Annotated in this window: 101 protein-coding genes, 1 tRNA gene and 2 pseudogenes (1 of these 104 running past the window's edge); 52 read left to right on the top strand and 52 right to left on the bottom strand. The window is 70.9% G+C overall.

The window, feature by feature from the left end; genetic code table 11:
* The 5 genes from AC0699_RS21795 to AC0699_RS21775 form a co-directional block, all read left to right on the top strand.
* Positions 1-230: the final stretch of a nucleoside-diphosphate kinase gene (locus AC0699_RS21795; protein ID WP_478662646.1), read on the top strand. It extends 742 nt beyond the left edge of the window; the window shows 230 of its 972 coding nt (coding positions 743-972); its start codon lies beyond the left edge, outside the window; the stop codon is at positions 228-230.
* Positions 227-883: an MOSC domain-containing protein gene (locus AC0699_RS21790; RefSeq protein ID WP_478662644.1), complete on the top strand. Its 657-nt coding sequence runs from the start codon at positions 227-229 to the stop codon at positions 881-883. Before AC0699_RS21795 ends, AC0699_RS21790 begins: the two co-directional genes overlap by 4 nt.
* On the top strand, positions 880-1,545 hold the full coding sequence (locus AC0699_RS21785; protein ID WP_478662641.1) for a hypothetical protein: 666 nt from the start codon (positions 880-882) through the stop codon (positions 1,543-1,545). The genes AC0699_RS21790 and AC0699_RS21785 overlap by 4 nt, the downstream gene beginning before the upstream one ends.
* A gap of 116 nt (positions 1,546-1,661) precedes the next feature.
* Positions 1,662-2,345, top strand: coding sequence for an HAD family hydrolase (locus tag AC0699_RS21780; protein WP_478662742.1), 684 nt, complete (start codon positions 1,662-1,664; stop codon positions 2,343-2,345).
* The gene (locus AC0699_RS21775; RefSeq protein ID WP_478662638.1) at positions 2,329-2,811 is read left to right on the top strand and encodes a CYTH domain-containing protein; all 483 of its coding nucleotides are present in this window, start codon (positions 2,329-2,331) and stop codon (positions 2,809-2,811) included. The genes AC0699_RS21780 and AC0699_RS21775 overlap by 17 nt, the downstream gene beginning before the upstream one ends.
* A 137-nt stretch (positions 2,812-2,948) precedes the next feature.
* Here the strand turns inward: AC0699_RS21775 and AC0699_RS21770 are convergent, their stop codons facing one another.
* Positions 2,949-3,323, bottom strand: a complete 375-nt coding sequence (locus tag AC0699_RS21770; protein ID WP_478662635.1) for a nuclear transport factor 2 family protein — start codon at positions 3,321-3,323, stop codon at positions 2,949-2,951.
* A gap of 118 nt (positions 3,324-3,441) precedes the next feature.
* On the opposite strand from AC0699_RS21770, the gene AC0699_RS21765 reads away from it, so the two are divergent.
* Positions 3,442-5,271: a S9 family peptidase gene (locus tag AC0699_RS21765; protein WP_478662632.1), complete on the top strand. Its 1,830-nt coding sequence runs from the start codon at positions 3,442-3,444 to the stop codon at positions 5,269-5,271.
* Between the two features lie 178 nt (positions 5,272-5,449).
* Positions 5,450-6,199: an SURF1 family protein gene (locus tag AC0699_RS21760; RefSeq protein ID WP_478662629.1), complete on the top strand. Its 750-nt coding sequence runs from the start codon at positions 5,450-5,452 to the stop codon at positions 6,197-6,199.
* A gap of 90 nt (positions 6,200-6,289) precedes the next feature.
* Here the strand turns inward: AC0699_RS21760 and AC0699_RS21755 are convergent, their stop codons facing one another.
* From AC0699_RS21755 to AC0699_RS21735, 5 genes are all read right to left on the bottom strand, one after another.
* Positions 6,290-7,621, bottom strand: coding sequence for a hypothetical protein (locus tag AC0699_RS21755; protein WP_478662627.1), 1,332 nt, complete (start codon positions 7,619-7,621; stop codon positions 6,290-6,292).
* Positions 7,618-8,397: a SigE family RNA polymerase sigma factor gene (locus tag AC0699_RS21750; protein ID WP_478662624.1), complete on the bottom strand. Its 780-nt coding sequence runs from the start codon at positions 8,395-8,397 to the stop codon at positions 7,618-7,620. Before AC0699_RS21750 ends, AC0699_RS21755 begins: the two co-directional genes overlap by 4 nt.
* Before the next feature lie 277 nt (positions 8,398-8,674).
* Complete coding sequence (locus tag AC0699_RS21745) at positions 8,675-9,724, bottom strand: aspartate-semialdehyde dehydrogenase (RefSeq protein WP_478662622.1); 1,050 nt, start codon at positions 9,722-9,724, stop codon at positions 8,675-8,677.
* A gap of 31 nt (positions 9,725-9,755) precedes the next feature.
* On the bottom strand, positions 9,756-11,036 hold the full coding sequence (locus AC0699_RS21740; RefSeq protein WP_478662620.1) for an aspartate kinase: 1,281 nt from the start codon (positions 11,034-11,036) through the stop codon (positions 9,756-9,758).
* Positions 11,037-11,353: 317 nt separating this feature from the next.
* Positions 11,354-12,421: a YncE family protein gene (locus tag AC0699_RS21735; RefSeq protein WP_478662617.1), complete on the bottom strand. Its 1,068-nt coding sequence runs from the start codon at positions 12,419-12,421 to the stop codon at positions 11,354-11,356.
* 71 nt (positions 12,422-12,492) lie between these two features.
* Between AC0699_RS21735 and AC0699_RS21730 the strand changes: the two genes are divergently transcribed.
* Positions 12,493-13,485, top strand: a complete 993-nt coding sequence (locus AC0699_RS21730; RefSeq protein WP_478662740.1) for a LysR family transcriptional regulator — start codon at positions 12,493-12,495, stop codon at positions 13,483-13,485.
* A 127-nt stretch (positions 13,486-13,612) separates the two neighbouring features.
* Here the strand turns inward: AC0699_RS21730 and AC0699_RS21725 are convergent, their stop codons facing one another.
* The 3 genes from AC0699_RS21725 to AC0699_RS21715 all read right to left on the bottom strand — a co-directional run bounded on the left by AC0699_RS21725 (position 13,613) and on the right by AC0699_RS21715 (position 15,407).
* Positions 13,613-14,281: a DUF5063 domain-containing protein gene (locus AC0699_RS21725; RefSeq protein ID WP_469772067.1), complete on the bottom strand. Its 669-nt coding sequence runs from the start codon at positions 14,279-14,281 to the stop codon at positions 13,613-13,615.
* Entirely contained in the window at positions 14,274-14,873 is a 600-nt protein-coding gene (gene recR / locus AC0699_RS21720) for a recombination mediator RecR (RefSeq protein WP_351571506.1), read from the bottom strand. Before recR ends, AC0699_RS21725 begins: the two co-directional genes overlap by 8 nt.
* Positions 14,874-15,062: 189 nt before the next feature.
* Positions 15,063-15,407, bottom strand: coding sequence for a YbaB/EbfC family nucleoid-associated protein (locus AC0699_RS21715; protein WP_453657263.1), 345 nt, complete (start codon positions 15,405-15,407; stop codon positions 15,063-15,065).
* 297 nt (positions 15,408-15,704) lie between these two features.
* Between AC0699_RS21715 and AC0699_RS21710 the strand changes: the two genes are divergently transcribed.
* On the top strand, positions 15,705-16,448 hold the full coding sequence (locus AC0699_RS21710; RefSeq protein WP_478662615.1) for an SLATT domain-containing protein: 744 nt from the start codon (positions 15,705-15,707) through the stop codon (positions 16,446-16,448).
* 210 nt (positions 16,449-16,658) lie between these two features.
* On the opposite strand, the gene AC0699_RS21705 is transcribed toward AC0699_RS21710, so the two are convergent.
* From AC0699_RS21705 to AC0699_RS21690, 4 genes are all read right to left on the bottom strand, one after another.
* The gene (locus AC0699_RS21705) at positions 16,659-17,309 is read right to left on the bottom strand and encodes a hypothetical protein (RefSeq protein ID WP_478662736.1); all 651 of its coding nucleotides are present in this window, start codon (positions 17,307-17,309) and stop codon (positions 16,659-16,661) included.
* A 130-nt stretch (positions 17,310-17,439) separates the two neighbouring features.
* Complete coding sequence (locus tag AC0699_RS21700) at positions 17,440-19,929, bottom strand: dolichyl-phosphate beta-glucosyltransferase (protein ID WP_478662612.1); 2,490 nt, start codon at positions 19,927-19,929, stop codon at positions 17,440-17,442.
* Positions 19,926-20,606 carry a GntR family transcriptional regulator gene (locus AC0699_RS21695; protein WP_478662610.1) on the bottom strand — a complete coding sequence of 227 codons (681 nt, stop codon included), beginning with the start codon at positions 20,604-20,606 and terminating at the stop codon, positions 19,926-19,928. The genes AC0699_RS21700 and AC0699_RS21695 overlap by 4 nt, the downstream gene beginning before the upstream one ends.
* 238 nt (positions 20,607-20,844) lie before the next feature.
* The gene (locus tag AC0699_RS21690; protein ID WP_478662607.1) at positions 20,845-22,206 is read right to left on the bottom strand and encodes an aminotransferase class III-fold pyridoxal phosphate-dependent enzyme; all 1,362 of its coding nucleotides are present in this window, start codon (positions 22,204-22,206) and stop codon (positions 20,845-20,847) included.
* Positions 22,207-22,390: 184 nt separating this feature from the next.
* Here AC0699_RS21690 and AC0699_RS21685 point away from each other — a divergent pair, with 184 nt between their 5' ends.
* The 4 genes and pseudogenes from AC0699_RS21685 to AC0699_RS21670 form a co-directional block, all read left to right on the top strand.
* Positions 22,391-23,023: a DJ-1/PfpI family protein gene (locus AC0699_RS21685; protein ID WP_478662604.1), complete on the top strand. Its 633-nt coding sequence runs from the start codon at positions 22,391-22,393 to the stop codon at positions 23,021-23,023.
* Positions 23,020-23,577, top strand: coding sequence for a MarR family winged helix-turn-helix transcriptional regulator (locus AC0699_RS21680; RefSeq protein WP_478662602.1), 558 nt, complete (start codon positions 23,020-23,022; stop codon positions 23,575-23,577). The genes AC0699_RS21685 and AC0699_RS21680 overlap by 4 nt, the downstream gene beginning before the upstream one ends.
* Before the next feature lie 215 nt (positions 23,578-23,792).
* Entirely contained in the window at positions 23,793-25,682 is a 1,890-nt protein-coding gene (locus AC0699_RS21675) for a serine/threonine-protein kinase (protein ID WP_478662599.1), read from the top strand.
* 2 nt (positions 25,683-25,684) lie between these two features.
* Positions 25,685-25,894 (top strand): annotated as a pseudogene (locus AC0699_RS21670) (GPP34 family phosphoprotein); the annotation flags it as partial.
* 12 nt (positions 25,895-25,906) lie between these two features.
* Here AC0699_RS21670 and AC0699_RS21665 read toward each other — a convergent pair.
* Positions 25,907-27,034: a CapA family protein gene (locus AC0699_RS21665; protein ID WP_478662597.1), complete on the bottom strand. Its 1,128-nt coding sequence runs from the start codon at positions 27,032-27,034 to the stop codon at positions 25,907-25,909.
* A 217-nt stretch (positions 27,035-27,251) separates the two neighbouring features.
* Between AC0699_RS21665 and AC0699_RS21660 the strand changes: the two genes are divergently transcribed.
* Complete coding sequence (locus AC0699_RS21660) at positions 27,252-28,079, top strand: SCO4651 family lipoprotein (protein WP_478662595.1); 828 nt, start codon at positions 27,252-27,254, stop codon at positions 28,077-28,079.
* Between the two features lie 124 nt (positions 28,080-28,203).
* Here AC0699_RS21660 and AC0699_RS21655 read toward each other — a convergent pair whose 3' ends face one another.
* Complete coding sequence (locus AC0699_RS21655) at positions 28,204-30,099, bottom strand: alkaline phosphatase family protein (RefSeq protein ID WP_478662593.1); 1,896 nt, start codon at positions 30,097-30,099, stop codon at positions 28,204-28,206.
* A 365-nt stretch (positions 30,100-30,464) separates the two neighbouring features.
* On the opposite strand from AC0699_RS21655, the gene AC0699_RS21650 reads away from it, so the two are divergent.
* From AC0699_RS21650 to AC0699_RS21620, 7 genes are all read left to right on the top strand, one after another.
* Complete coding sequence (locus AC0699_RS21650) at positions 30,465-30,770, top strand: PhoD-like phosphatase N-terminal domain-containing protein (RefSeq protein ID WP_478662590.1); 306 nt, start codon at positions 30,465-30,467, stop codon at positions 30,768-30,770.
* Between the two features lie 11 nt (positions 30,771-30,781).
* Positions 30,782-31,354: an alkaline phosphatase D family protein gene (locus AC0699_RS21645; RefSeq protein WP_478662587.1), complete on the top strand. Its 573-nt coding sequence runs from the start codon at positions 30,782-30,784 to the stop codon at positions 31,352-31,354.
* A 95-nt stretch (positions 31,355-31,449) separates the two neighbouring features.
* Positions 31,450-32,715: an alkaline phosphatase family protein gene (locus AC0699_RS21640; protein ID WP_478662584.1), complete on the top strand. Its 1,266-nt coding sequence runs from the start codon at positions 31,450-31,452 to the stop codon at positions 32,713-32,715.
* A 242-nt stretch (positions 32,716-32,957) separates the two neighbouring features.
* On the top strand, positions 32,958-34,727 hold the full coding sequence (locus AC0699_RS21635) for a hypothetical protein (protein WP_478662581.1): 1,770 nt from the start codon (positions 32,958-32,960) through the stop codon (positions 34,725-34,727).
* 39 nt (positions 34,728-34,766) lie between these two features.
* Positions 34,767-36,512, top strand: a complete 1,746-nt coding sequence (locus AC0699_RS21630) for an FHA domain-containing protein (RefSeq protein ID WP_478662579.1) — start codon at positions 34,767-34,769, stop codon at positions 36,510-36,512.
* A complete protein-coding gene (locus AC0699_RS21625) occupies positions 36,509-38,149 on the top strand; it encodes a serine/threonine-protein kinase (protein ID WP_478662576.1) in 1,641 nt (546 codons plus the stop codon). Before AC0699_RS21630 ends, AC0699_RS21625 begins: the two co-directional genes overlap by 4 nt.
* Before the next feature lie 26 nt (positions 38,150-38,175).
* Positions 38,176-39,777 (top strand): hypothetical protein, encoded by a 1,602-nt coding sequence (locus tag AC0699_RS21620; protein ID WP_478662574.1) that lies wholly within the window; start codon positions 38,176-38,178, stop codon positions 39,775-39,777.
* Positions 39,778-39,819: 42 nt separating this feature from the next.
* On the opposite strand, the gene AC0699_RS21615 is transcribed toward AC0699_RS21620, so the two are convergent.
* Positions 39,820-40,227 (bottom strand): hypothetical protein, encoded by a 408-nt coding sequence (locus AC0699_RS21615; protein ID WP_478662571.1) that lies wholly within the window; start codon positions 40,225-40,227, stop codon positions 39,820-39,822.
* A gap of 154 nt (positions 40,228-40,381) precedes the next feature.
* Here AC0699_RS21615 and AC0699_RS21610 point away from each other — a divergent pair, with 154 nt between their 5' ends.
* Both AC0699_RS21610 and AC0699_RS21605 read left to right on the top strand, forming a co-directional pair.
* Positions 40,382-41,218, top strand: a complete 837-nt coding sequence (locus tag AC0699_RS21610; protein WP_478662569.1) for a helix-turn-helix domain-containing protein — start codon at positions 40,382-40,384, stop codon at positions 41,216-41,218.
* A complete protein-coding gene (locus AC0699_RS21605; RefSeq protein ID WP_478662567.1) occupies positions 41,215-41,451 on the top strand; it encodes a DUF397 domain-containing protein in 237 nt (78 codons plus the stop codon). The genes AC0699_RS21610 and AC0699_RS21605 overlap by 4 nt, the downstream gene beginning before the upstream one ends.
* A gap of 51 nt (positions 41,452-41,502) precedes the next feature.
* On the opposite strand, the gene AC0699_RS21600 is transcribed toward AC0699_RS21605, so the two are convergent.
* Positions 41,503-41,961 carry a carboxymuconolactone decarboxylase family protein gene (locus AC0699_RS21600; protein ID WP_469770828.1) on the bottom strand — a complete coding sequence of 153 codons (459 nt, stop codon included), beginning with the start codon at positions 41,959-41,961 and terminating at the stop codon, positions 41,503-41,505.
* 82 nt (positions 41,962-42,043) lie between these two features.
* Here AC0699_RS21600 and sigJ point away from each other — a divergent pair, with 82 nt between their 5' ends.
* The gene (gene sigJ, locus AC0699_RS21595) at positions 42,044-42,928 is read left to right on the top strand and encodes an RNA polymerase sigma factor SigJ (protein WP_478662564.1); all 885 of its coding nucleotides are present in this window, start codon (positions 42,044-42,046) and stop codon (positions 42,926-42,928) included.
* Positions 42,929-43,120: 192 nt separating this feature from the next.
* Here sigJ and AC0699_RS21590 read toward each other — a convergent pair whose 3' ends face one another.
* From AC0699_RS21590 to AC0699_RS21580, 3 genes are all read right to left on the bottom strand, one after another.
* A complete protein-coding gene (locus tag AC0699_RS21590; RefSeq protein ID WP_478662562.1) occupies positions 43,121-43,534 on the bottom strand; it encodes a PIN domain-containing protein in 414 nt (137 codons plus the stop codon).
* Positions 43,531-43,797 (bottom strand): hypothetical protein, encoded by a 267-nt coding sequence (locus tag AC0699_RS21585; protein WP_478662559.1) that lies wholly within the window; start codon positions 43,795-43,797, stop codon positions 43,531-43,533. Before AC0699_RS21585 ends, AC0699_RS21590 begins: the two co-directional genes overlap by 4 nt.
* A 465-nt stretch (positions 43,798-44,262) precedes the next feature.
* Entirely contained in the window at positions 44,263-44,850 is a 588-nt protein-coding gene (locus tag AC0699_RS21580; RefSeq protein ID WP_478662557.1) for a TetR/AcrR family transcriptional regulator, read from the bottom strand.
* A 147-nt stretch (positions 44,851-44,997) separates the two neighbouring features.
* Between AC0699_RS21580 and AC0699_RS21575 the strand changes: the two genes are divergently transcribed.
* From AC0699_RS21575 to AC0699_RS21565, 3 genes are all read left to right on the top strand, one after another.
* The gene (locus tag AC0699_RS21575) at positions 44,998-45,906 is read left to right on the top strand and encodes an NADP-dependent oxidoreductase (RefSeq protein ID WP_478662556.1); all 909 of its coding nucleotides are present in this window, start codon (positions 44,998-45,000) and stop codon (positions 45,904-45,906) included.
* 151 nt (positions 45,907-46,057) lie between these two features.
* Positions 46,058-47,182, top strand: coding sequence for a PP2C family protein-serine/threonine phosphatase (locus AC0699_RS21570; protein WP_478662555.1), 1,125 nt, complete (start codon positions 46,058-46,060; stop codon positions 47,180-47,182).
* Between the two features lie 832 nt (positions 47,183-48,014).
* The gene (locus AC0699_RS21565) at positions 48,015-48,206 is read left to right on the top strand and encodes a hypothetical protein (protein ID WP_478662553.1); all 192 of its coding nucleotides are present in this window, start codon (positions 48,015-48,017) and stop codon (positions 48,204-48,206) included.
* A 109-nt stretch (positions 48,207-48,315) separates the two neighbouring features.
* On the opposite strand, the gene AC0699_RS21560 is transcribed toward AC0699_RS21565, so the two are convergent.
* Positions 48,316-49,164, bottom strand: coding sequence for a glycoside hydrolase family 19 protein (locus tag AC0699_RS21560; RefSeq protein WP_478662734.1), 849 nt, complete (start codon positions 49,162-49,164; stop codon positions 48,316-48,318).
* A gap of 989 nt (positions 49,165-50,153) precedes the next feature.
* Between AC0699_RS21560 and AC0699_RS21555 the strand changes: the two genes are divergently transcribed.
* The 4 genes from AC0699_RS21555 to AC0699_RS21540 all read left to right on the top strand — a co-directional run bounded on the left by AC0699_RS21555 (position 50,154) and on the right by AC0699_RS21540 (position 55,593).
* Complete coding sequence (locus AC0699_RS21555) at positions 50,154-50,939, top strand: IPT/TIG domain-containing protein (protein WP_478662550.1); 786 nt, start codon at positions 50,154-50,156, stop codon at positions 50,937-50,939.
* 158 nt (positions 50,940-51,097) lie between these two features.
* The gene (locus AC0699_RS21550; protein ID WP_478662548.1) at positions 51,098-52,096 is read left to right on the top strand and encodes an IPT/TIG domain-containing protein; all 999 of its coding nucleotides are present in this window, start codon (positions 51,098-51,100) and stop codon (positions 52,094-52,096) included.
* A 343-nt stretch (positions 52,097-52,439) separates the two neighbouring features.
* A complete protein-coding gene (locus tag AC0699_RS21545) occupies positions 52,440-53,960 on the top strand; it encodes an Ig-like domain repeat protein (RefSeq protein ID WP_478662545.1) in 1,521 nt (506 codons plus the stop codon).
* A gap of 91 nt (positions 53,961-54,051) precedes the next feature.
* The gene (locus AC0699_RS21540; protein WP_478662543.1) at positions 54,052-55,593 is read left to right on the top strand and encodes a substrate-binding domain-containing protein; all 1,542 of its coding nucleotides are present in this window, start codon (positions 54,052-54,054) and stop codon (positions 55,591-55,593) included.
* A 141-nt stretch (positions 55,594-55,734) separates the two neighbouring features.
* Here the strand turns inward: AC0699_RS21540 and AC0699_RS21535 are convergent, their stop codons facing one another.
* On the bottom strand, positions 55,735-57,018 hold the full coding sequence (locus tag AC0699_RS21535) for an adenylosuccinate synthase (protein ID WP_478662540.1): 1,284 nt from the start codon (positions 57,016-57,018) through the stop codon (positions 55,735-55,737).
* Between the two features lie 143 nt (positions 57,019-57,161).
* Here AC0699_RS21535 and AC0699_RS21530 point away from each other — a divergent pair, with 143 nt between their 5' ends.
* Positions 57,162-57,971 carry a diacylglycerol kinase catalytic domain-containing protein gene (locus AC0699_RS21530; RefSeq protein WP_478662538.1) on the top strand — a complete coding sequence of 270 codons (810 nt, stop codon included), beginning with the start codon at positions 57,162-57,164 and terminating at the stop codon, positions 57,969-57,971.
* Positions 57,972-57,983: 12 nt separating this feature from the next.
* Here AC0699_RS21530 and AC0699_RS21525 read toward each other — a convergent pair whose 3' ends face one another.
* Positions 57,984-58,394, bottom strand: a complete 411-nt coding sequence (locus tag AC0699_RS21525) for a GbsR/MarR family transcriptional regulator (RefSeq protein ID WP_478662732.1) — start codon at positions 58,392-58,394, stop codon at positions 57,984-57,986.
* 215 nt (positions 58,395-58,609) lie between these two features.
* On the opposite strand from AC0699_RS21525, the gene AC0699_RS21520 reads away from it, so the two are divergent.
* Positions 58,610-59,557, top strand: coding sequence for an ABC transporter ATP-binding protein (locus tag AC0699_RS21520; RefSeq protein ID WP_478662536.1), 948 nt, complete (start codon positions 58,610-58,612; stop codon positions 59,555-59,557).
* The gene (locus tag AC0699_RS21515; protein WP_478662534.1) at positions 59,554-61,170 is read left to right on the top strand and encodes an ABC transporter permease; all 1,617 of its coding nucleotides are present in this window, start codon (positions 59,554-59,556) and stop codon (positions 61,168-61,170) included. Before AC0699_RS21520 ends, AC0699_RS21515 begins: the two co-directional genes overlap by 4 nt.
* A 65-nt stretch (positions 61,171-61,235) precedes the next feature.
* Here AC0699_RS21515 and AC0699_RS21510 read toward each other — a convergent pair whose 3' ends face one another.
* The 9 genes from AC0699_RS21510 to AC0699_RS21470 all read right to left on the bottom strand — a co-directional run bounded on the left by AC0699_RS21510 (position 61,236) and on the right by AC0699_RS21470 (position 70,219).
* A complete protein-coding gene (locus AC0699_RS21510; protein ID WP_478662531.1) occupies positions 61,236-62,441 on the bottom strand; it encodes a cytochrome P450 in 1,206 nt (401 codons plus the stop codon).
* Between the two features lie 18 nt (positions 62,442-62,459).
* Positions 62,460-63,119 (bottom strand): response regulator, encoded by a 660-nt coding sequence (locus tag AC0699_RS21505; RefSeq protein WP_478662529.1) that lies wholly within the window; start codon positions 63,117-63,119, stop codon positions 62,460-62,462.
* Positions 63,116-64,501, bottom strand: coding sequence for a sensor histidine kinase (locus AC0699_RS21500; protein ID WP_478662729.1), 1,386 nt, complete (start codon positions 64,499-64,501; stop codon positions 63,116-63,118). The genes AC0699_RS21505 and AC0699_RS21500 overlap by 4 nt, the downstream gene beginning before the upstream one ends.
* Before the next feature lie 94 nt (positions 64,502-64,595).
* Positions 64,596-65,432 carry an NmrA family NAD(P)-binding protein gene (locus tag AC0699_RS21495; RefSeq protein ID WP_478662527.1) on the bottom strand — a complete coding sequence of 279 codons (837 nt, stop codon included), beginning with the start codon at positions 65,430-65,432 and terminating at the stop codon, positions 64,596-64,598.
* An 89-nt stretch (positions 65,433-65,521) separates the two neighbouring features.
* Positions 65,522-66,418 (bottom strand): alpha/beta hydrolase family protein, encoded by an 897-nt coding sequence (locus AC0699_RS21490; RefSeq protein WP_478662524.1) that lies wholly within the window; start codon positions 66,416-66,418, stop codon positions 65,522-65,524.
* A gap of 194 nt (positions 66,419-66,612) precedes the next feature.
* Positions 66,613-67,836, bottom strand: a complete 1,224-nt coding sequence (kynU, locus tag AC0699_RS21485; protein WP_478662521.1) for a kynureninase — start codon at positions 67,834-67,836, stop codon at positions 66,613-66,615.
* A complete protein-coding gene (locus AC0699_RS21480) occupies positions 67,829-68,674 on the bottom strand; it encodes a tryptophan 2,3-dioxygenase (protein WP_478662519.1) in 846 nt (281 codons plus the stop codon). The genes kynU and AC0699_RS21480 overlap by 8 nt, the downstream gene beginning before the upstream one ends.
* A gap of 95 nt (positions 68,675-68,769) precedes the next feature.
* Positions 68,770-69,684 (bottom strand): DUF3152 domain-containing protein, encoded by a 915-nt coding sequence (locus tag AC0699_RS21475; protein WP_478662517.1) that lies wholly within the window; start codon positions 69,682-69,684, stop codon positions 68,770-68,772.
* A gap of 121 nt (positions 69,685-69,805) precedes the next feature.
* On the bottom strand, positions 69,806-70,219 hold the full coding sequence (locus AC0699_RS21470; RefSeq protein WP_478662516.1) for a DUF3151 domain-containing protein: 414 nt from the start codon (positions 70,217-70,219) through the stop codon (positions 69,806-69,808).
* A gap of 279 nt (positions 70,220-70,498) precedes the next feature.
* Here AC0699_RS21470 and AC0699_RS21465 point away from each other — a divergent pair, with 279 nt between their 5' ends.
* A complete protein-coding gene (locus AC0699_RS21465) occupies positions 70,499-71,128 on the top strand; it encodes a hypothetical protein (protein WP_478662514.1) in 630 nt (209 codons plus the stop codon).
* Here AC0699_RS21465 and AC0699_RS21460 read toward each other — a convergent pair.
* The 9 genes from AC0699_RS21460 to AC0699_RS21420 all read right to left on the bottom strand — a co-directional run bounded on the left by AC0699_RS21460 (position 71,106) and on the right by AC0699_RS21420 (position 80,688).
* Entirely contained in the window at positions 71,106-72,596 is a 1,491-nt protein-coding gene (locus tag AC0699_RS21460; RefSeq protein ID WP_478662512.1) for an MFS transporter, read from the bottom strand. The genes AC0699_RS21465 and AC0699_RS21460 overlap by 23 nt on opposite strands.
* A 348-nt stretch (positions 72,597-72,944) precedes the next feature.
* The gene (locus AC0699_RS21455) at positions 72,945-74,135 is read right to left on the bottom strand and encodes a MalY/PatB family protein (protein WP_478662509.1); all 1,191 of its coding nucleotides are present in this window, start codon (positions 74,133-74,135) and stop codon (positions 72,945-72,947) included.
* Between the two features lie 70 nt (positions 74,136-74,205).
* Complete coding sequence (gene fbaA, locus AC0699_RS21450; protein ID WP_478662507.1) at positions 74,206-75,228, bottom strand: class II fructose-bisphosphate aldolase; 1,023 nt, start codon at positions 75,226-75,228, stop codon at positions 74,206-74,208.
* A gap of 178 nt (positions 75,229-75,406) precedes the next feature.
* Positions 75,407-75,946, bottom strand: coding sequence for an orotate phosphoribosyltransferase (pyrE, locus tag AC0699_RS21445; protein WP_478662506.1), 540 nt, complete (start codon positions 75,944-75,946; stop codon positions 75,407-75,409).
* A 39-nt stretch (positions 75,947-75,985) separates the two neighbouring features.
* Positions 75,986-76,786 (bottom strand): aldose epimerase family protein, encoded by an 801-nt coding sequence (locus AC0699_RS21440; protein WP_478662503.1) that lies wholly within the window; start codon positions 76,784-76,786, stop codon positions 75,986-75,988.
* 27 nt (positions 76,787-76,813) lie between these two features.
* Positions 76,814-77,845: an SRPBCC family protein gene (locus AC0699_RS21435; RefSeq protein ID WP_478662502.1), complete on the bottom strand. Its 1,032-nt coding sequence runs from the start codon at positions 77,843-77,845 to the stop codon at positions 76,814-76,816.
* A 90-nt stretch (positions 77,846-77,935) separates the two neighbouring features.
* Entirely contained in the window at positions 77,936-79,468 is a 1,533-nt protein-coding gene (locus AC0699_RS21430) for a polyamine aminopropyltransferase (protein WP_478662500.1), read from the bottom strand.
* A gap of 84 nt (positions 79,469-79,552) precedes the next feature.
* Positions 79,553-80,071, bottom strand: coding sequence for a DUF2617 family protein (locus AC0699_RS21425; RefSeq protein ID WP_478662496.1), 519 nt, complete (start codon positions 80,069-80,071; stop codon positions 79,553-79,555).
* Positions 80,072-80,442: 371 nt separating this feature from the next.
* Complete coding sequence (locus tag AC0699_RS21420; protein ID WP_478662495.1) at positions 80,443-80,688, bottom strand: hypothetical protein; 246 nt, start codon at positions 80,686-80,688, stop codon at positions 80,443-80,445.
* A 115-nt stretch (positions 80,689-80,803) separates the two neighbouring features.
* Here AC0699_RS21420 and AC0699_RS21415 point away from each other — a divergent pair, with 115 nt between their 5' ends.
* On the top strand, positions 80,804-81,994 hold the full coding sequence (locus AC0699_RS21415; RefSeq protein WP_478662492.1) for a pyridoxal phosphate-dependent aminotransferase: 1,191 nt from the start codon (positions 80,804-80,806) through the stop codon (positions 81,992-81,994).
* Between the two features lie 255 nt (positions 81,995-82,249).
* Entirely contained in the window at positions 82,250-83,470 is a 1,221-nt protein-coding gene (locus AC0699_RS21410) for a mannosyltransferase family protein (RefSeq protein WP_478662490.1), read from the top strand.
* A gap of 26 nt (positions 83,471-83,496) precedes the next feature.
* On the opposite strand, the gene AC0699_RS21405 is transcribed toward AC0699_RS21410, so the two are convergent.
* A complete protein-coding gene (locus tag AC0699_RS21405) occupies positions 83,497-84,042 on the bottom strand; it encodes a type III secretion system chaperone family protein (RefSeq protein ID WP_478662487.1) in 546 nt (181 codons plus the stop codon).
* Between the two features lie 141 nt (positions 84,043-84,183).
* Positions 84,184-86,775: an ATP-dependent chaperone ClpB gene (gene clpB, locus AC0699_RS21400; RefSeq protein ID WP_478662484.1), complete on the bottom strand. Its 2,592-nt coding sequence runs from the start codon at positions 86,773-86,775 to the stop codon at positions 84,184-84,186.
* A gap of 120 nt (positions 86,776-86,895) precedes the next feature.
* On the opposite strand from clpB, the gene AC0699_RS21395 reads away from it, so the two are divergent.
* Positions 86,896-87,309: a pyridoxamine 5'-phosphate oxidase family protein gene (locus AC0699_RS21395; RefSeq protein ID WP_453668725.1), complete on the top strand. Its 414-nt coding sequence runs from the start codon at positions 86,896-86,898 to the stop codon at positions 87,307-87,309.
* Positions 87,310-87,449: 140 nt separating this feature from the next.
* On the opposite strand, the gene AC0699_RS21390 is transcribed toward AC0699_RS21395, so the two are convergent.
* Positions 87,450-87,770, bottom strand: coding sequence for a (2Fe-2S)-binding protein (locus tag AC0699_RS21390; RefSeq protein ID WP_453668623.1), 321 nt, complete (start codon positions 87,768-87,770; stop codon positions 87,450-87,452).
* Positions 87,771-88,068: 298 nt separating this feature from the next.
* Between AC0699_RS21390 and AC0699_RS21385 the strand changes: the two genes are divergently transcribed.
* Positions 88,069-89,082, top strand: a complete 1,014-nt coding sequence (locus tag AC0699_RS21385) for a helix-turn-helix transcriptional regulator (protein ID WP_478662482.1) — start codon at positions 88,069-88,071, stop codon at positions 89,080-89,082.
* Positions 89,083-89,283: 201 nt separating this feature from the next.
* A complete protein-coding gene (locus AC0699_RS21380) occupies positions 89,284-91,011 on the top strand; it encodes a fibronectin type III domain-containing protein (RefSeq protein WP_478662481.1) in 1,728 nt (575 codons plus the stop codon).
* A 67-nt stretch (positions 91,012-91,078) separates the two neighbouring features.
* On the opposite strand, the gene AC0699_RS21375 is transcribed toward AC0699_RS21380, so the two are convergent.
* Genes AC0699_RS21375 through dnaK form a run of 4 tightly spaced genes read right to left on the bottom strand, consistent with a single transcriptional unit; the run spans position 91,079 to position 95,278 of the window.
* Positions 91,079-91,540 (bottom strand): heat shock protein transcriptional repressor HspR, encoded by a 462-nt coding sequence (locus tag AC0699_RS21375; protein ID WP_453667316.1) that lies wholly within the window; start codon positions 91,538-91,540, stop codon positions 91,079-91,081.
* Between the two features lie 4 nt (positions 91,541-91,544).
* Positions 91,545-92,729 (bottom strand): molecular chaperone DnaJ, encoded by a 1,185-nt coding sequence (dnaJ, locus tag AC0699_RS21370; RefSeq protein ID WP_478662480.1) that lies wholly within the window; start codon positions 92,727-92,729, stop codon positions 91,545-91,547.
* A gap of 42 nt (positions 92,730-92,771) precedes the next feature.
* Positions 92,772-93,425 carry a nucleotide exchange factor GrpE gene (grpE, locus tag AC0699_RS21365; protein ID WP_469770876.1) on the bottom strand — a complete coding sequence of 218 codons (654 nt, stop codon included), beginning with the start codon at positions 93,423-93,425 and terminating at the stop codon, positions 92,772-92,774.
* The gene (gene dnaK / locus AC0699_RS21360; protein WP_478662478.1) at positions 93,425-95,278 is read right to left on the bottom strand and encodes a molecular chaperone DnaK; all 1,854 of its coding nucleotides are present in this window, start codon (positions 95,276-95,278) and stop codon (positions 93,425-93,427) included. Before dnaK ends, grpE begins: the two co-directional genes overlap by 1 nt.
* A gap of 368 nt (positions 95,279-95,646) precedes the next feature.
* On the opposite strand from dnaK, the gene AC0699_RS21355 reads away from it, so the two are divergent.
* The 9 genes and pseudogenes from AC0699_RS21355 (at position 95,647) to AC0699_RS21315 (ending at position 108,314) form a co-directional block, all read left to right on the top strand.
* Entirely contained in the window at positions 95,647-96,177 is a 531-nt protein-coding gene (locus AC0699_RS21355) for a sugar transferase (protein ID WP_478662475.1), read from the top strand.
* 81 nt (positions 96,178-96,258) lie between these two features.
* Positions 96,259-98,529, top strand: a complete 2,271-nt coding sequence (locus tag AC0699_RS21350; RefSeq protein WP_478662472.1) for a (Fe-S)-binding protein — start codon at positions 96,259-96,261, stop codon at positions 98,527-98,529.
* Between the two features lie 275 nt (positions 98,530-98,804).
* A complete protein-coding gene (locus AC0699_RS21345; RefSeq protein WP_478662469.1) occupies positions 98,805-99,953 on the top strand; it encodes an FG-GAP repeat domain-containing protein in 1,149 nt (382 codons plus the stop codon).
* Positions 99,954-100,056: 103 nt separating this feature from the next.
* Entirely contained in the window at positions 100,057-100,974 is a 918-nt protein-coding gene (locus tag AC0699_RS21340) for a Yip1 family protein (RefSeq protein ID WP_478662467.1), read from the top strand.
* A gap of 288 nt (positions 100,975-101,262) precedes the next feature.
* Positions 101,263-101,526 (top strand): hypothetical protein, encoded by a 264-nt coding sequence (locus AC0699_RS21335; RefSeq protein ID WP_478662464.1) that lies wholly within the window; start codon positions 101,263-101,265, stop codon positions 101,524-101,526.
* 6 nt (positions 101,527-101,532) lie between these two features.
* Positions 101,533-102,555 (top strand): polyphosphate kinase 2 family protein, encoded by a 1,023-nt coding sequence (locus AC0699_RS21330; RefSeq protein WP_478662461.1) that lies wholly within the window; start codon positions 101,533-101,535, stop codon positions 102,553-102,555.
* A 205-nt stretch (positions 102,556-102,760) separates the two neighbouring features.
* On the top strand, positions 102,761-105,484 hold the full coding sequence (locus AC0699_RS21325; RefSeq protein WP_478662459.1) for a cation-translocating P-type ATPase: 2,724 nt from the start codon (positions 102,761-102,763) through the stop codon (positions 105,482-105,484).
* On the top strand, positions 105,481-107,241 hold the full coding sequence (locus AC0699_RS21320) for a SulP family inorganic anion transporter (protein WP_478662457.1): 1,761 nt from the start codon (positions 105,481-105,483) through the stop codon (positions 107,239-107,241). Before AC0699_RS21325 ends, AC0699_RS21320 begins: the two co-directional genes overlap by 4 nt.
* A gap of 73 nt (positions 107,242-107,314) precedes the next feature.
* A pseudogene (locus AC0699_RS21315) lies at positions 107,315-108,314 on the top strand (IS5 family transposase).
* A gap of 67 nt (positions 108,315-108,381) precedes the next feature.
* Here the strand turns inward: AC0699_RS21315 and AC0699_RS21310 are convergent.
* Positions 108,382-110,652, bottom strand: coding sequence for an MMPL family transporter (locus AC0699_RS21310; protein ID WP_478662454.1), 2,271 nt, complete (start codon positions 110,650-110,652; stop codon positions 108,382-108,384).
* 175 nt (positions 110,653-110,827) lie between these two features.
* Here AC0699_RS21310 and AC0699_RS21305 point away from each other — a divergent pair, with 175 nt between their 5' ends.
* Positions 110,828-112,000 (top strand): sensor histidine kinase, encoded by a 1,173-nt coding sequence (locus AC0699_RS21305; RefSeq protein ID WP_478662452.1) that lies wholly within the window; start codon positions 110,828-110,830, stop codon positions 111,998-112,000.
* Positions 111,975-112,637, top strand: coding sequence for a response regulator (locus tag AC0699_RS21300; RefSeq protein ID WP_389372309.1), 663 nt, complete (start codon positions 111,975-111,977; stop codon positions 112,635-112,637). The genes AC0699_RS21305 and AC0699_RS21300 overlap by 26 nt, the downstream gene beginning before the upstream one ends.
* 366 nt (positions 112,638-113,003) lie before the next feature.
* Here the strand turns inward: AC0699_RS21300 and AC0699_RS21295 are convergent, their stop codons facing one another.
* From AC0699_RS21295 to AC0699_RS21285, 3 genes are all read right to left on the bottom strand, one after another.
* A complete protein-coding gene (locus tag AC0699_RS21295; protein ID WP_478662446.1) occupies positions 113,004-113,513 on the bottom strand; it encodes a phosphoribosyltransferase in 510 nt (169 codons plus the stop codon).
* 6 nt (positions 113,514-113,519) lie between these two features.
* Positions 113,520-114,095, bottom strand: a complete 576-nt coding sequence (dcd, locus tag AC0699_RS21290; RefSeq protein ID WP_453667923.1) for a dCTP deaminase — start codon at positions 114,093-114,095, stop codon at positions 113,520-113,522.
* A 208-nt stretch (positions 114,096-114,303) separates the two neighbouring features.
* A complete protein-coding gene (locus AC0699_RS21285) occupies positions 114,304-114,513 on the bottom strand; it encodes a hypothetical protein (RefSeq protein WP_478662443.1) in 210 nt (69 codons plus the stop codon).
* A gap of 219 nt (positions 114,514-114,732) precedes the next feature.
* Between AC0699_RS21285 and AC0699_RS21280 the strand changes: the two genes are divergently transcribed.
* A tRNA-Gly gene (locus AC0699_RS21280) sits at positions 114,733-114,806 on the top strand.
* The last annotated feature ends 537 nt before the right edge of the window (positions 114,807-115,343 follow it).

The raw sequence follows: 115,343 nt of genomic DNA, 5'->3' as shown, positions 1-115,343 counted from the left end.
CCGGCCCCGTCGGCGAGCCGGCCCGCCGCCGCGCGCAGGGCGCACAGCCGCCGCTGGACGAGATGCTGGCGCTCACCCGTGCCACGCCGCTGGACAGCCCCCACCGCTGGGACCTGCTGACCGTGGTGACGCATCTGCTGACGGAGATGAACGTGCCCGGTGTGGCGCCCACCGTGCCGAACGTCACGGAAGCGTGGCGGCCGGGCCACGGGGACGGGGCCGCCTCGTGACCGCCGTACTGTCCACCGTCAACCTCGCCGTCGAGCGCACCGGCCCCTGGACGGACGTCGGCCGCAGCGGGATCGACAAGCGCCCGGTCGGCCACCGCGTGATGGCCCGGACCTGGGGCCTGGAGGGCGATCTGATCGCCAACCCCAAGGTGCACGGCGGCCCGGACAAGGCCGTCTACGCCTTCGCCCGCGAGGACGCCGTCTTCTGGGAGCGGGAACTGGGGCGCGAGGTCGGGCCCGGCAACTTCGGCGAGAACTTCTCCACCCTCGGCCTCGACATCACGGGGGCCGAGGTCGGCGAGCAATGGGCCATCGGGGACGCCGTGTTCGAGGTGATCAGGGCCCGTAAGCCGTGCCGCGTCTTCGCCGGCTTCTGGGACGTACCGGACCTGGTCAAGCGCTTCATCGCGCACGGGGCGCCCGGCGCGTACCTCCGCGTGCTGAAGGAGGGCACCGTCGGCGCGGGCGACCCGGTCGAGATCATCAGGCGTCCCGGCCACGGCGTCACCATCGGGCTGATGCTGCGGGCGCTGACCACGGAGCGCCATCTGCTGCCGCGCTTCCTCGATGCCCCCGAGATGCTCCCCAAACACCATGAAAAGGCCCGCCGGTGGCTGGCCGCGCAACAAGAGACGGAGAGTGCGACGCGATGACCACGACCGACACGCAGCCGCTGATCGACCCGGCCCGGCTGGCCGCCCTGGACTGGAGCGACATGCCGGCCCTGCACCGCCCCATGGAGGAGCTGCTCGAAGAGCTGGTGTCCTCGCCGACCTGGCTGAACGACGCCTTCGACCATGTGCTGCGCACCCCGGAGCTCCTCGACCAGTGCGAGCGGCTGCAGGAGCTCGACCGTGTCGTCCTCGTCAACGACAAGGCCAGCGACGTACGGATCCGGCTGCACGTCTTCACCGGCAGCGACTTCGACCGCCCCCACAACCACCGGTGGAGCTTCGGCAGCCGCATCCTGCACGGCAGCTACCAGCACCACCTCTTCGGCGACTACGAGGAGCTGGACACCAGCACGCGCATCGGCTCCCCGGCCCTGGTCCGCGACGAGGTCGCCGGGTCGGGCTACGTCATCCGGCACACGATGGTCCACACCGTCAGCTCGGCGCCCGGAACCACGTCGCTGATCGTCCGCGGGCCGTCGGAGAAGGACCGCTTCGTGGTGATGAACCGCGACACCGGCGAGGCGTGGTGGCAGTACGGCCAGAAGGCCGAGAAGCCGGAGGACCAGGCCAAGCGCCGGCTGGGCGCGGAACGGGTCGAGGAGATCCGGCAGCTGCTGATCCGCCAGGGCTGCATCCGTTGACCGGGATCGGGGCCGGGAACGAGAACGGGGTCGCGGCCGGGAACGGGGTCGCGGCCGGGAACGGGGTCGCGGCCGGGAACGGGAACACGGCCGGGAACGCGACCGAGCCGGTCGAACTGGTCATCTTCGACTGCGACGGCGTGCTCGTCGACAGCGAGCCCATCGCCGTACGGACGCACGTCGCGCTCGGCGCCGAGCTGGGCTGGCCGCTGACCGAGGCCGAGGTCATGGAGCGCTTCGTGGGCCGCTCCACCACCTCCATCGGCGAGCAGATCGCCGAGCGCGTGGGCTCCGACACCGCGCGGATCTGGGACGAGCGCTTCCGGGAGATGCACGCGCGGGCGGTGGACACCGGCCTGATGGCCGTCAGCGGCATCGCGGAGGCCCTCGACGGCCTGGAGGTCCTCGGTTTCGGGCCGCAGCGGCGGTGCATCGCCTCCAGCGGCAGCCACGAGAAGATGCGCCACACCCTGGGCCGGGTCGGACTGTACGACCGCTTCGAGGGCCGGATCTTCAGCGCCCACGAGGTCGAGCGCGGCAAGCCCGCCCCGGACCTCTTCCTGCACGCCGCCCGCTCCCTGGGCGTCGACCCGGCGCGCTGCGCGGTCGTCGAGGACAGCCGCTTCGGCATCCAGGCCGCCGCGGCCGCCGGCATGCGCGGCTTCGGGTACGCGGGCGGTCTGACCCCGGCCGAGTGGCTGACGGGTCCCGGGACGGTGGTCTTCACCGACATGCGGGAGCTGCCGGCTCTGCTCTCGGCGGACAGGACCGAGAGGGCGGGCCATGCCGCAGGAGATTGAGCGCAAGTACCTGCTGGACGGCTTCACCCCGCCGCCCGGCGCGGTGGTGGAGCCCATCGAACAGGGCTACCTCGCGGTCAGCCCGAACGGCACCGAGGTCCGCCTGCGCCGTATCGCCGGCCAGTGCATCCTCGGCGTCAAGCACCGCACCGGGTCGATGTCGCGTACCGAGGTGGAATGCCCGCTGACGGAGGCGGAGTTCGAGGAGCTGTGGCCGGCGACGGCGGGCGCCCGGCTGGTGAAGACCCGCTACACCGTGCCGCTGGGCGACACGGTGGCGTACGTGGACGTCTACGCGGAGTCCCTGGCGGGCCTGCACACGGCCGAGGTCGAATTCCCCTCGGAACGGGAGGCCGAGGACTTCACCCCGCCCTCCTGGTTCGGCCCGGAGATCACCGTTGCCAGGCCCTACAAGAACCGCGTCCTGGCGACCGAGGGCCTCCCGCCGTCCCCGGCCGGGCACTGAGGGCCCTGCCCCGGCCGGGCACTGAAGGTCCCTGCCGGGGCGGGCGCTGAACGTCCATGCCGGTGGGCGGGCGCCGGCCGGCACCCGCCCACCGGCCGGCCTGGCGCCCGGCGGCGGGCTCGGACGTGCGCCACGCCTCAGTAACGCTCGACCAGGTGCTCGCGTCCCGCCGGCGGCTCGTACGGCTCGGGCCAGAAGTCGGTCACGGTGCTGATCCGGCCCTCCGCGTCGGCCGTGAAGAAGTTGATCGCGTGCATCTCCTCGAGGCCGGACGTGACGTGTATCCAGGCCACGGCCCCCTCCTCGTCGGCGACGACGCGCTGGACGCGGACGTGCCAGTCGCCCGGATACTCCTGGTTGAACCGGAGATAGGTCTCCCTGCCGCGGATCCGCTCACGGGTCTGCGGCAAGTCGTAGACCACGTCCTCGGCGAGAGTCGCTGCGAAGGCCTGCCAGTCGCGGGCCTCCGCCGAGGACCAATACGTCTCAACTGTCTTGCGCAGTGCTGTCATACGGGGGAGTGTGCACCTCGCCACTGACACTCAGGCCGTGACCTGCTTCGTCGCCGGTTATCCACAGGCTGCGGACGACGCGAACGGATTGTGGGCGGAGCGGCGCAGAATGGTGGGCATGACTGAGATCATCGAATCCACGGCGCCGGACCCTGCGGACAAGCCGACGGACGCGCCGACGGCCATCCCGGCCTGGGAGCAGCGGTTCCGCGCGCCCCGCGTCTCGCTGCCCGACTGGGCCGAGGACGCCCCGCACCGCTCGCTCTTCGTGTCGAACGCGACGGGGACCTACGAGCTGTACGCATGGGACCGCGCGACCGGCGAGCAGCGCCAGGTGACCGACCGGCCGAACGGGACGACGGACGGGATACTGACGCCCGACGGCGAGTGGATCTGGTGGTTCTCGGACAAGGACGGGGACGAGTTCGGGGTCTGGATGCGACAGCCCTTCGGCGGCGGGGCGGACGAGCCCGCGGCGCCCGGCCTCGACGGCTCGTACGGGGCGGGGCTGGCCCTCGGCCGGGACGGCACGGCGGTGGTGGGCCGCTCCACGGACGAGGAAGGTACGACGATCCATGTCGTACGGCCCGGGCCGGACCCGGTCGAGATCTACCGGCACCGGGAGTCGGCCGGCGTCGGCGATCTCTCGCACGACGGGACGCTGATCGCGATCGAGCACACCGAGCACGGCGACGCGATGCACTCGGCGCTGCGTGTCGTACGGCTGGACGGCACGAAGGTGTCCGAACTGGACGACACCAAGGGCGGCTCGGTGGAGCTGGGCCTGGAGGTGCTCGGCTTCGCGCCGGTGGACGGGGACACCCGGCTGCTGGTGGGCCACCAGCGGCGGGGCCGCTGGGAGCCGATGCTGTGGGACGTGGCGTCCGGCGAGGAGACCGACCTGGCGATCGAGCTGCCAGGCGATGTGAGTGCCGAGTGGTATCCGGACGGCTCGGCCCTGCTGATCGCGCACAGCTTCGAGGCACGCAGCGAGCTGTGGCGCTTCGACCCGGCGACGCGCGAGCTGTCCCGGGTGGAGACCCCCGCGGGCACGGTCTCGGGCGCCACGGCCCGGCCGGACGGGACGGTGGAGTACCTGTGGTCGTCCGCCGCGCACCCGCCGAAGGTCCGCTCCACGGCGGGCCGCGAGGTGCTGGACCCGCCGGGGCTGACGGCCCCCGGATCGGTCGGGGTCGAGGACGTGTGGGTGGACGGGCCCGGGGGCCGCATCCACGCACTGGTGCAGCGGCCGGAGGGAGAAGGGCCGTTCCCGACGGTCTTCGAGATCCACGGCGGCCCGACCTGGCACGACAGCGATGCGTTCGCGGCCGGGCCGGCGGCCTGGGTGGACCACGGCTATGCGGTGGTGCGGGTCAACTACCGGGGATCGACCGGATACGGGCGGGAGTGGACGGACGCGCTCAAGCACCGGGTGGGGCTGATCGAGCTGGAGGACATCGCGGCGGTCCGTGAGTGGTCCGTGTCCTCCGGCCTCGCCGACCCGGCGAAGCTGATCCTGGCGGGCGGCTCGTGGGGCGGCTATCTGACGCTGCTCGGGCTCGGCACACAGCCCGACGCGTGGGCGCTCGGCCTGGCCGCGGTGCCGGTCGCGGACTACGTGACGGCGTACCACGACGAGATGGAGGCCCTGAAGGCGATGGACCGCACGCTGCTGGGCGGTACGCCGGAGGAGGTCCCGGAGCGGTTCGAGGCGTCGTCGCCGCTGACGTATGTGGACGCGGTGCGGGCGCCGGTCTACATCTCGGCCGGCGTCAACGACCCGCGCTGCCCCATCCGCCAGGTCGAGAACTATGTGGACCGCCTCGCGGCCCGTGGCGCCGTCCACGAGGTGTACCGGTACGACGCGGGCCACGGCTCGCTGGTGGTGGAGGAGCGGATCAAGCAGGTGCGGCTCGAGCTGGCCTTTGCCGAGAGGCATCTGAAGTAGGCACGGCACGGCCGGGCATCAGCAGCAGCAGCGGAGCCGGGTCCAGGCCCTGGACCGGGACCTGGACCGGGACCTGGACCGGGACCTGGACAGGGCCGGGGCCTGGACCGGGCTCTGGACGGGGACCAGGACCGGACCCGGGAGAGGGGGGAAAGCGGGCGTTCCGTACCGTGGAGGGGTGTACCGGTTCCTGCTGACGCCCCGCTGGTGGGGGATCAATGTCTTCGTCGTGCTGGCGATCCCCTTCTGCATCTTCATGGGGACCTGGCAGCTCGGCCGGTTCGAGGACCGCGTCGACACGCACCAGGCCGCCGAGCGGCGCCCGGCGGCGGGCGAGCAGGCCGTCGCACCGCTCGACGAGCTGCTGCCCGTCGACAAGAACACCTCGGGCCGGCACGCGACGGCCAGCGGGCGGTACGGGGAGCAGTTCCTCGTACCGGACCGGGAGCTGGACGGTAGGCGCGGGTCGTATGTGCTGACGCTTCTGCGCACCGACGGCGGCAAGGCTCTGCCGGTCGTGCGGGGCTGGCTGCCCACCGGGGCGAAGGCCCCGGCGGCGCCCGCCGGTGAGGTCACCGTCACCGGTGCGCTGCAGGCCTCCGAGACGCAGGGCACCGACGGTGTGCACACCGGGGGCGGGCTGCCGAGCGGCCAGCTCGGCATGATCAGCGCGGCCTCGTTGGTCAACCTGGTGCCGGACGACGTGTACGACGCCTGGATCACGCTCACGACCGCGTCGGACGGGCTGCGGCCGGTACCGGCCGCGGCGCCGCAGGGCAGCGGGCTCGACCTCAAGGCGTTCCAGAACCTCGGCTACACGCTGGAGTGGTTCGCCTTCGCGGGCTTCGTGCTCTTCATGTGGTTCCGCTTCGTGCGGCGCGAGGCAGAGGCCGCGAAGGACGCTGCGCTCGGCCTCGACCCGGCGTAACGCACGGCGTTCCCGGCTCAGCAGTCCCCGGTCCGGGGTCCCGGGTCCGGGATCCGGGTGGCGCCGACCGACGCCGGCACCCATGACCCCCTAGGACGCGGGCAGGGCGCCGGTGCGGTAGATCGTGCCCGCGCAGGCGTTGGGGATCGTCGTCTCGGCGTTCGGGCCGCCCGGCTCGGGGGTGTGGGTCACCGTGATGCTGCCGTCCGCCGTGGTACCACCGTCGTCGCTGACGAGCTGGGGTTCGGTGCCGGTCGCTGTCGTGCCGTCGGTCGTGCCCGACGAGCCGCCGTCCGAGGGCGTGGGGTCGGGTGAGGCGCCGGTCGTGGGACAGGTCTCCGCGGGGACGAAGGCGAACTTCACCTCGTACGCCGTCTCCGGCTTGAGGACCATGGCGCCGGGCTCCTGGGACGGATCGGGCAGTCCGCTCGCGGCGTCGCCCGTCGTGTGCGTCACCACATTGATCTTGGCCGGGTCGGCCGCGCCCATGGCCTGGAAGGCGACCGAACCGGCTCCGTCGACCGCGCAGTCGGTGCCGGAGACGTTGGCGATGCGGAACGTGCCGTACACCTTGCCGTCCGGCTCAGGTGCGCCCGTCTGTGCCGAGCCTGCGAGCTGAGTGGCTGTGCAGGGGGGCGTCGAGGCTGCGGCGCTGCCCGTCGGGTTGGCCGTGCCGCCCGTCGAGCCGCCCGTGGTGCCGGTGCCCGGCGACTGCGGCTGCTTCGACGGGTCCGGTGCGCCGGGGGTGCTGGGCTGCTGCCCCGGGGAGCTGTCGTTCACCTGCTCCCCGCCGTCCTCGCCCTCCTCGGTGCCGGTGCCGCCCTGGGCCTGCTCACCGTGGCCGGCGTTGATGGTCTGGTCGTCGGAGAGGCCTCCGGAGTTCGCGACGTGGACGAACGCCGGGACCGCGGTGCCGAGAAGGATCACCGAGGCGGCCAGCCCGACGAGGGCCTGGCGCTTGCGGGCGCGGCGCGCGGGCACCGCCCGGCGCAGATGGTCGAGGGCGCCTTCGGTCGGCGCGAGGTCCCCGACGGCGCTGTGGAGCATCCGCCGCAGGGCCAGCTCCTCCTGACCGAGGTCCTCCTGACCGAGATCCCCCCGATCGAGGTCTTCCGGGGCCAGGGAGTCCCGCCCCAGCACCTTCGCGAAGAGGGCGTCCGGACCGCCGGGACCGGCGGTGCGGGGTGTCTCACCCCCGAGCCCCTGGTCGTCCATTCCGTTCCGCGGCCCGTCGTTCACAATTCCGTTTCCAGTCCGGTCGTCCAACAGCCCGTCCGGCCCGTCCGGCCCGTACAGCTCAGTGGTGTGCTTCTCTTCGTACGTATCGCCTGAGGCGACGTCGTCCGGCTCGCGCTCCGGCCCGTGGCCGTGCCGCGGCTCGCGGTCCGGCCCGTGCTCATGCCTGTGTTCGTGCCTGCTCATGCCGTCGCCCCCATGGCGACACGCAGCGCCGCGATTCCCCGCGAGCCGTACGCCTTCACCGAGCCCAGCGATATGCCCAGCGTCTCGGCGACCTGAGCCTCCGTCATGTCCGCGAAGTAGCGGAGCACGAGCACCTCGCGCTGGCGCCGCTGGAGCCCGCGCATCGCCTTGATCAGCGCGTCCCGCTCCAGCTGGTCGTACGCACCCTCCTCGGCGCTCGCCATGTCCGGCATCGGCTTGGAGAGCAGCTTCAGCCCGAGGATCCGGCGGCGCAGCGCGGAGCGCGACAGATTGACGACCGTCTGCCGGAGGTAGGCGAGGGTCTTCTCCGGGTCACGGACGCGGTTGCGCGCCGAGTGGACGCGGATGAAGGCCTCCTGGACGACGTCCTCGCAGGACGCGGTGTCGTCGAGCAGCAGCGCCGCGAGTCCGAGCAGCGACCGGTAGTGGGCGCGATAGGTCTCGGTGAGGTGATCGACAGTGGTCCCCGCTGCCATGGTGTCGCCAGCGCCCTCACGCTGCGACGGAATGCGGCCTGGGCGCGCTGCGGGCATGGGAGCGATCACCGGCATCCCGCCGACGGGACGCCCGGAGGCACGGGAAGGGCGGGACGGCCGGAGCGGGCGCACCGAAGCACCGCGGACCGGGACGAAGCCCGCGCCCCGCGCCGGGAGCACGCCGGCGCCCCGGGTCGGGAGCATGCCCGGACCCCGGACCGGGACCACGGCTGTGCCGCGGACCGGGACCACGGCTGTGATGTCGAGTACCTCTGCCACGCCTGTTGGACACGCTTCCCCCCGTCAGGGTTGTACGCGCACACCACCGCTTTTGACGATGCACCGTATGCCCTCATGCGCACCAGCTCTTCCCCAATGCCCCATTTGTCGCGGCACCGTGAAGGGGCGACCGCAAAGACGCTTCCCGCCCAGTAACCGGTTGCACAATGGCGGGAAAGCATCGTCGAACATGCCATCACCCCAGTTCAAGTGGTACATACCAGGGACTTGCTCACAGGGTGTTCACAGATCCTATAAAGATCTATGACAACTCGGCTCAGAATTCCCCGGCGATCGCCTCAGCGATCTGAGCGGTGTTCAGCGCGGCACCCTTGCGGAGGTTGTCGCCGCACACGAAAAGTTCGAGTGCGCGACTGTCGTCCATGGCCCGCCGGACCCGTCCCACCCACGTCGGGTCGGTGCCCACCACGTCGGCGGGCGTGGGGAATTCGCCCTCCGCGGGGTCGTCGAACAGCACCACTCCGGGCGAGGTCGCCAGGATCTCGTGGGCCCGCCCGACGGAGACCTCGTGCTCGAAGCGGGCGTGCACGGAGACCGAGTGCGTTGTGACGACCGGCACACGAACGCACGTCGCGGAGACCCGCAGTTCGGGCAGGTCCAGGATCTTGCGGGTCTCGGCCCGGATGGCGAGCTCCTCGGAGGACCAGCCGTCCTCCGCGAGCGACCCGGCCCAGGGCACCACGTTGAGCGCCATGGGTCCGGCGAAGGGGCCGGTGTCGTCGCCGACGGCACGGCGTACGTCACCGGGATTCGTCCCCAGCTCCGTGCCCGCGACCAGGGAGAGCTGGGACCGCAGCACCTCGACGCCGCCGTGCCCGGCCCCGCTGGCCGCCTGGTACGTGGAGACCACCAACTCGTCGACGCAGAACTCGGCGTGCAGCGCGCCCACCGCGACGATCATGGCCAGGGTGGTGCAGCAGGGGCTCGCGACGATGCCGCGCGGACGCACCCGTACGGAATGGGGGTTGATCTCGGGTACGACGAGGGGAACGTCCGGGTCCAGCCGGAAAGCGGCTGAATTGTCCACGACCACCGCGCCCTTGGCGGCGGCGATCGGCGCCCAGTGGGCCGCCACCTCGGCGGGCACCAGGAACAGCGCGACGTCGACACCCGTCAGCGCTTCCTCGGAGAGCGCGACGACCTCGGTCTCCTCGCCGCGTACGGCCAGCTTGCGGCCGGCCGGACGCGACGAGGCGACAAGGCGTATCTCGCCCCAGATGTCCGCGTGCTGGGACAGGATCTGGAGCATCACCGCACCGACGGCCCCGGTCGCGCCGACGACCGCGAGCGTCGGCTTGCGGTTCATCGCGCGACCGCCGGGGTGCGGCGCCCGGCGGTCACCGGCCGGTGCCTCCGTAGACGACGGCCTCGTCGGAGTCACTGTCCAGACCGAAGGCGGTGTGGACGGCCTGGACGGCCTCCTTGACGTCGTCCGCGCGCGTGACGACCGAGATACGGATCTCGGAGGTCGAGATCAGCTCGATGTTCACGCCCGCGTCGGACAGCGCCTCGAAGAACGAGGCGGTGACACCCGGGTTCGTCTTCATACCGGCGCCGACCAGCGAGATCTTCCCGATCTGGTCGTCGTAGCGCAGCGACTCGAAGCCGATGGTGTTCTTGGTCTTCTCCAGCGCGTCGATCGCCTTGCGGCCCTCGGTCTTCGGAAGGGTGAAGGAGATGTCCGTGAGACCGGTCGCGGCGGCCGAGACGTTCTGCACGACCATGTCGATGTTGATCTCGTTGTCCGCGATGGTCCGGAAGATCGCGGCGGCCTCACCCGGCTTGTCGGGCACGCCGACGACGGTGATCTTCGCCTCGGAGGTGTCGTGGGCGACACCGGAGATGATGGCCTGCTCCACCTTGAGGGCTCCCTGCTCGGAGTGTGGTTCGTTGCTGACCCAGGTGCCCCGCAGCCCCGAGAAGGACGACCGGACGTGGATCGGGATGTTGTAACGGCGTGCGTACTCGACGCAGCGGTGCAGCAGCACCTTGGAGCCGGAGCTGGCGAGCTCCAGCATGTCCTCGAACGAGATCCAGTCGATCTTGCGGGCCTTCTTGACGACCCGCGGGTCGGCGGTGAAGACACCGTCCACATCGGTGTAGATCTCACAGACCTCGGCGTCCAGCGCCGCGGCCAGCGCGACGGCGGTCGTGTCCGACCCGCCCCGGCCCAGAGTGGTGATGTCCTTCTTGTCCTGGGACACACCCTGGAAGCCGGCGACGATGGCGATGTTGCCCTCGTCCAGCGCCGTACGGATCCGGCCCGGCGTGACATCGATGATGCGCGCTTTGTTGTGGACCGAGTCGGTGATGACGCCGGCCTGGCTGCCGGTGAACGACTGCGCCTCGTGGCCCAGGTTTTTGATCGCCATCGCCAGCAGGGCCATGGAGATCCGCTCTCCGGCGGTCAGCAGCATGTCGAACTCTCGCCCGGCTGGAATCGGGGATACCTGCTCGGCGAGATCGATCAACTCGTCCGTCGTGTCGCCCATCGCCGAGACCACGACGACCACCTGGTGGCCGTTCTTCTTGGCATCGACGATTCGCTTGGCGACGCGCTTGATGCCTTCGGCATCGGCAACGGAGGAACCTCCGTACTTCTGCACGACAAGGCCCACGTGCGCTCCTCGCTCAGTCTTCGCCGCAGTCATTACTGCGGTCGGCGTCAGTTTAACGAGCGAGCCGGGAACGCCCCCTATGTATCGCATCGTGAGATGTCCCGCTCACGACGTGATCAACTGCGGAGTGCTGTCGCAGAACTCCACGGCGTCCGCGGACCCGGGCGCTCCTGGCCGCTCGGCCGGACACCTGCCCCCTGACGCGCCGGGCAAGCCCGATGTGTCATCCATCACGCTGTCGCGACGGGCCCGACGGGCCATGGCGAGCACGCTCTGTGACGTCAGCGTCCCGGAGTGGTACGGACCGACGATCTCCGTCACTCCGCGGGGATTCGCGCCGGAATGTACGCCAGCCCGTGCGCCCCCGGCTCCCCCGCCCGCGCCACCTCCAGCGTGGTGACCACTTTCAGCCGGGCCAGGTCCACCACCGTCACCGTGCTCGACGAGACGTTGGCGACGTATCCGAAGGCCCCGTCCGGCGAAGAGGTGATCGTCAGCGGGAACGCGCCGGTCGGCACGCGGCCCAGCTCCTTGCCGCCCCCGGGGGCGTACACATGGAGCATGCCGCCCAGCTGCGTCCCGAGGGCCGATCCGGCCGGCGCACCCATACGGAGCTCCCCCGCCAGCACCAAGCCGTCGGCTGTGGCGTGCACGGGGAAGACCGCACCCTCGGTGTGCAGCGTACGGATGATCCGGCCGGTCTCGGTGTCGATGACCCGTACACCCGCGTCCTTCACCGGCCCCGGGCCGAAGTCGCCCTTCGGGGCGGCCACGTACACCTGCCGGCCGTCGGGTGAGACGGCGATTCCCTCGCTGCCCGGTACCTCGATCCGTTCGAGCATCTCGCCCGATTCCAGGTCGACGACGGTGACGTACGGCGCTTCCTTGTTGGCGGAGTAGCCGTACCGCCCGTCCGGGGTGATGGCGAACCAGTGCGGACCGGGGGCCAGTACCGGAATCCGGCGGACCGGCTTGCGGGTGACGAGGTCGAGAACCACGACTCCGCCCGGTACGTGCGGACCCCTTCCCGCGGCGCCCGCTCCGGCGCCCTCCCCCGCCCTTTCCTCCACGCTCACGTAGAGGAGGTCACGCGCCGCGTCGAGGGCGAGGCCGTGCGGGGCGTGGTCCGGGGAGAGGTCGACGACGTCGATCAGGCTCCGGGTGTCCGGGTCGATGACCGCGAGTTCATGCGCGCGTCCGGAGTTGTCGTGGTAGTAGCCGGAGCGATACGTGATCGTGCAGTACAGCAGCCGGCGCGCCGCGTCGAAGCACAGCTCGTGCGGCTCGCTGGGAAGTTGGAGGATGCCGAGCCGCTCGTACGTCCCGGCGTCGAAGAAGGTCACGGTCGGCCCGCTCTGGCTGACCACGGCGAGTGTGTCGTTCATGGCAACAGCCTTGCCCGGCCTGCTGGTTGACTCCAGTGCAACATTGGCAATGGATACTTGCGGCGTAGGCAATCCACCTGGTCGCCCCGGCCGCGGGCGGACCACTCAGTGGCGGGGGTCACACCATCGAATCGCTCGACCTGAACCTGCTCGTCGCACTCGACGCGCTGCTGGAGGAGGAGAGCGTCACCGGCGCCGCCGCGCGGCTGCATCTGTCCGCTCCCGCGATGAGCCGCACCCTCGGCCGTATCCGCGCGCGCCTCGGCGATCCGGTCCTGGTGCGGGCGGGCCGGGGGCTCGTGCCCACGCCCCGCGCCGTGGAGCTGCGCCCGCGCGTACGGGCCGTGGTCGAGCAGGCCCGTGGTCTCCTCGTACCCGGACAGGTCGCCGATCCGGCCGCGCTGACACGGCAGTTCACGGTGCAGGCGAGCGAGATGGTGCTCGCGGGCCTCGGGGCGCGGCTGCTCTCGGCCGTCGCCACGGAGGCGCCCGACGTCACTCTGCGCTTTCTGCCGGAGAGTCTGGAGGGCACGGCCGCGATGCGCGACGGGCGGCTCGACTTGGAGATCGGGGCCATCGAGCACACGGATCCGGAAACCCTGGTGGAGCGGCTGGGCGAGGTGCGGCTGCTCGGAGCCGTACGTCCCGGGCACCCCCTGATCCGTGACCGGGGCGGTGCCCGACGCCGTGTCTCCGCACGGGCCTTCGCCGCGGCCGGCCACATCGGGGTCTCCCGGCAGGGAAAGGTGCGCGGACCGGTCGACGAGCGGCTGTCGGAGCTGGGTCTGGAACGGCGGGTCGTCACCGTCGTACCCGGGTACGCCGCCGCCCTCTTCCTCTGCCGCGGGACCGATCTGGTCTGTCTCGCCCCGGCCGGCCCCGGCGACGACTGGCTCTCCGCCCTCGGCCTCCACACTTTCGAGATTCCCCTGGACCTGCCGCCGGTCGTGCTCGGCATGGCCTGGCATCCGCGCAACGACGCGGACCCGGCCCATCAGTGGCTGCGGGAGCAGGTCCGTACAGCGGCAGCGGCACCCGCGTCAGGCCCGCCCCGTCAGGCCTAGGGTCTGTCTTTCGGATCGTGCCGGGCTCGCGTGCCCTGGCACGCGCGCTGATCCGGCCTGATCCAGAAGACGGGCCCTGGTCACATGACCGTCGGTGTCCCGGGGCCCTGGGCAGGGCCGGTACGGGTCAGCGCGGTGCGCGGACCCTCCCCAGCCCAAGCGGCCCCGCGATCTCCTCCACCATCACGCGCCCGGCTTCCTCCGCGAGGTCGTCCTCGGCGAGGTCCTCGTCCGTATCCAGCCCGTCCAGCTCCTGCAGCGGCTGGTCGAGGCGGACATGCGCGACGAGGGACTGGAGGGCGCGCAGCGTCGCCGACGCGGTCGGGCCCCAGTTGGAGAAGTACGAGAACTGCCACCACCACAGCGCCTCGGTGGTGCGGCCCGCGCGGTAATGGGCCAGGCCGTGGCCGAGGTCGGCGACGATGTCCGCGAGGTTGTCGGAGATCCGGCACGCGACCGGCGCCCTGCGCGGCTCGTACGGGTCGAAGACCTCGGAGAAGACGTCGATCGGGTCCAGCAGCCTCGCGAACCGCTCACGCAGCTCGTCCACTTCCAGGTCCGGGCCGGTGTCCGTCTCGTACCGCTCCTCGGGGACGATGTCCTCGTGTGCGCCCAGCCGGCCGCCCGCGAGCAGCAGCTGCGAGACCTCCAGGAGGAGGAAGGGCACCGCGCTGTCGGGCTCGTCGCCCTTCGCCACTTCCGTGGTGGCCACGATGAAGCTCTCGATCGAGTCGGCGATCTGGACCGAGAAGTCGTCGGGATCGTGGGTGGCGGAGTGGAGCGTTGCGTCAGACATCGAGAAGTCGTCTCCCCTCGAAGGCACGCCCGAGCGTGACCTCGTCGGCGTATTCCAGATCGCCGCCAACGGGAAGCCCGCTGGCGAGGCGCGTGACCTTCAGCCCCATGGGCTTGATCATGCGCGCCAGGTACGTGGCAGTGGCCTCGCCCTCGAGATTGGGGTCGGTCGCCAGGATCAGCTCGGTGACCGCGCCGTCGGCGAGCCGCGCGAGCAGCTCCCGGATGCGCAGGTCGTCCGGGCCGACGCCTTCGATCGGGCTGATCGCACCGCCGAGGACGTGGTAGCGCCCGCGGAACTCACGGGTCCGCTCGATCGCCACGACGTCCTTGGGCTCCTCGACGACACAGATGACCGCCGGGTCACGGCGCGCGTCCCGGCAGATGTTGCACTGCTCCTGCTGCGCGACGTTGCCGCACACGGCGCAGAAGCGGACCTTGTCCTTCACCTCGAGGAGTGCGTGGGCGAGGCGGCGGACGTCGGTCGGTTCGGCCTGGAGGATGTGGAAGGCGATCCGCTGCGCGCTCTTGGGACCGACGCCGGGCAGCCTGCCCAGTTCGTCGATGAGGTCCTGAACCACGCCTTCGTACAACGGAACGCCTCTCTGGGAATTGCTTCGATGGTTACGGTAGTTGGTCCGCCTTCGCCTTTGAAGACTTGACGGCTCGAAAGGCCCGGAGCGGCGGCCCCGGCCCCGGACCCGGCCAGGATCCGGTTCCAGGGGCCCGGCCAGGATCCGGTTCCAGGGACCCGGCCGGGGACCACCGGGCTCTACCGGGGTCTAGAAGGGCAGACCGGGGATTCCGCTGCCGCCTCCGAGCCCCTGGGCGAGCGGGCCGAGCTTCTGCTGCTGCAGCTGCTGCGCGTTCTCGCTCGCGGCCTGGACGGCGGCGACGACGAGATCGGCGAGGGTCTCGGTGTCCTCCGGATCGACCGCCTTGGGGTCGATGACGAGCGCGCGCAGCTCCCCGGAGCCGGTGACGGTCGCCCTCACGAGCCCGCCACCCGCCTGCCCCTCGACCTCGGTCGCCGCCAGCTCCTCCTGCGCCCGGGCGAGGTCCTGCTGCATCTTCTGGGCCTGCTGAAGCAACTGCTGCATATTGGGCTGGCCACCACCGGGAATCACGGTCACTCCTGGCATTTCGACGTCGGTTGTTCGGTAAACCGAGCCTACGTGGTCGTGGGGCGGCATGCCCCGCCCAGTCGGCACCAACTCTTTCGGGTGACTTCCGGGCGGGAACGACCGTCCCTCCTTTACCCGATCAAGACGCTCGTGCGGGCGGAAGTACCGGGATTTCGCCCCCACGGCCCACCATTCGGCGGTAGGAAGACCATGCGCACCGGTACCCACGCGCGCATCGCACGTCACGCAGGGTTAGCACGGATACGTACGTCGTCACGCAGAGCGCAGAGGAGTGCCCCGGTGAGTCAGCCGGAGATGCAGCCTGGGGGGTCGGCCCGGGAGGAGGACGGGGTCCCGGTGAACGGGAGCGCCCCGCACCGTGACCTGGCCGGACGACCGTTCCCGCTCGGTGACTGGGGTGAGCCGGCGGAGCGTCTCGACGAGCTGTACCGCTGGGTCGAGGGGAACGCGCTGCGCACCGCGGACTGGTATCTGGCCGACCGTGTCCGCAAGCGCCGCGGCGCGCGGGTGCTGCGGGCCGGCACCGCCCTGGGCGTGATCGCGGGCGCGGCGCTTCCGCTGCTGGACCTGACGGGCGTGCTGGCGGGCGCGGCGGGCTGGGGCTATCTCTCGCTGCTGCTGGGCGCGGCGTGCGTGGCGTGCGACCGGTACTTCGGTCTGACCTCGGGCTGGATAAGGGACGTGGCGACGGCCCAGGCGGTGCAGCGCCGACTGCAGATCCTCCAGTTCGACTGGGCCTCGGAGAGCGTCCGTGAGGTCCTCGGCCCGGCGGAGGGCACGGCGAGCGAGGCGGCGGAGCGGTGCCTGAGCGTGCTGCGCCGGTTCTCGGAGGACGTCACGGACCTGGTCCGCGCCGAGACCACCGACTGGATGATCGAGTTCCGCTCCGGCCCGGCGCCCCTGCTGATGCAATCGGCGCCCTCCCCGCCCCGCCCCGACAACGGCCACCCCTCGGGCCGCGTTCCGCTCCCCCCGCCGACGCGGCCGAACATGCCCCGGCAGCGGCCGCCGGAGGCGCGGTAGCGCCTCCGGCGGGGGTGGGGGCTCGGGGCTCGGGCCGCTGTTCGGCCGGCCGCCCCGGTGGAGCGGCCGGCCGATCAGCAGCCCACCTCGGCTCGGAATGGTGGCCCTGCGCACCACGCACGGGCCGCCTTTCCACGCGCGGGCGCGACCAGGACAGGGGCACCTGAGGCGGGCCGGGAGACCCCGGGCCTCGGGCCCCCGGGACCCCGGTCAGCTGAAGATGATCATCGAGCCCTGCCCCAGGCTCCGCGTCGCCGCCGCGTGCAGACCCAGCCAGACGTGGCGTTCGCGGGCGAAGGGGCTGTCGTCGTAGGGGATCGGGCCCGCCGGCTCCTCGAGGGAGGTGGGGCGGGACGGAGGGGCCGGGGCGGCAGGGGGGTTCGCGGGGTCGATGCCGATGGAGGGGGCCACGAGCTCGAGTTCGCGGAGGAGGCCCTGGGAGGAGCCCAAGGGGCCGCCGGCGGCGAGGAGTTCCTCGTTGGAGAGAGGGGCGGCGAAGTCGACCGGGACGTACGCGCCCGCGTGGTCGTAGTGCCAGACCAGATGGGACTGCTGGGCCGTGCTCTCGAACATCTCCAGGAGCTGCTCGTAGTCGCCGCCCAGTTCGTCGACCGGCGTCACCGCGAGGCCGCAGAGCTGGAGGAGATACGCCCGGCGCAGGAAGTGCAGGGCGTCGTAGTCGAAGCCGGCGACGGGGGCGACATCGCCCGAGAGGCCCGGCATGTAGGCGAAGACGGGAACGGTGGGCAGACCGGCCTCGGTGAGGGCCTTGTCGTACGAGGCGATCTCCTCGGCGAACGGATTGTCGGGGCTGTGGCACAGAACGTCGACGAGGGGGACCAGCCAGAGGTCACAGGCCAAAACGGGCTCGCTCTCCATCGGAGTCGTAGCAGGTTGTGCGATGGTCGGGACAGCGTAGTGCTACTGGCACAACGCGCACAGTCAGCCGGCATCGGCGCTCGTGCGGCGTGCGCGGATCCCATGCCCACGGTCAGCCGGCACCGGCGTCGTGCAGGTCCCATACCCACACTCCGCCGATCCGCTTCCCCGGGCTGCCCAGCAGTTCTGCGACCGCGGTGTACAGCGGCCCGTCGTTGTCCTGCGGGGGCAGGACGACCAGGCCCGCCCGCCAGAACTCCAGGTCCGCCCGGGCCTGCGCCTGCCAGTTGGGGCCGATGTGCGGGACGGGCGTGCCGTAGCGGATGGCGCGGAGGAGGTTGGAGGTGTGGCGCGGGGAGGCACCGTAGATGCCGATGCGGTCCGGGCCCCACGGCCCGTTGAAGTACCCGCCGGGCACCCGGAAGCCGAGGCCGGTCGCCGACTGCCAGTGCAGTGCCTCCGCGTTGCCCGGGTCGGGGAGCGGGACCGGCACCAGCGTCTCGCCCGGGCCGAGGAGGTCGCGGTACATGCCGTCCGCGATGAACGCCGGGACCTCCGGGCGTTCCCGGACCGGGTAGGGCGTGGGCAGGACCGGCAGGAGCGCCGCGGCCAGCCCGGCGAGTCCCACGACGCGGTACGTGCGTACGGGCGTCGCGAGGAGGCGGTCCGCCGCGAGCGCCACCAGCATCCCCAGCACCGGCGCGCAGATCATCGCCACCCGTGACTCGATCACCGACTCGAAGAGCGGCTTGTCGGCGAGCCACTTCCACGGGCCGGTCAGCACGATGTCCGTGTACGGGATGCGGAAGCGCGAACCCAACGACAGGAGCCCCGCCGCGATCGCCGTGAACGTCAGCGCCTTGACGACCGCCAGACGCCACAGACGCACCACCACGGCCACCGCGAACGCCACCAACGGCCAGCCGTAGAACGCGTTCTGCTCCGTGCGGTTCATCGCGAGCTGGTCCGCCCGCGCCTCGTCCCCCAGCAGCGCCCTGCCCGAGAACTCCAGGAAAGCGAGCGGGCTGTTGAACGTGTTGTCCCCGTGCAGCACGTCCTTGTAGCTCTGCGGGCCGAAGAACTGCCACCAGAGGGGCAAGCACACCAGCGGGAGGGCGACGGCCGCCCCGATCGCCAGGCCGCGCAGCAGCGGCCGCCGCGCCCCCCGGGCGACGTCACGGCGCGCGAGCGCGTACGACAGCGCGAAGAGCAGCATCCCCATCGCCGCGAGCAGCAGGGGCTCCTCGCCGAGGAAGATCTGGTACGCCGCGAAGAGGCCGAGGAGCACCCCGTCCCGCACGACCCGATGCCCCTCGCACAGCCGCAGCGCCCGGTCGATGATCACCGGAACCATGAAGAGGACCAGGAAGTTGGGGTGGGCATTGCCGTGGGAGATCATCGGCGGCGCGAAGGCGCACAGCACGGCACCGAGCGCTGCCGCGCAGCGGCTTCGCACCGCACGGCCCCTGACGAGCCACCGCGCGATCAGCCAGTACCAGGCGGTCGCCGTCGCCGTCAGACCCAGGGTGAGGACGAGCGCCCAGGTGACGGTCGGGCCGAGGAGCAGGGTGACGGGCGTGAGCGGGACGGACAGTCCCAGCATCACCGTGTTGGCCATCAGGTTCACGCCGTCGGGGTGCCCCTGGAGCGTGGTGAAGAGCGGATTGCGCAGATGGGCCACGTTGTCCGCCGTCACCGCGAAGAACCACTCCCACTGGTTCTGGTCCTGCATCGAGTCGGCGAGATAGCCGCGGCCGAGGTCCGACCACAGATCCTTGTAGAGCAGTACGGAGGCGAGGAGGAAGAGCAGCGGGACCACGAGGCCGGCCCGCCGCACCGTCCGCGCCTTGAGGCGTACGAGCTCCAGCAGCACCTTCGCGTAGTCCACGGGCCGCACCTTGGAGCCCGTGCGGTGGGCCCAGCGCACGGGGACCTCGGTGACCTGCCAGCCGGCCCGCCGGAAGAAGCTGAGGATCTCGACGTCGATGCCCCATCCGTCGAGCCGTGCGTCGGCGAAGGCCGCCCGCGCCTTGTCGCCGTCGAAGAGCTTGAACCCGCACTGGGTGTCGTGGATGCCGGGCACGGCGACCGCGCGTATCAGCCGGTTGCCCATCCGGCCGAGCCACTCGCGCAGCGGGCGCTGATGCACCTCGATGCGGGAGTCCGGGTGGGCGCGCGAGCCGATCGCGGCGCCGCCGCCCTCCGCGGTGAGCTGCTTGTCGAGGCGGTCCAGCTCCTCGATGGGGGTGGCGAGGTCGGCGTCGGTGACGAGGACGCGGCGGCCGTACGAGGCGAGTACGCCGAGCCGCAGCGCGTGCCCCTTGCCGCGGTTCGCGCCGCCGCCTCCGACGATCTGGATACGGGGCTCCTCGGCGGCCGCCTCGCGGGCGACCCGCGCCGTGCCGTCCGTCGAACCGTCGTCGACGACGATGAGCTCCCACGTGCCCCAGCGGCCGGGGTCGGCGGTCAGATGCTCCCGGATCGCGTCCAGCGTGGGCCGGAGCCGGGCCTCCTCGTTGTACGCCGGGACGACGACGGTCAGGTCGACTGCCGGGTCGGACGTGGCGGCCGGAGCGGCGCTCGTGACGTTCGTCGAGGTCACGACGGTCGCCGCTCCAGGCGGTCCGCCCACTTCAGGGCGAGGTCGTCGTGCGACATGATCACGGCGCGCGCCGCTTCGGGGTCGCCGAGGGTGATCGCCTCGATGAGCTCCTCGTGGCCGCTCCACAGCCATTCCCGAGCATCGGCCTCGGCACGCAGCAGGGGCACGGCGAACACCCAGGCCTGGACGCGCACCCGGTGCAGGAACTCGGCGATGTAGCGGTTGGTGACGAGGGCTCCGAGCTCCCGCCAGAAGCGCAGGTCGTAGCCGATGAGGATGTCCAGGTCACCGCTGCGGGCGGCCCGTGCGGCCTCCTCGGCCCGGCGGCGTACGGAGACGAGGGCCTCGCCGCGCGCCGGGTGGGCGCGCGGGGGGCCGTCCTTGCGGAAGATGCCGTCCACGATGAGCGAACGGGCCTCGATCATGTCCCGGAAGTTCTCGACGGAGAAACGGTGCACCTGGAAGCCACGGTGCTGGTTGGAGTCGAGGAGCCCCTGCCCGGCGAGGTCGACGAGCGCCTCGCGCACGGGCGTGGCGGACACGCCGTACTGCTCGGCGATCTGCTTGACGGTGAATTCCTCACCGGGCTGAAGACGTCCGGCCAGCACCTCGTCACGCAGCGCGTCGGCGATCTGCTGCCGCAGGGTGTTGCGGGTAACAGCTCCGCTCGCGGGCATCGTGTCGGTCCCCTCCGTCCGGTTGCGGACACCTTAAGCCAGGGGAGCCGTGAGCTGTTCGGGACGCCTTCCCGAACTGGGGTTCCGCCCCGGACCTCGCTCCTCGGACTCCGGAGGGGCTCGTTCTGAGCCCCTCCGGCGAGTTCCCGTCCGGCGAGTTGGCGAATTCCCGTCCGGCGAATCGAGGACACGGCCGAAGGGCGCACGGGGTCCGACGGGTCCGGGGCGGAGCGTCCGGTTACACCGTGTGCTCGTCCGCCACGCTCAGCGCCGCGTCCAGCGCCGCCAGGCCCTCCTTCGCCTCCGCCTCGGTGATGTTGCAGGCCGGGACGGCGTGGGTGCGGTTCATGTTGATGAAGGGCCACAGGCCGTTCTTCTTGCAGGCCGCGCCGAACGCCGCCATCGGCGCGTTCGCCTCGCCCGCCGCGTTGTACGGGACCAGCGGCTCGCGCGTCTCCTTGTTCCGTACGAGGTCGAGGGCCCAGAAGGCGCCCAGACCGCGGACCTCGCCGACCGACGGGTGGCGCTCGGCCAGCTCGCGCAGGCCGGGACCGAGGACGGTCTCGCCGATGTGGGCCGCGTGCTCGACGACCTTCTCGTCCTCCATCACCTGGATCGTGGCTACGGCGGCCGCGCACGCCAGCGGGTGACCGGAGTAGGTGAGTCCGCCGGGGTAGGGCCGCTTGTCGAAGGTCGCCGCGATCTCGGCGGAGATCGCGACGCCGCCCAGCGGCACGTAGCCCGAGTTCACGCCCTTGGCGAAGGTCATCAGGTCGGGCACGACGTCGAAGTGGTCCGCCGCGAACCACTTGCCGGTGCGCCCGAAGCCCGCCATGACCTCGTCCAGGACGAACACGATCCCGTACCGGTCGCAGATCTCGCGGACGCCCGCGAGATAGCCGGGCGGCGGGGTCATGATGCCGGCGGTGCCGGGGACCGTCTCGAGGATGATCGCCGCGATGGTCTGCGGCCCCTCGAAGGCGATGGTGTCCTCCAGGTGCTGCAGCGCCCGCGCGCACTCCTCCGCCTCGGTGGTGGCGTAGAACGGCGAGCGGTACAGGAACGGCGCCCAGAAGTGGACGACACCGGCGGAGGCGGTGTCGGAGGCCCAGCGGCGCGGGTCACCGGTCAGGTTGATCGCGGTGGAGGTGGCGCCGTGGTAGGAGCGGTAGGCGGACAGCACCTTCGAACGGCCCGTGTGCAGCCGGGCCATGCGCACGGCGTTCTCGACCGCCTCGGCGCCGCCGTTGGTGAAGAAGATCTTGTCCAGGTCGCCGGGGGTGCGCTCGGCGATGAGGCGTGCGGCCTCGGAGCGTACGTCGATGGCGAAGGCGGGCGCGAAGGTCGCCAGCCGGCCCGCCTGCTCCTGGATCGCGGCGACGACCCGGGGGTGCTGGTAGCCGATGTTGGTGTAGACGAGACCGCTGGTGAAGTCGAGGTAGCGGTTGCCGTCGTAGTCCCAGAAGTACGAACCCTCCGCGCCGGCCACGGCGAGCGGGTCGATCAGGCCCTGGGCGGACCACGAGTGGAAAACGTGCGCGCGGTCGGCGGCCTTCACCGCGGCGCCGGTCTGGGGATCGGGTTCGACATGAGGGGTCATGCGGCAAGGGTATGGACGCGCAGGTCGGGGCCGACATGGCCACCTTGTATGGCCTCGGCCACTTTCGTGGGCAAGGTGTCGCGGTGCGGGGCGACTCCTCATCCACGAGCGAGCATTGACAGTATCCTGTCGACATGACAGCCTTCTGTCATCAGCCGGATCCATGAGGCCCGGGAGGCCCGCCATGACCGCCGCCACCACCCCCACCAGCAGCAGCAGCAGCAGCAGCAAGACTGTGCATCTCGCCGTCTACGACACCCTCGCCGACTGGGAGACGGGCCATGCCACCGCCTGGCTCGCACGCTCCGGCCGCACCGTCCGTACGGTCGGGCCGGCCGCGGACAAGCCGGTCACCACCATCGCCGGCATGCGCATCCAGCCCGATCTCGCGCTCGACGACCTGAGGGCCGAGGACAGCGCACTGCTCATCCTCGCGGGCGCCGACCTGTGGGACACGGGCGACGATCTGGCGCCGTTCGCGCGCAAGGCGCGGGAGTTCCTGGAGGCGGGCGTGCCCGTCGCCGCGATCTGCGGGGCCACGGCGGGGCTGGCGCGCGAGGGGCTGCTCGACGACAGGAAACACACCAGCGCCGTGTCGTTCTATCTCGCGGCCACCGGCTACCGGGGCGGTGGGCACTACGTCGACGCGGACGCCGTCACCGACGGGGACCTGATCACGGCCGGGCCGACCGAGCCGGTCGCGTTCGCACGCGAAGTGCTCGGCAAGCTCGGCGCGTTCGAGGGAACGAAGCTGGACGCCTGGTACCGGCTGTTCCACGACTCGGACCCGGCCGCGTTCGAAGAGCTCAACGCATGAGCGGGGAACAGCACAAGCAGCAGGAGCGACACGAGCAGCAGAAGCAGCGCAAGCAGCAGGACCTGCTCAGCTCCACCGCGCTCGGCGTCTTCCGGCTGAACGGCCAGTTCCTCTCCGTCGCCGAGGAACTGGCCCGTCCGGCCGGGCTGACCGCCGCCTGGTGGCAGGTCCTCGGTGCCGTGCTCCGCGATCCGCTGCCCGTCGCCGGGATCGCCCGCGCCATGGGCATCACCCGGCAGAGCGTGCAGCGGATCGCCGATCTGCTGGCCGGCAAGGGTCTCGCCGAGTACGTACCGAACCCGGCGCACCGCCGCGCCAAGCTGCTCCGGCCCACCGACGCGGGGCGGGCCGCGATCGAGAGGATCGACCCCGGCCACGCGGACCTCGCCGCCCGCCTCGCGGCACAGCTCGGCGAGGACGGCTTCGCGGAGACGGTCCGGGTACTGGAGCAGCTCAGCGCCGCGATGGACGCGATCAGCTCTGCGGAGCCCGGGGACACCAGCGCCCGTCCGGCGGCTCATGCTGCCCGGCACGATCCGCCGGACGGGCCATGAGGCTCCGGACGGGACCGCGCCGGCTCTCGGGAACCGGCTGGACGGTCATGGCTGTCTCCTTGCGTACGGGATCGCAACAAGACCGGCCGTAGGCAGGAATCAGGTCGGATTCCGTCCTACGGGCAACGCCTGCAGGCGCCGGCGCCGATCGCACTATCCTCAGGCGATCGGGCCACGCGCACGCGCGTATGTACGTCGGGGAGGGCCACTCGGCCATGGAGCAGCTGGCATCCGGAGATCCACGTCGTATCGGCGCCTACCGTCTGCTGGCCCGCCTGGGGGCCGGCGGCATGGGCCAGGTCTATCTCGCCCGCTCCGACCGCGGCCGTACGGTCGCGGTCAAGCTGGTCCGCCGTGAGCTGGCCGAGCAGGAGGAGTTCCGCAGCCGCTTCCGCCGCGAGGTGGCGGCGGCCCGGAAAGTGGGCGGGGCCTGGACCGCACCGGTCCTGGACGCGGACACGGAGGCGGAGGTTCCGTGGGTCGCGACCGGCTATGTCGCCGGACCGTCCCTGCACTCCGTGGTCTCCGGCGGCCCGGGCAGAAGCGTCCCGGGGACCAACGGCCACAGCCGCAGCCAGGGCCACGGCCCGCTGCCCGAGCGCTCCGTACGCACCCTCGCCGCCGGACTCGCCCACGCCCTGCGGGACATCCACCGCGCGGGCATCGTCCACCGCGACCTCAAGCCCTCCAACATTCTGGTCACCATCGACGGGCCGCGCGTCATCGACTTCGGTATCGCCCGCGCCCTGGAGGCTCTGGAGACCGTCACGGACGGCGGCGGGCTGACCCGCACGGGCGCGGTCGTCGGCTCGCCCGGATTCATGGCGCCCGAGCAGCTGCGCGGCGACAGCATCACCCCGGCCTGCGACGTCTTCTGCCTCGGCTCGGTGCTCGCGTACGCGGCGACCGGCCGGCTCCCGTTCGGCTCGGCGGACAGCGGGGCGCACGCGATGATGTTCCGGATCGCCCAGGAGGAGCCGGATCTGACCGGTGTTCCGGACGGGCTGCGGGAGTTGATCCGGGACTGCCTCCACAAGGATCCCGCCGCCCGGCCCACCCTTGAGCAGATCCTCGCCCGCACCGAGGCCGGCACCGGCACGGACGGGCAGGACCCCACGCTCCCCTGGCTGCCCGGACCGCTCATCGCGCAACTGGGCAGCCACGCGGTGAAGTTGCTGGAGGTCGAGCATCCGGAGAGCTTCCCGGACGCGCCGGGTGCGGCTGATGAGTCGGACGCGCCTGCTGAGTCGGGCGCGCCGGAAGCTCCGAACGCGCCGGACGCGCCGCCGAGTTCACCGGGGTCGCCCGGGTCGCCGAGTTCACCGGGGTCGCCGGGCGTGCATGCCCTCCCCACGTTGACCGGCCCCCCGACCCCGCCGCCGACGCCTCCCCCGGGCCCGGCTCCGGCACCGAATCCGGGACTGGCTCCCGGACCGATGCCCGCACCTGCGTGGCCCCACCCGGCCCCGCACACCCCGTATCCCCCGTACACCGCCTTCGGCCCGCCCGCCCCCGAACCTCCGCGCCGCAACACCCGCGGCACCGCGGCCCTCGTCGCCGTCGCCGTCGTCGTCGCGATCGCCGCGGGCACCTCCGTCTACGCGCTCATGAACGACAACAGCCACACGCAGACCCCTGCGGCGCCGGGCCCGTCGGCGACCGGGCCCACCTCACCCGGAGCCTCCGAGCCCGCCGGCCCGGACACCCCGGACACCTCGACCATCAGCAGCAGCCCGGCCGCGGCGTCCTCCCCCGCCACCGGCTCCGGGACCGTGCCTCAGGAGTACGTCGGCACCTGGCAGGCCGACTTCACCACCGCCGACGGCAACACCAACACCCGCGTCATGACCATCACCACGGGCTCGACCGGCGACACCGTCATGACCCTCACCGGCCAGGGCGCCACCTACGACTGCGGCTGGTCCGCCGCGCTGCGCGCCCCTGGCCCGCCCCTCGAACTCGGCCCGACCCAGGTCACCTTCGGTGATCCTCAGAGCTGCGCCCCCGGCCAGTGGAGCCGCCTCGACATGCCGGACGACCGCACGATCGTCCGCGAACTGATCGGCTCGGGCGGGGCCCCGCTCACGTACACGAAGGTGGACTGAGCCTCGTCGTCGAGGAGGTCCACAGGGCGCTCGGCATCTTCCCGGTACGGCGCTACCCGGAGGCCGACGGCTCGGTCGAGCAGGAGCTGCGCGGTCGGCCGACCGCGGTGGTCCTGGACGACGCGGAGCCGGACGAGCGCACGTGCGGCCTGGTCGCGCTGCTGCAGGCCGCGCGCCTGCACGGTCTGGTGTTCCCCGGTCTGCCGCGGAAGCCGGACCGGGCCTCAGTACCGGGACCAGCGGAGCGTCAGGAAGCCGTCCCCGCCGAGCTCGGGCTCCACCTGCGTACCGAACGGGCGCCCCGCCCTGCTCAGCACCTCGCACAGCCAGCCCGCGTCCGCCGCCGAAGCATGGTGGAGCTTCATCTGCCGGGCCTGCATCGGCACGATCCGAAGCTCCTCCAGCTCGCCCGTACCCGCGTCCAGCGACGGGAAGTACAGCAGCCGCAGATCGTCGCGGTACCGCTCGTAGCCCGAGATGCCCTCGTAGTCGTCGATGAGGTCGCCGCAGCCGTACAGGATGAGCTTCCCCCGGTACACCTGCATGGGCCGCGGGTGGTGCGAGGAGTGGCCGTGGACGAGGTCGACGCCGCCGTCGATGAGGCGGTGCGCGAAGGTGGCCTGGCTCTGCGACACCCCGTAGCCCCAGTTCGATCCCCAGTGGATCGAGACGACGGTCAGGTCGCCCTCCTTCCGCAGCGCCTTCAGCCGTCGTGCGAGGGCGTCGGCGCTGCGGGTGGACAGGTCGGGGACGAAATCGACGCCCGGCCGGTGCTCGCCCGCCGCCCAGCGTGACGGGATCCCCGCGGACGCCATCCCGCACGACAGCACGAGGACGCGCCCGCCGCTCTTCGTGGCGACCGCCACGGGCCGCCGCGCCTCGCCCGCGTCGCGCCCCGCACCGGCCGGGCCCAGCCCGGCGCGCCGCAGCACCTCCACGGTCTCCTCCAGGCCCCGCCGCCCGAAGTCGAGCACATGGTTGTTCGCCAGCGCGCATACGTCCGGATGCGCCGCGGCGAGGAAGGGCAGGTTGTCGGGGTGCATCCGGTACGTCACGGCCTTGGCGGGGGCGAAGTCGTCGCTCGTCGTGACACTGCTCTCCAGGTCGATGACGCGCACGTCGGGCGCGATGTCCTCAAGCACGTCGAGCGCGGCGCCCCAGGGCCACCTGTAGTCCACAGGCTGTGGAATCGCCCCGTTCATGGCCTCCGCGAGCGCCACGTAGTCCCGGGCGTCCCGGATGTACCCCTCCCGCAGGGCGGGGTCACCGGGGTGCGGAAGGATCTGGTCGACACCTCGGCCCGGCATGACGTCCCCGCAGAGGAACAGCGTCACGAGCGCCTGACCGCCCATGCGACTCATTTTCCCACCAACGGCGCGGTTCCAGCCGGGCCGCCACCGGCCGAGCCGCTCCTGCCTGGGGTTCCCGGCCCGGGGTTCCCGGCCTGGGCCCGGCCGAGGGCCCTCCGGCACGAAGCCCGTCAGTCCCACCCGCTAATGTCCGCAAGGCACACAGCAGAGTCACAGCTTTCACGCGTGGATCGCGTGATACCGAGGGGTGGGACAGGACATGGGTCCGAAGAGCCGTATACGCACGGCTGTCACGCTGGGGGCGGCGGCCGTCGCACTGACCGCCACGGCGGGGTGCGGAACGCAGACCGCGGGGGAGGCCACAAAGGATGCCGCGAAGGTGGTGAGCCAGGCGGACACCATCGCCGCGGCACTCGCGCGCGTCACGGACCGGACGGAGAAGATCGGTTCGGCCGACGTCATCTTCAACACCACCATGCCGGGCCTCGCCAAGCCGGTCACCATGACGGGCACGTACACCTGGGGCAAGGGCGTCGCGTACGACGTGACCATGGACACGGCCGCGGTGCAGATGCAGGCCGTTCAGGACGACCCGAAGGTGCGGACCATGATGGTCGACGGCGCCTACTACTACAACGTGGACCCCCAGCCCAGCGGCCCGCTTCAGGGCAAGCACTGGATGCGCGTCGACGTGGCCGCGGTCCTCGGCGAGGAAGGGGCGCGCACGGTCGAGGACCAGGGCGACCCGACGGCGGGGCTGCGCTACATCGGCTTCTCGAAGAACACGAAGAGCCTCGGAGAGGAGACGATCCGGGGCAAGGAGACCAAGCACTACCGGGCGACCCTCGACAACGAGGACATGCCCGCGAACCTGAAGTCCCTGACCGGCCCCGCCGACACCATCACCGTCGAGATCTGGGTGGACGACAAGGACCTGCCGGTCAGGCTCGTCCAGGAGATGGGCAACATGAAGGTGACGGCCGACTTCCTCAAGTTCGACTCCGCCAAGACCGTGACCGCTCCCCCGGCTTCCGACACGGCCAACCTCAGCGACCAGTTCAAGAAGAACCAGGGCAAGCAGGCCTGACGACCGCGTCACCGGCGCCCCCGCCCTCGTCCTCGTCCGCGGCCACGGCCACGGCCAGGTACGAGCGGCGGGGGCGCCTTCGTGTCTCAGCTCGGCAACTCGTCGCCCCGTGGGTCGAACCGGGTCAGCCGCCGTTGCCCGCGCCTCGGCGCGGCCGGTGGTCGTCGTCGCCCGGCCGGTGATGGTCGTCGTCGTCGCGCGGCCGGTGGTCGTCGTCGTGGCGGAAGGCGGTGAACAGGTCGGCTACGCGCGCGTCCCGGGCCGGGCGCCCGTCCGGAAGGGTCAGCGGTGGCAGCCCGAACCGGTGCTCGATGGTGGCCAGGATCGACGTCGTGTCGTACTGGGTGTGGTCGACCCCGGACCTGATGCCCGGCGCGATGACCAGTGCCGGGATCCGGCTGCCGGGCCCGAAGGCGTCGTGCGGTCCGGGGTGGCCCGGCGTTCCTGGCGGTGGGACGTGGTCCCACGCCCCGCCGAACTCGTCATAGGTGACGATGACCATCGTGCTGTCGGCGTTCGGCCCGTTCTCCACCGCCTTGATGAGATCGACGAGGTGGGCGTTGCCGACGTACTCACTGCCGCCGGGGTGCTCGCTCTCCAGGGGCTTGACGAAACTGACCGCGGGAAGTCCGTTGGGGCGCGCGGCGTCCTGCACGAACTTCTGTTCGTCCGCAAGGTGCTCCGCCCGCGCGCGAGTTCCGTCGGCGTAGTTGGCGAAGTAGGCCAGCGGGGCGTGATGGAAGCTGTAGTCCGGTGCGGGACAGTTCGGGAACACCGCGTCTTTCTGCACCGGCCCGACGCACTGGCCGTCGGAGGTTCCGGTCGGGCCCGCCGTCCAGCCCGCCCCCAGCGGATGGGCGTCGTCCCGGCCGTTGTTGCCGGCGGCGTTGTCCCAGCCTCCGCCGTACCAGGCCCAGGACACGCCGTGCGCCGACAGCGAGTCCCCGATGTTGGCGCTGTGCAGCGGCGGCAGGCGCCTGCCGACCTCCCTGCCCGGCTTGTAGGGCTGGGTGAACGGATCGATGGTGTTGACCGCGTAGTCGCCGCACACCGTGCCTGGTGGCGCCGGAACGGCCCCGCTGAAGCTCGGCGCACATCGGCCCGAGGAGTCGGCGGCCTCGGTGAGCTGGTGGTCCCTCACCCGACCACCCGGCGAGGTGTAGTACGGGTAGAGGAAGGGCGCGTTGTTTCCGGTGTCGGGCATGCCATTGGCGTCCACCACCGAATGCAGGTCGCAGTCGGCGGTACCCGTGGCACAGCCCGTCGTCCTGCCACTGCGATCGGCTCCGGCGAACACCGGGGTCTGAGCCGCGACGAGCCACTGGTGGTTCAGGAACGAGCCGCCGAAGGCCGCTTGGAAGAAGTTGTCCAGGACCACGTAGCCCGGGGCGTGCCTGCCGTGCAGATAGGTGTAGATCGGCAGCTGCTTGGTGTCGTACGTTCCCATGGTCAGCCCGGCGGCCTCGCTGCCGGTGACGAAGCGGTCCAGCTTCCCGCCGTCGATCTGGTACTGGTGCTGGTAGAAGCGGTGGGTCAGGTCCTGGGTGCACCCGCCGGGCTCACCGGTGCCGTCGGGTACACCGCCGTAGCAGGTGGTGGCGGTGGGCGGAATGTAGTCCTCGATCCGGAACGGCCGGTTCGTGAAGGCGCTTTGCACCGTCTGCGGCGTGGGCGGGTCGCCCTTCTTCGCCGGGTGATCGCTGTCCGTGCACGTGGTCGGCAGCGGGGACGGCGAGGTGAGGTTGGCGTCGTTCTGGTACAGGCAGTGCAGCGGCCTGCCGTCCTGCCCCACCTGAACCGTGACGGCCGGTGTGGCCTCGGACAAGCCCCTCACCCGCTGACCGCCGACCTTGCCCCACCCTCCGTAGAGGTTGTCGAAGCTGTGATTCTCCTGGTACAGCACCACGATGTGGCGGATCCTGCCCAGTTTGTCGCCCATGGGGTGCTGTGCGGGCATGGCGGCCGAGGCGGAGACCGCCACGGCTGCCAAGGCCACCGACGCTGCTAGGGTCCGGCGCATCGTGCCGTCGTTTCCTTCCCGCGAAAAGAAGCCTCGGCTCAACTTCCTCGGCCGGTCTCAGCACGTCGCCGCGTCCCTCGTGTACACCGCCGATTCGACGCAGACCCGACTTCGCCCGCCGGGAGTGTTCGCTCCGGCAGTGGTAGTCAGCGGCCGGACTCCGGCCAGTCGCTGAGCCGTTGGCCGGCCGTGATCGCGAACACCGTCGCACCGCTGAGGCCGCGCACCACCGACGCAGTCCGGCATGTCGGCGACGCCACTCGAACGCCCGACTGAGATGTCGGCCTCGTCACACTCGCCCACGCGGAGCCGCAAGTTACCCGCGAGTCACCTCGAGTTCATCGGCGCCCCCTAGGAAGTGGAACATGCCATTCCTGAACAGGCGCCGCTTCCTGGCCGCCGCCGGGACCACCGCCGCCGTGACCGCCGCCGGGGTCATCGCCACCCGGCCCGCCGCCGGGGCCCCGGACGGCGGCCCCTGCTTCCTGCACGGCGTCGCCTCCGGCGACCCGCTGCCCGACGCCGTCGTGCTCTGGACCCGGCTGACCCCGACCGCCGATGCCCTGCCCGGGTCCGGCACCGGGCCCACGGCCGACGTGGAATGGGAGGTGGCCACCGACCCGTCCTTCCGGCGGACGGGCTCGCCACGTCCAGGACCCGGTGGAAGCTGATCGGCAACCCGATGATGATCGCGCCGGTGCTCTTCCCGCCGCTGCCCCAGGACCTCACCCGCCCGCTCGCCGACATCACCGGACTGCTGCCGCCCGAGGGCCTGCCGTACAACGTCGACCAGTGGGACGGCTACACCGCCGACCGGCGCGAACTCCTCACCCACCTGCGCGACAACGACATCGACAACACGGTCTTCCTCACCGGCGACATCCACTCTTCCTGGGCGTGCGACCTCCCGCTGGATGCGTCCCTCTACCCGCTCGGATCGCCGTCCGTCGCCACCGAGCTCGTCGGTACCTCCGTCACCTCGGACAACCTGGACGACATCACGGGCTCGCAGCCGCGCACCACCTCGCTCGCCGTCGAGGCGGCCATCAGGACCGCCAACCGGCACGTGAAGTACCTGGAGTTCGACTCCCACGGCTACTCGCTGCTCGAAGTCACCCCCCAGCGCGTCCAGATGGACTGGGTGTACATCAGCGACCGCACGGACCCCGGCGCCACCGCCCGCCGCGCCACCGGCTACCAGGTCCTCGCGGGCAGCAACCGCGTCTCTCCCGCCGCCACCCCGCTCGCCGACTGACCGCCCCCTCCGCTCCAGCCCTTCCGCCCCGGCCTCTCCGCCCCAGCCCTTTCGCCACCTGGAGTCCCCACGTGTCCCGACACGCCCAGCCCCGCATGACTCGCCGCAGACTGCTCGCCACCATCGCCGGTGGCGCGGGCGGCGTCATCGTCGCCGGTGCCGGAATCGGCGCCCTGACCGCCGGCGCGGCCGAGACGCGGCTGCGCACGTACGTCCTCGTCATCGACGGCTGCCGCCCCGACGAGATCCGGCCGCTGCTGATGCCCCGCCTCTCCGCCCTGCGCGACGCCGGTACGACGTACCCGGCCGCCCAGTCGCTCCCGGTGATGGAAACCATCCCGAACCACGTGATGATGATGACCGGTGTACGTCCCGACCGTTCGGGCGTACCGGCCAACGCGTTCTACGACCGCACCGAGCGGACCGTGCGCGACATGGACCGGCCTTCCGACCTGAAGACGACCACGCTCTTCCAGCTCCTGCGGGACAAGGGCCTCCGCAGCGGCACCGTGCTCTCCAAGCGCTATCTGCACGGGATCTTCGGCACCCAGGCCGACTACCAGTGGAAGCCGGAGCCGCTGATCCCGGTCACCGGGCACGCACCGGACCACTACACCGCCGATGCGGCGATCAAGATGATCGACTCCGCCGACCCCGACGTCGTGTTCGTGAACTTCGGCGACGTGGACCGGATGGGGCACAGCGACCTGACCGGCACCACCCTGGAGCTCGGCCGCAAGGCCGCACTCGTCTCCGCGGACCTCCAGGTGGGCAAGGTGCTCGACCACCTCAAGTCCACCGGGCGCTGGGAGAACAGCGTCGTCATCGTCCTCGCCGACCACTCCATGGACTGGTCCGTGCCCACCAACGTGGTCACCCTCCAGCCCGAGCTGGACAAGGACCCGCTGCTCAAGGACCAGGTCGTCATCGCCCAGAACGGCGGCGCGGACCTGCTGTACTGGACCGGCGCCGACGCCGACCGCGCGTCGGCGGTCGCGCGGATGCGGGAGGTCGTCCTCGCGCAGGAGGGCGTGCTCTCCGTGCACACCCCGCAGGAGCTGCGGCTCGGCCCCGAGGCCGGCGAACTGGTGGCCTACGTCCGCCCCGGCTACCGCTTCTCCGACCCGACCGTGTTCTCCAACCCGATCCCGGGCAACCACGGCCACCCGGCCACGCTCCCGATTCCGTTCTTCGTGGGCGGCGGCGCGAGCGTCGTACGGGCACGGACGGTGAGCGAGGCGCCGGCCCGCACGGTGGACGTGGCTCCGACGGTCGCCGCGCTCTACGGGCTGGGCAAGCCCAAGGGCGGCTGGGACGGCGCGGCACGCACGGACGCGTTCACCGGCGTTCCGGCCCGCTGAGCCCCGGCCCGGCGTGACCCGCCTGCCCGCACCCCTGGCCGGAAATCGTTGCAGGCGGGTTGCCCAGACCCGGGCCGATGCGCGGCTCAGGCCTTGTGCGAAGCGGGCAACTGCCCCTATAAGGATCGTGCAGGCATCGGTTGGGATGGCCGGATAGGCAGCCATGCCACCGACCAGGGGGACCCTCCACTTCCCGCCGGAAGCACCACCAGCGCGCGCAGACCGACGGAGAACGTGAGGACATGACCGAAAACGCCTATCGCCATGCCATGACCCGCCTGGCTGTCGACCCCACCTTCGCGGCTCAACTCGACGGCGACATCGACGAGGTGGCACGAAGACTCGGCCTGACGCCCGAGCAGGTCACCGAACTGCGCCGGCTCCGTGTGGAGTCCGGTACGGCCGAGGGGCCGGCCACGCTCGACGCGCGGCTCTCCAAGTCGTCGCTCTTCTTCGGGAGCGGGGCGGGCGCCCTGGCCCACCACGACGTGTCGATCGAGCCGGTCGCGGATGATGCCGGCGCACAGGAGGTCGTGGCCGCCGACGGTACGGAGCCGCTGGTGGACGCGGCGGAACCGGACGACGTCCGGGAAACGGCCGACATGGTCGACGCCGCGACGGACGAACTCCGCAGCCTGCTCGGCGAGGCGGGCGCCGGTGCGTCCTTCGGTGACGCGGGCTCCTTGCTGGGCGACCTCGGAAACGCGGGTGGCCTCGGCAGCGCGGGTGACTTCGGCGACTTCGGCGACTTCGGTTCCTTCGGCGACACCGGTTCGGGGTTCGGCGACCAGGGCCCCGGCGGGTTCGGCGACCACGGGCCCGGGGGGCTGGGGGCCGACGGTCCTGGTGGGTTCGGGGACGGGCCCGGCGGCCTGGGCGACCACGGGCCCGGCGGCCTGGGCGGCGATGGGCTCGGCGGATTCGGGGACGGGCCTGGCGGCCTGGGAGGCGACCACGGGCCCGGCGGGTTCGGCGGCGGCGGATTCGGCGGCGGTGGCGACGGCTTCGGTCCCGGTGGCGATTTCGGTGGTGGCTTCGGCGAGGGTCACGGCGGTGGCGGCCTCGGGGGTGGCCTCGGTGGTCACGGCGGTGGCATCGACGGCGGCCCCGGCGGCGACGGGTTCGGCGACGGCTTCGGGGGCCGCGGTGACGGCTCCGACGGTTTCGGTGGGATCGGCGGTGGGATCGGCGGTGGCTTCGACGGCGGGCCCGGCGACGGGTTCGGCGACGGTTTCGGCGGCGAAGGCGGCGGTCCCGGAGGCTTCGGGCACGAAGGCGTCTACGGGCGTGGCGAAGGCGGTGACTCCGGGGGCGGCAGTGGCGGTGACTCCGGGGGCGGCAGTGGCGGCGACTCCGGCGGTGGCAGCGGCAGCGGCGGTGACTCCGGCGGCAGCGGCAACAGCGGCGGCAGCCAGGAAAACGAGCGCCGCCCCGGCCACGGCGGCAGCAGTGGCGGCGGCCAGGGCGGCGACAGCGGTGGCCAGGGCGGCGGCAACAGTGGCAGCGGCGGCCAGAGCGGCGGGAACACCGGCGGTGGCGGCGGCCAGGGCGGCGGCGATTCCGGCGGGAGCGGCGGCGGCACCGGCGGCGGTGACTCCGGCGGCACCGGTGGCGGTGGCGACTCCGGCGGCGGCACGGGCGGAGGCGGCGACACTGGCGGCGGTACGGGCGGAGGCGGCGACACTGGCGGTACCGGGGGCGACACCGGCGGCGGTGACTCCGGCGGCGGTGGCCGCGACGGCGGCACCGGCGGCAACACCGGCGGCAGCCAGGAAAACGAGCGCCGCCCCGGCCACGGCCCCACCACCCCCGGCGGCGACAGCGGCGACGACGGCGACGGCGGACGCGGCGGCGGCCAGGCCGACACCCCCGCCCCCGACTCCGACGGCACCGGCGGCACCGGCCTGTTCCGTCCGGGCTTCGACCGCCTCGGCAGCCACCTCCACTCGGCGAATCCCGCGAACGACGCACCCGACGGCCTGTCCGGCGGCACGTTCACCACGGGTTCCTGAGCCGACGGACCTGCCGGAATGCTCTGCCACGCCTGTCGCGTGCACGTACGGCGCGACTTCCCGTACTGCCTGCGCTGCGGCACCCTCCGCCGCGGCGCGGCCCTGACGTCGTACGCCGCGCCCCAGCTGCGCGGCGTCGACGACCCCACGCTCCTCGTACCGCTGACCGGCCAGATCACGACACTGGGCCGCACGGCGGACAACGACGTCGTCCTCTCCGACGGCAGCGTGTCACGCCGTCATGCCCGCATCATCCGCGACGATTCGGGCTTCCGGATCGAGGACCTGGACTCGTTCAACGGCACGTCCGTCGCCGGCGTGCAGCTCCACGGCGGCGCGGCGCGGCTCGCCGACGGCGCCGAGCTGTCCGTCGGCGACGTCCGCATGGTGTTCGAGCAGCCGAGGGACGCGAAGATCGGCTCCCGGACCATGATGGTCGGCACCCAGCTCACCGAACTGCCGTCCGCCGCCGCACCCGAGCAGGAGGCCCCGGAGGCGAACGGGCCGCTCACCGCGCGCCCGCGCCGCCGCAGCGGGTGGGCGCTCAAGCAGGCGCCCACGAGCGGCCGGAGCGAACCACACTGGGTGCTGAACAACACGCGCACCGGCGTGTATCTCCAGCTCGACGAGCGCGAGGTGTTCCTCTGGAACGCCATCGACGGCGAGAACACCGTGCGCGACCTGCTCTTCGCCTACGCCGACCGTTTCGGCGAACTGGCGCTGCCACGGATCGAGTCCGCTCTCGCGGCGTTCGCCGGCGCGGGACTGCTGCGCGGACTGCCGGGCCAGTCGGACGAGCGGGAGGCCACGCGCTGGCGCCGGTTCTGGCGGGCGGTGTACCGGGCGCTGATGAAGCTTGAGGTGTCCGTACCGGGCCTCGACAGCGCGGTGAGCCGCCTCTACGACCGCTTCGGCTGGCGGTTCTTCACCCGTACCGGAGTGGCGTTCGTCTGGCTGTCGGTGGCCGGTGGCCTGGTGGCGTTCTTCCCGGCCCAACAGCGGCAGCATCTCCTCGACTTCGGCGGAGCCGGGGTCTTGGGCCCGGTGGTCCTCGTCGCCGGATACATCTCGGCCCTGGCGGTGCACGAGCTGTCGCACGCGCTGGCGGTGAAGTCGTACGGCCGCAAGGTCCGGCGCGGCGGCTTCATGCTCATGATGGGGATGCCGTTCGCCTTCGTCGACACCAGCGACATGTGGTTCGGCACCCGCTGGTCGCGGGTCGTGGTGGCGCTGTCCGGTCCGGTCTCGACCGCGGCCCTGGCGGGCTGGTGCGCCGTGGGCGCGGCGTACCTGCCGGTCGGCGCCGTGTCGGCCGTCCTGTTCCACCTGGCCTTCGGGCTGTACCTGAACACCCTGTACAACTTCAATCCGCTGATGCCTCTGGACGGTTATCAGGCGCTGACCGACGCGCTGCGCGTGCCGCGGCTGCGTGAGGAGGCGAGCGCGTACTTCCGCAAGGGGCTGTGGCGGGACCTGCGGGCAGGCCGTCGGCCGGGGCCGCGCCAGGCGGGCATGGCCGCGTACGGACTCGCGGTGATCGTCGGGACGTACGGCTTCCTGGTGCTGGCCCTGCTGGCCTGGCGCTCCCGGCTCGGGGAGTGGCTGCAGGGGCGGGTGGACGCACCGTGGGACACGGTGATCGTGGCGGTCGTGGTCGGTCTGGTGGCGTTCCCCGTGTGGGCGGCGCCGGTGCGGTGGCTGATACGTGTGGTGAAGCGGCGTCGCGCGGCGGGTGGACGTCCGGCGCGCCTGGTGGACGGCGCGGCCGTGGAGGGGGCGGCATGAGAGACGCACAGAACGGCGGTACGAGCGCTTCTCCGCAGTGTGACGGCGGGTGGGGCGTTCCTGAGTACACGGCCGTGCGGACGCTCGGCGAGGGCGCCGGGGGCCGTGTCGTACTGGCCCGGCACGAGGCGACAGGCGTCCCCGTGGCCATCAAATACCTGAGCGAGCGGCTCCGCGGCGACCAGGAGTTCCTGGCCCGCTTCCGCGCCGAGGCACGGCTGCTCGGTGAACTGCGGCACCCGTGCGTGGTGCGGCTGTACGAGTACGTGGAGGCCCGCCGAGGCGCCGCGATCGTCATGGAGGCGGTGGACGGGGTCAGCCTCCGCGAACTGCTGCGCGCGCATGGGGCGACCGGCCCGGAGGCGGCCCTGGTCCTGCTCAAGGGCTCCCTGCTCGGACTCGGCACGGCCCATGAGGCCGGGGTGGTCCACCGTGACTACAAGCCGGAGAACGTGCTGGTACGCGCCGATGGTTCGAGCGCGCTGGCCGACTTCGGCATCGCCGTACGCACCGGCCGCGAGACGGAGGCCGCCGGCACGCCCGCCTACATGGCGCCCGAACAGTGGCGCGGCGAGCCGGCGGGCCCGGCGGGCGATGTGTACGCCGCGGCGGCCGTGTTCTTCGAATGCCTGACCGGCCGGCGACCGTTCCGCGGCGACGACCTGACGGCGCTGCGGCTGCAACACCTGCGAGCACCCGTCGCGCTGGACGACGTACCCGAGCCGGTACGCGATCTGCTGCGCGCGGGCATGGCCAAGGACCCGGCGGACCGGCCCGGGATCGAGGCGTTCCTCGCCGAGCTCGAACGCGCCGCCACCGAGGCGTACGGCGCCGACTGGGAGGAGCGCGGGCGCCGCCGACTCGCCGAACTCACCGCGCTGCTGGCCCTGTTGTTCCCCTTCGCGACGGTGCCGGCGATCTATCAGGCGACCCCGGCGCTGACCGTACTGGGCCGGCTGAAGCCCGGCCTGTGGAAGGCGGTTGCCGGGATGGCCGCGCTGGCGGTGGTCGCCGGTACGTGGACGGTCGCGACGGCCCGTACCGGCGACACGACGACGACGGTGGCCAGTTCCGTACCGTCCGGGACCATCACGTCCGGTACCCCGGCCCCGTCCCTCTCTTCCTCGTCCCCCTCTTCCTCTCCCTCGGCGGGTACGACCTCGCCGACCCCGAGCGGGTCGCCGTCCGGCAGCGCCACGGCCGACCCGTCGCCGAGCACATCGACGACCACCCCGGCCACGGGCGACACACCGCCCGTGACCACTGGACCGGCCCCCACGGCCCCCGCACCGTCCCGGACGACCGAAGCCCCGGTTCCGCCGACCGCAGGCACGATCACGATCGTCATCGACTCCTGGCGCCGGGGGCAGCGACCGAGCACCCTCATCGCCGATGTGACCGTCCGCACCACGGGCACGGGTCCGCTGACGCTCTCCGCGGACTTCTACGTCAACACGCCCGCTCAGCCGTACGGTACGCAGTCCCGTCGGCTGTCAGGCGCCACGGAGTACACCGTGACCTTCGAGGCCGACTTCTCGAACCACCCGTGCAGGGGCACCTGGAACGTCGCCGTCACCAGCAACCCGCAGTCCGCGAGCGGACGTCAGACGGCTTCCATGGACGCGCCGCCGTGCTGAGCGCCCCTCTAGGAGAGCAGAACGCGATGACGACACCCCCGACACCCCCGACACCCCCGACGGTCGCGACACCCGCGACGGTCGCCGGGCGTGCCCTGTCGGACTGGTCACGCGAAGGGCGCTTCGGCACCTGGCACGCCCTGAAGCCGGGCCCCGCCGACGAGTCTCCTCTCGGCGTGCTGCGGATCGACCGCGCGCTGCTCGCTCCGCAGGGTGCGCGGGAGCGGCTTGCGGCCGCGGTGCTCGCCGTGGCGAAGCTCCGGCTGCCGGGTGTACCGGCGACGGTCGACCTCGTGGCCGAGGCCGGTGACGTCTGGCTGATCGTCGCGCGCCCGTCGGCTCCCACGGTCGCCGACCTTCTGGCCGCGGGCGCGTCCGGTCCGGGCGCGCCCGGACCGGACGCGGGCAGCGCGGCGAGCGTCCTCAACGAGACCGCGCAGACCCTGCTCGCGCTGCACGCTGCCGGCCTCGCCCACGGATCGCTCACCGCCGACCGTGTTGTACTCGCCCCGGACGGCACCGCCCTGCTCGCCGAGGCCTCGCTGGCCACGGCGCTGGCCGACGACGCCTCGACGGCCTCCGCCCAGCACGACGACATCACCGCGTGGGCGGCGCTCGCCCGTACTCTCGGCACCGCCTGGGCATCGCCCGGCACACCGGCGGCCGACCTCTTCGCCCGCTGCTCCGGCGCCGCCGTGTCCGACGGTCTCGCCGCGGCACGTGCCACTCTTACTTCGGGGCGTGCGGCACTTCCCCAGGACTTCCTGCGCCGGACCGCACTGCGGGCGGCGGCAGCCACCGCCTTGACGGACCTCATGGAGGCGCCGGGGCGCAGCGCGATCGGGACGGAGGAGACGGACGGTGTGGCGTCCGCTTCCAAGGCCACCGACCCGGAGGTGGTGGGTGGTGCGACTGTCGAAGGCGAGGCCACCGACCCGGAGGTGATCGGTGGTCCGACTGTCGAAGGCGAGGCGACCGAGCCCGAGGCGGCCGACAGCGACGCCACCGTCCTCGGCCGGCGCGGTCGGTCCCCGCAGCCCGCCACCGCCTCGGACGAACAGGTCACCGTCCTCGGCAAACGGAATCGCCCCACCGCCCCGACACCCGCCGGAGTCGATGACAGCGACATCGTGCTGCGCTTCGGCCCCGGCATTCCCCTTGGTGAAGAGGAAAGCCTCCGCGCCCTGTGGCCGACCGCCGAACCCGCGCACACACGCGCGCACACACGCCGGCGGCGAGCCGCCTGGCTCGGGACGGCCGCGGTACTGACCGTGGTCGCCGTCGTACTGTGGCTGCTGCTGCGCCCGACGTCCGGCCCGACGGTGACGGCGGCCGAAGTCGAGGCCCCCACGGAGCGGTTGAGCTGCGGCCAGACCGCTGATGTGATCGGCGTCATGACCACCGACGGTCGCGGCGGGCCGATAACCTACCGCTGGCTGCGCAGCGACGGTCAGGAGTCCGGCGAGCTGACCCACACGGCCCGCCGCGGCGACCGCGAGGTCAGCGTCCACCTCCGCTGGACGGTCCGTGGCCCCGGCCTGTTCCAGGGCACCGCCCGCCTCCAGGTTTTGCGTCCCACCGGCCCTCCGATCGAGGCCGAGGGCACCTTCCGCTACTCCTGTACATGACGCGAGGGACGGCCGCGCTCGCGTGGACCAGCTCGTCCTGAGTCAGCCCAGCAGCTCGATGGCCGCCGTGCGCAGGAGGACCGGGTGTACGAAGCGGTCCGCGGCGGCGGGCGGGAAGCGCCAGGCGAGCGGCCAGGTCGGCCCGTCCAAAGCGGGAACCGGTACGTAACTGGCGGAGCCGCTCACCGAGTTGTAGCGGGTCACCCCGCGCGGCCAGGGGCGCATCACCGTGCTGGCGGCCGGGAGGAGGAAGTAGACGCCCCGGCAACCGTTCGCCTCGGTCACGACGGGGCCCGGGTCGCCGCCCGTCATGCGATCCATCAGGTCGGCCAGCCGACGCCCGTCGTCGCCGTCGACGCGTACGGCGTCGAAATGCACGCCGGCCTTGCGGAGCTGGAATCCGGAGGCGGGAATCCAGTCGAGGTTCACCTCGCCAGTTCGCGTATTCACAACGCCAGTCTGACCGCTTGCAGTTAGCGTTTTCCATGACCGGGCCGAGGCGTCGCAGGTCGGTTGACCTGCGTAAACGTGCCTTGAGTCGGGTCGAATTCGGCGGGGACGAGTAGTGACCGGTTGAGACCGGTTGAGTCGAATGGTGATCGCAATGGCGCGAGCGGAAAACAAGCAATTGGCGGGTCCGACGGCACGGCTGGTGGCGGATGTCGCACGCAAGTTGCGCGTACGGAAGGGGTGGACACAGGAGCAGCTCGGCAAGGAGATCGGCTTCACGGCATCGGCGGTGAGCGCGATGGAGACGTGCGCCCAGCCGGCGAGCGACGAGATGCTCGTGCAGCTGGAGCGGGTGCTCGGGGACGGGCTGGAGATCTTCGAGCAGGCGCGGCTGTACATCCGGATGGAGAAGTATCCGGCGCAGTTCAAGGACTACGCGCTACTGGAGCAGAAGGCAGTGGGGCTGCATCTGTACGCGACGTTCGTCGTGCACGGGCTCTTCCAGACGGAGGAGTACGCGCGGGCACTGATCGGCGGCGGGTATCCGCCGCTGTCGGAGCAGAGGGTGGAGGAGCTGGTCGAGGCGCGGATGGCACGCAAGGTGCTGTTCGAGCGGGAGCCGGTGGCGCTGATCGAGCTGGTGCTGGAGGAGTCGGCGCTACGGCGGACGATCGGCAACAAGGATGTCATGCGTGGCCAGATGCGGCACCTTGCGGAGTGCGCGAGGCGGCGTAACGTGACGCTTCAGGTATTACCAATGGACTGCGGTACTGGTGGCGAACACGCAGGCGACCGTGGCGAGTTGAACCTGGTGGAGACCCCGGAACATGACCACCTGGTTTATCTGGAACCACAGGACGAGAGCCTGCTGATCAAGGACCCTTCAAAGGTGAGTACGTACGCCCAGCGATATGCGAAGATCCGGGCACAGGCCCTGGGCCCTCGCGAATCGCTGGGCCTCATCGAGCGGTTGGCGGGAGAGCAGAGATGACCAACAGTCTGCGCTGGTTCAAGTCCAGCTACAGCAGCTCTAGCGGCGGTGACTGCATCGAAGTGGCCTTCGACTGGCGCAAGTCCTCGTACAGCAGCCCCAGCGGCGGCGACTGCGTCGAGGTCGCCACCTGCCCCCACACCATCCACATCCGCGACTCCAAGGTCACCGACGGCCCCACCTTCGCCGTCGCCCCCTCCGCCTGGACGACGTTCCTCGCCTGGGCGGAATGAGCCGGCGGTACGGGCCCGGCCGTGCACCGGGCCCGTACCGCATCGAACACGTCAGGCTCCCAGGGAGCCCGCGACCTGGCGGGTCGCCGCGTTGAGCCGGTTCCAGACGTTGATCGTGGCGATCGCCAGCAGCAGCGCGCTGAGCTGCGCCTCGTCGTAGTGCTTGGCCGCCTCGTTCCAGATCTCGTCCGGCACCGGGTCCGAGGAGTCGGCGATGCGGGTGACGGCCTCGGTCAGCGCCAGGGCCGCGCGCTCGGCGTCCGTGAAGTACGGGGCGTCGCGCCAGCCCGCCACGGTGTCGATGCGCTCGTCGCTCGTACCGGTCTTGCGCAGGTCGCGGGCGTGCATGTGGAGGCACACGCCGCAGCCGTTGATCTGGCTCGCCCGCAGGTTGACCAGCTCCAGCAGCTCGTCCGAAAGGCCCGTCGACTTGGTCGACTTGCCCAGCGCCAGCAGCGCCTGCATGGCGGACGGGACGACGAAAGCGGGGTGCTTCATCCGTGCTTCCATGGTTCTCTCCTCAAGATCGAGTCTCAGCTGTTCGGTTTGGATCGTCACTGCACTGACGGATCGCGACGGGAGAATGTGACCGGTGGACGAAGAAGAATTTCTGGCGGAGCGCTTCGAGGCGCATCGGACCCATCTGCGCTCGGTGGCGTACCGGATGCTCGGTTCCCTCGCCGAGGCCGACGACGCCGTCCAGGAGGCCTGGCTGCGGCTCAGCCGCTCGGACACGGACGACGTGCAGAACCTGGGCGGCTGGCTGACCACGGTCGTGGGCCGCGTATGCCTGGACATGCTGCGGTCACGGACGGCAAGGCGCGAGGATCCGATGGAGGTCTACGTACCGGACCCGATCATCAGCAGCATCAGCGGCACGGACCCGGAGCAGGAGGCCCTCGTCAGCGACTCCGTCGGGCTCGCGATGCTCGTCGTACTCGACACGTTGTCGCCCGCCGAGCGGCTCGCGTTCGTCCTGCACGACATGTTCGCCGTGTCCTTCGACGAGATCGCCCCCATCGTGGGGCGCACCCCGACCGCGACCCGGCAGCTCGCGAGCCGGGCCCGGCGCCGGGTGGGCGCGGCGCCGGCGCCGGACCCGGATGTGGCGCGGCAGCGCGAGGTCGTGGACGCGTGGGTCGCCGCCACGCAAGCCGGCGAATTCGACGCCCTGCTCTCGCTCCTCGACCCGGACGTCGTCCTGCGGGTGGACGGCGGCGTCCTGGCCGCGGGCGCGACGAAGCTGGTCCGCGGCGCGGAGTCGGTGGCCGGCCAGGCGCTCATGTACCAGCGCTTCGCGCCGTACGGACGCCTCGCTCTCATCAACGGGCTGCCTGGCCTCGTCTCCCTGCCCGAGGGCAAGCCGGTCGCGGTCCTGGCCTTCACCGTCTCCGGCGGCAAGATCGTCCAGCTCGACATCCTGAACGACCCGGAGCGCCTGCGGAGTCTGGACCTGACGGTCCTGGGCGACGGGTAGGAAGCTCGAACCCGGGAAGAGAAACAGCCCGGCGGTCGGCCAGGTCCTGTCCTGCCGACCGCCGCGATTCCCGCTTGCACCCCGTCTTTCCCAGGGGCCCTGAGCCTGATCCAGGGCACGGCGTGCCGCCGGGGGCCGGTGTCGCGGGGCCCGGGCGCGATCCGGGCCCCGCCCCGTGTGTGGGGGCCCGGCTCAGTCGACGATCCGGATCGCCCGGACGCCGGTGCCCTCGTACCGCGCGGGCGACCGGGTGAGGATCGGGCGGCCACGTGGCCATTCGACGGACGGCTGTGCGAGGTGCAGCGCGTGGGCGCCACTCCAGTCGTCGCCCTGGGCCCGGAGACGCTTGCCCACAGCGGCAGCCCCGGCGAAGTCCAGCTCTGTGATGTCCACGGAGGGAAGCGAGCCGACATGCTCGGCCACGCCCGCGCGGTCGCCCTCGGCGACCGCCAGGCACACTGCGGGAATGTAGATCCGTAGCGTCGGGTCGTTCTCCGCTTCCACTACGAGGGTGGAGGTCATACGGTTCCCTGCGCCGAGCGCGAGGGCGGCGGTGTCGTCGAAGACGACGGCGCGTGGCGGCGGGTAGTCGCCCCTCTTCTTCACTGCACCTCCCCGATGCGCCCGGACACGATGTCGGACCACAGCTTCTTGCCGGCCTTGGCGTCCTCTTCGGTGTACGGCCTGCCGAGGAAGTGCTCTTCGACGTACGCCTTGGTCTCCTCGCGCCGCTGGGCCAGCTCCTCCTTCGTGGGCGTGGCCCCAGCCAGCTGCGCCACCAGATCGCGCATGGTGAGGCCGCGGTCCCGGGCGAGCTCCTGGAGGCGGTCTCGGACGGCGGGGTCGACCTTGATCGTGGTGTCAGCCATGACGAAAGTATACCGGCGGTATACCGCCTCGGGGCGTTCGAGCACGACAGTCATTGGTGCTCCGTTTCTCTTCAAGGGTCTGGGCGCGCGCCTCGGTGGCGATGACTGTACGGCCGGACAATGTGATTGCGGCACATGCCAAAGGTATTGGCCAGAGCCGGAGTTGGGGCACACGCTGCGCCATCCCCCCTCCCCGACCTGTGAGTTCACGCGGAACAGGGGCGACGCGCCCTGTGCGACCACCCCCGTTCCCGTTCACCTCGTTCACCCCTCAGGGGGACGCCTGACCTCGGGCCGGATTGAGGCACAGCGGCAGTCAGGAGCTGGGCAAGCGTCACGAGAGGGCATCCCGAGTGGGCATGGGCTCCTGGTGACACTCTCCACGCCTTCAAGCCGGTCTCACTACGGCGAGAATGATCTCCGCGGACGGGTGGCCGCCGGGGCATGGACGTGGGCCTGCCCGAGTCACACGCCGGAGTCGACCGTGGTGAGCCATTGGGCGACGACGGCGTCGATGAACTCGTCGGTGACGTCACGCCGGTCGAGGAAGAGGCGGGACATGACCGGCCCGTACAGCAGCGTGTATTCGTCGGCGGTGATCTGTCGGCCCGACGGCTCCAGGAGCTTGCTGAGGGCTGCGTGCCGGTCGGCCCCGATGCGCGTGAGGGCTTGGGCGCTGTCGGGGTCGTAGTCGGCCTCGGCGGTGACGGCCAGCACTGCGGCGCGGGTGGCCGGGTCGTTCAGGCCGGCGCGAAGGCTGGTCAGCCAGGCGGTGGCGACGGTGCGCAGGTCGTCGCCGGGCTCGGGGTAGCCCACGTCGGGGCCTTCCAGGATCAGGTCGAAGAGCAGGGCCGCGCGGGTGGGCCAGTGCCGGTAGAGGGTCTGCCGGGTTACGGACGCCCGTTCGGCCAGCAGTGCATACGTCAGCCCGGTGGGCCCGACCTCCGGCAGCAGTTCGCGGGCCACGGCCAGAACGCGGGCGCGGGTGCGCTGGACCCGGGGGTTGCTGATCGACGGGCGGCGGGCCCATGCGGGCGTCGGCTCTTCCGGCATGTGCGCATCATCCCACAGCAATCATACGCATTGCGTGATGCACGGCCCTCTCGCAATCATACGCACTGCGTGATACACAGGGATGGCAATCATACGAGCTGAATGAATCAGGTCGTGTGCTGTCTCCATCCCCTCAGGGAGTTCCTGATGTCCACAGCGATCACCTTCTCCGCCTACGGCACTCCGGACGTGCTCACCGTCTCGCAGGTCGAGACCCCCCATCCGGGGCCGGGACAGGTCCGGATCCGGGTGCGGGCAGCCGCCGTCAACCCGATCGACGTGCGGATCCGCGCCGGTCTGATGGACGGCTTCTTCCCCGTCGAGTTCCCGATGGTCCCGGGCTGGGACGTGGCGGGCGTCGTCGACGCCGTCGGCGACGGCGCGAGCGCGGCCGTGGGCGACGAGGTCTTCGGCGTCGCCTCCGCCGGCGGCTACAGCGAGTACGCGCTGCTCGACCGGCCGGTGGTCAAGCCCGAGACGGTGTCGTGGGAGGTCGCCGCAAGCCTGGCCACCGTCGGCGAGACCGCGTTCCGCGCCCTGAAGCACCTGGGCGTGCAGGCGGGCCGGACGCTGCTCATCCACGGCGCCGCAGGCAGCGTCGGCATGATCGCCGTCCAGCTGGCCTCCGCCCAGGGCATCACCGTCGTCGGCACGGTCGCCGAGGACGACGTCGAGCGCGTCACCGCGCTCGGTGCCACGGCCGTCGGCTACGGCGACGGCTGGGTGCAGCGGGTCGAGGCCGCCGCCCCGAACGGGGTGGACTTCGTCTTCGACGCCTCCGGTGCGGGCGTGCTTGCCGACTCCGTCGCCCTGGTCGGCGACGCGGACCACGTCATCACCATCGCCGACCCGGCGTTCGCACAGCACGGGGTGCGTTTCACCGGAATGGACCCGGCCGACCGCTTCCCGGAGTCCCTTCCGGTGCTGGCCGAGCTGGCCGCGTCCGGCAAGCTCACCGTGCCGGTCTGGCGGACCTACCCGCTGGCGGAGGCGGCACAGGCGCACGCCGACCTCGAAGCCCGCCGCAACGACGGAAAGATCATCCTGCTGCCGTGACCCGGCCGGCGCGGGCGGAGCTCACCGGCTTGCTTGAGGGCACCGTGGCGCCGGGGCCACCGCCGGGCCCGGCAGACCAACGCTTCCGGGCCCCTGGGAGGCACAAGAGCACTGAGTGGAGCACTCGACCTCAGCGAGGCAGGCTGTACCCATGAGGTCGCTCTTCCGCTCGCCTCCTCGACCAGGAGCGGGCGGTCACAGCGGGGTCCTCTTCACGCTGGCGAAGTGCGTACCGTTCGCGATCGCGCTGGCCATTCTGGCCATCGAGTTCACGCCTGCGCACTTCATCTACACGGGCCCCCTTCTCACCGCGATGCCTGCGCTCGCCGCGGTGATGATGGGCCCCAAGGGCACCGCCTCGGCGGCGGCTCTCGCGTTGGCGGTCAGCGTGGCCACGGCCACGTACAACCAGGCCTGGGGCACCCTGCAGGTCTATACGAACTTCCTGGCTCTGGCCCTGGTGTCCGTGGCCGGATTCATCATGAGCAGTGCCGTGCAGGCGCGCAGACAGAGCGAGCTCGACCAGGTCCGCCGGATCGCCGTGGCAGCACAGGAGGTCGTACTGCGGCCCGTACCCCCGCGGCTGGGTCCGGTGCGGGTGGCCAGCATGTGCCTCGCGGCCGGGACTGAGGCACAGGTCGGCGGCGACCTGTACGAGGCCGTGGAGACGCGGTACGGCGTCCGGCTGATCGTGGGGGACGTCCGGGGCAAGGGGCTGTCCGCCATGCGCGCGGTCTCGGTGGCGCTGGGTGCGTTTCGTGAGGCCGCGCACTACGAGGACGACCTGGTGGAGGTCATGAACCACTGCGGGGCCGCGCTGCGACGGGAGCTCGACGTCCCGGACACGTACCCCCAGGAAGTCCTGATGGAGGGATTCACCACCGCGCTCATGGCCCAGGTGACGGACGAACCCGTGGTGCAACTCGTCAACCGTGGCCATCCGCCTCCGCTGGTACTGCACCACGGCAGGACCCAGGCCCTGATGCCCACCTCGCCACTGCCGCCTCTCGGCATGGAAGACCTCGTCGACGGCCCTCCCGCCAAGCCCGAGAGCTATCCGTTCGTACCCGGCGACCGTCTGCTGCTGTACACCGACGGCGTGATCGAAGCCCGCAACCGCGACAACGACTTCTTCGCCCTGCCCGAGACCATGGAGGGGATCCGCGCAGGCACCACCCCGTCGGAGTTCCTGGACGAACTGCACCAGGCATTGCTCCGCCACGCCGAGGGTCACCTGACGGACGACGTGGCGATGATCCTCGTCGACCGGCGATAGCCGCGCCTACCCGTACGCGGGGGCCGGGCACCTGCCGTGGCCCCGGCTCCATGCCGACGCGGAGCGGCTGCGGGGGCCGGCCCTGGCGGCCCTGAAGGTCCTGACGGTCCTCGACGGCTGAGATCCGTCCTCGCACGTCATCAATTAGTCCGGCTTACTGACAATTGTTGCGTTTCCGGCCCAGCGTGACGGTCGATCGGATGCGTACGGACCAAGCTCGCCGTTGGGTCCGGACAAGGACTTGCAAACCGATCGATCCGAGGAGAAATGCATGAGGTCTGACAACAGGACCGGGTTCCGACTGGGGCCGCTTCCCCGTCGGGACAAGTGGATGACCAGCGGCACGATCGCCTCGCTCGCGCTGGTCCTGACCGCCGGGCTGGTGAGCCCTTTCGCTGCCGCGGCCGCAGCTCAGGGCATGGGTGAACGGGTGAGCGCGTCGAGCCGCGCGAGCGGCGGAGGCGACAAGTGCGCGGACCGGCCGCGCCACGACAGACCGCTGACCGTTCTGAACTCGTCCGGCGGCGACAAGGACAAGTGCAAGAAGGGAGCGACAGGCCCGACGGGTCCCACAGGGCCGACCGGCCCCACGGGCGACACGGGCCCCACCGGCGACACGGGCCCCACCGGCGACACCGGACCGACGGGCGACACCGGACCGACGGGCGACACGGGCCCCACAGGAGACACCGGCCCTACAGGCGACACGGGCCCCACGGGAGACACCGGCCCTACAGGCGACACAGGAGCTACAGGCGACACAGGAGCTACAGGCTCCATCGTTGTCACTCGAGTAGAGGGACCGACCGTCGCTGTGCCTGGGGGCGGTTCCATGGCCAGCGTCGCCGAATGCCCAGAGGGCCAGAAAGCGATCTCCGGCGGCTGGGCCGCCAGCCCCGGGGTCATCCCAGGTCTCTCCGATCGGTTCACGACCGACGACCCCGGAGACAGCTGGACCGTCCGCGGCGACAAGCCGACCGCCGGCGACGGAAATATCGCCGCAAACGTGTTTTGCTCGCCCTGATGGCGTAGGGAACGCAGCGTGCGGGCAGTTCGCTCCGCTGAGCGGGGGTGGTGCGGCCGACGCCGTACCACCCCCGTCCCCGTCCGACGGGAATCAAGGAATCAGGGAATCAGCAGTACAGATTCCCGCCCGTCGGGACACCCAGGATCTGCGTGAACCGCTGGTAGTTGTTCACGCGGCTCTGGACCTGCGCCGGGTTCTTGCCGTCGCACTCCAGCGAGCCGTTGATCGAGCGGATGGTCTGACCGAAGCCGGCCTGGTTGACCATCGCGTTGTGGCCGGTCATCGTGCCGGGGCCGTTCTGGGTGTTCCAGTACCAGAGGCCGGTCTTCCAGGCGACGGCCGACTCGCGCTCGACGCGCCAGGGGTTGTTCAGCAGGTCGATGCCGAGTGCGTCACCCGCGGCCTTGTAGTTGAAGTTCCAGCTGAGCTGTATCGGGCCGCGGCCGTAGTACGCGGCCTGGCCGGCCGGACAGCCGTAGGGCTGGCTCCAGTCGCAGTAGTGGGGGTAGTTGGCGGTGTTCTGCTCGACGATGTGGACCAGGCCGCCCGTCTCATGTGCCACGTTCGCGAGGAAGGCCGCGGCCTCCTGCTTCTTCACCGTGTCACTGCCGGTGTTGGCGAAGGCGGGGTACGCGCTCAGGGCCGCGGTCAGGCCGCTGTACGTGTAGAACGAATTCCGGCTAGGGAACATCTGGTTGAACTGCGCCTCGCTGACGACGAAGCCCGAGGGGTCCGGATTGCCGCCACCGCCGCCGCAGGAGCCCTGGTCGGCCCAGACGTCGGAGGAACCAGGGGTCTCGTTCTGGGTCCACCACTTGGCCTGCCAGTTACGGCCGTTGTGGGAGGCGACCATGCCGCCGGTGTAGACGGAGGACGAGTTCCAGGCGGCGGCGCAGTCCGCCGCCGCGGCGGTGGAGGCGGGCAGGAACACCGCGAGTCCGAGGATCGCGACCATGGCGGCGAGTAAGGCCGTTATGCGACGTGACAACGTTATCAGCCTTCCGTGTGGGGGGTGTTGGGGTGGTAACGCCGTGCTGGGAGTGCCGCGGGGTACGAGAGCACTGAACCGGGAATGGTCTGGACCTGTCAAGGGTCTAGACCATGATTGTCGAACGGCGAAAGCCGGCGACTACACCGACGACATGGGCCGGCGGCATGGGCCGAGCATGCCCCACTCCGCCCCGAGCACTCAGCGGCGCCAGGCCCCGGCGCCAGGCCCCGGCGCCGGGCGAGAATGGCGACCGAGCCTTGCCCGCTCGGCCAACAACCCATGTCTGATTGCGAGTTCATAAACTCCGGCAAAAGCGGCGCGTTACGGGGCATGAATTCGTCGAAGCCACCGCGGACGCCACCGACGGCGGGGCTCAGCCCCGGACAGATGCGCAGCTCAGAACCTCGAGGAAAGTCAGGGCACCAGGGGAGCAAAAGCCCGGCGATTCACGACTGCTGGAGATCGACTCTCGGCAAGAATGCACAGCGGCGTACCCCCGCGCACAAATAGAGCTATTCGACGTTAATATGACAATCGCATAAGCCACTGATACCCCGAAATGCGCTCTGCCGGTGCCGGCATCCATCGGGTTGAATCAGATTCAGGCGAGACGGACCGCCCGGATCAATCGATCCGTCAGGATCAATCGATCCGTCGGCACTTCGCTCCGGATGGCCGGCCCTCCGCACGATGGCCAGCAGACCGTCCCGGCAAGACGCGGACCGTTCCACCGTGCGATGCCAGCCTCATGGCTTCGAGACGCCCCACTCGCCTGCGTCAACCGGTCGCGCTGCGTGCGCTCGAAGCGCTGCGGCAGCCCATCGGCTCCCTCACCCGGCTTCACATCCCGCCGCGAACGCCCGGGACTTGCCGTGAAGTCGCGGATTCGTACCGCACGCGGTCAGCCGCACGACTCCTGCCACGGGAGCACAACGAGCTCAAGGAGACCCGCCATGGCAACTCTCACCTCGCTGACACCCACCCAGAGCCACAACGGAATAACGCTCACCCTCACCGGCACGGGCCTGTCGGGCACGACCAAGGTGAACTTCGGAACGAAGAAGGTCAACCCCGCCACGGTCGGCGCCACGACCGTCACCGTCGTCATCCCGGTGCTGTGCCCCGGCCAGGTCAACGTCAGTGTCACCGCGGGTACTTCGACCAGCAATTCGCTGTCGTTCTTCTACATCGATCCCCCGGAACCCACCGGCCTCAGTGCCAACACCGGTCCGGCGACCGCCACTTCCCTGAGTGTCTTCGGCAGTGGCCTGCTGACCGCGACCGGGGTGACGTTCGGTGCCGTGGGCGCCGGGACCGCACTGACGGTCGTGTCGGACAGCGAGCTGACCGTCACCTGTCCCGCACACGGCGCGTTCACCGGCAGCACCGACACGGTGGACTGCACCGTCACCACGGCCGGAGGCACCAGCATCTCTCTCGGCGCCCCCACCCAGTACACCTACTACGACGTCCCGACCGTCACCAGCCTGGCTCCCACCTCGGGTGCGGTCGGTTCGGACACCACGGTCACCGGAACCAACCTGGTGGATGTCAGCAGCGTGACCTTCACCCCCACGGGCGGCGGTGCCGCGGTCGAGGCCGACTTCTCGAGCTTCTCGGCCACCACGCTGGTCGCCACCGTCCCCCCGGGGCTCACCGCGGGCACGTACGACGTCCGGGCCACCACTCCAGGCGGCCAGACCGCGATCGTCGCCGGTGACGTGTTCACCGTCATCTGATCCCCCGGCCCCACCGGCTCAGCGCCAACGGGTCGTCAGCACCTCGCCGGCCAGTCGGGCACGACCTGATGACCGCCGAGCGTGAACCCGCTGCGCCCTGGCCGACACACGTCAGTCAGGGCGCAGCATCCTGAGGAGCGCAGGAAGGAACAGGTCTCATGGCCCCGGTAGTGAGCAGTCTCAATCCCAACGCGGGACCGACCGCGGGAGGGACCTCGGTGACGATCAACGGCAGCGGCTTCACCGGGGTCACCGCCGTGAGGTTCGGAACGGTCTCGGCCGCGTTCACGGTGATCAGCACCAGCCAGATCACCGCCACCTCGCCGGCGGGCTCCGGGACGGTCAGCGTCACGGTCGTCGCGACGTCGGGCACGAGCAACGGCGTCGCCTACACCTACGTCGCGGCCCCGGTGCTCAGCTCCGTGGCACCGGGCCGGGGACCGACCGCGGGGGGGAACACGGTGACCCTCACCGGTACCGGCCTGTCAGGGGCCACCGGGGTGGAGTTCGACACGAGTCCGGCCGTCATCACCGGCAACACCTCCACCCTGGTCACCGTCACGGCGCCGGCGGGACCGGCCGCCCCCGCCGACGTCACGGTCACCACGCCGGGCGGCGTCAGCAATCCCTTGCCCTACTTCTACATCCCGGCTCCGACCGTCAGCCTGGTCAGCCCGGACAAGGGCCCGCTCGCCGGCGGAAACTCCGTCACCATCACCGGCAGCAACCTGACTCTCACCAGCACCGTCCGTTTCGGAGCCACTGCGGCCACCGGTGTCAGCATCGGCTCCGACAGCGAGGTCACGGCACTGGCCCCCAGCGGGTCGGGCACCGTGGCCGTCACCGTCACCACGCCGGGCGGCACCAGCACCAACGGGCTGGGAAACGCCTTCTATACCTACGTCGCGAATCCGTCCCTCAGCAGCCTCACCCCCTCGTCGGGTCCCGCCCTCGGCGGAACCACCGTCACCATCACCGGCAGCAACCTGACCTACGCCGACGAAGTGCGCTTCGGGAGCGTTTCGGTGCCCTTCGCCGCGGTCTCCAACACCCAGGTCGTCGCCATGGCCCCCGCAGGGGCTCCGGGGACGGTGTCGGTTGTCGTGCGCACCCCGGCGGGCACCAGCCCGGGCATCCCGTACCAGTACGTCACCTGAACCAGTACGCCACCCGAACCACAGCCCCGCCCTCGCACACACGGGACCGGCACCGGAACGGCCCCACGGCGGCGGCAACTCAGTTGCTCTGCCGCGGTGACGGCCATTCAGGTCGTAGACGGATATGCCCGAGTCTCAGTCATTTGATGATGGTATGCAGTGAGTGTGGCTTGTCGTGTGCCGGCCGCGGTCCCGTGCCGCGCCGGTTCCGTCCCTCCCGCATCCCTGATGCGACGTCCGCCGGCGGGATGCTGTGAAGAGAGGTGGACCAGGCATGATCCCTGGGGTTCGGACGGACCGTCACCGGCGCCCGGTACCAGGCGGGCGGCAAGCGGCCCGCACCGTGGCCCGCACCGCATCCGGCCCCGTGGGCCGCGCCGCGGCCGCGCTGCTCGCCCTGGTCCTCGCCGTCGTCTCCCCGGCCCTGCTCCCCCAGGTCCGGGCGACGGCCGCCGAGCCCGTCCCCTCCGGGACCTACGCCTACGTCACCAACGAAGCCGACAACACGGTGTCCGTGATCGACATCGCCAATCCGGCCGCTCCCGTTGCCGGCAGCCCCGTCCCGGTCGGCGCCGGGCCGGTCAGAGTGGCGGTCACCCCCGACGGCGCCAAGGCCTACGTCACCAACCAGAACGGCAACACGGTGTCGGTGATCGACACCGCGACCAACACGGTCAGTTCCACCATCCAGGTCGGGGCGCTCCCTGTCGGTGTCGCCGTCTCACCCGACGGCGCCAATGTCTATGTCACCAACGCGATCGACAACTCCGTCTCGGTGATCAGCACAGCGACCGATCAGGTCACCGCCACCATCCCGGTCGGCGCCGGACCGCTCGCGGTCGTCGTTTCTCCGGACGGCACGAAGGCCTACGTCGTCAACTCGAACGGCGACACCGTCTCGGTGATCAACACCGGGACGGGCCAGGTCACCGCCACCATCCCGGTCGGCGCGGCGCCGTTCGGGGCCGGAATCACTCCGGACGGCACGAAGCTCTACGTCACAAACTCGATCGGCGGTTCGGTGTCGGTCGTCGACACCGCCACCGACCAGGTCACCACCACCATCCCGGTCGGTACCGGACCGCTCGACGTCGCGGTCACTCCCGACGGCGCGAAGGCCTACGTCACCAACGGCAACGACAACACGGTGTCGGTCATCAACACCGCCACCGACCAGGTCACCACCACCGTCCCGGTCGGCGCCGGACCGATCGGTGCCGCCGTCACTCCCGACGGCGCGAAGGCCTACGTCACCAACGGCAACGACAACACGGTGTCGGTCATCAACACCGCCACCGACCAGGTCGTCATCACCATCCAGGTAGGCTCCGTACCGCTGGACGTCGCCTTCGGCACCGTGCGCGTGCACAACACGGCCACCACGACAACGATCGCCTCGAATCCCCTTCCGTCCACGTGCCGTCAGCGAGTGACCCTCGCCGCGACCGTGTCCGGCGCCGACGGCGATACGCCCGCCGACGGGACCGTCACCTTCTTCGACGGCACCACGGCCCTGGGTACCGTCCCCCTCGGCGACGGCAGGGCGGTCCTCGTCATCCCCGCCCTGCCCGTCGGGGACCACTCCCTCACCGCCCACTACAGCGGCGGCGCGACGTACGCCGAATCCACGTCCCCCGTCCTCGTCCACACCGTCGTGCCGGACGACGGCTGGACCGGCCACGACGGGCCCGGCCGTTGCGAGGACCGTCCGGACCACCCGGACCGTCCCGACCACTCGGACCGCCCCGACCGCCCGGACCCCCGACCGGACCACCCGGACCGTCCTCACCACCCGGAGCCCCGTCCGGACCACTCGGACCGTCCGGACCACGACCATGGAACGGGACAACGCCCGACAGTTTGACGCCCACAGCGTCTGAACGGGCGGCGAACATCGGCCGACGGAATAGCCCATCCGGCCACACTCACTTCGCACGCACGTACGGTGACTCTCCGTGGAGTGGGTGAGCGCAGAAAACGTCGTGGCCGTAGGTACGGCCGTGCTCGGTGTCCTGGCCTCCGTCGCCGTGCTCTGGTACGAGCGCCGCGTGCCGACCAGGAAACGGATCGGCTACCGCATCCAGCTGGACACCCCGATCGGCAGCAACGCGCGCAACGGCCGACCCAACGTCCGGTCCAACATCCGGCTCGGGCTGTTCAACGAGACGCCGGACATGTCCGACGGGACGCTCGTCCTCCTGCGCATCGAGAACGACGGCTCCCAGAGCATCGGCGACTCCGATTACACCGGCCGTGAACTGCACGGCCTCACAGTGGATTTCACCGACCGCTTCGTCCGCGGCCTCGCAGTGACCCAGCCGTCCGACGCGGAGCATCTCGCCGAGCACTTCACCCCGGCCGCGGGTCTGCGGTTCGTCGGCAACACCATCTACATCCCGCGCGTCCCGCTCAACCGCGGCGAGCACTACAAGCTGCTGGTGCTGCTCTCCGGCGGCCCGGTGGGCTGCGAGGTACGGATCACCGGCGGCATCCGGGACGGCGAGGTGATGCCCAACCGCGCCGTCCTGCCCGACGACAAGCCCCCGCTCTTCAGCAGAGCGGCCCGCAACATCACCGTGCTGCTGACCCTCTGCGTCGTCGCGCTCGCCACGATCATCGTCGTACGGGACGACACCCGGCCGCCGATCGGCTGCGCCAAGGGCGAGCTGACCATCACCGGGTCGACCGCCTTCGCGCCCGTCGTACGGGAGTTGGCGAAGAAGTACGAGAAGGACTGCGAGGGATCGAAGATCACCGTGGACGCCCACGGCAGCGCCGCCGGGATACGGGACCTCGCCGACCTGGGTGAGCAGACGAAGAAGGGCTCCCCGGCTCTGATCGCCCTGTCCGACGGGCCCAAACCGGGCGGCTTCCCGCAGCTGCGCGAGAACCGGGTCGCCGTCTCCGCCTTCGCACTCGTCGTCAACGAGAAGGCGCCGGTGCGGAACCTGTCCCTCGACGACATCCGCAGGATCTACCGCGGCGAGATCACCAACTGGAAGCAGCTCGACGGCAGGACGAACCTGCGCATCCTGCTGGTCAGCCGCGACGCCAACTCCGGGACCCGCGAGGTCTTCCAGCGCCGCGTCCTCAGCCGCAACGAGCCCGCCAACTCCTCCCGCGACTGCGTGAACACCGACGACCCGGAGTCGAAGGTCGTCCGCTGCGAACTCGACAGCACGGAACAGGTCCTGACCACCGTGGCCAAGCTGCCGGGCGCCATTGGCTACAGCGAACTGCGCGGCGGCACGGGCCTGAAGGGCGCCCACCGCATCGACATCGACGGCGAGCCCCCGTCGGTCGAGACGATCGGCACGAGCGCGTACCCGTACCGGGAGATCGAGTACGCGTACACCTACGGCCAGCCGCCGGCCGACTCGCTGGCCTCCAGCTTCCTCGGCTACATGAGGCTGGGCAGCGGGCAGGACGTCATCAGCACGCACGGGCATCTGCCGTGTGCGACGCCGAAGGGGCTGCGGGTGTGCGGGGAGGACTGACGCGGGCGGTCGCGTCGGGTCAGCCGCAGGACGGGCGGTGTTCGAGCGGCAGTCGAAGCGAAGGTGAAAGCGGAAGGGGAAGCGGCCTGTGGGAACGCTGTCCCACAGGCCGCCTCGTATGTCCCCTGAACCCCGTGCGCGCTACAGGAAGGAGTTGATCTCGATCGTCTCGGTACGGCCCGGGCCGACACCGATCGCCGAGATCGGCGCGCCGGACATCTCCTCCAGCGCCTTCACGTAGCCCTGCGCGTTCTTCGGCAGGTCGGCGAAGGTCTTGGCCTTGGTGATGTCCTCGGACCAGCCCGGCAGGTACTCGTACACCGGCTTCGCGTGGTGGAAGTCGGTCTGCGAGTACGGCAGCTCCTCGACGCGCTTGCCGTCGATCTCGTACGCGACACAGACCGGGATCTGCTCCCAGCCGGTCAGCACGTCCAGCTTGGTGAGGAAGAAGTCCGTCAGGCCGTTGACGCGGGTCGCGTAGCGGGCGATGACCGCGTCGAACCAGCCGCAGCGGCGGTCGCGGCCGGTGGTGACTCCGCGCTCGCCGCCGATGCGGCGCAGCGCCTCGCCGTCGTCGTCGAAGAGCTCCGTCGGGAACGGGCCGGCGCCGACGCGGGTCGTGTACGCCTTGAGGATGCCGATGACACGGCTGATCTTCGTCGGGCCCACGCCCGCGCCCGTGCAGGCGCCGCCCGCGGTCGGGTTCGAGGAGGTGACGAAGGGGTACGTGCCGTGGTCGACGTCGAGGAGCGTGCCCTGGCCGCCCTCGAAGAGGACGACCTTGCCCTCGTCGATGGCGTTGTTCAGGATCAGCGTGGTGTCGGCGACGTACGGCTTGATCTGCTCCGCGTACTGGAGCATCTCCTCGACGATCCGGTCCGCCTCGATCGCGCGGCGGTTGAAGACCTTGGCGAGGAGCTGGTTCTTGTTCTCCAGCGCCGCCTCGACCTTCTGGGTCAGGATCGACTCGTCGTAGAGGTCCTGGACGCGGATGCCGACGCGGTTGATCTTGTCGGCGTACGTCGGGCCGATTCCGCGGCCGGTCGTGCCGATCTTGCGCTTACCGAGGAACCGTTCCGTCACCTTGTCGAGGGTGACGTTGTACGGGGTGATCAGATGAGCATTACCGCTGATCAGGAGCTTGGACGTATCGACGCCGCGCTCGTTCAGCCCGCTCAGCTCGGAGAGCAGGACCGCCGGGTCGACGACGACTCCGTTGCCGATGACCGGGGTGCACCCCGGCGAGAGGATTCCGGAAGGGAGGAGGTGGAGCGCATACTTCTGGTCGCCGACGACAACCGTGTGGCCGGCATTGTTACCGCCCTGGTAACGCACCACGTAATCAACAGACCCACCGAGGAGGTCGGTGGCCTTTCCCTTGCCTTCGTCACCCCACTGAGCACCGAGCAGCACAAGTGCGGGCACAGGCGTACACCCCTTCCGGGCGGGGCATGTCCAAGGTCAGGGGGCCTGAGCCGCCAAACCGGTGTGCCCCGGAATAGACGAAGCCCCTGGCGCAATAGCGCAAGGGGCTCTTGCACAAAGATGCTACCCGAGGAAGGACCGAGGTGTCGGCTCACGACCAGCTCCTGGTGGTCATCGACCCGGTCGCCCGCCGTATCGACGGCGAGTCCGTTCGGATCGTGAAGGATGTGTTGTGTGCCGGGTCGGCGGCGAAAATCTGCCTGCCCGACGGGCCCGAGGAATTTTCCCGGGCCCTGGCCAGAAGGGGTTCGCGGCGGCCTGTCGTGGTCGGTGACGACCGTGCGCTGCTACGCGCCGTAGCCGCATTGCACCGGGGGCGTGAGCTTGCCGACGACGCACTGTCGTTCGTCCCGGTCGGGGTCGGCGCATCCGTGGAACTCGCGCGCTCGCTCGGCGTACCGACCGGCGCGGTGGCGGCCGCGCGAGCGGTCCTGGACGGGGTCGCGCACCATCTGGATCTGCTCGTCGACGACAGCGACGGGGTGGTGCTGGGGGACCTGCGCATCCCGGCCTCGTCGGCGGCCGCGGTACCGGCGGCGCACGCGGGCTCGGTGTGGCACACCTGCCGCTCCCTGGTCCGTACGCTCGTCCGCCAGGCGCCGCCCACCCCGCCCTCCGTGCACGCGCACCGGCTGCGGGTGGAGGCGGACGGGGTGGTGCTGAGCGACCTGGACGATCCGGTGGAGGACGTACGGGTGCGCGCGGCCGAGGGGGCCGCGGAGGTGATCGTCCACCGCCACGCGGCGGCGGAGCCGCTGCGCACGCTGGCGAAGGTGGTGACGGTCTCGGGCGCGGACTTCCGCTACCGCGCGGACGCGCTGATCACGGGCCCGGTCAGGCACCGGACGTGGACTCTGCGACCGAAGGCGTGGTCGCTGACGCTGCCGGGGTAGTCCGGGGAGCCGTCAGGACGCGCCGAAGGTCCGCTCGCGGTGCTCGCGCCAGCGCTCCATCATCCCGGCCAGCTCGTCCTGGATGAAGTCGAAGAACGCGACGGTCTCCGCCAGCCGGCGCCCGGCCGGGGTGTCGGGGCCGAGGCTGACGACGCCCTCGCGCAGTGCGTCCGACCAGCGCTTCAGGACCGCGTCACGGTTGGTCAGCGCCTCGTACCACTGATTGCTGTGCACGCGGTAGCGCTCGCGCCGCGAACCGGGCTCGCGCTCCCGCGAGACCATGTGCTGCTGCGCCAGATAGCGCACCGCACCGGAGACCGCGGCGGGGCTGACCTGGAGTCGTTCGCCGAGCTCGGCCGAGGTCAGGGTGCCGGAGTCGGAGGCGAGCAGGGCGGCGAAGACGCGAGCCGGCATCCGGGTCATGCCTGCCTCGACGAGCTGCGCGGCGAAGCGTTCGACGAAGTCGGAGACCGCCGCTGCGTCCCGCCCACCCCGCTCGTCCTGCTCGTTCCGCTCGACTTGCTCGTACTCGGTCTGTCCGGTCACCACCGAATCCTCTCCGCTGCTCACGACCCTGTCCCGAGTTTATATGCTTCCTTAACTTCACAAATTTGTGAAGCTAGCGTACGTTCTGAACCATGACGAAGGCAATCACGGTCGCCGGACTGCACAAGTCGTTCGGGCGTACCCACGCGCTGGACGGCCTCGACCTCGCGGTCGAGACCGGTGAGGTCCACGGCTTCCTCGGCCCCAACGGCGCCGGGAAGTCCACCGCCATCCGGGTCCTGCTGGGCCTGCTGCGCGCCGACTCCGGCGCCGCCCAGGTGCTCGGCAAGGATCCCTGGAAGGACGCGGTCGAACTGCACCGGCAGATCGCTTACGTCCCCGGCGACGTGACCCTCTGGCGCAATCTCTCCGGCGGCGAGGTCATCGACCTCTACGGCCGGCTCCGCGGAGGCCTGGACAAACAGCGGCGGAACCGGCTGATCGAGCGGTTCGAGCTGGACCCCACCAAGAAGGGACGTACGTACTCCAAGGGCAACCGGCAGAAGGTCGCCCTGGTCGCCGCCTTCGCGTCCGACGTCCGGCTGCTCATCCTCGACGAGCCGACGAGCGGACTCGACCCGCTGATGGAGGAGGTCTTCCAGCAGTGCGTCGCCGAGGAGCGCGACCGCGGCCGGACCGTCCTGCTCTCCAGCCATGTGCTGAGCGAGGTCGAGGCGCTGTGCGACCGGGTCAGCATCATCCGCAGGGGCGTCACCGTGGAGACCGGCTCGCTCGCCGATCTGCGCCATCTCACCCGTACGAGCGTGACCGCCGAGCTCGCGGGCCCACCCAACGGCCTCACCCAGCTGCCCGGTGTGCACGACCTGGCCATTCAGACAATTGAGAGGGGTCAGGGCAAGCGCGTCAGGCTCCAGGTCGACACGGACAAGCTGGACGCAGTCCTGAAGACGCTGTCCGAGTCGGGCGTGCGGTCGCTGACCAGTACCCCGCCGACCCTGGAGGAGCTGTTCCTCCGCCACTACCAGGACGACGTACGCGCGGAAGACGCGGAAGAGGCGGAAGAGGCGATGTCACGATGACCGCCGTCGCACAGACCGCGGCGTTCACCCGGCGGACCGGCGGCTCACGACCGCTGGCCGGCACGGGGGCGCTCCTGCGGCTCGCGCTGCGCCGCGACCGGATCATGCTGCCCGTCTGGGTGCTCGTGACCGGCGGCGTGATCGCCGGCGCCCCGAGTTCCCTCAAGACCCTCTACGCCACCGCCGCCGACCGGGCCGATGTCGTCAGCACCATGGCCGGCAACGGCTCGCTGCGCGCGGTGTACGGTCCGGCTTTCAGCGACTCGGTCGGCGGCATCGTCGCCTGGCGCTACGTCACCTTCGGCGCGCTGCTGGCCGGCATCATGAGCCTGATCGTCGTGATCCGGCACACCCGCGAGGAGGAGGAGACGGGGCGCCAGGAGCTCCTGTCCTCGGCGGTGGTGGGGCGACGCGCCCCCCTGACCGCGGCACTGCTCACCGCGCTCATCGCCGACGCGGCGCTGGCACTGGTCATCGCGGCCGGTCTGCGGGGTGAGGGCGGAGCCGGCGCGCTGGCGCTCGGGCTCGCCGTCGGTGGCGCCGGCATGCTCTTCGCCACCATGGCAGGGATCGTCGCGCAGCTCACCGAGAGCGCGCGGCTGGCCAAGGGCCTGACCGGGGCCGTGCTCGGGTTCGCTTTCGTGCTGCGGGCCGCGGGCGACGCCGGGACCAACGACGGCTCGTCCGTGCTGACCTGGCTGTCGCCGATCGGCTGGGCCGAGAACCTGCGCTCCTTCGCCGACGAACGCTGGTGGATCCTGCTGCTGTTCGCCGGGGCGGTCGTGGCGCAGGGCGCCGTGGCGTTCAGCCTGGCCGGGCGGCGGGACATCGGCATGAGCTTCCTGCCGACCCGACCGGGTCCCGCCGCCGGGCGCATCGCCACGGCCGGCGGCCTTGCCTGGCGGCTGCAGCGCGGCAGCGTGCTCGGCTGGGGCATCGGCCTGCTGGCCACCGGCGTCATGTTCGGCGCGATGACCGAGGGCGCGACCGAACTGGTCGGCGGCTCCGAGCGGACCCGCGAGATCGTCGAGCGGATGGGCGGGCAGTCGGGACTCACCAACGCCTTCCTCGCGGGCATGGTCGGCATGCTCGGCATGGTGACCGCGCTGTACATCGTGCAGTCGGTGCTGCGGCTGCACGGCGAGGAGACCGGGCAGCGCGCCGAGCCGCTGCTGGCCGCCGCGGTGGGACGCGTGCGGTGGGCGGTGGGCCATCTGCTCATCGCCTTCGGCGGGGCGGCGCTGATGATGCTGCTCGCCGGTGCGGGTCTGGCCATCGGGTACGGGCAGGACCTCGGCCCGGTCCTGGGCGCCTGCCTGGTGCAACTCCCGGCGATCTGGACGCTGGGAGGTGTCGCGGTGCTGCTGCACGGCGCCTTCCCGAAGGCGGTGGTGATCGCGTGGGCGGTGGCGGGCCTCTCTCTGGGGCTCGGGTGGATCGGCCCGGCGCTGGATCTGCCGCAGGCGGTGCTGAACCTGTCGCCGTTCGAGCACCTGCCGTCGCTGCCGGGTCCTGAGATGCGCTGGGCGCCGGTGCTCGTGCTGACGGCGCTGGCCGCCGCCCTGGTGACGGCGGGCCTGGCGGGCCTGCGGCGCCGGGACCTGACGACCTGACCACGGGGGGCGGCCCGACGGGGCCCGGCGCGGGGGCCTGCGCGGGGGCCGGGACGGCGCCCCGGTCACAGCTCCACGCGCAGCTCCCGCACCCCCCGGATCACGTACCCCGGCCTCCACTGCGGCTCCGCCGCCAACCGCATCGTCGGTGCCTCGCGCAGCAACTCACCGAAAGACGCCGCCAGTTCGATGCGGGCGAGCGGAGCACCCAGGCAGTAGTGGATGCCCGCGCCGAAGGTGATGTGCGGGTTGTCGGGGCGGGACAGGTCCAGCTCGTCGGCGCGCTCGAAGCGGGCCGGGTCGCGGTTGGCGGAGCCGAAGAGGAGGGCCAGTTCCGAGCCGCGCGGGACGACGGTGCCGCCGATCTCGATGTCGTCGAGGACCCAGCGCTCGAACATCTGCAGCGGGGTGTCGTACCGCATCAGTTCCTCCACAGCTGTGGACAGCATCGTGTGGTCGGCACGGAGGGCGGCGAGCTGCTCGGGGTGGCGCAACAGCGTCCACCAGCCGTTCGCGGTGGTGTTGACGGTCGCCTCATGGCCGGCGTTCAGCAGCAGCACACACGTGGAGATCATCTCCTGTTCGCTGAGCCTGTCGCCCTCCTCGTACGCGGCGATCAGGGCGGAGATCAGGTCCTCGCCCGGAGCCTTGCGCCGGTCGGCGATCAACTCCCTGAGATACGCGGAGAATTCGAGCGACGAGCGGACGGCCCGCGCCGCGGTCTCCTCCGACGGGTTCAGCTCGTACATCCCGCAGATGTCCGCCGACCAGGGCCGCAGCAGCCCCCGGTCCGCCTCCGGAATCCCCAGCATCTCCGCGATGACGGCCACCGGCAGTGGCTCGGCGACGTCCGCGAGCAGATCGCCACCGCCCGCCTTCACCAGCTCGCCCACCAGCCCGGCCGCGAGCCGCCGCACGGTCGGCGCGAGCGCCTCGACCGTACGCGGCGTGAAGGCCTTCGTCACCAGCCGCCGGATCCGGGTGTGGTCCGGCGCCTCGAGATCGAGCAGGCCGTTGTCATTGAGCGTGTGGAACGGCTCGTGCGCGGCCGGCGGGGGCCTCCGCCCGAACTCCTCGTGCGTGAAGCGGTGCAGATAGGTACGGCCCAGACGGCGGTCCCGCAGCAGCGCCGACACGTCGGCATGGTGCGGCACCAGCCACTGCCGCGTCGGCTCGAACCAGTGCACCCGGCCCCGGGCACGCAGCTCCGCGTACGCGGGGTAGGGGTCGGCGACGAAGGCGGGCGACCAGGGCTGGAAGAGTTCGGCCATGTGCGGACGCTAGCCCGGCTACCCCGGCGTGACCAGCCTCGCCTCGTACGCGAACACCGCCGCCTGCGTGCGGTCCCGCAGCCCCAGCTTCACCAGGATGCGGCTGACGTGCGTCTTGATCGTGGACTCGGCGACGACGAGGTGGGAGGCGATCTCCGCGTTCGACAAGCCCTGCGCGATGAGGACCAGGACCTCCGTCTCGCGCTCGGTCAGATCGCCGATCTGCGCCAGTGCCGGGGGCCGCGGGGCGGTGGAGATACGGGAGAACTCGGTGATCAGACGGCGTGTGACCGTCGGTGCGAGAAGCGCCTCGCCCGCCGCCACCACGCGTACCCCGTCGGCGAGCTGTCGCGCCGACGCGTCCTTGAGGAGGAAGCCGGAGGCCCCGGCGCGCAGCGCCTGGTACACGTACTCGTCGAGGTCGAAGGTCGTCAGGACCAGCACCTTCGCGTCGGCGTCGGCCGCGACGATCTCGCGGGTCGCCTCGATGCCGTTGAGCTCGGGCATCCGGATGTCCATCAGGACGACGTCCGGGTTGAGAGCGGTGACCTGCGCGATCGCCTCCCGGCCGTTGACCGCCTCGCCGACGACCTCGATGTCGGGCATGGCGTTCAGCAGGACGGAGAAGCCCTCGCGGACCATCATCTGGTCGTCGACGATCAGGACCCGGATGGTCATGCGGTCTCGTCCTTCGCAACGGGGAGGAACACGGCGACCTCGTACCCGCCGTCCTCCGTCGGCTCGGCGGTCATCTCGCCGTTCAGCATGGTCACACGCTCGCGCATGCCGGTGATCCCGTGACCGGCGCCCATCGAGAGGGGCGGGCGAAGCCCTCGTTGAGGGGTGGCGGCCGGGTGACGGGCGGGATTCACGAGCCCGCGCGCCGGGCCGTTGACGATCCGCAGGCCGAGACCGCCGAGGACGTACGACACTTCCACCTTCGCGGGCGCGCCGGGCGCGTGGCGCAGTGCGTTGCTCAGGGCCTCCTGGATGATCCGGTACGCCGACAGCTCGACACCCTGAGGCAGTTCGCGCGCCGCGCCCGTGACCGCGAGTTCGACGTCGAGGCCGGTGTCGCGGACGTTGCCGATCAGCCCGTCGAGGTCGGCGAGCGTCGGCTGCGGCGCGTCGGGCGCCTCGTAGTCCTCCGCCCGTACGACACCGAGGACACGGCGCAGTTCGGTGAGCGCCGCCACCGCGTTCTCGCGGATCGTGGCGAAGGCCTGCTCCAGCTCCGGCGGCGGGTTCTCCACCCGGTACGGCGCGGCCTCCGCCTGGATCGCGACCACCGACATGTGGTGGGCGACCACGTCGTGCAGCTCGCGGGCGATGGTGGTGCGCTCCTCCAGCAGGGTGCGCCGGTCGCGCTCGACTGCGGTCACGCTCTGCTGGACGGCGACCTCCTCGCGCGCCTCGCGGCGGATGTGCCGCACGGCAACCACGAGCAGGGACAGCGCGGAGATGAACAGCAGCGGCGCGGTGTTCGAACCGAACCCGCCGTGGACGACGCTGTCGCCGAAGAGCCCGCACCCCGCGGTCAGGACCCACATCCAGGCGGCGGTGCGCGGCCGGGTCCGGGCGGCGACGACGGTGAGGACGATGAGGTGGGCGACGAAGGAGGTCGGCGAGAAGGGCCAGAAATCCCCCTCCGTCAGCCCGACGAACGGCGCGGAGAGCAGGGACAGCCAGAACGCCGCCACCGGCCTGACGAGCGTGAGCAGAACCGCGAGCGCCGGCACGAAGGCGACCAGCATGAACACGATCTCGTCGCCGTCGACCGCGGCCACGTTGGCGGCGACGAAGAGGACGACGAGCGCGCCGAACACCACGAGGGCGTGCCGGGTCCAGGTCGCCCAGTCACGCAGCCGGCCCGGCAGCCGCCGTATCAGGAAGCCGTTCCGGTCGAGCGGCGGCAGCGGCCGGTAGGCGAGCACGTCGTGGGTGAGGTCTTCGCGCAGGCCCTGGATCGCGCCCATGACCAGGCGGATCTCCGGGCTGCGGCTCTGGTCGTCGGTCCGCGGCATGCGCTGCGTGGTCTGCGTATCGGTCACGCGAGCCACGGTACGGGGGGCGGCGGACGCGGTCGTCACCTGTGATGCGGATCCTTCCGCGTCCGTCCCAGGTACTACGCGGGCCTGCGTGGATCGTCCCTGCTCAGGCCCGGAACGCGGCCGCGTGGTCGGCCGCCCACTTCGCGAACGTACGCGCTGGGCGTCCCGTGACCTTCTCCACGGTGTCGACGACGGTGCGGCCCACCTCCGGCGTGTTCCCGTACGCCTCCAACAGGAAGCCGATCACGTCCTCCGGATGGCCCCCCGCCCGCCACTGCGCGACGGCCTCCTCCTCGGTCAGCTCGACGAGCGCGACGTCCTCGCCCCGGGCGGCCGCTATCGCCGCGACCTTGTCGCCCACGGTGAGCAGTTCGGGGCCGGTGATCACGTACTCCCGGCCTCCGTGGCCCTCCTCGGTGAGCGCGACCGCGGCGACGGCGCCGATGTCGCCTTCATGGACCATGGCGCTCAGCCGCGCGGTGAACGGCTCGCGGACCTCGCCCCTGCTCCGGATTCCGTCCACCCACTCCAGGGCGTTGCTCATGAACTCGACCGGCATGAGCACCGTCCAGTCCAGGCCGTCGTCCGCGCGTACGGCGTCCTCCAGCAGGGACGGGCCGCCCCCGTGCAGCACGGTGGTCCTGCGCACGCCGGCCGCGCGGGCCAGCTCCAGGACGCGGGGGCCGGTCTCCAGCGGGGCGAAATACGCCCCGCCGAAGGTGATCAGATGCAGGCCGGTGACCCCTTCCAGGGCGGGGACCAGGGTCGCGGGGTCGGTGAGGTCGCCCTGGAAGACCTCCACGCCGTCGGGGAACGCGGCCTTGGCGGCGTCCCGGGTGAGGGCGCGGACCGCGTGGCCGCGGTCGAGCAGCTCGGCGACGACCTGGCGGCCGACGGTTCCGGTGGCTCCGGTGACAAGGACCTTCTGGGTGTTCGTCATGGGGACGACCGTAGAGAGCTTTGCGGTCAGCTTCTGTCCGCAAGGCTCCGTGCGTTCCCGGACCGGGCCGGGGCGGAGCCTCGGGCGTCTCACCAGGCGAGCTGGGCGATCTCCTCCGCCACCACCGCGCACGCGTCCGCCGCCGGATCGATCAGCGGGAAGTGGCCGACGTCCTCCAGCAGCGTGAGCCCGACCGTCTCGCCCGCCTTCGCCGCCGCGTCGACGTACGCCTCGGCGACGGCCTGTGGGACGACGGTGTCCTCCCGGCCCTGGACGACGGTCGTCGCGATACCGGTCGGCAGCAGCAGCGCCGGGTCCGCGTGCCCTGCCCGCTCCTCGTACCCCTGCTCCCCGCCGAGGAGCTGGTACACCGCGCCGTCGCACACGGACATCTCGGCCGCCCGGCCGAGATCCGCGATCGGGGCGAGCGCGACGACACCGCGCAGCAGCGGTGGTGCCGGCAGCCGCCACGGCGCGTCTGCGGGCAGGACATGCCGGGCGGCCGCCCAGAGCGCGAGGTGTCCGCCCGCCGAGTGGCCGGTGACGACCATCCGGCTCGGGTCGGCCTGCGGCAGCGCCGTACGGGTCAGCTCGGGCAGCGCGTCGAGCGCGGCGGCTACGTCGTCGAACGTCTCCGGCCAGCGGCCCGCGACCGCACCACCGCCCTCGCTGCCCGCATCGCCACCGTCCCGCCGCTGGGGCAGCGAGCTGCCCCTGCGGTACTCCACATTGGCCACGGCGAAACCGCGCCGCGCCAGGAAGTCCGCGAACGGGGTGATGTGCTGCCGGTCGTACGGCGCCCGCCACGCCCCGCCGTGCAGCACCACCACGAGCGGCGCCCGGTCCCGGCCGCCGCGCGGCGCGTAGAAGTCGACGACCTGGTCGGGGTGTTCGCCGTACGAGGCCGAGGCGTCAGGGGCAACGGCCGGATGCGACAGGGCCGAGGCTTCCTCGGCAGCGTCGCGGGCGGCGGCGGAGTCCGGCATGCTGCTCCAACCTTTCGGTGAGGGGGCCGAATTGGCCTGACCAGCGGGGACGGTACCAGGCCCGGTCCGGCCCGATCCGCTGGACAGGGCCTGGGGTCTGCCCGGTGGATCAGGCTGGATCAGCGAGCCGCGTCATGCGGCTCGGATCCAATGCAAGATCCACTGGACAGGCCCCTGGCCCTGGCCCCCTGCGATCAGCCGCGCGGCGAGGCAGGAACCTCCGCGAGCACGTCCGCGAGGATGCGTGCCGCGCGCTCGGTGTCCGCGAATCCGACATACAGCGGAGTGAACCCGAACCGCAGCACGTCGGGGCGGCGCAGATCGCCGACCACTCCACGCGCGATCAGGGCCTCCATGACGGCGGGCGCGTCCGGGCAGGACAGCGCCACCTGACTGCCCCGTTCGGCGTGTGCCGCCGGCGTGAGCGGGCTGACCCTCCCGTCCGGTACGTACGCATGCACGCACTCCAGGAAGAAGTCGGTGAGGGCGAGCGACTTGGCCCGTACCTTCTCCACCGCGACCCCGTCCCACACGTCCAGGGCCGCCTCCAGTGCCAGCATCGACAGGATGTCGGGCGTACCGACCCGGCCCCGAAGAGCCCCGTCCGCCGCCGAGAACCCAGAAGTCATGGCGAACGGGTCCGCGTGCGAGTTCCAGCCGGGCAGCGGCGAGTCGAACCGGCCCTGGTGGCGCTCGGCGACGTACAGATACGCCGGTGAACCCGGGCCTCCGTTCAGGTACTTGTACGTACAGCCGACCGCGAGGTCCACGCCGTGCGCGTCGAGCCCGACGGGCAGCGCGCCCGCGCTGTGGCACAGGTCCCAGACGGCCAGGGCGCCCGCCTCGTGCACGGCCGCGGTGAGCGCCGGCAGATCGTGCAGCCGGCCGGTGCGGTAGTCGACGTGGTTGACCAGCGCGACGGCCGTGCGGGGGCCGAGCGCGGCGGGCAGCTCCGCCGGGGTGACGGGCACGAGACGGCGGCCGGTCAGCCGGGCCGCGGACTCGGCGATGTACCCGTCCGTGGGAAAGGTCGTCGCGTCGACGACGATCTCGTCCCGGTCGTCCGGGGCCATACGGACCGCCGCGACCAGCGCCTTGAAGACGTTGACGCTGGTCGAGTCGCCGACCACGATCTGGCCGGGTGCCGCGCCGACGAGCGGCGCGATCCGGTCGCCGATCCGCTCGGGCGCGGTCCACCAGCCGCTCTCGCCCCAGGAGCGTATGCGCAGCTCGCCCCATTCCCGGGTGATGACGTCGGCCAGCCGGTCCGGGACGTGGCGCGGCAGCGCGCCGAGCGAGTTCCCGTCCAGGTACACCGTGTCCTCGTCGAGCGCGAACAGCTCGCGCTGCTTGGCGAGTTCGTCCGCGGCGTCCAGCGCCGCCGCCTTCTCCGCGAGGTCCGTCGACACGTCAGACATGGCTCCTCGCAGTCCACAGCTCGGGGAACACGTTCTTGGCGGCCCGCTTCTCCAGCCAGGCGACGCCCGCCGAGCCGCCGGTGCCCGCCTTGGCGCCCATGGCCCGCCGGGTGGCGACGAGATGGTCGTTGCGCCAGCGCCACACCAGTTCGCCGACGTCGGTCAACGCCTCGCCGAGCCGTACCAGTTCGCTGTCCTGGTCGTCGGTGGCGTACACGGCGGCCCAGACGGCCTCGACCTCGGGCGACGGCTCGTAGCGCTGCGAGGGATCACGGTCGAGGACCGCGTCCGGCACGGGCAGCCCGCGGCGGGCGAGCAGCCTGAGCACCTCGTCGTAGAGGCTCGGCTCCTGCAGGGCCTTCTCCAGCTCGGCGTGGACACGCGGGGCGGCGCGGTGCGGGACCAGCATCGACGCGGACTTCTCGCCGAGCAGGAACTCCATACGCCGGTACATGGCGGACTGGAAGCCGGAGCCCTCGCCGAGCGCGCTGCGGTACGCGTTGAACTGCATGGGGGTGAGCTGCGCGAGCGGCCGCCACGAGGCGTTCAGCGCGTCCAGCTCTCGTACGGAACGCTTCAGGGCGTCCATCGCGACGGGCAGATCGTCGCGGCGCAGAGCCTGGGAGGCGGTCTCCCACTCATGCACGATGACGGTGAACCAGAGCTCCATCACCTGGGTGGTGACCAGGAAGACCATTTCTCCGGGATCGTCGGAGAGGGGGTGCTGGAGATGGGTGAGGACGTCCGCCTGGACATAGTCCTCGTACGGGGTAGTGCCCGCGAAGTCGAGATTCGGGGTGACCGAACCGGCTCCGGAGGCATCGGGATACTGCGACATCGCTGTCTCCTGACACGGGTGTCCGGGTAGCGGTCCGCCCCTTTCCGTTGGTGGTCTCGGAGCTCCGGTCCCCTGCGGGCATCATAATCCGCAGTTCAGGGGATGGCAGGGCCTGTGATGTAGCTTCCGTCACTGTCGTACGGCCAGGCATTGGAGACGCAGCCCTTCAGGCCCTTGATCTGCTGCATCATCACCGGGGCCGGCTCGCCCGTGCCCGGGCAGCCCATGTGGTCCCGGATGCCGATCTCGTGACCGACCTCGTGGTTGATGATCAGATGCCGGTACTCGGAGGGCGGCCCGGCGAACGTCGGCGAACCGAGCACCCAGCGCCGCAGATTGACCACGACGCCGTCGGTGGTCTCGCAGTTCAGCTGGCCGCCGGTGTTCAGCCCCTCGGCGAGACAGAGCTCGTCGGCGGTGTCCGGGGTGGCGATACGGATGACGAAATCGGCCTCGGCACCGGCGGAGACCAGCTGGAAGGAGCCTCGGCCGTGCGCCGCCCAGGAGCGGGGGTGGGCGAGGATCTGCTCGATCTCGGCTGCGGCCTCGGCCGCCGAGACGCTCGCGCCGGGGACCACGTCGATACCGTTCTCGACCTCGACCCGGTAGCGGCGCAGCGGGCCCGAGCCGACCGGGCTGCCGGAGGACCGGGCGGTGGTGAACGTACCGGCGCCCGATACGGGCACGTCGGCGCGGGGCGCCGGCTTCCGCGGCGGTGGGGTGGAGGGCCTGGCCGAGGCGTCGGGGGCCGCCCCGGCGCTGCTGCTGCCGCCGGTGGCCCGGGACGGGCTGCCAGGGCGGGCGGTGGGCTCGGGCGGGCCCGCGGGGGGCGTCGGCCGGGGAGCGGGCGTCAGGTCCGGGGCGGCGGGCGGCAGGGCCTCGGACGGCGGAACCGCGGCGGTCCTCTCCCAGTGGGCGACGGCCGCACCCGCGCCGAGGGACACGGCGACCAGCGCGGCGCCGAGCAGGAGTAAGCGGGGTCGTTTCCGGCCCGCTGAACGCTTGCCCACGCATTCCCCCCGAGCTTTTCGATGACCTGTTCGATGGTTCGTGCGAGATCTTATGGCACGCACATGACGCCAACGGGCGGGCACCGGAAAGGGTGCCCGCCCGTCGCAGAAAAGGAATCCGTCACTTCAGCATGTCCGCCGCCGTCTGGGACGAGTCCCGCAGGAACGTCGTGCAGCGTTCGTACTCGTCCTGCTCACCGATCGCCTGCGCCGCGCGGGCGAGAGCGTGCAGGGCGCGCAGGAAGCCGCGGTTCGGCTCGTGCTCCCACGGCACCGGACCGTGCCCCTTCCAGCCGCTGCGGCGCAGCGCGTCGAGGCCACGGTGGTAGCCCGTCCGGGCGTATGCGTACGACTCGACGACGCGGCCGGCCTCGAACGCGTCGTCGGCGAGCTGGGCCCAGGCCAGCGAGGAGGTCGGGTACTTCGCGGCGACATCGGCGGGCGCCGTGCCGGTCGCGAGCATCTCCCGCGGCTCCGGGTCGTCCGGCAGGTGGGTGGGGGGCGGTCCCCCCAGCAGGTTCTCGTGGATGGTCATGGGTTCAAGTGTCACAGGTCGGTGTGGAATCAGAGGAGTCGGTGCGGGCCGTCGGGACGGCGGGCATCATCCTCACGACCGTGAACGGGGAGCGGGGGACGGGGCGTTTCTGTGCGACGGGGCCGGGTTCTCGCGCTCATGGGTGCGGTGGCGCTGACGGTGCTCACCGGTTGCGGGGAGCGACACGGGCCGGACCGGGGCGCGCCGGTGCCGCCTTCGCCGCCCGCGGTGGCGAGTTCTTCCCTTCCCCCGTCGTTCTCACCGCCGGCCTCGCCGTCGGTGACCGGTTCCGCGGCGCCGTCTTCGTCCCCCTCGGCGTCCCGGCCTTCGTCACCCGGCCCGTCCGGGGCCGCGCCGGGCCCGTCCGCGCCGAACGGCTCCGGATCGGGCTCAGGCACCGGGGGTTCGGGAAGTGGCGGGACCGGCTCGGGTGGCTCCGGGTCGGGTGGCTCCGGGTCGGGTGGCTCCAGCGGGGAGCCCGGCCGCCCCACCGCCCCGGCGCCGCCGTCCCAGGAGGCCCCGGCGGGCGGCTCGGACGGTTTCCCGTACGACGGCGACCTCTGCGCCACCGACCACGGCCCGTATCTCCAGGTCGGCGGCCGCGGCCAGGGCAATGCGATCAGCCTCGGCGTGCGCGAGGGCCACTTCGAGTGCCGTGACGGCGACGGGCCGGAGGACGCCGTGTGGGTGCCGACCGGGACGTACCACACCATGGGCGTCGAGGACGCCGCGCACATCACGGTCACGGCCCCGTTCGTCCCGCCCGGCACCCGCAGGGCGATGACGGTCGGCGAGCTCTTCCGGCGCTACGACCAGCTCTCCGCGGAGCAGCGGAAACGGCTGGTCTTCCACTACCAGACGGCGGGCGACGACCTCATCTGGATCTTCAACCAGATCGACCGCCCGTAGCCGACTCGTCCGACGCGTCCGGCCCGCCCTCCGACTCCGCCGGTTCGAGCGGCGGAGCCCCCACCCCGCAGTGGACCTTGCACTCGGGGTGCCGGCAGGTCGGGGACGGCCGCCGTACGGTCGCCCACGCGATCGCCGCGCCCAGCACCAGCAGGCCCGCGCAGATCGGCATCGCCCGCCGGAAGGTCGCCGCGAACTCCTCCGGGATCCGGTACGCCTCCGGCCCCATCCCGGCGAGCAGCGGCAGCGCGGCCACCGCGAGCAGTCCCGCCGCGCGGGCCGCCGCGTTGTTGATGCCACTGGCGATGCCGGCCTGCGCGGTGTCCACGGACGCCAGGACGGTCGCGGTCAGCGGCGCCACCAGGGTCACCATGCCGAGGCCGAGCACCAGCATCGCGGGCAGCACGTCGCTGACGTACGAGGCGACCGACGCGCCGGGGCCCACCCGCAGCATCAGCAGCACCCCGGCGGCGCACAGCAGCGGGCCGACGGTGAGCGGGATGCGCGGGCCGATCCGCTCACTGAGTTCGCCCGAGCGCGCCGAGAGCAGCAGCATCAGCACGGTGGCGGGCAGGAAGGCGGTGCCCGCGGCGAGGGCCGAATAGCCGGCAACGACCTGGAGTTGCAGCGCGGCGAGGAAGAAGAACCCGCTGAACGCGGCGTACACGCACAAGGTCACCACGTTGACGGACGTGAACTGCCGGGACGCGAAGATCGACGGCGGCACCATCGGGTCGCGGCGGCGGCGCTCGACGACCACGAAGGCGGCACCGATGACGACGCCGGCGAGCCCGGTCCACAGCGACACATCGATCAGCGCATACGTCACGAGCCCCAGGCTCACCGCGCCGAGCACCGCGCCGAGCACGTCGAAGCGGCCGTGCGCGTGCGGATCACGCGATTCGGGAACGTGCCGCAGCGCCACGGGTACGCAGAGCGCGGCCAACGGCACGTTCAGCAGAAACACCCAGCGCCAGCCGGGGCCGTCGACCAGCCATCCGCCGACGAACGGCCCGATCGCCGCGCCGATGCCCCCGAATCCGGACCAAAGGCCCACGGCCCGCGCCCGGTCGTCCGGATGGAAGCTCGCCTGGATCAGTGCCAGCGACCCCGGTGTCAGCAGCGCCCCGCCGACGCCTTGCAGGGCCCGCGCGATGATCAGCGTGACCGCGTCGGGCGCCAGCCCGCACGCCAGCGAGGCCAGCGCGAACCACACGACGCCGATGACGAACACCCGCCGCCGCCCGTACCGGTCCCCGAGCGCCCCACCGAGCAGAATCAGCCCGGCGAGCGTCAGCGTGTACGCGTTGACGGTCCACTGCAGCACGGCCAGGTCGGCGTCGAGGTCGTCGCCGATATGGGGCAGGGCCACGTTGACGACGGTCGAGTCGAGCATGGCCATGCCGGACCCGAGGACGGTCGTCAGGACCACCCACCGCCCCGTGGCCGACGCGAGCCTGATGTCCATAGGGGGATCATCGTCTCCCCCGGGCCCCCTGGCGACCCGGTCACCCACATCAGGCCGTCCGCGTCCGGAGACGCCCCCGCTCACAAGCACGCGGTACCGGCCCACATCAAGCCCGCCGGCGATTGAGGACGGACAGGCGGGCGCACCCGGCGGTACCGGGTACACACGAAGCCGACCCTGCGGTACCGGGTACACACGAAGCCGACCCCGCGGTACCGGGTACACACGAAGCCGACCCCGCGGTACCGGGTACACACGAAGCCGACCCCGCGGTACCGGGTACACATCGAGCCCCCGCGGCGCCGGACCGCTTCGGGGCCCGGCGCCACCGCGCACAGAGGCGCCCCGTCAGGTCAGCCGGGACAGCGCGCGGATCAGCGCGTCCGTGCCCGCCTCCGCCTTGGACCGGGGGCAGCCCAGGTTCAGGCGGACGAAACCCTCCGCTCCGTACACCGCGCCCGGCATGATCGCGACCTTCTCCCGTTCGATCAGCTCCCGCTGCAGCGCGTCGCCGCTCACCCCCAGCGCCCGCAGGTCGACCCACGCCAGATACCCGGCCTGCGGCGGCTCCCAGCCGAGCGCGGGGAACGCGGAGTCCAGCCGCTCCGCCAGCATCGCCAGATTCCCGGCGACGTACCCCCGCGCCGCGTCCAGCCATGCCGCGCCCTCCCTGTACGCGGCGATGTGCGCGGTCAGCGAGAGCACCGACGGCGAGGCGAGCCCCTCACCCGTCTCCATGCGGCGGATGAACGCCGCACGCTCCTCCGGATCGCCGATGATCCCGTACGAACCCGTCAGCGCGGGAAAGTTGAAGGCCTTCGACGCGGACGTGATCACCGCCCACCGCCCGTCACGCGCGAACCGTGTCCACGGCAGATGCCGGTACCCGTCGTGCACGAAGTCCGCGTGGATCTCGTCGGATATCACGGCGACGCCGTACGCCTCCGCCAGCCGTGCCGTCTCCACCAGCTCGTTCTCCGTCCACACCCGCCCCGTCGGGTTGTGGGGCGAGCACAGGATCAGGACCTTCGCGTCCGGCCGGGCCAGCTCCCGCTCAAGACCCACGGGGTCACCCACCGGCACCCCGCGCAGCTCCCGTCCGAGACCGGTGACCGCCTTGCGGAAACCGTCGTACGTGGGGGTGTGCACGACCACGCCGTCACCGGGCTCCGTCCACATCCGCAGCAGCTGCGAGAGCTGGTTGAGCACCGACGGCCCGTACACGATCCGCTCCCGGTCGAGCGTGGTGTCGTACCGCGTCGCGTACCACTCGCGTATCGCCTCGCGGAAATCGCCCAGCCGCCAGTCCGTGTACCCGAACACCCCGTGCGCGAGGCGCTCCCGCAGCGCGTCCAGCACCTGCGGCGGCGAGGGAAAGTCCATGTCGGAGATGGTGAACGGCAGCAGCCCGTCCACTCCGAAGCGATCGGCGACACCGTCCCACTGCACAGACGCGGTGCCGCGCCGGTCGACTGCACTGTCGAAGTCGTACTCGTCGTCGTAGCCGCGCTCGTAGCCGTGCTCGTAGCCGTGCTCCACGATGATCCTCCGAAGGACATGCCGAGGGCCCGGCACCGAGGTGGTGCCGGGCCCGTCGGACCATGAACGCTTACTTGAGCTTCGTGCCCGTCGAGCGCAGCGCCGCACACGCCTCGGTCACGCGCTTCGCCATGCCCGCCTCGGCCAGCTTGCCCCAGCTGCGCGGGTCGTAGGTCTTCTTCGAGCCGACCTCGCCGTCGACCTTCAGCACACCGTCGTAGTTCTTGAACATGTGGTCCGCGACGGGGCGGGTGAAGGCGTACTGGGTGTCGGTGTCGAGGTTCATCTTCACGACGCCGTTCTCCAGCGCGGTGGCGATCTCCTCGGCCGTGGAGCCGGAGCCGCCGTGGAAGACGAAGTCGAACGGGTCGGCTTTGCCGTACTTGGCGGCGACGCCGGCCTGCAGGTCCTTGAGCAGCTCGGGGCGGAGCACGACGTTGCCCGGCTTGTAGACACCGTGGACGTTGCCGAAGGACGCGGCCAGCAGGTAGCGGCCCTTCTCACCCAGACCGAGCGCCTCGGCGGTGCGGATGGCGTCCTCGACGGTGGTGTAGAGCTCGTCGTTGATCTCGTGGGTGACGCCGTCCTCCTCGCCACCGGTCGGGGTGATCTCGACCTCAAGGATGATCTTGGCGGCGGCGGCCTGGGCCAGCAGCTCCTGGCCGATGGCCAGGTTGTCGGCGAGGGTCTCGGCGGAGCCGTCCCACATGTGCGACTGGAAGAGCGGGTTCTGGCCCTTGGCAACGCGCTCGGCCGAGACCGCGAGGAGCGGACGTACGTAGCCGTCCAGCTTGTCCTTGGGGCAGTGGTCCGTGTGCAGCGCGACGGTGATGTCGTACTTGGCGGCGACGATGTGCGCGAACTCGGCGAGGGCGACCGCGCCGGTCACCATGTCCTTGCTGTACTGGCCACCCAGGAACTCCGCACCACCGGTCGAGATCTGGATGATGCCGTCGCTCTCGGCCTCCGCGAAGCCGCGCAGCGCAGCGTGCAGGGTCTGGGACGAGGTGACGTTGATGGCCGGGTAGGCGAACTTGCCTGCCTTCGCCCGGTCGAGCATCTCGTTGTAGACCTCGGGGGTTGCGATGGGCATCTGTCCGCTCCTTGTGATGTGCGGTTTGAGTTGCTTGGCCCTGACCTGGGGGCGACGTCATCGTCGCACCTATCTTTCCAGACGCCGAGAGGGGCTCCAGGTGTGAGAGCGGGACGTTTCACGTGAAACTCCCGCCGCCCAGAGAAACCGCAGGTCAAACTGTGACCGGCGCCCGGTGTCAGTCGAGGTCGAGGTCCGCGAGCCGGTAGCCGGTCAGATAGCTCAGCCCGGCCTCGGCGATGGCACCGGCGGCGCCACGGTCCACGATCGTCGCCACGGCTACGACCTCACCGCCCGCCTCGCGAACCGCCTCGACCGCGGTCAGCGGGGAGCCGCCGGTCGTCGAGGTGTCCTCGACGACGAGGCAGCGACGGCCCTTGACGTCGGCACCCTCGATCCGGCGCTGCATGCCGTGCGCCTTCTGGGCCTTCCGTACGACGAAGGCGTCCAGGCGCTCACCGCGGGCGGCCGAGGCGTGCAGCATCGACGTCGCGACGGGGTCGGCGCCCAGCGTGAGGCCGCCCACGCAGTCGTAGTCCAGCTCCTTGGTCAGGTCGAGCATGACCTGACCGACCAGCGGTGCGGCCTCGCCGTCCAGCGTGATCCGGCGCAGGTCGATGTAGTAGTCGGCCTCACGACCCGAGGAGAGGGTCACCTTGCCGTGCACCACGGCCTTGTCCTTGATCTGCTGGAGCAGCTCAGCGCGTACGTCAGTCATGCTCAGCAGCTTAGGGCCTGTCTTCCGGATCTTGCCGGGCTAGGCCCGCCTCCGCCAGCTCCACGTCGTGGCGACTTCGAGGGGGTCGATGGGCGTGACCAGACGCGGGAGGGTGTTGAGCCCGTTCGGCGGGCCGGACTGCGGCTCGACGCAGACCGCATCCTCCAGCTCGTCGTAGATGACGACCCACTGGGCGCGGCTCTTCACGGTGAGTTCCAGGTGCTCCGGCCAGGTGAGGGTGACGTCGACGCCGTCCTCCATGCCGAAGCAGTCGTCCCAGGGCCCGGGAGTGGGACCGATCCGGTGCCCGGTGGGGAGGTGGTCCTCGCCGCGCTCCTCCTGCCAGTCGGGGATGAAGTCCAGCTGGACCGGATTGCCGCCGGGGAAGGCGTTGCGCAGGAACCAGGGGTGCCAGCCCGCCTGGGCGGGGAACGACACGTCGTACGTCTCGATGCCGAGCTGGAGCGTGAGGGAGTCCTCGGTCAGCACGAACATCTGGGTGACGATTCCGGTGTACGGCCAGGGATCGCCGAGTACGTAGGTGAACACGGCCTCGGCCGGACCGGTGCGGGCGGTGCGCCAGGCAGCGTCGCGGCCAGTGCCGTGGATGGCGTGCGGCGGCGAGTTGACGGGCAGCTCGTGGGTGACGCCGCCCGTGCTGAAGCGGCCGTTCGCGGTCCGTCCGCACCACGGCACCATCGGGAAGCAGCCGTAGTGCTCGCCCTGCCGCAGCAGCTCGGTCCCGCCGATACGGAAGCTGCTGATGCGGCAGCCGTTCGCCGGGTCCACGGTCAACTCGACGTCTCCGGCGGTGAGCCGGACGCTCTCTTCGCTACTCACACCCGAACCCTACTGGCGCTGTGGACGCTACCTGCGGCGTCGCAGGGCGCGTCCGACCACCACGGCGGAGGCGATCGCGAGCGCGGCGGCCGGCGCGACCCAGCGCAGCGTGCCGCCCGCTGCGGCGGCCTGAGGCGGCGGAACCGGCGCGTACCGCCCGCGCGGCGGCGCATGGTCGACCTCTTCCGCGCTCCGCCCGATCATCGTCCGCCGCGCGTGTGCCGCCTCTGCCGGGGGCTCGTCGCCCGCACCGAACCCCTCATCGGCGAGCGGATCCAACGCCGACGACGGCACATCCACATCGAACACGGACGCGGCGCCGTCGTCCTCGTCGTCTGCGTCGCCGGACATGCCGTCCGCCGACGCCGCAGCCGCATCGTCCGCCGTACCGCCGGCCTGCGCCGACTGGTCCGTCGCGTCCACCGCCTCCGCCGCGTCCCCCGCCTCCACCGCCTCCGCGCCGGAGTCACCCACGGACGAGCCGGGCAGGTCGCCCTGCGCATCCGTCGTGCCACCGGCACCGGCCCCGTGCTCCGCCGGCGCTCCGGTGGGGCCGGGCTCCGCGTCCCGCGTCGGGGTGTCGCCCTCGGGCGTGCCCGAGACGTCGGGCGCCTCGTCGCCACCGCCCACGTCCGGTCCCGCGGACACGAGGGAGGAGGTGAAACGGTCGAGGAGGCGCGTCGCCGCCTGCTGCGCCGTGGTGGGGGCGGCCTCCGCGAGGCGCCCGTCGGCGTGTGCCGTTCCGGTGAACGTGAGGGTCGTGCCGCCCTCGACCGGGGTGAGGCGGAGCGTCAGGGCGAGCTTGGCGGAGCCCGTACCGCGGGCCTCGGTTCCCTCGCCCTCGACCGCGAAGTCGCCGCCCTGCTCGGTGATCCGCAGGGCGCCGCGGTAGGTGATGGTGTGGCCGCCCACGCGGATCTTCAGCCGGCCGGCGAGCGGGCCCGCTGACGCGTCGGCGTCCTGTTGGAGCCCTGGCACGCAGCGCGCGACGCGTGCGGGGTCGGCCAGCGTCTGCCGGAGGGTCTCTGCCGGAACCGGAACGAACACCTCATGCTCCATGGGAACCGAGCCTACTCAGCCCGGGCCCGGACGGAGCCCTTCTGCGCCCTTCTGCGCCCTTCTGCGCGGAACCGGCACAGTTCACGGCGCTCACTCGGCGTACCGCGGGCGCAGCAGCGTCGACGGCGGCACACCCCGCGGCCGTTCGCGCTCCATGCCCACCACCCCGGGCCCCGGCGCGGGCGCCGGGGTGCCGCGCACCGCGAGGACCCCGAGGACGAACCCCCGGTCGGGCGGGCCCGGTGCGCGGTACGGGCGGGTCGCGAACCCGGCCGCGCGGATCGTGGACTCCACGGTCCAGTACGTACGCGACCCCTCCGCCGGCGGTCCGGCGTGCACCGCGAGCCGCCCGCCGTCCGCGAGGACACCCGCCGCGAGACCGTAGAACTCCTGTGAGTACAGCTTGGTGCTAGCCGTTTCGCCCGGATCGGGCAGGTCCGAGATCACCACGTCGTACGCGCTCTGCGCCGCCTCGGGCCCCCTCAGCCAGCGGAAGGCGTCCGCGTACACGACCTTGAGCCGCGGGTCCCGGTACACATGCCCGTTGAGCGCCGCCAGCGCCGGGTCCGTACGGGCCAGCCGCACCATGCCGGGATCGAGCTCGACGACGGTCACCGACCGCACTCCCGGGTGCCGGAGCACTTCGCGCGCCGCCAGCCCGTCGCCCCCGCCGAGGATCAGCACGCGTGTGTGCGGTCCCCGGCTCATCGCGGGGTTCACCAGCGCCCTGTGGTGCCGGCCCTCGCGGCCCCCGCTGACCTGCAGCCGGCCGTCCAGGAAGAGATCGACCGGACCGTGCTCCGCCCCGGTCAGCACGACTTCCTGGACCTCGGTCCGTACGGCGACCCGCACCGGCTCGCCGTACACCGCCCGGCGCGCGGCCGCCTCGAAGTCGGCCACCAGCGCGGTCGCGGTGGCCAGGACGGCCAGCACCGTCAGATTCGCCGCGAGCAGCCACCAGCGCTCCCGCGCCGACAGATCCCGCCGGAACAGCCACAGCACGAGAGCCCCGCCCGCCACCGCGTTCACCGCGCCGGTGAGCAGTGCGCCCGTGAGCTGGCCGAGCCACGGCAGCAGCAGGAAGGGAAAGGCGAGCCCGCCGACGAGCGCGCCCACGTAGTCCGCCGCGAACAGGTCCGCGACCGTGCCCGCGGCATCCTCGTCGGCCCGGCCACCGCGCCGGGACGCCCGCTGGATCAGCGTCATCAGCAAGGGGATCTCCGCGCCGATCAGTACGCCGATGGCGAGCGAGAACGCCACCAGCGCGTACCGCGCCTCGCCGAGCCAGGCGAACGCCGCGTACAGCACGAGCGCCGAACAGCCGCCGATCAGCGCGAGTGCCGCCTCCACCAGACCGAAGCCGACGGCCGCGTGGCAGCGCATCCGCTTGGCGAGCAGGGAGCCGAGACCCATCGCGAAGACCATGACGGAGAGCACCACGGAGGCCTGGGTGACCGAGTCACCGATCAAGTACGAGGCGAGGGCCACGAGTTCGAGCTCGTACACCAGTCCGCAGGCGGCGCAGACGAAGACCACGAGGAGGACGAGGAACCGGCCCGCCCCCGGACGGACGGGCAGCCGCACCCCGCCCTGGACCGGTTTTGTCACTGGCGGGTCGATCATGTCGTAACGCTACGTCACGCATCCGTCGCATCATGTCACCCACATGGGTGCAACTGCCGCAAAATGCCGCAGAGATGCATGGACTCAGCGCGCAGCGGGCATTCGTGCGCCGACGCGTGTACGGGTCACGACGAGCTGGCCCTCCTGCGGGTACGCGTGCCAAGTCCGCCACCGCACCTGGCCTTCGAGCCGCTGCGCCACCATCGCCGTGAACGCGTGCGGCGAGCCGGGAAACGTACCGGCGAGCCCGTTCGGATGGTCCGCGACCAGCGCGAGGAGCTCCTGCGCGCGCCCCGCGAACGAGCCCTTCGACAGCGTCTCGACACGCGCCGCGAACTCGTAGTCCCACTCCCCGAGGCGCTTGGCGACCCCCAGCGGCAGCGGAGTGCTGCTGCCCGGCATGCAGGCGACGGTCTCGGAGCAGGTGCCGCGATCCTCCTCGAGCAGCACCTGATGCGAGGCGCCCAGAAGTCTCAACTGCAGCTTTGCGCCCGCCAGTTCGAGGTCGAGCGCGGCAAGGGCGGGCAGCGGCTCCCGACCCAGCGCCCAGGCCAGATCGGCCGCGCGGGTATCGGTGTAGGAGGTCTTCAGGGTCGTGAGCATGGGTCGGCTCCGCAAAGCACGTGTAACGGGATTGACAGGGCGATCCGGGGCGCCTCGGAGGATGCACAGAGGAGATGGGGATGGATCGCCTGCTCGGGTCCGCAGGAGGCCCGAGGGCTGGATGTTCTCAACAGCGAGGGAATCATGAAGTGCGCGGCACTCACAGCGCTTTTACCCAAGTTGACGTGGTTTCCATCCCCTCGGGGGCCTGACGGTTCAACTGTTCAACAGAAACCCATCGAGACGGTGCACAACCACGCCTGATACGTGCATCGCGCGTCAACAGAAAGGCGCCCGACGGGAGTTCGTCCCATCGGGCGCCTTCGGTCAGGCGGACCGGCTGCCCCGTGTCAGCCGCCTCCGCCACTGCCTCAGCTGCCGCCGCCCCCGCCGCAGCCGCCCCCGCCACCGCCACCGCCACCACAGCTGCTGCTGCCACCGCACGACGACGAACCGCCGCAGCCACCCCCACCGTCGCCGCCGCCCCCGGCCCACCAGCTGCTCCCGCCGCTCCCGCTGCTCCGCCCCGACCTCCGCCGGCGCGCGCTCCTGACCGAGGCGGCGTTCGCCAGCACGACGACCGTGATCAGCACGAGCACGATGAGAATGAATTCCATCGACCTCACCTTTCCTTCGTCCCCCGAAGCGAGGCTGCTTCTGGTGTGCCTGGGGGATGCCCCCGGCCCGGGCGGCCCAAAGCAGACTTGAGCTAGTCCAGAGGTTGCGCGCAGGATGGCCGCCATGACCTCCAGCGCGCGCCCCCTCCTCAACCGCCGCCTCGCCGCATTCGGGACGACGATCTTCGCGGAGATGTCCGCGCTGGCCGTGCGGACGGGCTCGATCAACCTCGGGCAGGGCTTCCCGGACACCGACGGACCGGAGGAGGTGCGGGAGGCGGCGGTGCGCGCGCTGCGCGACGGCCGCGGCAACCAGTACCCGCCCGGCCCCGGTGTCCCCGAGCTGCGCACCGCGATCGCCGGTCACCAGCAGGAGCGGTACGGCCTCGGCCACGACCCCGACACCGAGGTGCTGGTCACGGCCGGCGCGACCGAGGCGATCGCGGCCGCGCTGCTCGCCTTCGTCGAGCCCGGCGACGAGGTGATCGCGCTGGAGCCGTACTACGACTCGTACGCCGCCTGTATCGCGATGGCGGGCGGAACGCGCGTACCGGTGACGCTCCGCCCCCGGGACGGGGCGTACCACCTGGACCTGGACGAGCTGCGGGACGCCGTCACCGACCGCACGCGCCTCATTCTGCTCAACACCCCGCACAACCCGACCGGGACCGTCCTCACCCACGAGGAGCTGGCGGCCGTCGCGGCGCTCGCCGTCGAACGCGATCTGCTGGTCGTCACCGACGAGGTGTACGAGCACCTGGTCTTCGACGGCGCGCACACGCCGATCGCGTCCTTCCCCGGGATGCGCGAGCGCACGGTCACCATCGGCTCGGCCGGCAAGACGTTCTCGTTCACCGGCTGGAAGGTCGGCTGGGTGACGGCGTCCGCCCCGCTGGTGACCGCCGTGCGCTCGGCCAAGCAGTTCCTCACGTATGTGTCGTCGGGACCCTTCCAGTACGCGGTCGCCGAGGCGCTCGCGCTGCCGCAGACGTACTTCGACGGGCTCCGGGACGATCTGCGCGCCAAGCGGGATCTGCTGGGCTCGGGGCTCGCAGCGGCCGGATTCGAGGTCTACCGGCCGGCCGGGACGTACTTCGTCACCACCGACATCCGCCCGCTCGGCGAGGACGACGGCTTCGCGTTCTGCCGCGCCCTGCCGGAGCGCTGCGGGGTCGTCGCGATCCCGAACGCCGTCTTCTACGACCACCGCGAACAGGGCGCGCCCTTCGTGCGGTTCGCCTTCTGCAAGCAGGTGGAGGTGCTGGAGGAGGCGGTCTCCCGGCTGAAGGGTCTGGCGGCGGGCTGAAGGCCCCGGACCGGGGCCGAGGACCGGGACTGCGGACCGGGACTGCGGACCGGGACCGAGGACCGGGACCGCGGGCCGGGACTGCGGACCGGGAGCGCCTTGTGGATCGGCCCGGCACGATCCGCACCGGCACCCCGTAGCGGCTGACCAGGCCGCTGTCACGGCGACACGCGTGCACGCGGCGGCCCGCGCGCGCATTCCACCCGGGCGGCTGCCCAGAGCTCGCGCCGCGTACGTGCGCCGACGATGGTCGGGTTGACCGATCACGCGCGCGCACGGAGGTGCCCCCTGTCCGCCGAGACCTGCGACAAGACAGCACCGCCCGTCGACACCTCCCGGTCCGTTCCGCCGCTGCGTGCCGCCCTGCTCCGGGCCGCCCCCGCGCTCGGGCTGTTCGCGGCGGCCCGGCTCACCGGGATGGTGCTGCTGGCGCTGTGGGCCTGGCACATCGGCCAGTCCCCCAGGGCACTGCTCGCCACCTCCTGGGACTCCGACTGGTACGCCCGTATCGCCGCGCACGGCTATGGGCGGACGCTGTACTGGCCGGACGGCGCCGTCCAGTCCGACCTGGCGTTCTTCCCGCTCTACCCGGGTCTCGTCCGGGCCGTGACGGCGGTCGTCCCGGTGGCGGGGGGCACGGCGGGTCTGGTGCTGTCGTGGATCGCCGCGGGGGCCGCGGCGTGGGGCATCTACGCGGTCGTCGAGCGGCTGCACGGCCGGACCGTCGCGACCCTCGTCGTGCTGCTGTGGGGGCTGCTGCCGCACTCGATCGTGCTGTCCATGGCGTACACCGAGCCGCTGTTGACGGCGTTCGCCGCGTGGTCGCTGTACGCGCTGCTGACGGGCCGCTGGATGTGGGCCGCCACGCTGGCGGCGCTCGCCGGACTGACCCGGCCCAACGGCATCGCGGTCGCGGCGGCGGTGTGCGTCATGGCGGGGCGGCAGCTGTGGCGGCGGCGCGGCACGGCGGCCGCCGGCCGGGGCAGGATCTGGGCGGCTGCCGTGCTGGCGCCCGCCGGGTGGCTCGGCTATCTGCTGTGGGTGGGGGTGCGCAAGGGCGATCCGCTCGGCGGGTACTTCGCGGTGCAGAGCGGCTGGACGTCGCGGTTCGACCTGGGGCGCGGCTCGCTGGAGGTGGTGCGCAGCATCGTGACCGAGCCCGCCTACTTCGGCTTCCCGATGGCACTGGTGATCACCGGCGCGGGGGTACTGCTCTTCGCCCTGTTCACGCTGGACCGGCCGCCGCCTGCGCTGTTCGTGTACACCGCGGTACTGGTGGTGATCACGGTCGGTGGATCCGGCTTCTTCGAGTCCAAACCGCGTTTCCTGCTGCCGGCGTTCCCGCTGCTGCTGCCGCTGGCGTCCGCACTGACGAAAGCCCGGCCCAGGGCGGCGATCACCGTGATCGTCGCCCTGGCCGGGCTGTCGTTCAGCTACGGGGCGTACGTCCTGACGCTCGCCCCGATGGCGCTGTGAGTCCTGCTGCGGGCTTAGCGGCCCGCTCAGGCCTCGTCGGCGGGCTTCTCGTCCGCCGGCTTCTCCTCGGCCGTGGCCAGGCCGAGCTGCTCCGCCAGCCACTTGTCGAACTCGATCGCCGCGCGCACCCAGCTGACCGTCGAGGACACGAAGTGCTCCAGGCTGACGCCGGTGCCGATCAGCATCTGGGCCTCGCCGATGAGACGGACCGAGGCGGGCTGGCCCTCCTCCTCGTGGGTGTGCGTGTAGACCTTCGGCCACAGCGTGCGGCGGTTCCAGTCGTCGATCGCGTCGAGGATCTTCGCCCGGTCCTCGAGCGCGTGGGGACGGTCGTAGAACGTCCGCACCGAGAAGACCTGCTGCTCCTCCTCGCCGCGGAACATGAAGTACGTACGGAACTCCTCCCACGGCGCCGCGAGGTCACCCTCGTCGTCGACGACGTACTTCAGTTCCATCTGGTCGAGAAGCTGCTTGACCAGGTCCTGGTCGGGGATGACCGGGCCCGCCGGTCCTGCGGCCTGAGGCTGGGGCTGGCCCCCGAAATTCGGAATCGAGGACGGGTCGATGCTCACCGGGTGTTTCCCTTCGTACGGATACGGCCATCCTCCCCCATCCCGGGCGGGGGCTGGCAACCCCCGCCGGGCCTTCGGCACGACGTGTCCGGATCTCTGCGCCGGGCCGGGGCGCGGGACGGAGCCCCGCGCCCCGGGGCGTCACTGCGCGGGGCCCACGATCAGGCCGTTCTCGAAGCGGTCCACACGGACCGTGTCGCCGTCCTCGATCTCTCCCGAGAGGATTTCCCTGGCGAGCCGGTCGCCGATCGCGGTCTGGACGAGACGGCGCAGGGGCCGCGCGCCGTAGGCCGGGTCGTTGCCCTCCTCGGCCAGCCACTCCAGTGCCTCCGGGGTGACGTCCAGGGTCAGCCGGCGCTCGGCGAGCCGCTTCGCGAGGCGCCCGATCTGCAGCTCGGCGATATGCACCAGCTCGTCCTTCGACAGGGCCGAGAAGACGACGATGTCGTCCAGTCGGTTGAGGAACTCGGGCTTGAACGAGACCCGCACGACCTCCAGGACCTGCTGCTTCTTCTCCTCCTCGCTCGTCAGCGGCTCGACCAGGAACTGGCTGCCGAGGTTGGAGGTCAGGATCAGGATGGTGTTGCGGAAGTCCACCGTCCGGCCCTGGCCGTCGGTCAGCCGGCCGTCGTCGAGGACCTGCAGCAGGATGTCGAAGGCCTCGGGGTGCGCCTTCTCCACCTCGTCGAGCAGCACCACGCTGTACGGCCGGCGCCGCACCGCCTCGGTGAGCTGGCCGCCCTCCTCGTAGCCGACGTAACCGGGAGGCGCGCCGACCAGGCGGGCGACGCTGTGCTTCTCGCCGTACTCGCTCATGTCGATGCGGACCATCGCCCGCTCGTCGTCGAAGAGGAAGTCCGCGAGGGCCTTCGCCAGTTCGGTCTTGCCGACACCGGTCGGGCCGAGGAAGAGGAAGGAGCCCGTCGGGCGGTCGGTGTCGGCGATACCGGCCCGCGAGCGGCGCACCGCGTCCGACACGGCCCGTACCGCCTCGGTCTGGCCGATGAGCCGCTTGCCGAGCTCGGACTCCATGCGGAGCAGCTTCTGGGTCTCGCCCTCCAGCAGCCGGCCGGCGGGGATCCCGGTCCAGGAGGCGACCACGTCCGCGATGTCGTCCGGGCCGACCTCCTCCTTGACCATGGTGTCCTTCGCGGCCTCCTGCCGGGCCTCGGCCTCGCTGGCCGCCTCCAGCTCCCGCTCCAGCGTGGGGATCTCCCCGTACAGCAGCTTGGACGCGGTGTCGAAGTCACCGTCGCGCTGGGCACGTTCGGCCTGGCCGCGCAGCTCGTCGAGCCTCTCCTTCAGCTCACCGACACGGTTGAGGGACTCCTTCTCCTTCTCCCAGCGTGCGGTGAGCCCGCGCAGCTCCTCCTCCTTGTCGGCGAGGTCGCGGCGCAGCTTCTCCAGGCGCTGCTTGCTCGCCTCGTCGGTCTCCTTGGAGAGCGCGAGCTCCTCCATCCGGAGGCGGTCGACGGAGCGCTGCAGCTCGTCGATCTCGACCGGCGAGGAGTCGATCTCCATACGGAGCCGGGACGCGGACTCGTCGACGAGGTCGATGGCCTTGTCGGGCAGGAAGCGGGAGGTGATGTACCGGTCGGACAGGGTCGCGGCGGCGACCAGGGCGCTGTCCGCGATCTGCACCTTGTGGTGGGCCTCGTAACGGCCCTTGAGCCCGCGCAGGATCGCGATCGTGTCCTCGACCGTCGGTTCGGCGACCAGCACCTGCTGGAAGCGCCGCTCCAGCGCCGCGTCCTTCTCGATCCGCTCGCGGTACTCGTCGAGCGTCGTGGCGCCGACCATGCGCAGCTCCCCGCGCGCGAGCATCGGCTTCAGCATGTTGCCCGCGTCCATCGCGGAGTCGCCGCCGGCGCCCGCGCCGACGACGGTGTGCAGCTCGTCGATGAACGTGATGATCTGGCCCTCGCTCTCCTTGATCTCGGAGAGGACGGTCTTCAGGCGCTCCTCGAACTCGCCCCGGTACTTCGCACCCGCAACCATCGCGCCCAGGTCGAGGGAGACCAGTCGCTTGTTCCGCAGCGATTCGGGGACGTCGCCCTTCACGATCCGCTGGGCGAGGCCCTCGACGACGGCGGTCTTGCCCACGCCGGGCTCACCGATCAGCACGGGGTTGTTCTTGGTGCGGCGCGACAGGACCTGGACGACGCGGCGGATCTCGTGGTCACGGCCGATGACGGGGTCGAGCTTTCCGTCCCTCGCCGCTGCCGTGAGGTCGGTGCCGAACTTCTCCAGGGCCTTGTACTGCCCCTCGGGGTCGGGTGTGGTCACCCGGCGCCCTCCTCTTGCCTTCTCGAACGCTTCCTGAAGCTTCTCCGCGGTGGCGCCCTGCCGGGACAGCACCTCGCCCGCCCGCCCGCCCTTGGCGGCGACACCGATGAGCAGATGCTCGGTGGAGAGGTAGTCGTCGCCGAGCTCCTTGGCGCGCTGCGCGGCATCGGCGATGACGGCGAGCAGCTCGCGGTTGGGCTGCGGCGGGGCGACGGTGGACCCGGTCACGCTGGGCTGGTCGGCGAGCACCCGCTCCGCCCCGGACCGTACCGCGGCCTGGTCCGCGTCGGTCGCGGCCAGCAGATCGGTGATGTTCTCGTTGTCCTGGCCCGCGAGCAGTGCCAGCAGCAGATGCGCGGGGGTCAGGTCTGGGTGCCCCTCGGACACGGCCCGGGTGGTGGCGGCGTTGAGCGCGTCCCGGCTCCTGTTGGTCAGCTCTGCGTCCACGTGCGGTCTCTCCTCCTCCGAATCGCCTTTGACTCACACAACGTACATAAAGTTGAGCCTATTCCACTCAAGGCACTGTCAGGGTAGTACGCCGAAGCCGCCCGCAGGTAGGTTCCGGGCATGGCCATCGACCCGCGACACCCCGACACGTCCTATCTCAGCTTCTGGCGCGAGTACCACATGTGCACGCTCACGACCCCGCGTCCCGACGGCAGCCCGCACGTCGTCGCGGTGGGCGTCACCTACGACCCGGAGGGCGGCGAGAAGGGCATCGCCCGCGTGATCACCAACAAGCACAGCCACAAGGTCGCGAACGTGCTGGCCGCGGGCTCGGAGGGGGCACGGGTCGCCGTCTGCCAGGTGGACAAGGGTCGCTGGGCGACCCTGGAGGGCCGCGCCACGGTCCGTACGGAGCCGGAGGTGGTCGCGGACGCCGTCGCCCGCTACGCGGAGCGCTACGGACGCACCCCGGCCCCCAACCCGGACCGGGTGGTCATCGAGATCGCGCTCACCCGCGCGATGGGCCGGGCCTGACCGGGGGCGTCGGCCCCGGAGAAGGGGGCGTCGGCCCCGGAGAAAGAGCAAAGCACAGCGGCGCCATCGTGTTTCAGGTCCACGATGGCGCCGCTGTGTGGGGGAAGCGCCTGAGCGATCTTGAACGACGGGGGAACCGCTCAGGCACTGCGGGGGGTGGCGGTGGTGGTCTCTGGCTCGACCAGCTGATGGTCACGCTGATCGAGGTTGACGAAGATCATTCCGTACCTGATGGCACAGCGAACGGGTCGTGGGGCTCCCCGGGGCCGGCGAAGGCACCGGTAGGCGCGGACGTCCTCGTCGTCCTCGCGGGCGACGACGATCGGCTCCCCGAAGAGAGTGACCATCAACGAATCACCACGGTGGGGGATGGCCGTGACGAGATCGATGAAGTGCCACCCGGATCGGTACGCGGTCGCCATCTCACGCCGGAAGACACGGTCGTCCGGGGGAACGCTCATGCGTCGGTACCAGCCGGAGCGATGTCCCATGAAGGCTCACCTGGAGCCGCGATCACCTTGAGCGCCGGTGCAGTGTCCCACGAGGGCTCCTCGCTGCCGCCCAGAGCACCGAGAGCACCGAGAGCAGCCGCAACGGCTATAGCGCTAAGTGCGCGAACCATCCTGGTCATGACCGATCTCCACCTCTTTTGGTCCTTACCTCCTCCCCCGCGCCTAAGACGATGGCTCACTCAGAACGCTTCCACCAGCGGAGGCAGGCATCATGTTCCTGTAATTCAGGACCCTGAGGGGGGTGCAAATGATGTCAAAGAGGGGCGATCACCGACATCAGCATGGTCCGGATGAGCTCTGCCCGGCCGGCAAGGACCTCTACGCGGCCGCTCTGCGCACGGGACGGACGACCCGGTCCGAGATCGGGGCCGCTCCCTGCCTCGTCGATCTCGCACTGTTGCACCCGGATCCGGACGATCCGGAACTGCTGCGGCCGGTCGCTCCGTCCATCGCGCTCAATCAGCTGATACACCCAATAGAGCGGGAGATCCAGCAGCGGCGGCAGCGCACTATTGCGCTGGCCGACACGTTTGAGCCATTCATGGCCATCACCGCCCAGGATCCGCCCTCGACCAGCGCGATCACCGTTCTGGAGGGCCTCGAACTCATCAACGCGACGCTCGACCGCGTGACGTCCGAGTGCACCGAGGAGATGCTCACGGTGCAGCCGGGCAGCGGTCGCCGACCGCACATCCTGCAGGAGGCCCTCCGCCGCGTCGAGCCCCTGCTCGACCGTGGCATCCGGATGCGCACCCTGTACCAGCACACGGCCCGCCACCACTCCTCGACGCTGGCCTACGTGGAACGGATCTCCCCGTTCGGCCTCGAGGTGCGCACCCTCGAGGAGATCATCGACCGGCTGATCATCGTTGACCGGAAAGTTGCCTTCGTACCCGCGCGCAGCGACCGCCGTGTCGCCCTCGAACTACGGCACGAAGGCCTCGTCCAGTACCTCGTCGGCGTCTTCGACCAGTTCTGGTTGCACGGCATACCGTGGGAGGAGGAAGTCGTCGCGTACGCCCCCGTCCCCGACGGCATCAGCGGCGTCCAGCGCTCCATCGCCAAACTGCTCATCGAAGGCCATGTCGACGAGGCGATCGCGCGCCGCCTCGGCATGAACGTCCGCACCTGCCGCGCCCACATAGCCAAGCTCGCCTCCGCCCTCGGCAGTGGTTCGCGTGCGCAACTCGGCTATCTCATCGCCCAGTCCGGGATCCTGGAGCAGGACCACTCCGGAATCCTGGAGCAGCAGGACCACTGACCATGTATCAGCCCACCGCCGCCCCGGAGCCGATGGGGCGGCCGGGCCGGCCCGGACCGGCGGCAGAGCTCCTCCCCTGACCTGCGCCATCGGTGCTGACAGCGGGCCCACCGGCATGCGATCATCACGCCCGGCGCTCCCCCCACGCCCCTGGCGCCGCCCCCACGCTCCCACCGGACCGAGAGCGACCTCCCGATACTCATGCATCAGCGTCTCCGCGCTGCCTGCGCGACGGCTGCCGCCGCCATCGGCGCAGCCTCCGCCGCACTTGCCCTGCCGGCCACCGCCCACGCCGCCACCGTCACCTGCGCGGACGGCGTGTGGAAGGCCTCGTACTACGCCAACACCACCCTCACCGGCACGCCCAGGCGGACCGTGTGCGACACGTCCATCAACGAGAAGTACGGCACCGGCGCCCCCGCCGGCACCACCCTGCCCAAGGACAACTTCTCCGTCCGCTGGACCACCGCCCGCGACTTCGGCTCGGGCGGACCGTTCACCCTCACCGCCGCGGCGCAGGACGGCGTACGGGTCTACGTCGACGGCGTCCGCAGGATCGACGCCTGGAAGAACGTCAGCACCACGCAGACGAGGACCCTCAACCTCACCATGCCCAAGGGCCGCCACACCCTCCAGGTCGACTTCGCCGCCTGGACCGGCGCGGCCAACATCGGCTTCGCGTACAACCCGGTCACCACCGCCGCGGCCGACAAGGTCAAGCCGCTCGCCCCGACGGGCGGGAATACCGCGTACTCGGCCACGACGTACCGGCCGACCGTCACCTGGACCCGCAACCGCGAGATGGACATCGCCGGATACCGGGTCAAGCGCTGCACGGAGCCGTGCAGCTGGCAGACCGTCAGCGGTCCCGCCCTGCTGACCGGCACCTCGTTCACGGACGTGCCGCTGGCGAACGGACGGCTGTACTCCTACGCCGTCGCGGCCGTCGACAAGGCGGGCAACGAATCGCCCCTGGGCGGCGCCAAGTACGCCGTCACCACCGATCTGCCCGACCCCGCCGTACCGGAGGGGCTGGCGGCCACGGACACCGCCAAGGGCATCACCCTCGGCTGGGCGGCATCCGACCGCGCCACCTCCTACCGCGTCTACCGGGGCACCGACGTGTCCTTCCTGCAGGCGGTCGGCACCAGCCCGACGCCCACCTTCACGGACACCGCGGTCAAGGACAACACCGTCTACCACTACGCGGTCCAGGCCCTCGACGGATACGGCAACGAGTCCGTCCGCAGCGCCACCCAGGAGATCCGGCGCGGGGACCACCGGGTGCCCTCCGCCCCCACCCTTACGGCTCAGCCCTACGGCTCCTGGGACGGCGTACAGCTGCGCTGGACCGTGCCCGCCGGGGACAGCGGAAGGGACATCCGCGTCTACCGCTCCACCGGGTCGCCCGTCCCGGCCGGCGCCACCCCGATCACCACCTGCCGGGTGGATCATCTGACCAGGTCCTGCGTCGACGAGGGCGACCTGGAGCGCGGCACGACCTACCACTACGTCATCACCCAGGTGAACGTCGACGGCGTGGAGTCGCCCCGGTCCAACCAGGTCACCTTCACCCGGCCCGGCGACTCCGACCCACCGGCCGCCGTCACCGGCCTGACCGCCGCCCTCACCGACGGCGGCGCCATCAAGGTCGACTGGAACGACAGCCTTGAGCCGGACCTCCTGCGCTACGAGCTGCGCCGCGCCCGCGTCCACGAGGACGAGGACGGCACGGTCCTGGAGGTCGTGACGACCGAGTACCTCGGCGCCGGCACCTCGGAGTTCCTCTACCAGCCCGTACCGGACGGCGAGACCTGGGCGTTCTTCGTCGTGGCCGTCGACACGTACGGCAACGCACTGCCCTGGCAGACCGTCCCCGGCGGCTATGTCACCGCCACCGAGCCCGGGGAGCCGGCGCCGGAGGAGTGAGCCGTACGGCACACAGCACAACGGCCCTCCCCGCGGTCGCGGGGAGGGCCGTTGTCCGACTGGCCTGCTACTGGTCCCGCTTCGGCCGCCACACCACCAGCGCGCTCGTCTGCTGCACATCCTGGTACGGCACCAGATCGCGCCGGTACGACGCGTGCACCTGCGCCTCACGCTGCTGCATCGCCGCCGCCGCGCTCTCCACCGCCGCCGAGAGCTCCGCGACGCGCTGCTGGAGCGCCGCGACCTGGTTCTCCAGCTCGATGATGCGCTTGATACCCGCCAGGTTGATGCCCTCGTCCTGCGACAGCGCCTGCACCTGCCGGAGCAGTTCGATGTCACGGGCCGAGTAGCGCCGGCCGCGGCCGGCGGTGCGGTCCGGGGAGACAAGACCGAGGCGGTCGTACTGCCGCAGGGTCTGCGGGTGCAGACCGGACAGCTGAGCCGCGACCGAGATGACGTACACCGGCGTCTCGTCGGTCAGTTCATAGGCCCTGCTACCGAATCCGGGCTGTCGACGTCGACCGTCCATCGCGTCATGCTCCCTTCGCAGCCTGGAACAGTTCTGCCCGCGGATCCTCGCCCTCAGTCACCTTGCGGTAGGCCTCCAGCGCCTCACGGGCCTCGTCTCCGAGCTCCTTCGGCACCGCCACCTCCACGGTGATGAGCAGATCGCCGCGGGTGCCGTCCTTGCGGACCGCACCCTTGCCACGGGCCCGCATCGTACGGCCGTTCGGCGTACCGGCGGGCAGTTTCAGCGTGACCGGAGGGCCGCCGAGCGTCGGGACCTTCACCTCGCCGCCGAGCGCCGCCTCCGCGAAGGAGACCGGCACGGTCACGGTGAGGTTGTCGTCCCTGCGGCCGAAGACCGGGTGGGAGTCGACATGGACCACGACGTAGAGATCGCCGGCCGGTCCGCCGCGCTCGCCCGGGGCGCCCTTGCCGCGCAGCCGGATCCGCTGGCCGTCACTCACCCCCGCGGGGATGCGGACCTGCATGGTCCGGGACGACTTGGCACGGCCGCTGCCGTGGCAGACCTCGCAGGGGTCCTGGGCGATGAGCCCGCGGCCCTTGCAGTCCACGCACGGGTCGGTCAGCGAGAACGAGCCGCTGCCGCCGCGCGAGACCTGGCCGGTGCCGACACAGGTCGGGCACACGCGCGGTGTGCCGTTCTTGTCGCCGGTGCCCGAACAGGCCTTGCAGGGCTGCTGACTGGACATCCGGAGCGGGACCGTGGCCCCGTCGACGGCCTCGGTGAAGCTGAGCGTCACCTCGGACTCGATGTCCTGGCCACGGCGCGGCTGCGTACGCGTACCGGTACCGGCACCGCGGTTGAACAGCCCGCCGAAGACATCCCCGAGTCCGCCGCCGAAGCCGCCGGCACCTCCGGCACCGCCCCCTCCGCCCTGGGTGCCCCCGAAGAGGTCACCCAGGTCGAAGTTGAAGCTGCCGCCGGCGCCGGGCCCGGCCCGGAAGCCACCGTTGCCGAAGAGGGACCGCGCCTCGTCGTACTCCTTGCGCCGCTTGGGGTCGCCGAGCACGTCGTTGGCCTCGGAGATCTCCTTGAAGCGCTCCTCGGCCTTGGCGTCGCCCTTGTTGGCGTCCGGGTGGTTCTCGCGGGCGAGCTTCCGGTACGCCTTCTTGATCTCCGCGTCGGTGGCGTCCTTGGGGACGCCGAGGACCTTGTAGTAGTCCTTCTCGACGAAGTCCTTCGTGCTCATCGACGTCCCTCCTTCCGGTACGTCACTGCGTCGGTCACTGCGTCAGCCCTCGTCCGGGCCACCGCTCTCCTCGTCCGGTGCCTGCTCCGCCTGGTCCTTCGGCTGGGCCCCGGGCTGGGGCTCGGCCACCGCGACGCGGGCGGGGCGGATGGTCCGCTCGCCGATCCGGTACCCCGGCTGCAGGATCGCGACGCAGGTCGTCTCGGTGACGTCCGGCGCGTACGAGTGCATCAGGGCTTCGTGGATCGTCGGGTCGAAGGGCTCGCCCTCCTTGCCGAACTGCTGCAGGCCCATCTTGGCGGCGACCGTCTCCAGCGATTCGGCCACCGACTTGAAGCCGCCCACCAGTTCGCCGTGCTCCCGGGCGCGGCCGATGTCGTCGAGGACGGGCAGGAGCTCGGTCAGGAGCTGCGCGACGGCGATCTCCTTGACCGTGATCCGGTCCCGCTCCACGCGGCGACGGTAGTTCTGGTACTCGGCCTGGAGCCGCTGGAGGTCCATCGTGCGCTCGTTGAGCGCGGTACGGACCTGGTCCAGCTGGGCCGTCAGGCCTGCCTGAGCTGCGGTCTGTGCTGCGTCCCCGGCCGGGGCCGCCCCCTCCTCGACGGAGGGGGAGGCGGCCTGCGCCGCTTCGTCGGGAGTGGCGCCGGAGGGGACGTCGGGCTTCTCCTCGAAGCCCGGGGTCTCCTCCGTCATCAGGCAGCGCCGCCCTTCGGCTTCTCGTCGTCGACGATCTCGGCGTCGACGACATCGTCCTCGGCCTGCGCGCCGGCACCGGCGCCCGGTGCGTCACCGCCGCCCGCGGCCTGCTGGGCCTGCGCGTCGGCGTACATGGCCTGGCCGAGCTTCTGGGAGACGGCCGCGACCTTCTCGGTGGCGGTACGGATCTCCGCGGTGTCCTCGCCCTTCAGCTTCTCCTTGAGCTCGGTCACCGCCGTCTCGACCTCGGTCTTGACGTCGCCCGGGACCTTGTCCTCGTTGTCCTTGAGGAACTTCTCGGTCTGGTAGACGAGCTGCTCGGCCTGGTTGCGGGTCTCGGCGGCCTCGCGGCGGCGGTGGTCCTCCTCCGCATACTGCTCGGCCTCCTGGCGCATCCGGTCGACCTCGTCCTTGGCGAGCGAAGAGCCGCCGGTGACGGTCATCTTCTGCTCCTTGCCCGTGCCCAGGTCCTTCGCGGTCACGTGCATGATGCCGTTGGCGTCGATGTCGAAGGAGACCTCGATCTGCGGGACGCCGCGCGGGGCCGGCGGAAGGCCGGTCAGCTCGAACATGCCGAGCTTCTTGTTGTACGCCGCGATCTCGCGCTCGCCCTGGTAGACCTGGATCTGCACGGACGGCTGGTTGTCCTCGGCCGTCGTGAAGATCTCGGACCGCTTGGTCGGGATCGTGGTGTTGCGCTCGATGAGCTTGGTCATGATGCCGCCCTTGGTCTCGATACCGAGGGACAGCGGGGTCACGTCGAGGAGCAGGACGTCCTTGACCTCACCCTTGAGGACACCGGCCTGGAGGGTGGCGCCGATGGCGACGACCTCGTCCGGGTTCACACCCTTGTTGGCCTCCTTGCCGCCGGTCAGCTCCTTGACGAGCTCGGCGACGGCCGGCATACGGGTCGAACCACCGACGAGAACGACGTGGTCGATCTCGGAGAGCTGGATGCCCGCGTCCTTGATGACGTTGTGGAACGGCGTCTTGCAGCGCTCCAGCAGGTCGGCGGTCAGCTGCTGGAACTGGGCGCGCGTGAGCTTCTCGTCCAGGTGCAGCGGGCCCTCGGCGGACGCCGTGATGTAGGGCAGGTTGATCGTCGTCTCGGTCGAGGACGACAGCTCGATCTTCGCCTTCTCCGCAGCCTCGCGGAGACGCTGGAGAGCCATCTTGTCCTTGGACAGGTCGACCCCGTGACCGTTGGCGAACTGCTTCACCAGGTAGTCGACGACGCGCTGGTCCCAGTCGTCACCACCGAGGTGGTTGTCACCGTTGGTGGCCTTCACCTCGACGACACCGTCGCCGATCTCCAGCAGCGAGACGTCGAAGGTACCGCCACCGAGGTCGAAGACGAGGATGGTCTGGTCGTCCTTGTCGAGGCCGTAGGCCAGGGCGGCGGCCGTCGGCTCGTTGACGATGCGCAGGACGTTGAGGCCCGCGATCTCGCCGGCCTCCTTGGTGGCCTGACGCTCGGAGTCGTTGAAGTACGCCGGGACGGTGATGACCGCGTCCGTGACCTTCTCGCCCAGGTACGACTCGGCGTCCCGCTTCAGCTTCTGCAGGATGAACGCGGAGATCTGCTGCGGGTTGAAGTTCTTCCCGTCCAGCTCGATCTTCCAGTCCGTACCCATGTGACGCTTCACGGACCGGATGGTCCGGTCCACGTTGGTGACCGCCTGACGCTTCGCGACCTCTCCGACGAGCACCTCACCGTTCTTGGCGAAGGCGACGACGGACGGCGTGGTCCTGGCGCCCTCGGCGTTGGTGATGACGGTGGGCTCACCGCCCTCCAGAACGCTGACGACGGAGTTAGTCGTGCCCAGGTCGATGCCGACCGCACGTGCCATTTCGATTCCTCCAGTGGGCTGGACTTGAGTACTGCACTTCCCGGGGACCGTGACATCGGCGACTTCGCCGCGGGCCACCCGGATCCCAGCCGGAAAAACATTGCGGCTGAGGCGCCCCCACCCGGTCTTCCGGGGATAAACCTGAGCGGGACACGCTCAAGGATGCATCACGGATCCCATCGAGTCAACAGACCTGAGTCGAGGCGACTCAACTATGGTGCGCCGCCCAAGAGACACCTGTCCGGCGCGGCCTGCGCTCTCCTCCGCCCCCACCATGCCATCGTTCTACAAAGCATGCGAAAAGTTCACAGACGCGGCATACATCAACAGAGAACGTCAGAGAACGACAGAACGGTCAGGTGAGAGCCGTGCACGCCGTGCAGCCCAAGCGCCTTCTCGATCTGACCCTCGGCACCGCCCTGCTGATGCTCGCCGCGCCCCTGCTGGCCGCGGCGGCCTGCTCGACGGCACTGAAGCGCCGGCCCGGCGGCGTATTCGTACGGGAACTCAAGACCGGACAGCACGGCTACCCGTTCACGGTCCGCTCACTGCGCACCCGTCGCCTCCGGCTGGATCTGCTGTCCCGGCTGCCCCATGTCGTACGGGGCGAGATGTCCCTGGTCGGCCCGGCGGCACTGGCGCCCGACGACCCTCGCGCGGCACGGCCCTGGCGGCAGACCGTCAAACCGGGGCTGACCGGCCCCGCACAGCTCCGCCGGCATTCCACGCTCCCGTGGGACGAGTCCGAACTGCTCGATCAGCACTATGTGGAGCACTATTGGATCGGGCTGGATCTGGCCGTTCTCCTGCGTACGATTCCAGCCCTGCGACCGGCTCGCACTCAGGGTGACCTGAGCGACGCAGATCACCGCTTGCCTGGCTACAGTGCGGCGGAATAAGTGGGTAGTCTCAGCACGGACTGAATAAGTTACCGCTTAGTAAGTGCTGATTCCCCACCTCGCAGGCCCGAGGAGCCCCCAATGCAACTCGCCGCGATCATCGTGTCGCTGGTCCTGACCGTGGTCGGCGTTGCGCTCATCGCCCGAGCCGTCGCGCAGATCTACCGGTTCGTCAAGCTCGGTCAGCCCGTGCCTGCGGGCAGCCGCACCGACAACCCCAAGGCCCGCACGATCACCCTTGTCAGGGAGTTCCTCGGCCACACGCGGATGAACCGCTGGGGGATCGTGGGCTTCGCCCACTGGTTCGTCGCCATCGGCTTCCTGACGCTGCCCCCGACGCTCGCACAGGCGTACGGCCAGCTCTTCCAGGCCGACTGGACCCTGCCGATCATCGGCGGCTTCCTGCCGTTCGAGATGTACACAGAGTTCATCGGCGTGATGACGGTCGTCGGCATCGTCGTGCTGATGGCGATCCGGCTGCTGAACCTGCCCTCGCGCGCCGGTCGCAAGTCGCGGTTCGCGGGCTCCAAGGCCTGGCAGGCGTACTTCGTCGAGTACGTCATCCTCACCATCGGCCTGGCGATCTACGTACTGCGCGGCCTGGAAGGCGCGCTCCACCACGTGGAGCACTACGAGGCGGCGTACTTCGCGTCGTACCCGCTGGTCCTGGCCTTCAAGGGGCTGAGCGTCCCGACCCTCCAGACGCTGGTCTACTTCGTCGCGATGATCAAGATCGGTACGTCGCTGATCTGGATGATCACCGTCTCGCTCAACACCAACATGGGTGTGGCCTGGCACCGCTTCCTCGGCTTCCCGAACATCTGGTTCAAGCGCAACGCGGACGGCTCCACCGCTCTGGGCGCGCTCCAGCCGATGACCAGCGGCGGCAAGGAGATCGACTTCGAGGACCCGGGCGAGGACGACGTCTTCGGCGTCAGCCAGGTCGAGCAGTTCTCCTGGAAGGGCATCCTCGACTTCTCGACGTGTACGGAGTGCGGCCGCTGCCAGTCGCAGTGCCCCGCCTGGAACACCGGGAAGCCGCTCTCCCCGAAGCTGCTCATCATGTCGCTGCGCGACCACGCGCACGCCAAGGCCCCGTACCTGCTGGCCGGCGGCGGCAAGACGATGGAGGGCGAGGAGAAGGCGTCCGAGGAGCAGCTGAAGGACGTCCCGGCTGCCGCTCTGGCCGAGGCCGAGCGCCCGCTGATCGGCACGGTCGAGGAGAACGGCGTCATCGACCCGGACGTCCTGTGGTCCTGCACCACCTGCGGTGCCTGCGTGGAGCAGTGCCCGGTCGACATCGAGCACATCGACCACATCGTCGACATGCGCCGCTACCAGGTGATGATCGAGAGCTCCTTCCCGTCCGAGGCGGGCACGATGCTCAAGAACCTGGAGAAGAAGGGCAACCCCTGGGGCCTGGCCAAGAAGCAGCGCCTGGAGTGGACCAAGGAGGTCGACTTCGAGGTCCCGGTCGTCGGCAAGGACGTCGAGGACCTGTCCGAGGTCGACTACCTCTACTGGGTCGGCTGCGCGGGCGCCCTGGAGGACCGCGCCAAGAAGACCACCAAGGCCTTCGCGGAGCTGCTGCACATGGCGGACGTCAAGTTCGCGATCATGGGCGGCGACGAGAAGTGCACCGGTGACTCCGCCCGCCGCCTCGGCAACGAGCCGCTGTTCCAGCAGCTCGGCCAGGAGAACGTGGCGATGCTGAACATGGCGTTCGGCGAGGACGACGAGGACGAGTCGACGAAGAAGCCGAAGGCTTCGAAGAAGATCGTCGCGACCTGTCCGCACTGCTTCAACACCATCGCGAACGAGTACCCGCAGCTGGGCGGCGAGTACGAGGTCATCCACCACACCCAGCTGCTCCAGCACCTCATCGACGAGGGCCGCCTCGTCCCGGTGACGCCGGTCGAGGGCCTGATCACGTACCACGACCCCTGCTACCTGGGCCGCCACAACAAGGTCTACACGCCGCCGCGCGAGATCATGGACAAGGTCCCGGGCCTGCGCCAGCAGGAGATGCACCGCCACAAGGAGCGCGGCTTCTGCTGCGGCGCCGGTGGTGCGCGGATGTGGATGGAAGAGCGGATCGGCAAGCGCATCAACACCGAGCGCGTGGACGAGGCGCTGTCCCTGAACCCGGACATCGTCTCCACCGCCTGCCCGTTCTGCCTCGTCATGCTCTCCGACTCGGTCAACGGGAAGAAGGGCGAGGGCAAGGCGAAGGAGTCGCTCCAGGTCGTGGACGTGGCGCAGCTCCTGCTCGACTCGGTCAGGACCCCCGTGGACCCGGGGTCCGGTGACACGGAGGCCGAGCCGGCTCCGGAACCGGAACCCGTGAAGTAGTCGTCTTCGTAGAAAACCAGTGAGCGGCCGGATCTGCCTCGGGGGCAGGACCGGCCGCTTCTGTCGTATCCGGCCCTGTCTGTTCTGTCGTCACCGGCCGTGCCTGCTCTGCCATCACCGGCCCCGCCCGCTCTGTCGTCTCCGACCCTGTCTGTTCTGTCATCGCCGGCTCCGCGTGCACGAAGCTACGAGCACGTGGGCCATTACGCACCGCGCAACCATTGGCCCATGCGCCTGGCAGGAGCATGATGAGGCGGCTGGTTCCCGGGATACCGATGGATACGGATGGGGTGTGTGCCGCGGTGGTGCCTCGAATACGCAGCTTCGCGCTGGTCGCTGTAAGCGCGCTGGTGCTGGCGCCGCTGGCGGGCTGCGGGCCTCAGGGGAACCACGGGGCCGGGCGGACGACGACCGCTCCCGCCGTCTCCTCCCTGGCGGGCAAGGCCGCCCCGCCGGCCCTCCCCGTGCCGCACGGTGACGGCAGCCGCGTCCCGGACGACTTCAACGGCGACGGCCACCGCGATCTCGTCCTCGACGATCTGGTCAAGGCGCCGGGCGCGGGCCACGACGACGACGCGGGCATCGGCATCGTCTACGGCTCCGCCAAGGGCGTCCCGACCCCCTCGGTACGCCGCCTCCTCACCGCCCGCGCGAACGGCGCCCCCGTCGCCGGCACGCTCCCCTCCGCCTTCGACGCCGCGACCTCCTGCGACCTCGACAAGGACGGCTTCAGCGACCTGATCGTGGCCACGGACCCCCCGTACAACGGCGTCGGGCGCCCGCCCGTCCCCCTCCAGCTGCTCTTCGGCGGCCCGGCCGGCCTCGGCGGCAAGGCGGTCGTCCTCCGCATCCCCGAGCAGGCTCGGTACGGCAACGAATGGCCCGACCACCCCGTGTGCGGCGACTACGACGGCGACGGCGCCGAGGACCTGGCGGTCACCGCGAGCGGCGGCCAGGTCAGCTATCTGCGCGGCCCCTTCACCCGCGCCGGCGCCCCGCGCGCCGCCGAGCCCCCGGTCCCGGGCGCCGGCCCCGTACTCGCCGCGCCCGCCCCCGACGCCGACCCGAACGGCGACGGCTACGACGACCTCGTCCACTCCACCCGCCCCCTCACCCCCGGCACGGCGGCCAGGGGCAAGCTGCTGCTGGGCGGCCCGGACGGCCCCGGCCGCCCCGGCGGTACGTACCGCTTCCGGGCCGTCAGCCTGCCGCCCGCACCCCCGCTCCCGGCCGGCGAGGCCGCCGCCGTCACCGAGCTCCTCCGCTACGCCGACTTCGACGGCGACAAGCGCGCGGATGTCGTGACACGTACCCACAGGGGCGAGAACGCCGACGTCATCGCGGTCTACCCGGCGTCCGGAGACCGCACCCACCCCTTGATCACCTTCAGCACGTCGATCTTCCTCGCGCCGGCCTCCGGCTGACCCCCCAGGGTTCCCCTAGGGGATGTCACAGGTCGGCCGCAAAGGCCCCCGTCTTCCCCGGCCCCGGACACCGGACAACGCGGGAACGGGTACGTTCGAATGCGTGGCTGGATTCAGGATCGGACGCGGCCGGGACAACAACCGCACCCCGCACCCGCAACAACAACCGCAGCAGGCAGCGCCTCCGCCGCCGTACGGACAGTACGGCCAGTACGGAGGCGGCCAGGCCGCGCCCCCGTACCCACCGCAGCAGCAGTGGCCGCAGACGGGCGGCGGGCAGCAACAGCCCCACGGCGAGCCGGAGTACTTCGGCGACCCGTACCCTCAGCACCAAGGACCGCAGGGCGGCGCGCCGTACGGCCCTGGCCCCGGTGACCCGTACGCCAACAACCCCGGTCACACCCAGGCCTTCAGCATCGACGAGGACCCCTACGGCGGCGGCTCCACCTACCGTGCCGGCACCGCTCCCGCGCCCGCGGGCCCGCGCCTGCACTGGAAGCAGCTGCTGAGCGGCATCGTGCTGCGCCCGGGCCCCACGTTCCTGCAGATGCGGGACTACCCGGTCTGGGGTCCGGCGCTGGTCGTCACGTTCATCTACGGCCTGCTCGCGATCTTCGGCTTCGACCAGACCCGCGAGGAGGCGATCAACGCGCCGTTCTCGACCGCGCTCGTCTCCGTACTCATCACGGGCGTGGCCTTCGTCATCGGCAGTCTGATCCTCGGCGCGGTCACCCACACCCTGGCCCGCCAGCTCGGCGGCGACGGCGCCTGGCAGCCGACCGTCGGCCTCTCCATGCTGATCATGTCCCTCACGGACGCCCCGCGGCTGCTCTTCGCCCTCTTCCTGGGCGGCGAGAACTCGCTGGTCCAGGTGGTGGGCTGGCTGACCTGGCTGGCGGCGGGCGCGCTGTTCACGTCGATGGTGAGCAAGTCGCACGACCTGCCGTGGCCGAAGGCGCTGGGCGCGTCGGCGCTCCAGCTGATCGCGCTGCTGTCGATCATCAAGCTCGGCACGATCTGAGCCGGAGAACGACGGAAGGGCCCCGCCGCAAGGCTGGGCCCTTTTCACATGCGTGTTCCACGCGCACGGGGCTTTCGAGGGCACGACGCACACCCACCAGCGCTCGCTCGCACATTGAGCGCCGGCGCGAGAGTCCCAGGGGCGATCTTGACCCATCGGCCGGAGAATGGGCGTGGCGGACTGGCTCTCAGGCGATGGCGTGCTCCGAGGTTCCGGGGTCTGGAGGTCGTGGGCCATGCAGTCCGTGACATTCCCGTACGGAGCCCCGGATGCCGAGCCGGCGCGGCCATGACGGCCGACGATACGCGGCTGAGAGCCGCCTGCCCGTGGGCCGACGCGGCCACCGTCGAGGCGACGGTCTGGACCGCATACGGCTCGTTCCGTCACTCCGGGGTCAGAGCCTGCGGCCACTCCAACTTCAGAGCCCGCGTCCCGATCCTGGTTCGAACGCCGGGCCCGGACGGCGCTCGGCGCCGCCGCCTGCCGCGCGTCCGCGACGGTGGCGAGGGCCCGGGACGCGCGGGGCTCACCGTGACCGGAGAGAAGGGCTGATCGGTGATGGCGGACGAACGAGCCGAACACATCGCGGAGTTCCTCCGGCCACTGCGGGTGAACCCGGGCTCGAAGGTGAACCTGGGCCGGGACTTCGATCCCCGCTACAAGGCGGACCTGAAGAAGCGCGACGCGGTCGAGCTGCTGCAGACCGGGGTGTCCCTGCTGGCCGAGTACCAGGAGCGGCTGGCCGCCCAGGACACGTACGGCGTACTGCTCTGTCTCCAGGCGCTCGACGCCGGGGGCAAGGACGGGACGATCCGCCACGTCATGAGCGGCGTCAATCCCCAGGGCGTGCGGGTCAGCAGCTTCAAGGTGCCCTCCAGCGAGGAGCTCGACCACGACTACCTGTGGCGTTACGCCCGCCGGCTCCCCGCGCGCGGAGAGATCGCCATCTTCAACCGCTCGCACTACGAGGAGGTTCTCGTGGTGCGCGTGCACTCCGAGAACCTCGTCCGGCAGAAGCTGCCGGACGACGCGCGCGGGCCGGGCGTATGGGACCGCCGCTACCGGGAGATCAACGACTGGGAGCGCTACCTCACGGACAACGGGTTCAAGGTGGTGAAGATCTTCCTGAACCTCTCCAAGGAGGAGCAGCGCACCCGCTTCATGAAGCGGATCGACCTGCCGGAGAAGAACTGGAAGTTCTCCGCGGCCGACGTCCGGGAGCGGCGCCGGTGGGACGACTACCAGCACGCGTTCTCCGAGATGCTGTCGGCAACCAGTACGAAGTGGGCGCCCTGGTACGTCGTGCCGGCGGACCGGAAGTGGTTCGCGCGGATCTGCGCGGCGGCGGTGCTCGCGCACACCCTGATGGACATCGATCCCCAGTACCCCGAGGTCGGGGAGGAGGCCCGGAGGGATCTGCTCGCGACCAAGCGGGAGCTGGAGGAGGAAGCCCCCGCAGGGGCCCCGGCCGACCCGTATGCCTCCCGGCATCCAGCGGCCGCCCAGGCCGGGAGAGACATGCCGGCGGGTGGCACGCGCGCACGCGGCGCCGGTCGGCCGGCGAAGAAGAAGCGCGGCTAGGACCCGGCGGACCGGCGGGGACCGGCGGATCGGCGCAGACCTGCGGACCGGCGCAGCCGGCGGACCGGCGCAGACCCGACGGCAGCGCGGCTCGGCCAGGTCGGCCTGGTCGAGACGGTCGACCCGGTCGGACCGGTCGGACCGGCCGGACCGGCCGGACCGGCCGGACCGGCCGGACCGGCCGGACCGGATCGGAGGCACGACGATGACGGTGCAGTCAGACGCCGGTGGAGAGCAGCCCACAGCGCCGGAGGACGGCTGGTACGCGCGTTCTCCCGAGGAGGTCGTGGCGGCATTCGGCGTGGATCCGGCGGTCGGCCTCTCCACGGCACGGGCCGCCGAACTCCTGGCCGCGCACGGCCCGAACGCACTGCCCGAGGAGAAACGGACCCCGGCCTGGCGCCGGTTCCTGACTCAGTACCGCAGCTACATGCAGCTCGTCCTCATGGCCGCGGCGGTCGTCTCGCTGCTCATCAAGGAGTGGAGCACCGCGATCCTGCTGTTCGCGCTGACGCTGTTGAACGCGGTCGTGGGCCTGCGCCAGGAGGGCAAGGCCGAGAGCGCGATGAACGCGCTGAAGTCGATGATGAAGGCGACGGCGCGGGTGCGCAGGGACGGCACGGAGGCGGAGATCCCCGCCGAACAGCTCGTCGTCGGCGACATCGTGCTCATTGCCGCCGGGGACCAGGTTCCGGCGGACGGACGCATCATCGAGGCCAGCGCCCTGCAGATCGACGAGTCGGCACTCACCGGCGAAAGCGTTCCCGCCACGAAGGACGCCGGCACCCTGCCCGGCGGCCGGCCGGCACCCGGTGACCAGACCGACATGGCGTTCATGAACACCCCGGTCACCCATGGCAGCGGCGTTCTCGTCGTCACCGCGACCGGCGCCGGCACCGAGCTGGGCAAGATCTCCGGAATGCTGTCGGCCACCGAGAAGGAGGAGCCGCCGCTCACCAGGGAACTCAACAACCTGACGCTGTGGATAACGGGGGCGGCGGGCTTGACCATGATCGTGATGTTCGCCCTGGGCCGCGAGCGGGGCCAGGCCTGGGACGTCCTGTTCGTCAGCGCGGTCTCGCTGGCCATCGCCGCCATCCCCGAGGCCCTGCCGACCGTGACCCAGGCGATCCTGTCCGTCGGCAGCCTCAACCTGGCGAAACGGAACGCCATCGTGAAGGAACTGCCGTCGGTCGAGACGCTGGCGTTCACGTCGGCGATCAACTCGGACAAGACCGGCACCCTGACGATGAACCAGATGACCGCCGTCGAAGTGGTGAGTCCCACCGACCGGTACACCGTCTCGGGCACGGGCCACGGGCTCGAGGGGAAGATCCACCATGCCGCGGGCTCCTTCGCGGGCATCGAGGCCGCGATCCTGCCGTACGTGGTGGCCAGCGACGCGACGCTGGCCGACGGCGAGGTGGTGGGCGATCCCACCGAGGGCGCGCTGCTGGTGCTCGCGCACAAGGCCGGGCTGGACATCGACGCCACCAGGGAACGCCTTCCCCGGCTCGCCACGCTGCCGTTCGACCCGGGCTACAAGCTGATGGCCACCTTCAACTCGGCCCTCGACGCCTCCAGGCGTCAGGTGGTCCGCTGCTTCGTCAAAGGCGCGGCCCCGGCGGTGATGGCGCGGGCCACCACCGCACTCGCGGCGGGCGAGACCATCCCGTGGGACGCCGAACTGCTCCGGCGTGCCGAGGCACAGACCGAACGCATGGGCGGCGAGGGGCGCCGGGTGATGGCCGCGGCCACCCGTGATCTGGACCCGGCAGGCTTCGATCCGGACGGAGACCTGCTCGCGTACGTCACCGATCTGCGGATGACCAGCCTCGTCGGCATGGTCGATCCGCCCCGTGAGGAGTCCAAGGCCGCCGTGGCCGGCGCCCAGGCGGCGCACATCCGCGTCCGCATGGTGACCGGGGACGACGTCACCACCGGGGCGGCGATCGCCCGGCAGCTCGGCATCCCCGGCGAGGCCGTCCTCGGCGCTGATTTCGCCGCCATGGCCGAGGACGAACAGCTCGCCCGCATCGACGGCATCGGCGTGGTGGGGCGGGTCGCGCCGGAGCACAAGGTGCTGCTCGCCAGGACGCTCAAGCGCAAGGGCGACGTCGTGGCGATGACCGGGGACGGCGTCAATGACGCGCCAGCCATCAAGGCCGCAGACATCGGCATTGCCATGGGCAGCGGCACGGACGTGGCGAAGAACGCCGGACGCATGATCCTGTCCGACGACAACTTCGCCACGATCGTCTACGCCGTGCTGCAGGGCCGGAAGATCTACGACAACCTCACCAAGTACGTCCGGTTCGTGCTGCTTCTGCTGGTCACCTTCGTGGTGACATTCCTCGGCGCCACCGTCTTCAACATCGCCGCCGGGGAACCCTTCACCCCGCCGCAGGTGTTGTGGATCCACTTCGTGGTCAACGCGTCCTTCGGCTTCGCGCTCGGCTTCGACCAGGAGAGCCCCGGGCTCATGCGACGCAGGCCGCGTCCGCGAGGCGAGTCGGTGCTCACACGGGCCGTGCTGGTCACGGTCGGGCTCGGCGGACTGGTGATCACCATCGTCCTGCTCGGACTGATCAAGCTCGGTGAGGCCCGCTTCGGCAGCGCCGGGGTCGGTCAGTCGATCGCGTTCACGGCCTTCGCGCTCTGTCTGATCGTCGCTGCTTTCGAATGCCGCAGCGAGACGGATTCGGTGCTGACGACGTCCACCTTCGACAGCAAGCAGATGAACTGGGTGGCGGTGGGACAGTTCGTGCTCGCGGTGGCGGTGACCCAGATGGACGGGTTCCGCCGCATCCTGGGGACGACCGAGATCAACGCTCGCCAGTTCGGCTGGGCGCTGCTGTCTGCCGTCGTGCTCCTGGTGCTGTGGGAACTGGGCAAGTTCCTCGCCCGCCGGACGAGGGGCACAGGGTGACCCGTCGCTTTGCCCCGCCCCGTGCGCCGGGCCTCGCCGTCCTCAAGGGATACCGGCGTGACTGGCTGCGCGGCGACCTCGTGGCCGGGGTCACCGTCGCGGCCTATCTCGTGCCGCAGGTCATGGCGTACGCGAGCGTCGCCGGTCTGCCGCCGGTCGTGGGGCTGTGGGCGATCCTGCCGGCCATCGTGCTCTACGCCTTTCTCGGCTCGTCACGGCTGCTGTCGGTCGGTCCCGAATCGACGACCGCGCTGATGACCGCCACGGTGGTGGGGCCGCTCGCCGGGGGTGATCCCGCGCGGTACGCCGTCCTGGCATCGGCGCTCGGCGTCGCGGTCGGCCTGATGTGCCTGGTGGCGTGGGTCGCGCGGCTCGGCTTCGTGGCCGATCTGCTCTCGCGGCCCATACTGATCGGCTATCTCGCCGGCGTCGCACTGATCATGATCGTCGACCAGCTGACCAAGCTCACCGGTGTCCCGACGGAGGGCTCCGGCTTCTTCCCACAACTGCTGTCCTTCTTGGGGAACCTGGGCGAGGCGCATGCGGCGACGGTGATCTTCAGCATCGCGGCCCTGCTCTTCCTCTTCCTGGCGGCCCGCCTTCCCCGCGCCGTCCCCGGTCCGCTGCTGGCCGTCGTCCTCGGTACGGCGGTGGTGGCGGCGTTCGGCCTGGAGGACCGCGGCCTCCCGGTGATCGGGGAGATCCCGGCCGGGCTGCCGGGCCCGGAATTCCCGGCACTGGTCGACCTGCCCCAGTTGCTGCTGCCCGCGGTCGGTGTCCTGCTCGTCGGCTACACCGACTTCATCCTCACCGCGCGTGCCTTCGCCACCGACGACGGCGGGCCGCGCCTGGACGCGAACCAGGAGCTCCTCGCCCTGGGCGCCGCGAACCTCGGTGCCGGCACGCTGCAGGGATTCCCGGTGAGCAGCAGCGCCAGCCGGACCGCGCTCGCCCAGTCGGCCGGAGCACACACCCAGGGGTACGCGCTCGTCGCGGGCACCGCCGTAGTGGCGGTGCTCCTGTTCCTCAGCCCACTGCTCAAGAGCACACCCACGGCCGTACTGGGCGCACTGGTCGTCTACGCCGCCGTACGGATGATCGACCTGGCGGGCTTCCGTCGGCTGGCCTCCTTCCGGCGCAGAGAACTCCTGCTGGCCCTCGGCTGTCTCCTGGGGGTCCTCGTCCTGGACATCCTCTACGGCGTGCTCGTGGCCGTGGGCCTGTCGGTCGTCGAGCTGCTGAGCAGGGTGGCGCGACCGCACGACGCCGTCCAGGGGCTGGTGCCCGGCCTGCCCGGCATGCACGACGTGGACGACTACCCGCAGGCGCGGCTCGTCCCCGGACTGCTGGTCTACCGCTACGACTCCCCGCTGTTCTTCGCCAACGCGGAGGACTTCAGGCGCCGAGCCCTGGCCGAGGTGGCCGAGGTGGCCGAGCAGGAGGGCCCCGTCAGGTGGTTCGTCCTCAACGCGGAGGCCAACGTGGAGGTGGACATCACCGCGCTGGACGCACTGGACGCACTGCGACGGGAACTGACCGGCCGCGGCATCGAGTTCGCCATGGCCCGCGTCAAACAGGACCTGCGCGACGAACTGGACGCGTACGGGCTCATCCGGTCCGTGGGCGAGGACCGGATCTTTCCCACCCTGCCGACGGCGGTGGCCGCGTACCACGCATGGTGCCGGGAGAAGGAGAACGAGAACGAGAACGGGGACGGAAGCGGCGGCAGGCACCCGGCCGACGGGACCCCCGGCTAGGGCGCGTATCGAGTCGTGATCAATTTGCGGGATGTGCCTTCTTGGCACGGTCCGGTCCGATAGACGGTCTTACGTGACGCGAGTGCAACTGACCGATCCGGATGGGGAGTTCATCGAGCCGTACCTGCCCGATCGGCGAGTACGGCCCGTACCCCGAGCGACTGCGGCAGCAGTTCGAGGGCGTGATCTGGCAAGACGGGCGGGCAGTGGCGGGAGATGCCGACGGAGTTCGGCGCCTGGTCGACCGTCCACAACCGCTTCCGGCAGTGGCGTGACGCCGGCGTCTTCGAGGCCCTGCTGGAGGGCCTGATCACAGAAGCCGCGAAGCGGGGTGAGGTGGACCTGTCCCTGGTCAGCATCGACTCCATCACCGCCCGAGCCCACCACGACGCGGCCGGGATGCACCTCGACGAGGACGTCGTCACCGCCCTGGAGAAAGCCGCGGCCGAGGAGGAGAAGGCCAGGTCAAAGGGGGCGGCCTCGAAGAGCAAAACGGGCAAGAGACCGAAAGAGATCCCGCGTTGGAAGAACGACGACGCATCCGGCGTCGGCGGAAACTCCGGCTGAAGGCCGCCCTCCTCGGACGTTCCAGAGGCGGGCAGACCAGCAAGGTCCACCTCGCCGCCGACCGCAGGTGCCGCCCGCTGGCGTTCATCCTGACCACAGGCCAGGCAGCGGACAGCCCGCAGTTCATCCCCGTCCTGAAGAAGGTACGGGTACGCGGGCCCGTCGGCCGACCCCGCATCCGGCCGGACGCGGTCGCCGGGGACAAGGCGTACTCGTCCCGCGGAAACCGCGCCCACCTGCGCAAACGCCGTATCAAGGCGGTCATCCCGGAGAAGAAGGACCAGGCCGCCAACCGGAAGAAGAAGGGCTCCAGAGGTGGCCGACCCGTCAGCCACGACGCCGATCTCTACAAGGAGCGGAACACCGTCGAACGCCTGATCAACAAGCTCAAAGCATGGCGAGGCATCGCCACCCGATACGACAAGACTCCCGACAGCTACCTCGCCGGTCTCCACCTGCGCGCCTCGATGATCTGGATCAAGGACCTCACCAGGACCACCCGATGATCATGACTCGATATGCCCCTAGGTGACGCGCTGAGGTGCCGGACGCCAAGGGCGGGCAGGAGTTGAGTCAACGGTCAACCAGCCGTGGACGCGAGGCTTCACCCGTGGATTCCGCGTCGGTGTCGTCGGTGCCGACCGGGCCGCGGGGAAGCATCCGGTCCAGCCACTTCGGCAGCCACCAGTTGGTCCGGCCGAGGAGTGTCATGGTCGCCGGTACCAGCACCATGCGTACGACCGTGGCGTCGATGAAGATCGCGGTGGCCAGGCCGAGCCCGAACATCTTGGTGGAGGGGTCCTCGGCGACGGCGAAGGACAGGAAGACCGCCACCATGATGAGGGCGGCCGAGGTGATGATCCGGGCGGTGCGCGAGACGCCCTCAACGATCGCCGTGCCGTTGTCGCCGGTGCGCAGGTACTCCTCGCGTACACGGGAGAGGAGGAACACCTCGTAGTCCATCGACAGGCCGAACAGGATGGCGAAGAGGAACATCGGGATGAACGACACGATCGGAACTGTCGCTTCCAGCCCGATGAGTGCGCCTCCCCAGCCCCACTGGAAGACGGCGACCATGATGCCGTAGGCCGCGCCGATGCTCAGCAGGTTCAGCAGTACCGCCTTGAGCGGTACGAGTATCGAGCGGAAGACCAGCATCAGCAGCAGGAACGACATCGCCAGCACGGCGGCGACGAACACCGGCAGGCGCTGGCTGGTGCGTTGGCCCACATCGGACAGGCTCGCGGTGGCGCCACCGACGTGGGCCCTGGCCGGGCCGTGCCCGATCGCCGTGGGCAGCACGTCGGTGCGCAGCCGGGCGATGGTGTCGGCCGTGGCCTTGTCCTGAGGGCTGGTGGTCGGGAACACCACGAGGGTCGCGATGCCGGTGGCCCGATCGATGTGCGTCGGCGCGACGGATGCGATGCCCGGATCCGCCGCGACCGTTGCGACGAGTCGGTCCAGCACTCCCGGTTCACCGGCGGGGTCCGCGGCGATGACGAGGGGACCGTTGGTGCCCGGGCCGAACCCCTCGGCGACGAGGTCGTAGGCGCGGCGCTCGGTACGGCTGTGGGGCTGTGAGCCGTCGTCGGGCAGGCCGACCCGCAGGCCGAGCACGGGCAGCGTCGCGGTCATCAGCAGCCCCGCCGCGCCGACCGCGTACAGCACCGGGTGCCGGCTGACGTGCCCGATCCAGCGCCGCCAACCGGCGGCGTGGGCGGCGCCTGCCGCCGTGTCCCGCCGCCGTGCGAGTCGGCCCGGCTTCCTGGTCTGCAGAGCCCGGCCGATCCGGCCGGCCCGGGCCAGGCGCGGGCCCGCCGCGCCGAGGAAGGCCGGCAGCAGCGTCACCGACGCGAGCACCATCGTCAGGACGACGATCGAGACGGCAACCCCGCCCACCGTCATGAACGGCACGTTCGCGACCGCCAGGCCGAGGATCGACACGACGACGGTGCCGCCGGCGAAGACCACCGGCCGCCCCGCCGTTGCCACCGCTCGTCCGGCCGCCGCCTGCGGATCGAGCCCGCACGCGAGGTACTCCCGGTGCCTGGCGAGCACGAACAGCGCGTAGTCGATGCCCACTCCGAGCCCGACCATGCTGCCCAGGACCGGTGCGAAGGTGGGGACCTCTGTCACCCCCGCCAGTACCGTCATCGTGGCGACCCCGACGGTCAGCCCGAAGACCGCCATGCCGATCGGCAGCGCGGCGGCGACGAGCGAACCGAACGCCAGGAACAGGATCGCGGCCGCGGCGAGGAGGCCGATCAGCTCGCTCGCGCCGCCGTCGGGGTCGGAGAAGGCGTAGAAGAGGTTCCCGCCCATCTCGATGCGCAGCGGCAGCTCGGCGCGCAGCCGGTCGCCGAGATCGACGAGGGCGTCGAGGTCTTCGGCCGACAGCCGGCTCTGGTCGGGGTACTGCACCCGGACGACCGCGATCCGCCCGTCGGCCGAAACGAGGCCGCCGCGCACGGCGGTGTCGCCGCCCGTGTCGAGCGCCCCCGCCGGGTCGCTCGTGCCGAGCACGTGCGGCAGCCGCTTCACCTCGGCCTGCAGCCGCGTGAGAGCGGTGCGCGCGCCGTCGTCGTCGAAGAACGTCGCACCGTCGTCGAGGGGGGTGACGACCACTTGGGCGGTCATCCCCTCCTGGCCGGTGCCTGCCCGCTCGATCAGTTCCGCGGCCCGTCGGGAGTCCAGTCCCGGAGCGGTCATCGAGTCCGCGGTACGCCCGCCGAAGGCGACGGCGGCGAGGACCGCGAGCGTGGCGGCGATCAGCCATGCCGCGATCACCCGCCAGGGATGGCGGGCGGCGCTTGCGCCCAGGCGCAACAGGGCTTTCGAGAGCATCGGGTCCTCCAACCACCTCGTCGGCCGTCCTTGTACGGCCGCCGATGCCGAGGCTCGTCGCCACGGCGCTCCGCGGCATCGGCCCGCGGGCCGCGGATCCGTCGGCCCCGGGGCGGAGTGACGACCCGTCCTTTCGGCCGATGCGCGGCACGCCGCGGTCCATAGGCTGAGAACCGTGCTCCGAGACGACCTGCGAACCCTGTGGACCGAACCCCGGCCGCCCGACGCGCCCGCCCGGGTGCGGCGGGACTGGGCGCTGCTCGCCGCGGGCCTTGCCGGTGTGGCGCTGGAGGCCACCCTGCGCGAGAACGTCGTGTGGCGGCCGGTGGCGGTGGTGTTCGCCGTATGGCTGTGCCTGCTGCCCCTGTGGCGCCGGACCCGCCCGCTGGCGATGGTGACGCTGGCGTTCGGCTCGGTGATCCTGCTTCCGGTGGCCTCGCTCGTCGCCGCACCGCGCGAGCCCGTCGGCCTGTACACCGGCGCGGTCGTGCTCGTGCTGGTGTACGCGCTGCCCCGGTGGGGATCGGGACGCGAGATCGTGCTGGGCGGCGCGGTGATCGTCGCGGTCGGCGCGCTGTGTGTCGTCACGGACGAGACCCCGGTCGTCGAAAAGATCGTGGGCTTCGTCTTCCTGCTGCTGCCCGGCGTGGTCGGGGCTGCCGTGCGGTTCTGGGTGACCGCTCGCGAGCGGCAGTTGGACCAGGTGCGCTCCCGCGAGCGCGAGCAGCTCGCCCGGGAACTGCACGACACGGTGGCCCACCACGTGTCGGCCATGGTGATCATCGCCCAGGCGGGCCGGGTGCTCGCGGGCGCCGACCCGTCCGCCGCCGTCGAGGCGCTGGAGGGGGTCGAGGAGGAAGGGGCGCGCACGCTGGAGGAAATGCGCGCCATGGTCGCCACGCTGCGCGACCGCGGGGTCGGCGCCGAGCTGGCGCCCCCTGCCGGAGTCGCGGATCTGGAGCGCCTGGTGCGCACCCCGGGTGGTCGCCTCAGGGTCGACCTGGGGCTCGACGGCGAACTGGACGCGCTGCCCCCGGCCGTGGACGCGGCCGTCTACCGGATCGTGCAGGAGTCGGTGACCAACGCGCTGCGCCATGCGGTCGACGCGACCGAGCTCGTCGTCCGGGTCGCCGCGGAACGGCACACGGTACGGGTGAGCGTGCGCGACAACGGCCGGCGCACCGGCCGGGGTCGCGACGGATACGGACTTACCGGACTGCGCGAGCGCGCGACCCTGCTGGGCGGCACACTACGAGCCGGCCCGGGTACCGACCGGGGCTGGCATGTCGAAGCCGAACTGCCGGGAGCGAGGAGCGAGAGCGGTGTCCATTCACGTCCTCGTCGCTGACGACCAGACGATCATCCGCACCGGGTTGCGGATCATGCTGAACGCCCAGCCCGGCATCGAGGTGGTCGGCGAGGCCGCCGACGGGCGGGAAGCGGTACGTCTGGCCCGCGAACTACGCCCCGACGTCTGCCTGTTCGACATCCGCATGCCCGTACTCGACGGGCTCGAGGCCACCCGGCTGGTCGCCGGCCCGGGCGTCGCCGACCCGCTGGCCGTGGTCGTCATCACCACGTTCGACCTCGACGAGTACGTCTACGGCTCACTGCGTGCCGGCGCCCGCGGATTCCTCCTCAAGGACACGGGACCGGACCTTCTGGCGCAGGCCGTACGGTCGGCGTCCGACGGTGAGGCGCTCATCGCGCCCAGCGTCACCGTCCGTCTGCTCCAGGCATTCGCGGACCTGCCCGCCGGCCGGCCCGTGGCCCAGCCGGTCTCCCCCGTCACCGCTCGCGAGGAGCAGGTGCTCCTCGCCGTCGCTCGCGGGCTGACCAACACCGAGATCGCCGATGCGCTGCACATCAGCCTCAGCACGGTGAAGACGCATCTGGCCAGCCTGATGGCCAAACTCGGCGCCCGCAACCGGGTCGAGATCGCGATGTGGGCCTACGAAACGCGCCGTATCCTCCCCGGAACCTGAGCCGGGTGCCGGGCCATGTCCCATGAGCCCCCGCCCGGACATCAGTGCACCGGTCGGCTCACGTCGGCTCCACGTGCCTCACCCGCCCCAGAGCGTGACGCACCAGGAGGCCGGAACTGGGACGGTGAGACACCCGATACGACAAGACTCCCGACAGCTACCTCGCCAGTCTCCACCTGCACGCCTCGATGATCTGGATCAAAGACCTCACCAGGACCACCCGATGATCACGACTCGATACGCGCCCTAGAACGCTTCGTTCGCCGTGCGACCGGCATCCGGCACGGACCGGGTACGTGGACGGTTCACAGGACTACACCCTGTGCTCAGCACTGCGCTCGCCGGAACCGACCGCCGCCTCAGCGGCTACAGCGCCTCCCTGGAAGGCGTAATGGGCTCGCCCGGCTTACGCACGGGAGGCAGGACGCTCCAGGGGAAGTTGATCCACTCGTCGGTGCGCTTCCAGACGTACTCGCACTTCACGAGGGAGTGCGACTTCTCGTAGATCACGGCGCTGCGGACCTCGGCGACATGGTCGACGCAGAAGTCGTGCACGAGCTTCAGCGTCTTGCCGGTGTCGGCGACGTCGTCGGCGATGAGCACCTTCTTGTCCGAGAAGTCGATCGCGTTGGGCACCGGCGCGAGCATGACGGGCATTTCCAAGGTGGTGCCGACCCCGGTGTAGAACTCCACATTCACCAGGTGGATGTTCTTGCAGTCGAGCGCGTACGCCAGCCCGCCGGCCACGAACACCCCGCCGCGGGCGATGGAGAGGACGATGTCCGGCTCGTACCCGTCATCGGCGATGGTCTGCGCGAGCTCGCGGATCGCGCCACCGAACTTCTCGTACGTCAGGTCCTCTCGTGCTTCACCCATGGCTCGTCACACCTGCGTCCGATGGAAATTCACGAACGACCTGGAGGCCGTCGGCCCCCGCTGTCCCTGGTACCGGGAGCCGTACTTCTCGGAGCCGTACGAATGCTCCGCCGGCGAGGTGAGCCGGAACATGCACAGCTGCCCGATCTTCATACCCGGCCACAGCTTGATCGGCAGTGTCGCCAGATTCGACAGCTCCAGGGTCACATGGCCGGAGAACCCGGGGTCGATGAACCCGGCGGTCGAGTGCGTGACCAGCCCGAGCCGCCCGAGGGAGCTCTTGCCCTCCAGCCGGGAGGCGAGATCGTCCGGCAGCGTGATCACTTCGTACGTCGACGCGAGCACGAACTCGCCGGGGTGCAGGATGAACGCCTCGTCCCCCTCCGGCTCGACCAGCCGCGTCAGGTCCGCCTGCTCGACGGCGGGGTCGATGTGCGGATAGCGGTGGTTCTCGAACACCCGGAAGTAGCGGTCGAGCCGCACGTCGATGCTCGAGGGCTGCACCATCGATTCGTCGTACGGGTCGATACGGACCCGCCCGGCGTCGATCTCGGCCCGGATGTCCTTGTCTGAGAGAAGCACGCCCCGAGGATACGCAGAGCGCGCGGGCTCGCCCCAATCGGGCGGATCCCGCGCGCCTCTCCCACGGCTTGCCGACACGGCTTGCCGATCGTGCCGATCATGCCGCTACCGCTGATCCCACCGATCTCACTGATCTCACTGATCTCACTGATCTCACTGATCTCGGTCGCTGATCGTGCCGATCATGCGGCGGACACCGATCTCACCGCTATCGCTTCACCGGCTCCACCGGCACGGCATGCCGCAGCCGCGCGCACCGTGGGCACCGAATGAGCCGCCCCGGCCCGATCCGCCCGGCACCGAGCTGCTGCATCGGGAACGACGAGGTAGTGAAGACATGCCCTTCGGCACAGCGGACCGCGGTGCGCTCCAGCGAGTCGCCGCGGTCCATGGAGTCCATGGAGTCCATCGAGTCCATCAAGTCCCTTCCCCAGCAAGCGTGGACGAGATAGCCACATTAGGGGATGAACAGGACACCACTCCACGCGGCACTCCGGCCCCAAAGCTACGCCTCCCACCCCCGCCCCACAGTCGGATCCGGCCACCCGCGCACGACGAAGACCCTCGGGGTAAATACACCGAGGGCCTCTGATGGGGTACAGTGTGCGACGATGCGGCTGATCAAACGGTCCGCTACGCGGGTGTAGTTTAATGGTAGAACATGAGCTTCCCAAGCTCAGAGCGCGGGTTCGATTCCCGTCACCCGCTCCATACGAAAGCCCCAGGCCATCGGCCCGGGGCTTTGTTGTTGTCTAGACCGGGCTAAGCGTCTCGTGCCACATCCGTGCCAGATGCTTGATAGTTCGGCTTGCGGCCGCAGGCACTAAGCCTCGCGACGCCCCTGCCGGCCCGGCTTGTTACCGTCGCCCTTGCATGTGTAGCAAGTGCGCCAGCCTTCCTCGTACCACTCGAGGGCAGAGTCGATCACCCACAGTCCGTACAGACGTCCCTGTCCTTCACAGGTGAGGCATGGAGCGGTGCAGTCACAGGGGATGGGCGTGTCAGGTGTCCCAGTCACAGAACCATCGTCGTGGACGAAGAGGGTTCCGAGACAGTCCGCACACACGGCTTCTGCGAGGATGGAGCTGGATCGATTCGACATGGCTTCGACTCCTTCGGATCGATTGGGGCCGTGCCCGCAGTCATCGGGTGCTGTCTAGTCCCAGGTGATGGCTGACGTTCTGGTCCCAGGTGATGCTTGACGGTGGGCCTAGACAACATCGGAAACTTCTCGGGGCTTGTTCGCTT

The organism is Streptomyces sp. NPDC043870, from assembly GCF_056435785.1.
Note: the sequence above shows the minus strand (reverse complement) of the source record. Positions and strands in the feature narration are given on the sequence as shown.

Coding starts and splice junctions, on each gene's coding strand:
- AC0699_RS21785 (WP_478662641.1), top strand. CDS start 880: ATGACCACGACCGACACGCAGCCGCTGATCGACCCGGCCCGGCTGGCC.
- AC0699_RS21775 (WP_478662638.1), top strand. CDS start 2,329: ATGCCGCAGGAGATTGAGCGCAAGTACCTGCTGGACGGCTTCACCCCG.
- AC0699_RS21770 (WP_478662635.1), bottom strand. CDS start 3,323: ATGACAGCACTGCGCAAGACAGTTGAGACGTATTGGTCCTCGGCGGAG.
- AC0699_RS21765 (WP_478662632.1), top strand. CDS start 3,442: ATGACTGAGATCATCGAATCCACGGCGCCGGACCCTGCGGACAAGCCG.
- AC0699_RS21755 (WP_478662627.1), bottom strand. CDS start 7,621: ATGAGCAGGCACGAACACAGGCATGAGCACGGGCCGGACCGCGAGCCG.
- AC0699_RS21745 (WP_478662622.1), bottom strand. CDS start 9,724: ATGAACCGCAAGCCGACGCTCGCGGTCGTCGGCGCGACCGGGGCCGTC.
- AC0699_RS21735 (WP_478662617.1), bottom strand. CDS start 12,421: ATGAACGACACACTCGCCGTGGTCAGCCAGAGCGGGCCGACCGTGACC.
- AC0699_RS21725 (WP_469772067.1), bottom strand. CDS start 14,281: ATGTCTGACGCAACGCTCCACTCCGCCACCCACGATCCCGACGACTTC.
- AC0699_RS21695 (WP_478662610.1), bottom strand. CDS start 20,606: ATGCCCGCGAGCGGAGCTGTTACCCGCAACACCCTGCGGCAGCAGATC.
- AC0699_RS21690 (WP_478662607.1), bottom strand. CDS start 22,206: ATGACCCCTCATGTCGAACCCGATCCCCAGACCGGCGCCGCGGTGAAG.
- AC0699_RS21685 (WP_478662604.1), top strand. CDS start 22,391: ATGACCGCCGCCACCACCCCCACCAGCAGCAGCAGCAGCAGCAGCAAG.
- AC0699_RS21680 (WP_478662602.1), top strand. CDS start 23,020: ATGAGCGGGGAACAGCACAAGCAGCAGGAGCGACACGAGCAGCAGAAG.
- AC0699_RS21675 (WP_478662599.1), top strand. CDS start 23,793: ATGGAGCAGCTGGCATCCGGAGATCCACGTCGTATCGGCGCCTACCGT.
- AC0699_RS21665 (WP_478662597.1), bottom strand. CDS start 27,034: ATGGGCGGTCAGGCGCTCGTGACGCTGTTCCTCTGCGGGGACGTCATG.
- AC0699_RS21660 (WP_478662595.1), top strand. CDS start 27,252: ATGGGTCCGAAGAGCCGTATACGCACGGCTGTCACGCTGGGGGCGGCG.
- AC0699_RS21655 (WP_478662593.1), bottom strand. CDS start 30,099: ATGCGCCGGACCCTAGCAGCGTCGGTGGCCTTGGCAGCCGTGGCGGTC.
- AC0699_RS21650 (WP_478662590.1), top strand. CDS start 30,465: ATGCCATTCCTGAACAGGCGCCGCTTCCTGGCCGCCGCCGGGACCACC.
- AC0699_RS21645 (WP_478662587.1), top strand. CDS start 30,782: ATGATGATCGCGCCGGTGCTCTTCCCGCCGCTGCCCCAGGACCTCACC.
- AC0699_RS21640 (WP_478662584.1), top strand. CDS start 31,450: ATGACTCGCCGCAGACTGCTCGCCACCATCGCCGGTGGCGCGGGCGGC.
- AC0699_RS21635 (WP_478662581.1), top strand. CDS start 32,958: ATGACCGAAAACGCCTATCGCCATGCCATGACCCGCCTGGCTGTCGAC.
- AC0699_RS21625 (WP_478662576.1), top strand. CDS start 36,509: ATGAGAGACGCACAGAACGGCGGTACGAGCGCTTCTCCGCAGTGTGAC.
- AC0699_RS21620 (WP_478662574.1), top strand. CDS start 38,176: ATGACGACACCCCCGACACCCCCGACACCCCCGACGGTCGCGACACCC.
- AC0699_RS21610 (WP_478662569.1), top strand. CDS start 40,382: ATGGCGCGAGCGGAAAACAAGCAATTGGCGGGTCCGACGGCACGGCTG.
- AC0699_RS21605 (WP_478662567.1), top strand. CDS start 41,215: ATGACCAACAGTCTGCGCTGGTTCAAGTCCAGCTACAGCAGCTCTAGC.
- AC0699_RS21600 (WP_469770828.1), bottom strand. CDS start 41,961: ATGGAAGCACGGATGAAGCACCCCGCTTTCGTCGTCCCGTCCGCCATG.
- AC0699_RS21585 (WP_478662559.1), bottom strand. CDS start 43,797: ATGGCTGACACCACGATCAAGGTCGACCCCGCCGTCCGAGACCGCCTC.
- AC0699_RS21580 (WP_478662557.1), bottom strand. CDS start 44,850: ATGCCGGAAGAGCCGACGCCCGCATGGGCCCGCCGCCCGTCGATCAGC.
- AC0699_RS21575 (WP_478662556.1), top strand. CDS start 44,998: ATGTCCACAGCGATCACCTTCTCCGCCTACGGCACTCCGGACGTGCTC.
- AC0699_RS21570 (WP_478662555.1), top strand. CDS start 46,058: ATGAGGTCGCTCTTCCGCTCGCCTCCTCGACCAGGAGCGGGCGGTCAC.
- AC0699_RS21565 (WP_478662553.1), top strand. CDS start 48,015: ATGGCCAGCGTCGCCGAATGCCCAGAGGGCCAGAAAGCGATCTCCGGC.
- AC0699_RS21560 (WP_478662734.1), bottom strand. CDS start 49,164: ATGGTCGCGATCCTCGGACTCGCGGTGTTCCTGCCCGCCTCCACCGCC.
- AC0699_RS21555 (WP_478662550.1), top strand. CDS start 50,154: ATGGCAACTCTCACCTCGCTGACACCCACCCAGAGCCACAACGGAATA.
- AC0699_RS21550 (WP_478662548.1), top strand. CDS start 51,098: ATGGCCCCGGTAGTGAGCAGTCTCAATCCCAACGCGGGACCGACCGCG.
- AC0699_RS21525 (WP_478662732.1), bottom strand. CDS start 58,394: ATGACCCGGATGCCGGCTCGCGTCTTCGCCGCCCTGCTCGCCTCCGAC.
- AC0699_RS21520 (WP_478662536.1), top strand. CDS start 58,610: ATGACGAAGGCAATCACGGTCGCCGGACTGCACAAGTCGTTCGGGCGT.
- AC0699_RS21515 (WP_478662534.1), top strand. CDS start 59,554: ATGACCGCCGTCGCACAGACCGCGGCGTTCACCCGGCGGACCGGCGGC.
- AC0699_RS21510 (WP_478662531.1), bottom strand. CDS start 62,441: ATGGCCGAACTCTTCCAGCCCTGGTCGCCCGCCTTCGTCGCCGACCCC.
- AC0699_RS21505 (WP_478662529.1), bottom strand. CDS start 63,119: ATGACCATCCGGGTCCTGATCGTCGACGACCAGATGATGGTCCGCGAG.
- AC0699_RS21495 (WP_478662527.1), bottom strand. CDS start 65,432: ATGACGAACACCCAGAAGGTCCTTGTCACCGGAGCCACCGGAACCGTC.
- AC0699_RS21490 (WP_478662524.1), bottom strand. CDS start 66,418: ATGCCGGACTCCGCCGCCGCCCGCGACGCTGCCGAGGAAGCCTCGGCC.
- kynU (WP_478662521.1), bottom strand. CDS start 67,836: ATGTCTGACGTGTCGACGGACCTCGCGGAGAAGGCGGCGGCGCTGGAC.
- AC0699_RS21480 (WP_478662519.1), bottom strand. CDS start 68,674: ATGTCGCAGTATCCCGATGCCTCCGGAGCCGGTTCGGTCACCCCGAAT.
- AC0699_RS21470 (WP_478662516.1), bottom strand. CDS start 70,219: ATGACCATCCACGAGAACCTGCTGGGGGGACCGCCCCCCACCCACCTG.
- AC0699_RS21460 (WP_478662512.1), bottom strand. CDS start 72,596: ATGGACATCAGGCTCGCGTCGGCCACGGGGCGGTGGGTGGTCCTGACG.
- fbaA (WP_478662507.1), bottom strand. CDS start 75,228: ATGCCCATCGCAACCCCCGAGGTCTACAACGAGATGCTCGACCGGGCG.
- pyrE (WP_478662506.1), bottom strand. CDS start 75,946: ATGACTGACGTACGCGCTGAGCTGCTCCAGCAGATCAAGGACAAGGCC.
- AC0699_RS21435 (WP_478662502.1), bottom strand. CDS start 77,845: ATGGAGCATGAGGTGTTCGTTCCGGTTCCGGCAGAGACCCTCCGGCAG.
- AC0699_RS21430 (WP_478662500.1), bottom strand. CDS start 79,468: ATGATCGACCCGCCAGTGACAAAACCGGTCCAGGGCGGGGTGCGGCTG.
- AC0699_RS21425 (WP_478662496.1), bottom strand. CDS start 80,071: ATGCTCACGACCCTGAAGACCTCCTACACCGATACCCGCGCGGCCGAT.
- AC0699_RS21420 (WP_478662495.1), bottom strand. CDS start 80,688: ATGGAATTCATTCTCATCGTGCTCGTGCTGATCACGGTCGTCGTGCTG.
- AC0699_RS21415 (WP_478662492.1), top strand. CDS start 80,804: ATGGCCGCCATGACCTCCAGCGCGCGCCCCCTCCTCAACCGCCGCCTC.
- AC0699_RS21395 (WP_453668725.1), top strand. CDS start 86,896: ATGGCCATCGACCCGCGACACCCCGACACGTCCTATCTCAGCTTCTGG.
- AC0699_RS21390 (WP_453668623.1), bottom strand. CDS start 87,770: ATGAGCGTTCCCCCGGACGACCGTGTCTTCCGGCGTGAGATGGCGACC.
- AC0699_RS21385 (WP_478662482.1), top strand. CDS start 88,069: ATGATGTCAAAGAGGGGCGATCACCGACATCAGCATGGTCCGGATGAG.
- AC0699_RS21380 (WP_478662481.1), top strand. CDS start 89,284: ATGCATCAGCGTCTCCGCGCTGCCTGCGCGACGGCTGCCGCCGCCATC.
- AC0699_RS21375 (WP_453667316.1), bottom strand. CDS start 91,540: ATGGACGGTCGACGTCGACAGCCCGGATTCGGTAGCAGGGCCTATGAA.
- dnaJ (WP_478662480.1), bottom strand. CDS start 92,729: ATGAGCACGAAGGACTTCGTCGAGAAGGACTACTACAAGGTCCTCGGC.
- grpE (WP_469770876.1), bottom strand. CDS start 93,425: ATGACGGAGGAGACCCCGGGCTTCGAGGAGAAGCCCGACGTCCCCTCC.
- dnaK (WP_478662478.1), bottom strand. CDS start 95,278: ATGGCACGTGCGGTCGGCATCGACCTGGGCACGACTAACTCCGTCGTC.
- AC0699_RS21350 (WP_478662472.1), top strand. CDS start 96,259: ATGCAACTCGCCGCGATCATCGTGTCGCTGGTCCTGACCGTGGTCGGC.
- AC0699_RS21345 (WP_478662469.1), top strand. CDS start 98,805: ATGGATACGGATGGGGTGTGTGCCGCGGTGGTGCCTCGAATACGCAGC.
- AC0699_RS21335 (WP_478662464.1), top strand. CDS start 101,263: ATGACGGCCGACGATACGCGGCTGAGAGCCGCCTGCCCGTGGGCCGAC.
- AC0699_RS21330 (WP_478662461.1), top strand. CDS start 101,533: ATGGCGGACGAACGAGCCGAACACATCGCGGAGTTCCTCCGGCCACTG.
- AC0699_RS21325 (WP_478662459.1), top strand. CDS start 102,761: ATGACGGTGCAGTCAGACGCCGGTGGAGAGCAGCCCACAGCGCCGGAG.
- AC0699_RS21310 (WP_478662454.1), bottom strand. CDS start 110,652: ATGCTCTCGAAAGCCCTGTTGCGCCTGGGCGCAAGCGCCGCCCGCCAT.
- AC0699_RS21295 (WP_478662446.1), bottom strand. CDS start 113,513: ATGGGTGAAGCACGAGAGGACCTGACGTACGAGAAGTTCGGTGGCGCG.
- AC0699_RS21285 (WP_478662443.1), bottom strand. CDS start 114,513: ATGGACTCGATGGACTCCATGGACTCCATGGACCGCGGCGACTCGCTG.